100 protein-coding genes and 2 pseudogenes (2 of these 102 cut by a window edge) are annotated in these 113302 nt (G+C 72.7%); 34 read left to right on the top strand and 68 right to left on the bottom strand.

Annotated features, from left to right (window positions below; translation table 11 throughout):
* Together OG242_RS30810 and OG242_RS30805 are read right to left on the bottom strand one after the other, a co-directional pair.
* A protein-coding gene (locus OG242_RS30810) for a YkvA family protein (protein ID WP_405901283.1) crosses the window boundary here: on the bottom strand, positions 1-83 show its start. It extends 238 nt beyond the left edge of the window; 83 of the gene's 321 nt are visible here — the first part of the coding sequence; the start codon lies at positions 81-83; the stop codon falls past the left edge of the window.
* Positions 84-169: 86 nt separating this feature from the next.
* Positions 170-424, bottom strand: coding sequence for a WhiB family transcriptional regulator (locus OG242_RS30805; protein ID WP_405901282.1), 255 nt, complete (start codon positions 422-424; stop codon positions 170-172).
* A gap of 231 nt (positions 425-655) precedes the next feature.
* Between OG242_RS30805 and OG242_RS30800 the strand changes: the two genes are divergently transcribed.
* Entirely contained in the window at positions 656-2713 is a 2058-nt protein-coding gene (locus tag OG242_RS30800; RefSeq protein ID WP_405901770.1) for a SpoIIE family protein phosphatase, read from the top strand.
* A 45-nt stretch (positions 2714-2758) separates the two neighbouring features.
* Here OG242_RS30800 and OG242_RS30795 read toward each other — a convergent pair whose 3' ends face one another.
* A complete protein-coding gene (locus OG242_RS30795) occupies positions 2759-3220 on the bottom strand; it encodes a hypothetical protein (RefSeq protein ID WP_405901281.1) in 462 nt (153 codons plus the stop codon).
* 128 nt (positions 3221-3348) lie between these two features.
* Between OG242_RS30795 and OG242_RS30790 the strand changes: the two genes are divergently transcribed.
* Positions 3349-4251, top strand: coding sequence for a carbohydrate kinase family protein (locus tag OG242_RS30790; RefSeq protein ID WP_405901280.1), 903 nt, complete (start codon positions 3349-3351; stop codon positions 4249-4251).
* A 53-nt stretch (positions 4252-4304) separates the two neighbouring features.
* Here OG242_RS30790 and OG242_RS30785 read toward each other — a convergent pair whose 3' ends face one another.
* Positions 4305-7304, bottom strand: coding sequence for a carbohydrate binding domain-containing protein (locus OG242_RS30785; RefSeq protein WP_405901279.1), 3000 nt, complete (start codon positions 7302-7304; stop codon positions 4305-4307).
* A gap of 231 nt (positions 7305-7535) precedes the next feature.
* On the bottom strand, positions 7536-8135 hold the full coding sequence (locus OG242_RS30780; protein ID WP_329030317.1) for a TetR/AcrR family transcriptional regulator: 600 nt from the start codon (positions 8133-8135) through the stop codon (positions 7536-7538).
* A 157-nt stretch (positions 8136-8292) separates the two neighbouring features.
* Between OG242_RS30780 and OG242_RS30775 the strand changes: the two genes are divergently transcribed.
* Positions 8293-10584, top strand: a complete 2292-nt coding sequence (locus OG242_RS30775; protein ID WP_330454957.1) for a glycoside hydrolase family 3 N-terminal domain-containing protein — start codon at positions 8293-8295, stop codon at positions 10582-10584.
* A 24-nt stretch (positions 10585-10608) separates the two neighbouring features.
* Here the strand turns inward: OG242_RS30775 and OG242_RS30770 are convergent, their stop codons facing one another.
* Positions 10609-12153 (bottom strand): MFS transporter, encoded by a 1545-nt coding sequence (locus tag OG242_RS30770; RefSeq protein ID WP_405901278.1) that lies wholly within the window; start codon positions 12151-12153, stop codon positions 10609-10611.
* A 72-nt stretch (positions 12154-12225) separates the two neighbouring features.
* Between OG242_RS30770 and OG242_RS30765 the strand changes: the two are divergent.
* From OG242_RS30765 to OG242_RS30755, 3 genes and pseudogenes are all read left to right on the top strand, one after another.
* Positions 12226-12366 (top strand): annotated as a pseudogene (locus OG242_RS30765) (TauD/TfdA family dioxygenase); the annotation flags it as partial.
* Positions 12367-12731: 365 nt separating this feature from the next.
* Positions 12732-14366: a ribosomal protection-like ABC-F family protein gene (abc-f, locus tag OG242_RS30760; protein ID WP_405901277.1), complete on the top strand. Its 1635-nt coding sequence runs from the start codon at positions 12732-12734 to the stop codon at positions 14364-14366.
* Positions 14363-15973: an ABC-F family ATP-binding cassette domain-containing protein gene (locus tag OG242_RS30755; protein ID WP_405901276.1), complete on the top strand. Its 1611-nt coding sequence runs from the start codon at positions 14363-14365 to the stop codon at positions 15971-15973. The genes abc-f and OG242_RS30755 overlap by 4 nt, the downstream gene beginning before the upstream one ends.
* Here OG242_RS30755 and OG242_RS30750 read toward each other — a convergent pair.
* The 4 genes from OG242_RS30750 to OG242_RS30735 are packed head-to-tail and all read right to left on the bottom strand — an operon-like array spanning position 15970 to position 20753.
* A complete protein-coding gene (locus OG242_RS30750; RefSeq protein WP_405901275.1) occupies positions 15970-17079 on the bottom strand; it encodes an XdhC family protein in 1110 nt (369 codons plus the stop codon). The two genes, OG242_RS30755 and OG242_RS30750, sit on opposite strands and share 4 nt — an antisense overlap.
* Positions 17072-19210: a xanthine dehydrogenase family protein molybdopterin-binding subunit gene (locus tag OG242_RS30745; RefSeq protein WP_405901274.1), complete on the bottom strand. Its 2139-nt coding sequence runs from the start codon at positions 19208-19210 to the stop codon at positions 17072-17074. The genes OG242_RS30750 and OG242_RS30745 overlap by 8 nt, the downstream gene beginning before the upstream one ends.
* Complete coding sequence (locus OG242_RS30740; protein WP_405901273.1) at positions 19207-20199, bottom strand: FAD binding domain-containing protein; 993 nt, start codon at positions 20197-20199, stop codon at positions 19207-19209. Before OG242_RS30740 ends, OG242_RS30745 begins: the two co-directional genes overlap by 4 nt.
* A complete protein-coding gene (locus OG242_RS30735) occupies positions 20196-20753 on the bottom strand; it encodes a 2Fe-2S iron-sulfur cluster-binding protein (protein WP_405901272.1) in 558 nt (185 codons plus the stop codon). Before OG242_RS30735 ends, OG242_RS30740 begins: the two co-directional genes overlap by 4 nt.
* 234 nt (positions 20754-20987) lie before the next feature.
* On the opposite strand from OG242_RS30735, the gene OG242_RS30730 reads away from it, so the two are divergent.
* Positions 20988-21614 (top strand): TetR/AcrR family transcriptional regulator, encoded by a 627-nt coding sequence (locus tag OG242_RS30730; protein ID WP_405901271.1) that lies wholly within the window; start codon positions 20988-20990, stop codon positions 21612-21614.
* On the opposite strand, the gene OG242_RS30725 is transcribed toward OG242_RS30730, so the two are convergent.
* From OG242_RS30725 to OG242_RS30655, 15 genes are all read right to left on the bottom strand, one after another.
* Positions 21611-21757 (bottom strand): hypothetical protein, encoded by a 147-nt coding sequence (locus OG242_RS30725; RefSeq protein WP_405901270.1) that lies wholly within the window; start codon positions 21755-21757, stop codon positions 21611-21613. The two genes, OG242_RS30730 and OG242_RS30725, sit on opposite strands and share 4 nt — an antisense overlap.
* A gap of 86 nt (positions 21758-21843) precedes the next feature.
* Positions 21844-22296 carry a flavodoxin family protein gene (locus tag OG242_RS30720; protein ID WP_405901269.1) on the bottom strand — a complete coding sequence of 151 codons (453 nt, stop codon included), beginning with the start codon at positions 22294-22296 and terminating at the stop codon, positions 21844-21846.
* A 64-nt stretch (positions 22297-22360) separates the two neighbouring features.
* A complete protein-coding gene (locus OG242_RS30715; protein WP_405901268.1) occupies positions 22361-23152 on the bottom strand; it encodes an NADase-type glycan-binding domain-containing protein in 792 nt (263 codons plus the stop codon).
* A 431-nt stretch (positions 23153-23583) separates the two neighbouring features.
* Complete coding sequence (locus tag OG242_RS30710) at positions 23584-24150, bottom strand: phage tail protein (RefSeq protein ID WP_405901267.1); 567 nt, start codon at positions 24148-24150, stop codon at positions 23584-23586.
* A gap of 4 nt (positions 24151-24154) precedes the next feature.
* Positions 24155-26128: a putative baseplate assembly protein gene (locus OG242_RS30705; protein WP_405901266.1), complete on the bottom strand. Its 1974-nt coding sequence runs from the start codon at positions 26126-26128 to the stop codon at positions 24155-24157.
* On the bottom strand, positions 26125-26559 hold the full coding sequence (locus OG242_RS30700) for a GPW/gp25 family protein (RefSeq protein ID WP_405901265.1): 435 nt from the start codon (positions 26557-26559) through the stop codon (positions 26125-26127). The genes OG242_RS30705 and OG242_RS30700 overlap by 4 nt, the downstream gene beginning before the upstream one ends.
* A 6-nt stretch (positions 26560-26565) precedes the next feature.
* Positions 26566-26847: a PAAR domain-containing protein gene (locus OG242_RS30695; RefSeq protein ID WP_405901264.1), complete on the bottom strand. Its 282-nt coding sequence runs from the start codon at positions 26845-26847 to the stop codon at positions 26566-26568.
* A gap of 37 nt (positions 26848-26884) precedes the next feature.
* The gene (locus OG242_RS30690) at positions 26885-28771 is read right to left on the bottom strand and encodes a VgrG-related protein (RefSeq protein ID WP_405901263.1); all 1887 of its coding nucleotides are present in this window, start codon (positions 28769-28771) and stop codon (positions 26885-26887) included.
* Positions 28768-29568, bottom strand: a complete 801-nt coding sequence (locus OG242_RS30685; protein WP_405901262.1) for a peptidase M23 — start codon at positions 29566-29568, stop codon at positions 28768-28770. Before OG242_RS30685 ends, OG242_RS30690 begins: the two co-directional genes overlap by 4 nt.
* Positions 29569-29573: 5 nt before the next feature.
* Complete coding sequence (locus tag OG242_RS30680; RefSeq protein WP_018099789.1) at positions 29574-30011, bottom strand: phage tail protein; 438 nt, start codon at positions 30009-30011, stop codon at positions 29574-29576.
* Between the two features lie 16 nt (positions 30012-30027).
* On the bottom strand, positions 30028-31677 hold the full coding sequence (locus tag OG242_RS30675) for a hypothetical protein (RefSeq protein WP_405901261.1): 1650 nt from the start codon (positions 31675-31677) through the stop codon (positions 30028-30030).
* Between the two features lie 28 nt (positions 31678-31705).
* Entirely contained in the window at positions 31706-31849 is a 144-nt protein-coding gene (locus tag OG242_RS30670) for a DUF6760 family protein (protein ID WP_405901260.1), read from the bottom strand.
* Positions 31846-32280, bottom strand: a complete 435-nt coding sequence (locus tag OG242_RS30665) for a hypothetical protein (protein ID WP_405901259.1) — start codon at positions 32278-32280, stop codon at positions 31846-31848. The genes OG242_RS30670 and OG242_RS30665 overlap by 4 nt, the downstream gene beginning before the upstream one ends.
* Positions 32280-32723, bottom strand: a complete 444-nt coding sequence (locus tag OG242_RS30660; protein ID WP_018099792.1) for a phage tail protein — start codon at positions 32721-32723, stop codon at positions 32280-32282. Before OG242_RS30660 ends, OG242_RS30665 begins: the two co-directional genes overlap by 1 nt.
* Before the next feature lie 60 nt (positions 32724-32783).
* On the bottom strand, positions 32784-34322 hold the full coding sequence (locus tag OG242_RS30655; RefSeq protein ID WP_405901258.1) for a phage tail sheath family protein: 1539 nt from the start codon (positions 34320-34322) through the stop codon (positions 32784-32786).
* A 291-nt stretch (positions 34323-34613) separates the two neighbouring features.
* Here OG242_RS30655 and OG242_RS30650 point away from each other — a divergent pair, with 291 nt between their 5' ends.
* On the top strand, positions 34614-38186 hold the full coding sequence (locus OG242_RS30650) for a DNA/RNA non-specific endonuclease (RefSeq protein ID WP_405901257.1): 3573 nt from the start codon (positions 34614-34616) through the stop codon (positions 38184-38186).
* Positions 38183-39586 (top strand): DUF4241 domain-containing protein, encoded by a 1404-nt coding sequence (locus OG242_RS30645; RefSeq protein WP_405901256.1) that lies wholly within the window; start codon positions 38183-38185, stop codon positions 39584-39586. Before OG242_RS30650 ends, OG242_RS30645 begins: the two co-directional genes overlap by 4 nt.
* A 63-nt stretch (positions 39587-39649) precedes the next feature.
* On the opposite strand, the gene OG242_RS30640 is transcribed toward OG242_RS30645, so the two are convergent.
* From OG242_RS30640 to OG242_RS30615, 6 genes are all read right to left on the bottom strand, one after another.
* Positions 39650-40927 carry a cytochrome P450 gene (locus OG242_RS30640; RefSeq protein WP_405901255.1) on the bottom strand — a complete coding sequence of 426 codons (1278 nt, stop codon included), beginning with the start codon at positions 40925-40927 and terminating at the stop codon, positions 39650-39652.
* Positions 40924-41724, bottom strand: coding sequence for an alpha/beta fold hydrolase (locus OG242_RS30635; protein ID WP_405901769.1), 801 nt, complete (start codon positions 41722-41724; stop codon positions 40924-40926). The genes OG242_RS30640 and OG242_RS30635 overlap by 4 nt, the downstream gene beginning before the upstream one ends.
* A gap of 138 nt (positions 41725-41862) precedes the next feature.
* Positions 41863-43923 carry an ATP-binding protein gene (locus OG242_RS30630; protein WP_405901254.1) on the bottom strand — a complete coding sequence of 687 codons (2061 nt, stop codon included), beginning with the start codon at positions 43921-43923 and terminating at the stop codon, positions 41863-41865.
* Positions 43920-44654 carry a DUF4255 domain-containing protein gene (locus tag OG242_RS30625; protein WP_405901253.1) on the bottom strand — a complete coding sequence of 245 codons (735 nt, stop codon included), beginning with the start codon at positions 44652-44654 and terminating at the stop codon, positions 43920-43922. The genes OG242_RS30630 and OG242_RS30625 overlap by 4 nt, the downstream gene beginning before the upstream one ends.
* Before the next feature lie 16 nt (positions 44655-44670).
* Positions 44671-46743 carry an HYR domain-containing protein gene (locus OG242_RS30620; protein WP_405901252.1) on the bottom strand — a complete coding sequence of 691 codons (2073 nt, stop codon included), beginning with the start codon at positions 46741-46743 and terminating at the stop codon, positions 44671-44673.
* Between the two features lie 150 nt (positions 46744-46893).
* Positions 46894-47520, bottom strand: coding sequence for a response regulator transcription factor (locus OG242_RS30615; RefSeq protein WP_405901251.1), 627 nt, complete (start codon positions 47518-47520; stop codon positions 46894-46896).
* Positions 47521-47729: 209 nt separating this feature from the next.
* Here OG242_RS30615 and OG242_RS30610 point away from each other — a divergent pair, with 209 nt between their 5' ends.
* Positions 47730-49061, top strand: a complete 1332-nt coding sequence (locus tag OG242_RS30610) for a hypothetical protein (RefSeq protein WP_405901250.1) — start codon at positions 47730-47732, stop codon at positions 49059-49061.
* Between the two features lie 28 nt (positions 49062-49089).
* Here OG242_RS30610 and OG242_RS30605 read toward each other — a convergent pair whose 3' ends face one another.
* Positions 49090-49944 (bottom strand): DUF4157 domain-containing protein, encoded by an 855-nt coding sequence (locus tag OG242_RS30605; RefSeq protein WP_405901249.1) that lies wholly within the window; start codon positions 49942-49944, stop codon positions 49090-49092.
* Between the two features lie 240 nt (positions 49945-50184).
* On the opposite strand from OG242_RS30605, the gene OG242_RS30600 reads away from it, so the two are divergent.
* The gene (locus OG242_RS30600) at positions 50185-50595 is read left to right on the top strand and encodes a VOC family protein (protein WP_147974155.1); all 411 of its coding nucleotides are present in this window, start codon (positions 50185-50187) and stop codon (positions 50593-50595) included.
* A gap of 82 nt (positions 50596-50677) precedes the next feature.
* Positions 50678-51757 (top strand): NAD-dependent epimerase/dehydratase family protein, encoded by a 1080-nt coding sequence (locus tag OG242_RS30595; RefSeq protein ID WP_405901248.1) that lies wholly within the window; start codon positions 50678-50680, stop codon positions 51755-51757.
* Between the two features lie 3 nt (positions 51758-51760).
* On the opposite strand, the gene OG242_RS30590 is transcribed toward OG242_RS30595, so the two are convergent.
* Positions 51761-52867 (bottom strand): sensor histidine kinase, encoded by a 1107-nt coding sequence (locus OG242_RS30590; RefSeq protein WP_405901247.1) that lies wholly within the window; start codon positions 52865-52867, stop codon positions 51761-51763.
* Positions 52864-53661 (bottom strand): response regulator transcription factor, encoded by a 798-nt coding sequence (locus OG242_RS30585; protein WP_405901246.1) that lies wholly within the window; start codon positions 53659-53661, stop codon positions 52864-52866. Before OG242_RS30585 ends, OG242_RS30590 begins: the two co-directional genes overlap by 4 nt.
* A 124-nt stretch (positions 53662-53785) precedes the next feature.
* Between OG242_RS30585 and OG242_RS30580 the strand changes: the two genes are divergently transcribed.
* From OG242_RS30580 to OG242_RS30570, 3 genes are read left to right on the top strand one after another with little or no spacing between them, the layout of a single operon-like run.
* Positions 53786-54490: a glycosyltransferase family 2 protein gene (locus OG242_RS30580; protein WP_405901245.1), complete on the top strand. Its 705-nt coding sequence runs from the start codon at positions 53786-53788 to the stop codon at positions 54488-54490.
* 8 nt (positions 54491-54498) lie between these two features.
* A complete protein-coding gene (locus OG242_RS30575; RefSeq protein WP_405901768.1) occupies positions 54499-55155 on the top strand; it encodes a DUF2064 domain-containing protein in 657 nt (218 codons plus the stop codon).
* A complete protein-coding gene (locus OG242_RS30570) occupies positions 55152-56042 on the top strand; it encodes a methyltransferase domain-containing protein (protein ID WP_405901244.1) in 891 nt (296 codons plus the stop codon). The genes OG242_RS30575 and OG242_RS30570 overlap by 4 nt, the downstream gene beginning before the upstream one ends.
* Before the next feature lie 328 nt (positions 56043-56370).
* Here the strand turns inward: OG242_RS30570 and OG242_RS30565 are convergent, their stop codons facing one another.
* The gene (locus OG242_RS30565; protein ID WP_405901243.1) at positions 56371-57672 is read right to left on the bottom strand and encodes a molybdopterin-dependent oxidoreductase; all 1302 of its coding nucleotides are present in this window, start codon (positions 57670-57672) and stop codon (positions 56371-56373) included.
* Positions 57673-57837: 165 nt separating this feature from the next.
* On the opposite strand from OG242_RS30565, the gene OG242_RS30560 reads away from it, so the two are divergent.
* The gene (locus OG242_RS30560; protein ID WP_405901242.1) at positions 57838-59232 is read left to right on the top strand and encodes a hypothetical protein; all 1395 of its coding nucleotides are present in this window, start codon (positions 57838-57840) and stop codon (positions 59230-59232) included.
* A gap of 12 nt (positions 59233-59244) precedes the next feature.
* Here the strand turns inward: OG242_RS30560 and OG242_RS30555 are convergent, their stop codons facing one another.
* The 7 genes from OG242_RS30555 to OG242_RS30525 are packed head-to-tail and all read right to left on the bottom strand — an operon-like array spanning position 59245 to position 69608.
* The gene (locus tag OG242_RS30555; protein WP_405901241.1) at positions 59245-59853 is read right to left on the bottom strand and encodes an endonuclease; all 609 of its coding nucleotides are present in this window, start codon (positions 59851-59853) and stop codon (positions 59245-59247) included.
* Positions 59854-59872: 19 nt separating this feature from the next.
* Positions 59873-60757, bottom strand: a complete 885-nt coding sequence (gene ligD, locus OG242_RS30550) for a non-homologous end-joining DNA ligase (RefSeq protein WP_405901240.1) — start codon at positions 60755-60757, stop codon at positions 59873-59875.
* A 6-nt stretch (positions 60758-60763) separates the two neighbouring features.
* Positions 60764-61768 (bottom strand): SDR family oxidoreductase, encoded by a 1005-nt coding sequence (locus tag OG242_RS30545; protein ID WP_405901239.1) that lies wholly within the window; start codon positions 61766-61768, stop codon positions 60764-60766.
* Entirely contained in the window at positions 61765-63537 is a 1773-nt protein-coding gene (locus tag OG242_RS30540; protein ID WP_405901238.1) for a glycoside hydrolase family 15 protein, read from the bottom strand. Before OG242_RS30540 ends, OG242_RS30545 begins: the two co-directional genes overlap by 4 nt.
* A 25-nt stretch (positions 63538-63562) precedes the next feature.
* Complete coding sequence (locus tag OG242_RS30535) at positions 63563-64690, bottom strand: enolase C-terminal domain-like protein (RefSeq protein ID WP_405901237.1); 1128 nt, start codon at positions 64688-64690, stop codon at positions 63563-63565.
* Positions 64687-66492: a thiamine pyrophosphate-requiring protein gene (locus OG242_RS30530; protein WP_405901236.1), complete on the bottom strand. Its 1806-nt coding sequence runs from the start codon at positions 66490-66492 to the stop codon at positions 64687-64689. The genes OG242_RS30535 and OG242_RS30530 overlap by 4 nt, the downstream gene beginning before the upstream one ends.
* Before the next feature lie 11 nt (positions 66493-66503).
* Positions 66504-69608 carry an FAD-binding and (Fe-S)-binding domain-containing protein gene (locus tag OG242_RS30525; RefSeq protein WP_405901235.1) on the bottom strand — a complete coding sequence of 1035 codons (3105 nt, stop codon included), beginning with the start codon at positions 69606-69608 and terminating at the stop codon, positions 66504-66506.
* Positions 69609-69893: 285 nt separating this feature from the next.
* Here OG242_RS30525 and OG242_RS30520 point away from each other — a divergent pair, with 285 nt between their 5' ends.
* The gene (locus OG242_RS30520; protein WP_405901234.1) at positions 69894-70220 is read left to right on the top strand and encodes a plasmid stabilization protein; all 327 of its coding nucleotides are present in this window, start codon (positions 69894-69896) and stop codon (positions 70218-70220) included.
* A gap of 88 nt (positions 70221-70308) precedes the next feature.
* Positions 70309-70836, top strand: a complete 528-nt coding sequence (locus OG242_RS30515; RefSeq protein WP_405901233.1) for a DUF6328 family protein — start codon at positions 70309-70311, stop codon at positions 70834-70836.
* 52 nt (positions 70837-70888) lie between these two features.
* Here OG242_RS30515 and OG242_RS30510 read toward each other — a convergent pair whose 3' ends face one another.
* On the bottom strand, positions 70889-71854 hold the full coding sequence (locus OG242_RS30510) for an LLM class F420-dependent oxidoreductase (RefSeq protein WP_405901232.1): 966 nt from the start codon (positions 71852-71854) through the stop codon (positions 70889-70891).
* Positions 71855-71980: 126 nt separating this feature from the next.
* On the opposite strand from OG242_RS30510, the gene OG242_RS30505 reads away from it, so the two are divergent.
* A complete protein-coding gene (locus OG242_RS30505; RefSeq protein WP_405901231.1) occupies positions 71981-72355 on the top strand; it encodes a VOC family protein in 375 nt (124 codons plus the stop codon).
* A 12-nt stretch (positions 72356-72367) separates the two neighbouring features.
* Here OG242_RS30505 and OG242_RS30500 read toward each other — a convergent pair whose 3' ends face one another.
* The 5 genes from OG242_RS30500 to OG242_RS30480 form a co-directional block, all read right to left on the bottom strand.
* Positions 72368-73036: an HAD family hydrolase gene (locus tag OG242_RS30500; protein WP_405901230.1), complete on the bottom strand. Its 669-nt coding sequence runs from the start codon at positions 73034-73036 to the stop codon at positions 72368-72370.
* Positions 73037-73070: 34 nt separating this feature from the next.
* Positions 73071-73607 carry an isochorismatase family cysteine hydrolase gene (locus OG242_RS30495; RefSeq protein WP_405901767.1) on the bottom strand — a complete coding sequence of 179 codons (537 nt, stop codon included), beginning with the start codon at positions 73605-73607 and terminating at the stop codon, positions 73071-73073.
* A gap of 84 nt (positions 73608-73691) precedes the next feature.
* Entirely contained in the window at positions 73692-74729 is a 1038-nt protein-coding gene (locus tag OG242_RS30490) for an NAD-dependent epimerase/dehydratase family protein (RefSeq protein ID WP_405901229.1), read from the bottom strand.
* A 33-nt stretch (positions 74730-74762) separates the two neighbouring features.
* Entirely contained in the window at positions 74763-75953 is a 1191-nt protein-coding gene (locus OG242_RS30485; protein WP_405901228.1) for an alcohol dehydrogenase catalytic domain-containing protein, read from the bottom strand.
* Between the two features lie 22 nt (positions 75954-75975).
* Entirely contained in the window at positions 75976-76155 is a 180-nt protein-coding gene (locus tag OG242_RS30480; protein ID WP_405901227.1) for a hypothetical protein, read from the bottom strand.
* A gap of 373 nt (positions 76156-76528) precedes the next feature.
* Between OG242_RS30480 and OG242_RS30475 the strand changes: the two genes are divergently transcribed.
* From OG242_RS30475 to OG242_RS30465, 3 genes are read left to right on the top strand one after another with little or no spacing between them, the layout of a single operon-like run.
* Positions 76529-77749, top strand: a complete 1221-nt coding sequence (locus OG242_RS30475) for a cytochrome P450 (protein WP_405901226.1) — start codon at positions 76529-76531, stop codon at positions 77747-77749.
* A 44-nt stretch (positions 77750-77793) separates the two neighbouring features.
* Positions 77794-78675 (top strand): glucose 1-dehydrogenase, encoded by an 882-nt coding sequence (locus OG242_RS30470; RefSeq protein WP_405901225.1) that lies wholly within the window; start codon positions 77794-77796, stop codon positions 78673-78675.
* 55 nt (positions 78676-78730) lie between these two features.
* Positions 78731-80203, top strand: a complete 1473-nt coding sequence (locus OG242_RS30465) for an aminotransferase class I/II-fold pyridoxal phosphate-dependent enzyme (RefSeq protein ID WP_405901224.1) — start codon at positions 78731-78733, stop codon at positions 80201-80203.
* Between the two features lie 54 nt (positions 80204-80257).
* On the opposite strand, the gene OG242_RS30460 is transcribed toward OG242_RS30465, so the two are convergent.
* Entirely contained in the window at positions 80258-81352 is a 1095-nt protein-coding gene (locus OG242_RS30460; RefSeq protein WP_405901223.1) for a glutamate--cysteine ligase, read from the bottom strand.
* A 148-nt stretch (positions 81353-81500) separates the two neighbouring features.
* Positions 81501-82637, bottom strand: a complete 1137-nt coding sequence (locus tag OG242_RS30455; RefSeq protein WP_405901222.1) for a PAS domain-containing protein — start codon at positions 82635-82637, stop codon at positions 81501-81503.
* 80 nt (positions 82638-82717) lie between these two features.
* On the opposite strand from OG242_RS30455, the gene OG242_RS30450 reads away from it, so the two are divergent.
* Positions 82718-83413 (top strand): ANTAR domain-containing protein, encoded by a 696-nt coding sequence (locus tag OG242_RS30450; protein WP_405901221.1) that lies wholly within the window; start codon positions 82718-82720, stop codon positions 83411-83413.
* Here OG242_RS30450 and OG242_RS30445 read toward each other — a convergent pair.
* On the bottom strand, positions 83410-84384 hold the full coding sequence (locus OG242_RS30445; protein WP_405901220.1) for an iron-containing redox enzyme family protein: 975 nt from the start codon (positions 84382-84384) through the stop codon (positions 83410-83412). The genes OG242_RS30450 and OG242_RS30445 overlap by 4 nt on opposite strands.
* Before the next feature lie 281 nt (positions 84385-84665).
* Here OG242_RS30445 and OG242_RS30440 point away from each other — a divergent pair, with 281 nt between their 5' ends.
* A complete protein-coding gene (locus tag OG242_RS30440; RefSeq protein WP_405901219.1) occupies positions 84666-85223 on the top strand; it encodes a DJ-1/PfpI/YhbO family deglycase/protease in 558 nt (185 codons plus the stop codon).
* Positions 85224-85280: 57 nt separating this feature from the next.
* On the opposite strand, the gene OG242_RS30435 is transcribed toward OG242_RS30440, so the two are convergent.
* The 3 genes from OG242_RS30435 to OG242_RS30425 form a co-directional block, all read right to left on the bottom strand.
* Positions 85281-86114 (bottom strand): class II glutamine amidotransferase, encoded by an 834-nt coding sequence (locus OG242_RS30435; protein ID WP_405901218.1) that lies wholly within the window; start codon positions 86112-86114, stop codon positions 85281-85283.
* Between the two features lie 142 nt (positions 86115-86256).
* Entirely contained in the window at positions 86257-86619 is a 363-nt protein-coding gene (locus OG242_RS30430) for a YrdB family protein (protein WP_405901766.1), read from the bottom strand.
* Between the two features lie 87 nt (positions 86620-86706).
* Positions 86707-88032, bottom strand: a complete 1326-nt coding sequence (locus OG242_RS30425) for an APC family permease (RefSeq protein WP_405901217.1) — start codon at positions 88030-88032, stop codon at positions 86707-86709.
* 214 nt (positions 88033-88246) lie between these two features.
* Between OG242_RS30425 and OG242_RS30420 the strand changes: the two genes are divergently transcribed.
* From OG242_RS30420 to OG242_RS30380, 9 genes are all read left to right on the top strand, one after another.
* On the top strand, positions 88247-90523 hold the full coding sequence (locus OG242_RS30420; protein ID WP_405901216.1) for a catalase: 2277 nt from the start codon (positions 88247-88249) through the stop codon (positions 90521-90523).
* Positions 90524-90643: 120 nt separating this feature from the next.
* On the top strand, positions 90644-90841 hold the full coding sequence (locus OG242_RS30415) for a hypothetical protein (protein WP_405901215.1): 198 nt from the start codon (positions 90644-90646) through the stop codon (positions 90839-90841).
* 119 nt (positions 90842-90960) lie between these two features.
* Positions 90961-91428: a DUF5709 domain-containing protein gene (locus tag OG242_RS30410; protein ID WP_405901214.1), complete on the top strand. Its 468-nt coding sequence runs from the start codon at positions 90961-90963 to the stop codon at positions 91426-91428.
* Positions 91429-91497: 69 nt separating this feature from the next.
* Positions 91498-92667 (top strand): aromatic acid exporter family protein, encoded by a 1170-nt coding sequence (locus tag OG242_RS30405; RefSeq protein WP_405901213.1) that lies wholly within the window; start codon positions 91498-91500, stop codon positions 92665-92667.
* Complete coding sequence (locus OG242_RS30400; RefSeq protein WP_405901212.1) at positions 92664-95132, top strand: molybdopterin oxidoreductase family protein; 2469 nt, start codon at positions 92664-92666, stop codon at positions 95130-95132. Before OG242_RS30405 ends, OG242_RS30400 begins: the two co-directional genes overlap by 4 nt.
* The gene (locus OG242_RS30395) at positions 95129-95611 is read left to right on the top strand and encodes a hypothetical protein (RefSeq protein WP_405901211.1); all 483 of its coding nucleotides are present in this window, start codon (positions 95129-95131) and stop codon (positions 95609-95611) included. The genes OG242_RS30400 and OG242_RS30395 overlap by 4 nt, the downstream gene beginning before the upstream one ends.
* A 105-nt stretch (positions 95612-95716) precedes the next feature.
* Positions 95717-96481: a VOC family protein gene (locus OG242_RS30390; protein ID WP_405901210.1), complete on the top strand. Its 765-nt coding sequence runs from the start codon at positions 95717-95719 to the stop codon at positions 96479-96481.
* Between the two features lie 338 nt (positions 96482-96819).
* Positions 96820-98106, top strand: a complete 1287-nt coding sequence (locus OG242_RS30385; protein ID WP_405901209.1) for an MFS transporter — start codon at positions 96820-96822, stop codon at positions 98104-98106.
* A gap of 176 nt (positions 98107-98282) precedes the next feature.
* Positions 98283-99089, top strand: a complete 807-nt coding sequence (locus tag OG242_RS30380; protein WP_405901208.1) for a SigB/SigF/SigG family RNA polymerase sigma factor — start codon at positions 98283-98285, stop codon at positions 99087-99089.
* On the opposite strand, the gene OG242_RS30375 is transcribed toward OG242_RS30380, so the two are convergent.
* From OG242_RS30375 to OG242_RS30320, 12 genes are read right to left on the bottom strand one after another with little or no spacing between them, the layout of a single operon-like run.
* Positions 99077-99994, bottom strand: coding sequence for a glycosyltransferase family 2 protein (locus tag OG242_RS30375; RefSeq protein ID WP_405901207.1), 918 nt, complete (start codon positions 99992-99994; stop codon positions 99077-99079). The two genes, OG242_RS30380 and OG242_RS30375, sit on opposite strands and share 13 nt — an antisense overlap.
* Complete coding sequence (locus OG242_RS30370; protein ID WP_405901206.1) at positions 99991-100902, bottom strand: glycosyltransferase family 2 protein; 912 nt, start codon at positions 100900-100902, stop codon at positions 99991-99993. The genes OG242_RS30375 and OG242_RS30370 overlap by 4 nt, the downstream gene beginning before the upstream one ends.
* Positions 100895-101902 carry a glycosyltransferase family 9 protein gene (locus OG242_RS30365; protein ID WP_405901205.1) on the bottom strand — a complete coding sequence of 336 codons (1008 nt, stop codon included), beginning with the start codon at positions 101900-101902 and terminating at the stop codon, positions 100895-100897. The genes OG242_RS30370 and OG242_RS30365 overlap by 8 nt, the downstream gene beginning before the upstream one ends.
* A 5-nt stretch (positions 101903-101907) precedes the next feature.
* Entirely contained in the window at positions 101908-103320 is a 1413-nt protein-coding gene (gene rfaE2 / locus OG242_RS30360) for a D-glycero-beta-D-manno-heptose 1-phosphate adenylyltransferase (protein WP_405901204.1), read from the bottom strand.
* 26 nt (positions 103321-103346) lie between these two features.
* Entirely contained in the window at positions 103347-103967 is a 621-nt protein-coding gene (locus OG242_RS30355) for an SIS domain-containing protein (protein ID WP_405901203.1), read from the bottom strand.
* Entirely contained in the window at positions 103964-105205 is a 1242-nt protein-coding gene (locus tag OG242_RS30350) for a glycosyltransferase (protein ID WP_405901202.1), read from the bottom strand. Before OG242_RS30350 ends, OG242_RS30355 begins: the two co-directional genes overlap by 4 nt.
* Positions 105202-106164 carry a glycosyltransferase gene (locus OG242_RS30345; protein WP_405901201.1) on the bottom strand — a complete coding sequence of 321 codons (963 nt, stop codon included), beginning with the start codon at positions 106162-106164 and terminating at the stop codon, positions 105202-105204. The genes OG242_RS30350 and OG242_RS30345 overlap by 4 nt, the downstream gene beginning before the upstream one ends.
* Entirely contained in the window at positions 106161-107168 is a 1008-nt protein-coding gene (locus OG242_RS30340; protein WP_405901200.1) for a glycosyltransferase family 9 protein, read from the bottom strand. The genes OG242_RS30345 and OG242_RS30340 overlap by 4 nt, the downstream gene beginning before the upstream one ends.
* Positions 107165-107773, bottom strand: a complete 609-nt coding sequence (locus OG242_RS30335; RefSeq protein WP_405901199.1) for a D-glycero-alpha-D-manno-heptose-1,7-bisphosphate 7-phosphatase — start codon at positions 107771-107773, stop codon at positions 107165-107167. Before OG242_RS30335 ends, OG242_RS30340 begins: the two co-directional genes overlap by 4 nt.
* Entirely contained in the window at positions 107770-108825 is a 1056-nt protein-coding gene (locus tag OG242_RS30330) for a glycosyltransferase family 2 protein (RefSeq protein WP_405901198.1), read from the bottom strand. Before OG242_RS30330 ends, OG242_RS30335 begins: the two co-directional genes overlap by 4 nt.
* Positions 108822-110456, bottom strand: a complete 1635-nt coding sequence (locus tag OG242_RS30325) for a carbamoyltransferase (RefSeq protein ID WP_405901197.1) — start codon at positions 110454-110456, stop codon at positions 108822-108824. Before OG242_RS30325 ends, OG242_RS30330 begins: the two co-directional genes overlap by 4 nt.
* 12 nt (positions 110457-110468) lie before the next feature.
* The gene (locus tag OG242_RS30320; RefSeq protein ID WP_405901196.1) at positions 110469-111485 is read right to left on the bottom strand and encodes an NAD-dependent epimerase/dehydratase family protein; all 1017 of its coding nucleotides are present in this window, start codon (positions 111483-111485) and stop codon (positions 110469-110471) included.
* Positions 111486-111677: 192 nt separating this feature from the next.
* On the opposite strand from OG242_RS30320, the gene OG242_RS30315 reads away from it, so the two are divergent.
* Positions 111678-112574: a polysaccharide pyruvyl transferase family protein gene (locus OG242_RS30315; RefSeq protein ID WP_405901195.1), complete on the top strand. Its 897-nt coding sequence runs from the start codon at positions 111678-111680 to the stop codon at positions 112572-112574.
* Between the two features lie 85 nt (positions 112575-112659).
* Here OG242_RS30315 and OG242_RS30310 read toward each other — a convergent pair.
* Both OG242_RS30310 and OG242_RS30305 read right to left on the bottom strand, forming a co-directional pair.
* Positions 112660-112940 (bottom strand): annotated as a pseudogene (locus tag OG242_RS30310) (SDR family oxidoreductase); the annotation flags it as partial.
* Positions 112941-113038: 98 nt separating this feature from the next.
* Positions 113039-113302, bottom strand: the final stretch of a protein-coding gene (locus OG242_RS30305; RefSeq protein WP_405901194.1) for a Rieske 2Fe-2S domain-containing protein. It continues 891 nt past the right edge of the window; 264 of the gene's 1155 nt are visible here — the last part of the coding sequence; its start codon lies off the right edge, out of view — the gene reads right to left on this strand; its stop codon occupies positions 113039-113041.

The following is a 113302-nucleotide window of genomic DNA, read 5'->3' as shown; positions in this document are numbered from 1 at the left end:
ACCCGCACCAGCAGGACGCCGGCGACGGCCAGGGTGAGCAGCGCGAGGAGCGCGCCGACGATGATCCAGGCCTTGGTGTCCATGCTTCATCCTCCACCAGCGGGCCGGCGAAAAGCCATGAAATCGGGCATGTGCCGGTGTGACACTGCCCTCGTGCCCGTCGCGGGTCTCATCCGGACCCGTGGGCCTGACGGCGGCTGCGGCGCTTGAGTGCCCGCCGCTCGTTCTCCCCCAGACCGCCCCACACACCGGAGTCCTGGTTGTTCTCCAGCGCCCAGCGCAGGCATTCCTCCTGTACGGGGCAGCGTCGGCAGACCGCCTTGGCCTCCTCGGCCTGGACGACCGCGGGGCCGGTGCTTCCGATGGGGAAGAAAAGATCCGGGTCCTCGTCGCGGCAGGCCGCGTGCATGCGCCAGTTCTCCATGGACTCTCACTCCTGTCGGTCGTGTGCGTGGCGTTTCCCTCGGTACGCTGCGGGTGACCGGCATTTCGCCTCCGAAACCCCAGCACACCTTCCCATCCGTCCCCTTCACGTCCCTTTCGCGGCCTTCGAAGCTGCGGGGGCGGTGGCTCAGGGGCGACCATGGGAGACGGCGGGCGTGCGTCGGGCACGGTGGCGGCATGGGAAGGATCGTCCGTGGGCGGCACTGAGGAGATGCGGAACGGCTGGGGCGAGGCCCGCAGGGCGGGTGCGCGCCGGTCGTCCGAGAGCGGTCTGCTCGACGTCCTCGGCGTCGCCGCGCTCGTCCTGGACGCCCAGGGCCGCATCGTCCTGTGGAGCCCGCAGGCCGAGCGGCTGCTGGGGTATCCGGCCGAGGAGGCACTGGGCCGGTTCGCCGCCCGTGTGCTCGTCGACGAGGAGCAGTTCGAGCTGGTCCTGGGCCTGTTCGGCGAGGTGATGAGCAGCGGCGAGGCATGGGCCGGGGTCTTCCCCGTACGCCACAAGGACGGCACCACCCGGCTGCTGGAGTTCCGCAACATGCGGCTGCAGGACGACCGGGGCGACTTCTACGCGCTGGGGCTCGCGGCCGACGGGGACGTGCTGCGCCGGATGGAGCGGGATCTCGCGCTGTCGGTGGGGCTGGTCGACCAGTCGCCGATCGGTCTGGGGGTGCTGGGTCCGGATCTGCGTTTCATGTCCGCGAACGCCGCGCTGGAGCGGATGGACGGCCTGAGCGCCGAGGACCACCTGGGCCGGCGGATGGGCGAGGCGCTGCCGTTCCTCGGCGCGGAGGGCATGGAACCGGCCGCGCGCGAGGTCCTGGAGAGCGGTGTGCCGCAGGTGTCGCGCCAGGTGGTGGGCCGCAGCCCCGCCGCCCCGGAGACCGAGCACGCCTGGTCGGTGTCGCTGTACCGGCTGGACGACTCCGCCGGCCGGGTGCTGGGTATCGCGGTGTCGCTGATCGACGTCACCGACCGCTACCGGGCGGCCGCCGAGGCGGAGCGGGCCCGGCAGCACCTCGCGCTGATCGCCGACGCCTCGGTGCGCATCGGCACCACGCTCGACCTGGAGCAGACGGCCCGGGAGCTGGCCGAGGTGACCGTGCCGCAGCTCGCGGACGTGGCCGCGGTCGATGTGCTGGACAGCGTGCTGAAGGGGCGCCCCGGACCCGCCGAGGGCCCGCTGCTCATCCAGGCCCTGGCCGTCGTCACCGCCCGGCCGACCCCCGTGGTGGAGGCCGCCGATCCGCCCGGGCGGGCCGCCCACTACGGCGCGGACCGCCTCGTCACCCGGTGCGTGCGAACGGCCCGGCCGGTCCGGGAGCCGTATCTCGACGCGGAGAAGCTGGCCCGCATCGCCCGCGACGAGCACTCGGCGGCCCTGCTGGCCGAGGCCGGCGCCCACTCCTACCTGGCGGTGCCGCTGATCGCCCGGGGCGAGGTGCTGGGCGCGATCGACCTGATCCGTACGGACAACCCGCTGCCGTTCACCGCGGAGGACGAGGCGCTGGCGGCCGAGCTGGCCAACCGGGCGGCGGTCGGCATCGACAACGCCCGGCTCTACCGGCAGCAACAGGAGACCGCGCTGACGCTCCAGCGAAGCATGCTGCCCCGCAACCGCCACGATCCGGTGGGCCTCGACGTGGTGTCCCGCTACCGGCCGGCCGCCTCGCGGTACGAGGTCGGCGGGGACTGGTTCGATGTCATCGGGCTGCGGGGCGGCGGCACCGCCCTGGTGGTGGGCGATGTGATGGGCAGCGGGATCAATGCGGCCACCACGATGGGGCGGCTGCGGACCGCCACCCAGACGCTGTCCCGGCTCTCCCTGGAGCCCGCCGAGGTGCTGGGCCATCTGGACGAGATCACCGCCGGTCTCGACCCGTGGTTCGCCACCTGTGTCTACGCCGTGTACGACCCGGGCGCCGGGCGGTGCCGGGTGTCCACCGCCGGGCATCTTCCGCCGGTGCTGATCCCGGAGGGCGGTGAGCCGGTGCTCCTGGATCTGCCGGCCGGGGCGCCGCTCGGGGTGGGCGGCGTGCCGTTCAGCGACGTGACGGTCCCGCTGGGTCCGGGCGACCGGCTGGTCCTGTACACGGACGGCCTGGTCGAGACGAGGGACGACGACATCGACAGCCGCCTGGAGACGTTGCTCGGGCTGTTGCGGACCCCGGACGCGTCGCTCGACGCGACGTGCGACCGGCTGCTGCGCGAGCTGCGGGACCCGGAAGACCACGACGACGTGGCTCTGCTGATGGCCCGGGTGCACGCGTGAGGGCGGGCGGCGGCTCGGGGTGCGCCGCCGCCCGCACTCGCGGAACTAGCGGGAGCACCTGCGCCGGGTGCGGCACTTCGCCGAGGCGCGGACCCGGTGGCCGCCGGCGCCCAGGAAGCCCAGGCCGATGCCCAGCATCCAGGAGTCCTTGGCCAGCGCGATCCCGTCCTGCGTCGGCCGCAGACTGCCGGGCTCCCGCATGCCGGGGGTGCGCAGGTAGAGGCCGAAGAGGCCGCCGGAGAACCCGGTGAGGGCGAGCCCGGCGAGCCTGGTCGGCACGAACGGGGCCAGCAGGGTGACGCCGACCGCGATCTCGGAGTAGGCGAGCAACCGGGTGAACCGGGCGGGTTCCAGCTTGCCGAGGAACGGATAGGCGTTGGCGGCCATTCCGTGCAGCCCCTGGGCGGTCCCCTCGTCGGCCTTGAGCTTGCCGAGGCCGGAGTTGAGGATGAACGCACCGGTGGCCAGGCGCGGCGGGATATCGCGCGGTTCGGGCAACGGCATCATGGCGTGAGCCTCCACGGATCAGGTTGTGGGCCCCCGGTCGAGCCTAGCCAGCGGGTGTCCCGGGCGCGCGTCGAGCGGCCGGGCAGGTGGGCGATACTGGGCGCGGCGGGAACACGAGAGGGGGCTCAGTGGTCCGACAACAAGCGGAGTACGACGTCGTGGTGGTCGGTGGCAGCGGGGTGGACACCATCGTCCGCGTCGACGCCCTGCCGGTTCCGCTCGCCGACGCGGTCATGGTCGGCCCGATCCAGGAGTGGCCCGGTCAGACCGGGGGCAATGTGGCACTCGGCGCCCGTGCGCTGGGGCTCGACGTGGCGTTCCTGGACTGCGTCGGCGACGACTGGACCGGTACGCAGGTGCGCGAGCGGCTCGCGAAGGGCGATGTGGAGTTCCACGCGGTGATCTCGCCGGCCGGGACCCGGCGCGCGGTGAACCTGGTGGACGCGACGGGCCGGCGGATGTCGTTCTACGACGCCCGGGACCCCGAGGACCTGCGGATGCCGCGGGACTTCTATCTGCCCCGCCTGCGCCGGGCCCGTCATGTCCATCTGTCGATCACGAACTTCACCCGGTTCCTGTACGACGACATCGAGGCGCTGGGGGTGCCGGTCTCAACCGATCTGCACGACTGGGACGGACTCAGCGACCATCAGCGGGAGTTCGCGCTCCGGTCCGATGTGGTCTTCTTCAGCGCGGCGGCGACGGGCGAGCGTGCCCCCGAGCTGATGCGGGAGATCCTGCGCGAGGGCCGGGCCACGACGGTGGTCGCCACGGCGGGCGCGGACGGCTCGTACCTCCTCACCCGCGACGGCGGCGGCGAACCGCTGCACATCCCCGCGGTCGTGCCGCCGGCGCCGGTGGTCGACAGCAACGGGGCGGGCGACGCGTTCGTCACCGGATTCCTGTACGGCAGGCTCGACGGGCGTGAGCCGTCGGAGTGCGCCCGGCTGGGTGCGGTCGCGGGCGCCTACGCCTGTACGGCCCCCGGTTCGACGGCCATGATCGGCCGGGCGGAGCTGCTGGGCGCGTAACGACGGCCGCAACGCGCAGGTGCCCCGGGCGCGGGGCCACCTGCGCGTACGGGTCACTTCAGGTAGGGGCCCGCGGTGCCGATCTTCCCGGGGCCGTTCAGCACGTACACGCGCATGTTGCCCTTGCCCGGGGCGTCGACGGTGAGCTTTCCGTCGGCGACGACCCGGGTGTCGCCGGTGACGGCGTCCTTGTAGGTGCCGTTGGGGATTCCGGTGTACGAGGCGCCACCCGTGACGGTGACCAGGGCGAAGCTGTCGGTCGAGCCGCTGGTGTAGCGCCGCTTGTACGCCATCTGGCCGGTGATGCCCTCCGTGGAGTACTGGCCCATCTGCAGGGCCGGCACGGCGCGCCGGATCTGGTTGAGCCGCTGGAGGTGCTTGACCAGGGGCTTGGCGAGGGTGTTCGCGACCTCACCGGACGCGGAGTCGACCTGGGAGAACTCCGAGGCGGTGACGCTGCCCGCGAGGTGGTCGCCGTAGTAGGCGCGGCCGGTGGTGGCCAGCGGGCAGGTGGGACCGCAGTCGATCTTCTTGCCGGCCTGGAACTCGATCTCCGATCCGTAGTAGAGCGTCGGGATACCCCGGAACGTCCACATCAGGGACATGTTCTCGGCCCAGGCGTCGGTGCCTCCGGCGTAGCGTTCGCTGCTCTTGTTGGGCCCGTAGTCGTGGCTGTCGACGTAGACGACGTTGTAGGTGGCGTCGTTGGTCGAGTCGTCGGAGTCCTTGCCGTTGTTGTACGCGTTGGTGGCATCACCGAAGTTCATGTGCATGCGCATGTCGATGATGTTCATGCCGGAGAACTGGCTGTGGTCCGGGGTGTGGTAGCTGTTGCCGTCCAGGAACGCGTTGGTGGAGGTCGGCTGGTTGCCGGTGCCGAGCTTCTCCTCGTACTCGTACATCTCCAGCGCGGCCTTGGCGTCGTCGGAGTCGTACTCCTTGCGTTCCTTCCAGGTGAAGAACTGGGCGGAGTGGTTGACCGAGCCGCGGTTCCACTTGTCGTTGACGAACGCGCCGACCTCGCCGAAGACGAGGAAGTTCTTCGCGGCCTCGGCACCGAACTGCTGGGTGACCCGCTCCTGGATGGCGGGCAGGAAGCGCCGGTTCCAGGTGGTGCGCGGGATGTGCACCGCGGTGTCGATGCGGAAGCCGTCCACGCCCATGTCGATGTACTTGTCGTAGGCGCCGATCAGGTAGTTCTGCACGGGCGCGGACTCGGTGTTGAAGTCGGCCAGGTCCTCGTGGAGCCAGCAGGAGCGGGAGTCCTCACCCTCCCAGTTGCCGAGCCAGCAGGTGTGGTAGTACGCCTTCGGGAACATGCCCGACGTGGGGTTGGGCCACTGGCAGTTGTAGATGGTGTAGCCCTCGGCTGATTTACCGCCGGTGGGCTTGCCCCAGTTGAGGCACGTGTTGCCGGCGGGCTCGGCCGTGGACCACAGGTCGCCGTTGTAGTACGACTTGCCGCTCTTGGGTTCGACGGAGAGGCCGTCGTACTCGAAGCCCTCGTTCTTCTCGTCGTAGTACCAGCTCCACTGGGTGTCGCGGACGCCGTAGACGGTCGGGGTGAACAGGCCCTTGGCGCCCCAGCGCGAGGAGTGGTTGTAGACGACGTCCTGGTAGATCTTGATGCCCTTGGCGTGGGCGGCGTTGATGAGGTCCTGGTAGGAGGCTCCGGCGGACTCCAGGCGGGGATCGACCTTGTAGAAGTCGTAGCCGTGGTAGCCGTGGTAGTCGTAGTCGGACCGGTTCAGGACGACCGGGGTGATCCAGATCGCCGAGAAGCCGAGCCCCTTGATGTAGTCGAGCTTGTTGACCAGGCCCTTGAAGTCGCCCCGGAACATAGGGTCGTTGTTGGCCGCGTTGCCGGACTTGGCGTCCTGGCTGCCGCCCCGGTTGTTGCTCGTGTCCCCGTCGTTGAAGCGGGCGGTGAGGACGAAGTAGATGGGGTCCTTGCGGGGGTCGGTGCCGAGTGGTGTGCCCTGGGCCGCCGCCGGTGGTTTGTCACCGGTGGTCGTCCTGGCGGTCGCGGAGGCGGCGGAGGTGTTGCCGGCCGCGTCGATCGCCTTGACGGTGTAGGTGTAGGTGGTGTTCTCCTCCAGGCCCGTTTCGGAGAGCACGGTGGACGTCACATCGGTGACGAGGCTGCCCGTCGTGCCGCCGGTGCGGGTGACCTGGTACTTCGTCACCTTGGCGTTGTCCGTGGAGGGTTCCCAGCTCAGGACGACCGCCACACCGTCGGCCTTCGCCGTCACTCCGGCCGGGACGGTCGGGGCCTCGGTGTCGGCGGGTTCGGCGGCGCAGGGGTCCGCGGCGTCCTTGACGACCGCCCGGTCCTTCACCGTGCTGAGGCCGGCGGGGATGGTGTAGTCGCTGCCGTTGTTGTTGTCCCAGACGCCGTTGCCGTTGTTGAACGCGGCCTTCATCGAGGTGGCGGAGCCGAGGTCGACCGTCTTCATCACCCAGCCGGTGCAGGCGGGCTCCATGCCGACGCCGGGTACGGCGGTCCAGGAGCCGCCGGCGGGCTGGTAGTGGAGGTTGGTGGTCGTCCAGCCGACGGTGGCGGTGGAGTAGTACACCGACGCGGTGTGCGCCCCCTCGGTCGGGGTGGGGCTGGGGTCGGGGTCACCGCTGTCCGCGCACGGGTCGCTGTGGGCGACCACGCCGTCCTTGACGGTGATGCTTCCGCTGCCCAGGTCGTAGTTCTTGCCGCCGTTGTTGTCCCAGACCCCCGACCCGTTGTTGAAGGTCGCCTGGATCCCCTCGGCGCCGGAGAGCGGGACGGTCTTCTTGACCCAGTCGGTGCAGGCGGCCTCCATGGCGACGCCGGGCACGGTGGTCCACGTGCCGCCGTCGGGGGCGTAATGCAGGTTGTACGCGGCCCAGTTCTTCGTCTTGGTGTAGTAGAAGACGGTCGTGGTGGTGTCGGAGGACGCGACGGGCCGTGCGTCGAGGCCGGTGCCCTGCGGCAGCGCGGTGAGCAGTCCGCACACTGCGGCGGCGGCAGCGGCGGACGCCAGGGTGCGTCTCAGCAGCCGGTGAGGGGTGCGTTTCATGGTGTCTCCAGGGAAGGGCCACGGCGGCGGCGAAGCCGTGGCGACCGGGGCACGGGACGTGGGGCCCGTGCCGTACCGCAGGAGACCCTGACGCGCCTCAAGGTCCGAGCGAACGGGGATGTGTCCGCCTGTAAGAACAGCCGGAATATTGCTGAAAGCTCTTGCAGCAAGGAAGTTACCGGCACATGACAACCCCGTAAAGAGGTGCGGCACCCACGGTGGCCGCACCTCTCAGAAAGGCACCGTCAACTGCGCCTGGATGTGCGCCTGGAGGACACCGGCCATGTCGGTCGCACCGCCGCTCAGCAGCCACTGGGTCTGGAGACCGTCCATCAGCGCGATCAGCTGCTGCGCGGCCTCCCCCGGGTCGATGTCCTCCCGCAGCACACCCTTCTCGCGGGCCTCGGTGTAGGAGACGGCCGTGGACAGCACCGCGGTGCGGTAGCGCTCGACGAAGTAGGCGTGGGCCGGGTGGTCGGCGGCGGTCGCCTCGGCTGACAGGACGCAGAACAGCTCGACGATGCCGCGCCGTTGCGCGTTGAGCGCCGCGAGCCCCACCAGGCGGCGCAACCGGTCGACTCCGGTGGGGCGGCCCGCCTCCAGCCACTGGTCGTCCACGGCGTCGCGGTGCTCCAGGACCGCGAGCAGCAGCGACTCCTTGGTCGGGAAGTGGTGGAGCAGTCCGGGATGCGAGATGCCGCAGCGGGTGGCGATCACCCGCAGCGAGGCGCCCCGGTATCCGGCCTCGCCGAACATGGCCATGGCCTGGTCGAGGATCTCCTCGCGTTTGGCCCGGCCCTTGGCGTAACCGCGTCGCTCCCCGCCGGTCACTCGGCACACTCCCCGGTCGTCTCGGCAGGCACCGCTGCGTATGTTTGCATCCTACTTACTTACCACTAGGTCGGTATTCGGCGTACGGTGGTGCCCGGAGCGCAGCCTCCGCGTACCGCCCGATGAGAACGTCGCAGACGTCGTGAAAGGAACTCCCGTGGGCTCCTCCCTGCCCTATCTCGACCCCCGCCTGTCCATTCCGGAGCGCGTCGCCGACCTGCTCGGCCGGATGACGCTGCCCGAGAAGGTCGGCCAGATGCTCCAGCTCAACGGCAAGGACGGGGTGCGGCAGCACATCGAGGACATGCACGCGGGCTCCATCCTGCACGCCTCGCCCGAACGCGTCCTGGAGGCCGCCGAGCTGACCCGGCGCACCCGCCTCGGCATCCCGCTGCTGGTCGCCGAGGACTGCATCCACGGGCACTCGTTCTGGGAGGGCGCCACCATCTTCCCCACCCAGCTGGGCATGGCCGCGAGCTGGGACCCGGAGCTGCTGGAGCGCGTGGCCCGGGCGACCGCCGTCGAGGTCGCGGCGACCGGCGTCCACTGGACGTTCTCGCCGGTGCTCTGCATCACCCGGGACCTGCGCTGGGGCCGGGTGAGCGAGACCTTCGGCGAGGACCCGTTCCTCATCGGCGAGCTGGCCTCGGCGATGGTGCGCGGCTACCAGGGCGAGGGGCTCGACGACCCGACCGCGATCCTCGCGTGCGCCAAGCACTTCGCGGGCTACTCCGAGACCCAGGGCGGCCGGGACGCGAGCGAGGCCGACATCTCGCGCCGCAAGCTGCGCTCCTGGTTCCTGCCGCCGTTCGAGCGGGTCGCCAAGGAGGGCTGCCGTACGTTCATGCTGGGCTATCAGTCCATGGACGGCGTCCCCATCACCGTCAACAACTGGCTGCTGGGCGAGGTGCTGCGCGGCGAGTGGGGCTACACCGGGACCCTGGTGACCGACTGGGACAACGTCGGGCGCATGGTGTGGGAGCAGAAGGTGTACGCCGACCACGCGCAGGCGGCGGCCGCGGCGGTCCGGGCGGGCAACGACATGGTGATGACGACCCCGGACTTCTTCGAGGGCGCCCAGCAGGCCGTGGCGGCCGGGCGGCTCGACGAGGCGGAGATCGACGCGGCGGTCGCGCGCATCCTGACGCTCAAGTTCGAGCTGGGGCTGTTCGAGAACCCGCGCCACCCCGACCGGGCCCGGCAGGAGGCGGTCATCGGCAGCGCCGGGCACGCCGAGGTGAACCTGGAGGTGGCCCGCCGTTCCCTGGTGCTGCTGGCCAACGACGGCACCCTGCCGCTGGACGGCGGCTTCCGGGCCGGGGCGGACGGTCGCGCGGTCGCGGACGCAGGTGCGGCGCCGCGTACGGTCGCCGTGATCGGCCCCAACGCCGACGACGCGCAGACCCAGCTCGGGGACTGGGCGGGCTCCTCCGGTCAGGCGGACTGGCTGCCGGACGGCCACCCGCGCGCCATGATCCGTACCGTGCTCGACGGCTTCCGGGAGCACGCACCGGCCGGCTGGACCGTCACCCACGCGCGGGGCGCCGACATTCTGACCGTGGGCCCCGACCCGGAGGGCGCCTTCTTCCCGGACGGGCAGCCGCGTCCCGAGATCGTCGTGCCGTGCGAGCCGTCCGAGGAGCTGATCGCGGAGGCGGTCGCCGCCGCCGAGGCCGCCGACCATGTCGTCGCCGTGGTGGGCGACCGCATCGAACTGGTCGGCGAGGGGCGCTCGACCGCGACCCTGGAGCTGATCGGCGGGCAGATCGCGCTGCTGGACGCGCTCGCCGCGACGGGCAAGCCGTTCACCGTGGTGGTCATCAGCTCCAAGCCGCTGGTGCTGCCGCCGTCCGCGTACCGCGCCTCGGCCATCGTGCACGCGTTCAACCCGGGCATGCTCGGCGGCCGCGCGGTGGCGGAGCTGCTCCTCGGCCTCGTGGAGCCGTCCGGGCGGCTGCCCGTCTCCTTCGCGCGTCACGCGGGGCAGCAGCCGACGTACTACAACCAGCTGCGCGGCCAGCACGGCACGCGGTACGCGGACCTGACCCAGCAGCCGGCGTTCGTGTTCGGCGAGGGGCTGAGCTACACGACCGTCGAGTACGGGGACCTGGAGGTGCTGACCGACGTCCTGGGCGCGAACGACACGCTGCGGGCGCGCGTGGTGGTCGGCAACACCGGCGAGCGGCCCGCGCTGGAGACCGTGCAGGTGTACGTGAGCGACTCGGTCACGTCCGTGACGTGGGCGGAGAAGGAGCTGAAGGCGTACCGGCAGGTCCCGTTGGCGCCGGGTGAGTCGCGCGAGGTCGTCTTCGAGCTGCCGGTGTCCGTGTGCAGCCTGGTGGACGCGGAGGGCCGGCGGGTCGTCGAGCCCGGCGCGTTCGAGCTGCTCGTCGGTCCGTCGTCGCGGGACAAGGACCTGCTGCGGGCTGGTTTCACCGTCAAGGGCTGAGGCCCGCGGGCGGGCGGCCGGGCGTCAGGGGCCCGGCCGGCCGGTCCCGCGCAGCCGTTCCAGGTCGGAGGGGCGGACCTGGATGACGAACAGGGCGATCAGGGCTGCGGCTACGGCGAAGGCCGCCGCGGCGAGGAACGCGGTGGAGACGCCGGACGCCAGGACCTGGTCGCCCCAGCTCCCCGGGAGCTGCCCGGTCCTGCGGAACTGCGCGAGCTGCGCCGGTGTCGCCTCGGCCATGAACTTGGGCACCTGGTCGGTCGCCTCGTTGCGGCTGGCCGTGCCGAAGACCGTGACGAGGATGGACAGACCGAGTGATCCGCCCACCTGCTGGGTGGTGTTGAGGATGCCTGAGGCGGCACCCGACTCATGGGGCTCGACGCCGGAGAGCGCCATCAGCGTCAGCGAGACGAACTGCAGCCCCATGCCGAGGCCGAACACCAGCACCGGTCCCAGGAGACTGCCCAGGTAGGTGCTGTGGACGTCGGTCTGCGTGAGCCAGCCGAGTCCGATCGCGGCGAGGACCGCGCCCGTCACCATGAACGGCTTGGGACCGAAGCGCGGCAGCAGCCGGGAGGTGAATCCGGCGCCGATCGCGATGATGACGCTGACCGGCAGGAAGGCGAGGCCCGTACGCAACGGGCTGAAGCCCAGGATGTTCTGCACGAACAGGGTCAGGAAGAAGAACATCCCGAACATCGCCGCGGCGAGGCTCAGCATGATTCCGTAGGTGCCCGCGCGGTTGCGGTCGCGGAACATCCACAGCGGCGTGATGGGTTGCCGGGACCGGCTCTCGATGGCGATGAACAGGCCGAGCAGCACCACCGCCGCGGCGAACGCCACCAGGGTCAGGGTGTCGCTCCAGCCCTCCTCGGAGGCGCGGATGAACCCGTAGACGAGGCTCACCATGCCCACTGTCGCCGTGAGGGCGCCGAGTACGTCGAAGTGGCCCGGGTGGCGCTCGGACTCCTGGATGTAGCGGCGGGTCGCCAGCACGATCAGCGCGCCGATGGGCACGTTGACGAAGAAGATCCACCGCCAGTCCAGCCACTCGACCAGCACCCCTCCGGCGAGCAGACCGATGGCGCTGCCGCCCGCCGACACGGCCGCGAACACGCCGAAGGCCCTGTTGCGTGCGGGGCCTTCGTGGAACGTTGTCGTGATGAGGGCGAGCGCGGTCGGGGAGGCGATCGCGCCGCCGACGCCCTGGAGGGAGCGGGCGGCGAGCAACTGCCAGGATTCCTGGGCGAGTCCGCCGAGCAGGGAGGCGATGACGAAGAGGGCGACGCCGGCCATGAAGACCCGGCGCCGCCCCAGGATGTCGCCGATCCGCCCGCCGAGCAGCAGCAGGCCGCCGAAGGTGAGGGTGTAGGCGTTGATCACCCAGGAGAGGTTCTCGGTCGAGAAGCCCAGGGAAGTCTGGATGTGCGGTAGGGCGATGTTCACGATGGTGATGTCGAGGACCACCATCAGTTGGCACGAGCAGATGACGAGCAGGGCGATGGTGCCGCCGCGGTCCCTCCGGGGGGTGGCGGTGGCATGCGTGGGTGTCGCGTGGGAGCCCGTCATTGGTTCGTTGGCCGCGTCGTGCGGGGGTGAACGTGGCCGTTCACTCCCTCGACGTTAGACCTGTGGGGTGGGCGTCGCGAATCGATCTCCGGGGGCGATTCGGGGTGGTGCGCCCGCGGCCGCTCCTCCGCCCTGATCAGCCCGGAGACCGTGCCGGACCCGTCCTTCGGCATCGCGTCGGGCGCCTCCACCGCCGAGGCCTCGGCTGCGTGACCGGGCACCCCACTCCCCCGGCGGGCGGTGCCTCGGCACCGCCCGCCGGGGCGCCCCCGCGAGTGACCGTCGTCCTGACACCTGGAGACGGCCCGGACCAGGGCACCGACGATCTGCGCCGGCGGGCACGCACCGAAATCGGAAGCCCGTGAGAGGGGACGGCTGCTAGGATCACCGTGCCGTTCAGCGCGTACCGAGGAGATCAGACATGGCAGGCGACGACGACATCTCCGGGTGATCCCGGAGCCCCGTAGCCACCGCGGGCGCCCAGGGCGCCACCGCAGTGGCCATGTCGTTGTTCCCTCTGGCCATTCCTCCGGGGCCGCGGTTTGCGCCGACCCCGGATTCACACGCGAGGTCTCCGCATGTCCGAGGCATCCCTCATCTGCTCGAACCTTTCCTTCTCCTGGCCGGACGACGTCCCGGTCTTCACAGGCCTGTCCTTCACGGTGGGCACCGGACGCACCGGTCTCATCGCCCCCAACGGCTCCGGGAAGAGCACCCTGCTCAAACTGCTCGCCGGTGAGCTGCGGCCCACCGCCGGTTCCGTCACCGTCGAGGGCACGCTCGGGTACCTGCCGCAGAGCCTCCCCCTGACCGGTGACCTGTCGGTCGCCGAGGTCCTCGGCGTGGACGCGGTGATCCGCGCGCTGGACGCCGTGGAGTCGGGTGACGTGGACGAGAAGCATTTCGCCGTCATCGGTGACGACTGGGACATCGAGGAGCGCACCCGCGCCCAGCTCGACCGGCTCGGTCTCGACGCCATCGCCCTGGACCGGAGCATCGGCACGCTCAGCGGCGGCCAGGTCGTCTCGCTCGGGCTGGCGGCCCAGCTGCTGAAGCGCCCGGACGTCCTGCTGCTCGACGAGCCGACCAACAATCTCGATCTCGACGCGCGGCACCGCCTCCACGACACGCTGGAGACGTGGAGCGGCGCGCTGCTCCTCGTCAGCCACGACCGCGCGCTCCTGGACCGCATGGACCGCATCGCCGAACTCGGCCCCGAGGAACTGCGCCTGTACGGGGGCAACTTCACGGCGTACGAGGAGGCCGTGCGGGCCGAGCAGGACGTGGCCGAGAAGAACGTCCGCAACGCGGAGCAGGAGCTGAAGCGGGAGAAGCGCGAGATGCAGCAGGCCCGCGAACGGGCCGAGCGGCGCGCGAGCAACGCGGCCCGCAACCTCAAGAACGCGGGCCTGCCCCGCATCTTCGCCGGGAACATGAAGCGGGGCGCCCAGGAGGCAGCCGGCAAGTCCGGCCAGACGCACGCCGCCCGGGTCGGTGAGGCGCAGGCCCGTCTCGACGAAGCGGGGCGCGCCGTACGCGACGAGCAGCGCATCACGCTCGACCTGCCCGACACCGATGTGCCCGCCGGCCGCACCGTGCTTCTCTGCGAGCAGGTGCGGGTGCGCCTCGGCGGCCGGGAGCAGTTCTCCGGCGAAGGGATCGACCTGACGATCCGGGGCCCCGAGCGCATCGCGCTGACCGGGCCGAACGGGGCGGGCAAGAGCACACTGCTGCGGCTGGTCAACGGTGATCTGGAGCCCGACGAGGGGTCGGTCAGGCGCGCCGACGGGCGCATCGCGTATCTCTCGCAACGGCTCGACCTGCTCGACCTCGACCGCACGGTGGCCGAGAACTTCGCCGCGTTCGCCCCGCACCGGCAGGAGGCGGAGCGGATGAACCTGCTCGCGCGCTTCCTCTTCCGCGGCGACCGCGCCCATCTGCCCGTCCGGGTGCTGTCGGGCGGCGAACGGCTGCGGGCCACTCTGGCCTGCGTCCTGTGCGCGGAGCCGGCCCCGCAGCTGCTGCTCCTGGACGAGCCGACGAACAACCTCGACCTGGTGAGCGCCGGGCAGCTGGAGAGCGCGCTCGCCTCGTACCGCGGGGCGTTCGTGGTGGTCAGCCACGACGAGCGCTTCCTGGAACGGATCGGCGTGGAGCGGTGGCTGCGGCTGGCGGACGGGGAGCTGCGGGAGACGGGAGCGCCCCAGTCATGAACCGTGCCCTGGTCGCCCATGATCTCGTCCGCACCTTCGGCGGCAAGCGCGTCCTCGACGGGGTGTCGCTCACCGCGTCGCCCGGCGACCGCATCGGCCTGATCGGCGAGAACGGTGTCGGCAAATCGACACTCCTGCGGCTGCTCGCAGGGGTGGACGAGCCCGACGCCGGGCAGGTCTGCCGGCCCGCCGATGTGGGTTTCCTGCGCCAGGAGATGCCCTTCGACGCGGACTCCACCGTCGCCGGCGTCCTCGACGACGCCCTGCGCGAGGCCCGTGCCGACCTCGCGGAGCTCGACCGGCTCTCCGGACTCCTCACCCGTACGACCGAAGGCTCTCCGGAGTACGCGCAGCTCCTGGAGACGTACGGCGGGCGGCTCGAACAGGCCGAGGAGCGGGCGGCCTGGGACGCCGACCGGCACGCGGCCGTCCTGCTCGACGGCCTGGGCCTCGGCTCCCTGCCGCACGGGCGAACGCTCCGCTCGCTCTCGGGCGGGCAGCGCGGCCGTCTGGCGCTTGCCGCGCTGCTCGTTCGCCGGCCGTCGGCCCTGCTGCTGGACGAGCCGACCAACCATCTCGACGACGAGGCCGCGTCGTTCGTCGAGGAGCAGCTGCGGGCGATGCCGGGGCCTGTGGTGATCGCCGGCCACGACCGGGCTTTCCTCGACGCCGTCTGCACGGATCTCGTCGACCTCGATCCGGCGGTCGACGGGCCGGTGCGGTACGGCGGCGGGTACAGCGCCTACCTGGCCGAGAAGCGCGCGGAGCGGGCGCGGTGGGAGCGGCGGTACGCCGAGGAGCAGGAGGAGATCGAGGCGCTGCGCCGCTCGGCCGCGGTGACCGCGCGCCAGGTCGCACCGGACCGGGGGCCCCGGGACAGCGAGAAGATGGGGTACGGGCTGCGGGCCGGCCGGGTGCAGGGCCAGATCGCGCGCCGGGTGCGCAACGCCGGCCGCAGGCTCGACGAGGCGGAGCGCCGCCAGGTCGACGAGCCGCCCCGCCCGCTGCGGTTCCGGTACTCCGCGCGGGCCGAGCCTTCTGAGCCGGGCACGCTGGTGTCCCTGCGCGACGTCCGCTTCCCGGGCAGGCTGGCCGTCGACCGGCTCGACGTCGAGGCGTCCGAACGCCTGCTGGTGACGGGCGGCAACGGTACGGGGAAGTCGACGCTGATCGCGGTGCTCGCGGGCCGTCCGGTGGCGTTCGGCGAGGTGGTCCGGCGGCCGGGCCTGTCCGTCGGGGTGCTCGCGCAGGACTCCGTGTTCACCCGCCCGGACCGCACCGCCGGGGAGACGTACGCACGGGTGCTGGGCGTCGAGCGGGCGGAACTGGTGTCGTTGGCCTCGCTGGGGCTGCTCCACGAGGCGGACGCGGACAAGCCGGTGCACCGGCTGTCGGCCGGCCAGCGGCGCCGGCTCGCCCTCGCCCTGCTGATGGCCCGCCCGCCGGAACTGCTCCTCCTCGACGAGCCCACCAACCACCTCTCCCCCGCGCTGTGCGACGAGTTGGAGGAGGCGCTGGGCCCAGGACCCGGCGCGATCGTGGTGGCCAGCCACGACCGCTGGCTGCGCCGACGCTGGCGGGGACGCGAACTGCGGCTGGGTGCTTAGGGCCCTTCGTGGTGGATGGGCGTACGTGATCCGGTGAGTGGGGCGCCCGTCCCGCCGCGGCGTACGGCGACGATCTCCGCGGCGATGGACAGGGCGGTCTCCTGCGGGGTGCGGGCGCCGAGGTCGAGGCCGATCGGGGAGTGCAGCCTGGCCAACTCGTCCTCGGTCAACCCGGCTTCGCGCAGTCGCCGGTCGCGCTCCTCGTGGGTGCGGCGGGAGCCCATCGCTCCGATGTACGCGGCCGGCAGCCGCAGGGCCGTCTCCAGGAGGGGCACGTCGAACTTGGTGTCGTGGGTGAGCACGCACAGGACGGTGCGTGCGTCGGTCGTGATGCTCCGCAGGTAGCGGTGCGGCCAGTCGACCACCACCTCGTCGGCGTCCGGGAAGCGCTCCGGGGTGGTGAAGACGGGCCGGGCGTCGCACACGGTGACGTGGTAGCCGAGGAAGGCCCCGGCCCGGACGAGCGCGGAGGCGAAGTCCACGGCACCGAAGACGATCATCCGTGGCGGCGCCGCGCCCGCCTCCACGAGGAGCGTGAGGCCCCCGGGACAGTGGGAGCCGTCCTCCGCGATGTCGACGGTCGCGGTGCGGCCGGCTTCCAGCAGGGCGCGGGCCTCGGCGGCCGCCGTACGGTCCAGTTCGCCACGGCCGCCGAGGCGGCCCTCGTACGTTCCGTCGGCGTGCACGGCGAGCGCCCGGCCGAGCAGGTCGTCCGGCCCCCGCACCACCCGGACCAGCGCCACCGCTTCCCGCCGCACCACGGCGTCCACCGCCGCGCGGAACACCGGTGCGGCCGGCCGCACCGGTGTGACCAGGATGTCGATGACGCCGCCGCAGGTGAGCCCGGCCGCGAAGGCGTCGTCGTCGCTGTATCCGAAGCGCCGGCGCACGGTCCGGCCGTCGCGCAGGGCCTGCTCGCAGAGCTCGTACACCTCGGCCTCCACACAGCCGCCCGACACGGAGCCGACGACGGCCGCGTCCCGGTCGACGGCGAGGGCGGCGCCGGGCCCGCGCGGCGCGCTGCCGTCGACTCCCACGACCGTGGCGACGGCGAAGTCCCGGCCGTCCTCGAACCAGGGGCGGAGCCGGTCCGCGATCTCAAGCACCCGGGGTGTCCCCGGCCGCTCGCAGGACGCGGTCCGGGCGGATCGGCAGCTCCCGGTGGCGTACCCCGGTCGCGTGCCACACCGCGTTGGCGATGGCGGCGGCGACGCCCACGATGCCGATCTCGCCGACGCCCTTGATGCCGACGGGGTCGCCGGGCACGGGGTCGTCCACCCAGTCCGCCTCGACGAGCGGTACGTCGGCGTGGGAGGCGACGTGGTAGCCGGCGAGGTCGGCGTTGACGTGGCCGCCGGTCGCCGCGTCGCGGACCGCCTCCTCGTGCAGCGCCATGGACAGCCCCCAGGTCATGCCGCCGGTGAGCTGGCTGCGGGCGGTGAGCGGGTTGACGATGGCGCCCGCCGCGAAGATGCCCAGCAGACGGCGTACCCGTACCTCACCGGTGGTGACGTCGACGGCGACTTCGGCGAACTGCGCGCCGAACGAGTGCCGTTCCTGCTGCGGGAGGGCGGCGATGGCGTCGGCGGTGTCCGAGCGGGCGGTGATCCCCTCGGGCGGGATGCCGCCGCCCAGCGCCAGCCGTTCGCGTACGTCGGCTGCCGCCAGCCGGACCGCCCAGCCCCAGGAGCGCGTGCCGGTGGAGCCGCCCGCGATCATCGCGTGGCCCAGGTCGCTGTCGCCGATGCGCATCCGGATCAGGTCCGGGTTCACCTGGAGCGCCTCGGCGGCGACGAGCGTCATGGCGGTACGTGCTCCGGTGCCGATGTCCGAGGCGTTGATCCGTACGGTGAAGGTGCCGTCGGCCTCGGCGGTCACGGCGGCGGTGGAGCGCCCGACGCCGGAGGGGTAGGAGGCCGCGGCCGTCCCGCTCCCGAGCAGCCACCGCCCTTCGCGGCGAAGGCCGGGGCGGGGATCGCGGGCCGCCCAGCCGAACCGGCGCGCGCCCTCCTCGAAGCAGGCGAGCACGTTGCGGCTGCTGAAAGGCAGGCCCGAGACCGGGCCGGTGGCGGGTTCGTTGCGCGCCCGCAGGGCGATGGGGTCCATGCCGCACTTCTCGGCCAGTTCGTCGAGGGCCGACTCGATGGCGAAGGACCCGGGCGCCTCACCGGGGGCGCGCATCCACGTCGGTGTCGGCACGTCGAGCCGGACGACGCGGTGCCGGGTGCGGTGCGCCTCGGCGTCGTAGAGGACACGGCCCAGCACGGCGCTCGTCTCGACGAACTCGTGCACGGTGGAGGTGAGGTTCAGCGCCTCGTGGTCGAAGGCGCGCAGCCGGCCGTCGGCGTCGGCGGCGACCCGGACGCGCTGGGCGGTGGGGCTTCGGTAGCCGACGAGCGAGAACATCTGACGGCGCGTCATAACAACGCGTACGGGCCGGTCCAGGACGGTGGCCGCCATGACGGCGGCCACCTGATGTGCACTCAGGCCCTTGGATCCGAAGGCGCCGCCGATGTGTTCGGACCGCACGCGTACGGAGTCCCGGTCGAGGGAGAAGAGCTGGGCGATCTCGCCGGCCACCCAGCCGCTGCCCTGGTTGGAGTCGATGATGTCGAGCCGGCCGTCGTCCCAGCGGGCGGTCGCGGCGTGCGGCTCCATGGTGCAGTGGTGCTCCTCCGGCGTGGTGTACTCGGCGTCCACGACGAAGGGGGCCCCGTCGAGCTGTGCCCGGACGTCCCCCTTGCCCGCGTCGGCCTGCACCATCGGGGAGTCCTCGGGCCGGTAGGCGTCGTCGCGCCCGGGACGGAACGCCACGTCGTGCGGTTCCTCCTCGTAGCCGACGACGAGCGCCTCCGCCGCCTCCCTGGCCTGCTCGGGGGTCTCGGCCACCACGAGGGCCACCGGCCAGCCGGTGAACGGCACCCGGTCGTGCTGGAAGAGCCCGACCACCGGGTTGGGCCGTCCCAGCATGCCCACGTAGTCGGCGTCGACGCGCGGCGCGTTCCCGTGGTGCAGCACGGCGAGCACGCCCGGCATGGCGAGGACGGGCTCGTCCGCCACGGCGGTGACCCTGCCCCGGGCGATCGTGGAGAGCACCAGCCAGCCGTGGGCGAGCCGGGCGAACGGGATCTCGCCGGCGTAGCGGGCGGCGCCGGTGACCTTGTCGCGGCCCTCCACCCGGGCCCGGCCAGCTCCGGTTGCACCCGTGGCGGAACTCGTGCCGGTGGTCGTGGTCATCGGGTCGCCTCCTCGGCGAGTCGGTCGAGTCCGGCCACGACGAGGTTGCGCATCAGCGTCACCTTGTAGCGGTTCTCGGGCAGGGGCTCGGCCGCGGCCAGCTCGGCGTCGGCCGCGGTGGCGAACGCTTCCGTGCCGGCCGGGCCGCCGATGAGGGCCCGCTCGGCGGTACGGGCCCGCCAGGGCCGTGAGGCGACGGCCCCGAACGCGAGGCGCACGTCGCGCACGACTCCGTCGCGTACGTCGAGCGCGGCGGCCACGGAGCCGATCGCGAAGGCGTACGAGGCACGCTCGCGGACCTTGCGGTAGCGGGAGTGCGCGGCGGCCGGGACGGGCGGCAGGGTGACACCGGTGATCACGGCACCGGCGGGCAGCGCGGTCTCGATGTGCGGGGTGTCGCCCACGGGCAGGTAGAACGCGTCGAGCGGCAGCGCGCCGGGCCCGTCGGCCGTTTCGTACGAGACGACCGCGTCGAACGCCGCGAGGGCGACCGCCATGTCGGAGGGGTGGGTGGCGACGCAGTGTGCGGACGCGCCGAGGATGGCGTGGTTGCGGTGGTCGCCGGTGACGGCGGGGCAACCCGTGCCCGGTACGCGCTTGTTGCAGGGTTTGGCCAGGTCGGCGAAGTAGCCGCAGCGGGTGCGCTGGAGGAGGTTGCCGGCGACGGTGGCCATGTTGCGCAGCTGCCCCGACGCCCCGGCGAGCAGTGCCTGCGTGAGGGCCGGGTAGTGGCGGCGTACGACGGGGTGGGCGGCGAGGTCGCTGTTGCTGACGGTCGCGCCGATGCGCAGGCCGCCGTCCCCGGTGGCCTGGATCTCGTCCAGCGGGAGGTCCCGTACGTCGACGAGGAGGCCGGGACGTTCCACGCCGGCCTTCATCAGGTCGACGAGGTTGGTGCCGCCGCCGAGCAGCCGGGCGTCGGGGGCGGTACCGAGCAGGGCCACCGCTCCGGCGACGTCATGGGCCCGCTGGTATCCGAACTCCCTCATGCCACCGGCTCCTTGGTCTCGTCTGCGACGTTCTCGGCGGCTCGGGCGACCGCCCGCACGATCTGTGCGTAGGCGCCGCAGCGGCACAGGTTGCCGCTCATCCGCTCGCGGATCTCGTCGGCGGTGAGCGCGGGCGCCTCCGCCTCGGGCCGCACGTCCTCGGTCACGGCGCTGGGCCAGCCGGCGGCGTGTTCCTCGATGACCGCGAGGGCGGAGCAGATCTGGCCCGGAGTGCAGTAGCCGCACTGGTACCCGTCGAGGTCCAGGAACGCCTGCTGCACGGGGTGCAGGCGGTCGCCGTCCGCCACGCCTTCGATGGTGGTGATCTCGCGTCCCTCGGCCGCCACGGCGAGCTGGAGGCAGGCCACGGACCTGCGGCCGTCGAGCAGCACCGTGCAGGCACCGCACTGGCCCTGGTCGCAGCCCTTCTTGGTGCCGGTCAGGTCGAGGCGTTCGCGTAACGCGTCGAGCAGGGTGGTGCGGTGGTCGACGGTCAGCGTGTATTTTTCGCCGTTGATGTGCAGCGTCACGGCACTGGACGTCGGTGGGGCCATGATCAGCCTTCTTTCGCATTGCTTGAGCGCGTCGAGCGAGACGGTGCGGGGCCGGTGCGGGAGGCGGAGAGCGCGGCGTGTGGGTGGGGGGGCCGCCGGATGCCGGTCGGTCAAGTGGCCCGATCCGGCGTTGCGATGGAGGCAAGCGGACAACTGTCCGCTTGTTCGTCGAACCTAACGGACGGCTGTCCGGTGAGCAAGGCCGTCCCCGGCCGCGGCTCGGAAGGGGAAACCATGCGGGACGCGAAAGGCACGTCCACGCGCCCGGACGCGCAGCGCAATCGCGAACGCATCCTGGCCGTCGCGCTCGCCGAGCTGACGCGGGCCGCGGACACACCGGTGAGCGAGATCGCGAAGAAGGCGGGCGTCGGCCAGGGCACCTTCTACCGGAACTTCCCGCACCGGGAGGCGCTGGTCCTGGAGGTCTACCGGTACGAGATGCAGCAGGTCGCCGACACGGCCGCCCAGCTCCTCGACGACCGCCCGGCCGACCGCGCCCTGCGCGAGTGGATGGACCGCCTCGCCCGGTACGCCATGGCGAAGGCCGGCCTGGCGGACGCCCTGCGCGCGGCCACGAGCGGACACGGCAGCCTGGCGCAGGTCGGCCACGGCCCGGTGACCGAGGCCGTCACGCTCCTGCTGGAAGCGAACGAGGCGGCGGGCACCATCCGCCCCGGCGTGACGCCCGACGACTTCTTCCTCGCCATAGCGGGCCTCTGGCAGCTGGATCCCCACAGCGACTGGCAGCCCCGCGCCGCCCGCCTCTTCGACCTGGTGACGGACGGACTGCGGGTGGGGGCGGGCGGGGACGCCGATGCGGAACACATGCGCCGTCATCCGGTCCAACGACCCCCCGGCTAGCTGACGTTGACGACGCGCGCCCTTTCCGGCGGCGCGTCCGGGACGTAGTCGGGTTCCAGGTCCGGGTAGCGGCGCTCACCCGGCACCTGGTCGGCGCCCGCGCGACCGTCAGAAGGGATCTCGTCGGCGGGATGAGTGGTCATCAGCACTCACCTTGCGCGGACGGGTCCCCCAAGACTTCGGAGAGAGTGAGTCGTCATCGCGGCACAGCGCAGCTTCCGCGCAGCCCTCATTCGGTCAGGCCCGCCGCCAGTGCGGCGCCCAGTTCCCAGCACGCCTCGGTGTCGGCCTTGGACGGCTCGCCCGTCACCTTCACGGCGTCCGCCGCGCGGCGCCAGCCGAGGCCGGTCGTGATCGTCTCGATGCCGCGTACGGCGCCGGTGACGTCGTTGCCGCCGTGCACGTAGTACCCGAACGGGCGACCCTGGGTCGTGTCGAGGCACGGGTAGTAGATCTGGTCGAAGAAGTGTTTGAGCGCCCCGGACATGTAGCCGAGGTTCGCCGGGGTGCCGAGGAGCAGGCCGTCCGCCGCGAGGACGTCGGAGGCCGTGGCGGCGAGTGCCGCGCGTCGTACGACGCGTACGCCCTCGATCTCGTCGGTCGTCGCGCCGGCGACGACGGCCTCGAAGAGGGCCTGGCAGTTCGGGGAGGGCGTGTGATGCACGATCAGGAGAGTGGGCACAGCACCGAACCCTGCCGTGCGCCTCCCTTCGCCGCAAGCCGGGTACGGCCCGTGCGCGGAGGTGTCAGGAGCGGTGGCCGAAGAACTCGACCTCGGCGATCGCCACCCGGCGCCCCTTCCCCGTACCGTATGCCGAGTCGACCGTGAGCCGGACCCGGACGGTCTGCGCGCCCCGGAGGTCGAACGTCTGCTGGCCTGCCTGGTCGGTGAGCCGGATCGTGTGAGTGCTCCTGGTGCCGTCCTTCGCGGTCAGTTCCGCGATGATCCTGGCCGGCCGGGCCTGCGTCAGGTACTCGTCCTTGCGGGCCGACGTCCCGGAGAACACCACCATTTTCCGCATCCGCACCGGCGAGTCGAACGCGCACTCCAGGAACTCCCCCGCACCGTCGCCGGTCTTCTTCGGCGCCCAGTAGCGGTTGTTGAAGCCGTCGAACGCCGCACCGGCGGCGTGCCCCGATGCCGCGCTCGAGCCGTGGCACGCGGACGGCGGCATGGACTCCGGCGCGCCCGTCTCGTCCTTGGCGAGGCCGAGGAGTCCGGACAGGTGCGGCAGCGCGAACCACACTCCGGCCAGTACGAGGAGCAGCGCGAGGGGTATGCCCAGTCGAGGTCCCCGTCGGCGTCGCCGGGGACGCGCCCCGGCCGTGTGGCCCTTCGCGGGGCCCCGGCGGAACAGGCGGCGCCACCAGGGCGGGCGTACGTCGGGCGGCAACCCCGGGTCGAGGAGCAGGGCGCACCGGACGCACAGGGTGCGGTCGGGCGCGTTCTCCGCGCCGCAGCCGGGGCACCGCACGACTGCGGAAGCCCTGCCGGGGGCGGAGGCCGGTGCCTGGGGCGCCGAGGCGTCGGGGGTCATGGGGGCGGCGTCCGGGCGGTCGCCGGGGCGGCGGGGGGCGGCGCCGGATGGCTGGGCGGGTGTACGCGGTGTCGGGTCGGGGCGTGCCGGTCCCTGGGCGCGGAGTGCGGGCGTCGGCGGGCGCTGCGATGGGATGGCGGGGAGGGGGTTCGTCGCGTGCGGTGGGGGCGCTGGGGCGGAGGTCGGGGATCCGGGCGCGGGGGGCGCGACGCCCTGTCCCGGCCCCGGCGCCATGGGCGGTGTGGGGGCGGGCGCCGGCGGACTGGGCGTCGCGGGCGCGCCGGGCGACACCGGCTGCGGAGGTGCGGGCGGCCCCGTCGCGCCCCCGGTCCCCTGCGCGCCGTCCTCGTCACCGTCCCACGCGAGAAACGCCTCGCACGAGACGCAGAATTCGCGCCCCGGTTCGTTCCTCGTCCCGCACGCCTCGCAGATCACCGTGCCGCACCCCCCGCGCCCCCGTCCGGAGGCAGGATCTCCAGTGTGAAGCCCACGTGCGCCGGGACCTCCGTGCCGATGCGTTCCTCCAGTCGGGCCCGGTCGATGGTCTGCCCGGGCTGTTCCCTGAGCCGGATCGTCACCCAGGGGCGCGGCGCGCCCGGCAGCGCGGTGAGCGGGCCCGTGGACCACGCGGTGCCGCCGCTCTCCGTGATCTCGGGTTCGGTGCCGGCCGCCAGGCGTACCGCGTCGGCAAGCCCCGCCGACGTGCCGCGCCGGGCGTGCCGGGCCACCGCCCCGCGTACCGTCTCGCGGCGCCGCTCGACCGGGCTGTCCTCGGGGGACTCCACCGCCACCCACTGCGCCAGCCAGGCCAGGAAGTCGTCCGGGGCGCTGCGCGGGTCGAGGTGGGCGGGGAGGTTGTCGATGGTGAGGAGGACCGGGGCGAGGACGTCGTCGAGCGCGGTGAGGAAGCGGCGGAGGAAGTCCTGTTCCAGGTAGACGGCGGGAAGTTGGTCGACGAGCGGGTGCGGGGTGGGGAGTCCGGGGATGCCGGTGCGCATGGTCTCAGGCTCCCCTCACGCGGAGTTGGTGCTCGTAGCTGAAGACCAGGGCGTGCCGGTCGAGGGCGATCTTCGTGGTGGCGTCGGTGCGCTCGCCGGTGAGGGGGTCGGCTCGGTAGAGGCGTACGTCCTCCACCAGGTCCACGCCCGGCACCCGCTGGAGCACGGCGAACGCCTCGCCCGACTGGACCGGCCGCCCGAACGGCCAGCCCTGCCCGTTCGGCCCGCCGGACAGGGCGTTGAAGTACCCGTACAGCGCGGCAAGCGCCGTGTCCCGTACGCGGTCGCGGTCCGCGCCGGGCTCGGCCTGGACGGAGGCGACGACGGTGACGCCCTGGTAGAACGGCGGCTCGACGACGAGGCGGGCGCCGATCGGGCGGCGTTCGTCCAGGTGGCCGGCGATGAGGCGCAGGGTCTGGGCGGGCGGGACCAGCTCGTCGAACACGATCCGTCCCTGCTCGTCGCTGCGCCCTGCCGGTACGACCAGGAGCCGTACGCCCTGGGCGTCGGGCCCGGTGTCGTCGCCGTCGGCGGCCGCCCGGATGCAGTGGACGCGGGCCGCGTCGGGGGCCACCTCGCGGGCGAGGAGTTCGTAGTCGTGCGGGACGACGGCCCGGTGCAGGGTGCGCAGGGTCATCGGGCCGCGCACCCGGGCGCTCTCGACGCTCTCCCCGTCGACGCCGCCGAGCGCGGGGCGGCGGTTCTCCACGCGGGCCACGTACGGGATCGCGCTGCGCAGGGTCCTCAGCGTCGACCGGGCGACGTTTCCGCGCCGCCCGCCGCCCGTGCGGTACGAGCGCACCCTGACCGTGGCGCCCTTGGCGGGGACGGCCCCGTAGTAGCGGATGGAGCCGTCCCGTTCGCGTACGGCGGGGCCGAACTCGACCCGGCCGGAGTTGGGGTCGAGGGTGATGTGCCGGTCGTCGGGGCCGGAGTGCGCGAAGTCGTCGACCCTGGTCCAGCGGGTGTACTCGTCCTCGGGGCCGCTCGCCGGGTCCGCCACCTCGACCACGAAGTCCCCCGGCACGACGGGCGCCCTGCCCAGGGTGAACGCCTGTCCGGGCACTCCTTCCGCCGCGCCGAGCACCTCGTCGGTGATGGTCTCGGCGTGCTCGGCGGCGACCGTGGCACCGATGGTGAAGGCGGTGACGCCCCGGAGCACGGGGGGCGCCAGGTAGGTCGGGCGGCCCGGCTCGGTCTCGATCAGCCGGCAGCGCAGCCAGCCGCCGGTGCGCCGGACGACGGCGGCCGGGGTGTGGGTCTTCGGCAGGTGCAGGATGAGTTCGCCGGACCGGTTGAAGCCTCCGGTGTCGTCCTTCTCCACCTCGCAGGCCGCCCAGCCGGTGCCGTCCCAGGCCTCCCAGACCAGGGGCGGGCGCAGCGGGTCGACGCCGACGCCCTCGACCCGGCAGTCCAGCCGCAGGACGACGACGCCCGCCGGGACGGCGGCCGAGAGTCCCACGTACAGGCAGTCCCCGGGGGCGGGGGTGGCGCCGAAGCAGGCGATGTCGCGCCCGATCACGAGCTGCTCGGTGCGGTCGACGACCTCCTCGGCGGCCGGCCAGGTCGCGAGGTGGGCGAAGGAACAGGGCACGACGGTGAGTTCGGAGGTGGTGGTGAAGACGACCGCCTCCTCGGTCTCCGTACGGACGGTCGCCACCTCGGTCCCTGCGCGGACCACGACGGGGTCGGGGCGGGGGGCGGACAGCCGGAAGGTGACATCGGTGCGGGCGGCCGTCGGCGGGTGCAGGCGCACGCCGATCAGGTCGAGGAAGGTGAGGTAGCTCTTCTCCGGCACCCGGTTCACCCGGTAGACGAGCTGGTCGACCATCGTCGCGAACGCCTCGATGAGTGTGACGCCGGGGTCCGAGACGTTGTGGTCGGTCCACTCCGGGCAGCGCTGCTGGACGAGGCGCTTGGCCTCGTCGACCAGGCCCTGGAAGCGGCGGTCGTCCAGGTGGGGACTGGGCAGCGTCACGCGCCGGCCTCCTCGTCGTCGGGGTTCGTCTCCGGTCCGTGCTGGGGGATCACGTAGAACGGGAAGACGAGGTTGCGGGGGTCGTTGGAGCCGCGCACGGTGTAGCCGATGTCGATGTAGAGGACCCCGCTGTCCGCCGCGTCGAAGCGGACGGTGACGTCGGCGACCTCGACGCGCGGTTCCCAGCGTTCCAGGGCGAGGCGCACCTCGTAGGCGAGCTGCCCGGCCGTTCCGGCGTCGGCGGGGGCGAACACGTAGTCGTTGACGGCGCAGCCGAACTCGGGACGCATCGGGCGCTCGCCGGGCGATGTCGCGAGGATCAGCCGGATCGACTCCTCCAGTTCGCGTTCGCCGCGCACCAGGGCGATGGACCCGGTGGCGTCCGTACGCGGCGGGAAGGCCCAGCCGGCTCCGATGAACTGCTCTCCCATGTCCGTTCAGCCTCCGATCAGCACCGTGGCGCAGCCCGCGAGGATGGGTGCGCCGCAGCCGCTCAGGTCGCCGACGCGGGCGGCGGGTCTACCGCCGATGAAGACGCTCCGGCTGCCCGGGGGCGCGAGCACCGACGGCGGGTGGCCGAGCGGCGACGCGCACTGGTGGGCGGTGCCGACCGTGGCAGCGGGCTTCCCACCGATCAGCACCGAGACCACCCCGGTCGGCCCGACCGTGCCGGGATGGCCCGTGGGGTCGCCGACCCGGGCGGCTGCTGCTGACGGCATGCGCTGCGCTCCTGTTCGTCGCGGATGTGGTGGTACGTCAGTTGAGCTGGATCGTCGGTGCGTTGACGGAGACCGAGCCTCCGCTCTTCAGGTCCGCGCGCCGGCTGCCGTCGAGCGTGACCTGGCCGCCGTGCACCTCCACCGTGCCGTCCGTGGAGAGGGCGACCTTGCCGTTGCCGCCGTTCAGGGCGACGCCGTTGCGGGAGGTGAGGGTGACGCTCTCGCCGGTGAGCGTCAGCTCGCCGCGTCCGGCGTCCAGGGCGACGCCTTTGGCCGCTTTGACGGACACCTGCTCCTTGGCCTCGATGGTGACGCTGCCGTCGCTGTTGATGACGACGGCGGTGCCCCGCCGGTCCAGGTCGATGGTCAGCTTCCCGTCGCCGGTGCGCAGCCGTACGCCCTGCGGGCCGTTCGCCGCGTCCAGCAGTTCGAGCTGGTTGCCGCTCTTGGACGCGAAGGCGCGTCGGTTGACCGCGCCGGTGGTGGGGTCGACGAGGCCGCCGCCGCCGGGGGCCGCGGGGGCGCTCGCATCGCCCCCTCCCCCGCCGGGCCGGTCCTTGCCGTTGTAGAGCCCCGCCAGCACGTACGGCCGGTCGAGGTGGCCCTGCTCGAAGCCGACCAGCACCTCGTCGCCGACCTCGGGGATGAACGCCTCGCCGCCGCCCGTACCGCCGGACTGCGCGGTGCGCGCCCAGTCGCTCGCGTACTCGTCCGACAGCCACGGGAAGCGCACCTTCACCCGGCCCGAGCCCTCCGGGTCCTGCGTGTCCGTGACCGTCCCGCTGACCAGCCCGGACCAGCGGGGACCGCCCCCGGACGCACCGGCAGCCCCCGTGAGTCCGAACAGTGAACGCTCCTGCTGCCCGGACACGGTGATCCAGGTCTCGTACCCGCGTACGGCGTCGAAGACGTGGCGCGAGGAGGTGACGGTGTAGCGGCCCTCGAAGGGCGCGCCGACCGCGTTGAGCGCGACGGCGCTGCCGGCCGTGACCTCGGGGTTGCCCCGGATCACCGCCTCCAGCTCCGCGAACGACCCGGCGATGCGCTCGGCCAGGGCCTTCGCCGCCTGGTCGACCCGGGCCTGCGTGCCGTAGGCCGCGTCGGTGACGACGAACCGCGCCTCGCCGAAGGGGGCGATCACCTCGGCGGCCGTGACCCCGAGCTCCAGCGTGACGGACTTGCCGGCGGGTGCCCGGCCGACCAGCGGCTCCTTGGCACCGATGTCCCAGCCGCGCACCTCCACCTCGGAGACCTGCTCGGCGGCCGACACTCCGGCGCGGCAGCGCAGCAGGTTGGTGCCGAGTTCGAGGACGAGGGGGTCGCGGTCGGCGCGTGCGCTGCTGTCCGGTGCGCCGCTCGCTTCGGCGGGCCGGGTGATGTGCAGCTGCCCGTCCCGTACGTACGCCTGCGCGCCCGCCTCTTCGGCGAGGCCGCGTACGAACTCCCAGTCGGTGACGTTGGGTTGGGCGATGTGTTCGATGACGGGACCGGCCACGTCCACGTTCCCGGGTTTCAGTCCGGCGCGCTGGGCGACCTGGCCGCAGATGTCGGAGAGGGTCATGTTCTGGTAGCTGGCGACGCGGCGGCCGCGCAGCAGGCGGTGCGATTCGTCGAGGCCCCGGACCAGGGTGAAGGTGCCGGTCTCGTCGAGCTCCACCTCCAGGGCGGTGACCGCGCCTTCCAGGAGCGGCCTGGGGGCGGTGTCGGCGCCGGTCCGGGCCAGGAGCCGGGCTTCGCTGCCGATCTTCAGGCCGGTCTGCTGGAGCAGGACGCGGTCGGGGTCGCGGAAGCGGAGCAGGAAGAGGTCGGGGAGCGTACGGCTGTCGTCGACGTACCCCTCGACGAGGGTGTTCAGGAACTTCGCGGGCAGCGGGCGGCCGTCGAACTCCACGACCAGTGCGCTGGCGACCCCTTGGCGTGTCATCGCCCCGCCCTCCGGCCGCCGTTGCCGTCGAGCCGGCCCAGCTCGTCGAGGGCGGGGAGCAGCAGCTGGGTACCGGGTGCCAGCCTGATCGGGTCGTCGATGCCGTTCGCCTCCGCGATGACCCGCCAGGCGCCCGCGTCGCCGTACTCCCGGTGGGCCAGCGACGGCAGCGAATCGCCCGAGGCCACCCGGTGCACCCGCCGGGCCGCCAGCGCGCCCGAGGTGGGGTTCTGGCCGGGTGTCTCCCCGCTGATCTCCTCCATCGTCACCTGGCACACGGCCCGGATCGGTACGCCCGAGGTGGTGAACAGCGTGTACTTCGCGGCGACTTGGCTGACGTACCCGGGGAACCCGGTCAGTCCTCCCCAGTGGAACACCACCCACGGCGGAGACGAACGCTGCTGCTGCCGGGTCTCGTTCGTCGGTACGCAGCACGCGAACAGCTGCTCCACCGCGGTGACGACACGGGTGTCCTGGGTGTCGCCCGCGTCGAAGAACATCTCGACGGTGAGCTTGCTGGGCTGCGAGCCCTGGTACTCCGGCGGGCCCGAGCTCTTCGCGCCCTTGGCCGGGGTGCGCTTCCAGGAGGCGGCCTTCGTGAGGCTCAACTCCTTCGGGTTGAACTGGAAATCGATCCGTCCGCACGGCCCGCCGGGGGTGAGCCCGCCGCCGGTGGGCGGGGTGCGCAGCTCGAGGTAGGCGTGCTCCAGCTTGGGCCTGGCCGAGCCGCCCTTCGCGGCGGACGCCACCCCGGACGTCCCGGCCGCGCTGAAGGCGATGGGTCCCGCGCCGCTCACCGCGCTCAGCCCTCCATCACATAGCCGTGGTGGGCGATCTCGATCGTCTCCATGGCGACCTTGGGCGACTCCGGCGTGAACGAGGGCCCGGTCCAGCGCACGGGCACGACTTCGAGCAGCCCCCACTGGGCGACCTTGCGACCGTCGCCGGTCCGCGCCTCGATGTGCGCGGTCTTGCGGCTGAACCCGGTCGTCATCGTGGCGAACCAGCGCGCCACCTTCTCCGTCTCCCGGGTGAGCGGGCGCGACAGCTTCACGTTGGAGTACTTCAGCCGGGTCGGCAGCTGCCACACGTGCCCGTTGTTGCCGCCCTCCTCCCGCGTCTCCAGGACGACTTCGCAGCCCAGCCCGTCACAGGTGTTGAACGACCCGAGCTCGATGTCGTCGATCGTCACGACGAAGCAGACGCTGACTGCGGGGTCGTCGTCCGGGGCGTTGGCCATGGCGCGTGCCTCTCGATCAGTGACGGGTGTTGATGAGGAATCCGGAGCGCTCGCGTTCGAGCCGCAGGTCGGCCTTCAGCAGTCTGCTGAGGGGCGCGTAGAGCGCCCGGACGAGTTCATCGGTGACGGGTGGCGCCTGCGGTTGCCCGTCGGAGTTCGCGGAGGAGGTCGTCGTCGCTGCCGGTTGTTCCGTGGCCGGCGGCTCGGGTTCGGGTCCGGGCTCCGGATCGGGTTCCGGCGGAGGTGGTGGCGGTGGCTCCTCGGCGGTCTCCGAGTCCCGCTGGACGACCGGCCGTGAGGTGCCGTCGCGGGGCGCGGACGCGAAGACGACGCTCCCGTCGGCCATCCGCTGCGCCACCCCAGCCGCGACGGCGACGGCCCCGGCGGTCCGGACGGAGGCGGGGACGCGGGGTCCCCGGCCGGTGGGCGGCTCCGGCCGGGCGGGCGGCGGGGCCGTCTGCCGCTGTACGGAGGGCGCCGCGCGTTGCAGGGGTGCCGCCGGAGCGCCCGGCGCGATGCCCACGTCCGGGTCGGCCGCAGTCCAGCGGACGGCCACGGCGGGCGGCGGGGCGGGCGGAGCGGGGACGAACGGCGACTGCCTGGGTGCGCTGCTGTCGGGTGCCGCATTTTCCGCCGCGCGCTGGACGGCCGGGGTGTCGCCGGGGGCGTCGGCCGTACGAAGGGTCAGGGGCCGGTCCCCGAGCAGGGGTGCGGTGGGGCGGGCAGGGGCTACGGCCTGCGGAGTGGTGATGCGCTGCACCGGGGCGGCGGGCTCCGGGCGGTCCGTTGTCGCGTCGGGCGCGGGCGCGCTGCCCTCCGGCTTCAGCGGGGCGTCGCCCAGGAGCGGCGCCACGGTCTCCGCCCCGGTGGGGGTGTCCGGGGTCCCGGGCTCCTCGGGGATCAGCAGATCCGTGGTCTCGCCGGGGCTGGACACCGGGTCGGCGGCGTGGGCGGGCGGCGGGGCGCTGTCGCGCTGCACCTGGGGTGGCGGGGGCTGCGAGGGCTGGATCGCCTTGCGCTGGACCGTGGGCGGCAGGCCGGGGAGCGGTGCTCCGAGGCCGCCCATGCGCCGGGGCGGCGGGGGTGGCGCGGGCAGCGGTGGTACGTCGGCGGAGGCGCGCTGTACAGGCGGGGCGCCCGGCGCCGGGACGTCGGGCTCGGCGCCCTCCGCCTGGTCCGGCGGGCCCGCCGGCTCGGTGCGCCCGTCCAGGGGTACGAGGCGCTGCTCCCCGACCAGTTGGCGTACCGGCAGACCGGCCGAGGCGGTGGCGGGCCCGGCCGAGGTGAGGTTCGGCATCCCGTCCCCGTACGCCCGCTGGACGGCGACCGGGGGCGTCCCGCGCCTCGCCGGCATCGGCATCTCGACGGCCCGCTGGACCGGTGGGGGCGGGCTCCCCGGGGCGGCGTCGACCACACCGCGTACCAGACCGGCGGGAGCCTCGGGGCTCACCAGGTGACCCAACGGCGTCCCCAGCGACGCGTCCTGACGCGTTACCAGCCCCGCCTCGAACCCCACCGGGCTGGTCAGCAGGTCCTGGCCCGTGACGGACCGCTGCACAGGCTCCAGCCGACTCACGTCGACCCGGTCCGGCCCTGCCGGGCCAGGGGGCTGCGAGGGCGGGGCATCGGCGGAACGGCCGCCGCGCAGCCAGGACATCAGCCCCATGGTTCCTCGTCCTCCTCGGTGCTCCTGGCTACTGCCCGTTGAGGCGGGCGACCTGTGCGACGAACGTCAGGCGTTCCGGGTGTTCCAGGTCCAGCAGGTCGTCGAGCGGCCAGTGGAAGTGGTAGGCGAGGTACGCGACCTCCTCGTAGAGCAGGTCGGCCGCGTACGTCACGATTCCCCCAGGCGACCGCCGGCGAGATCCACCGCGAACTCCTCGTCGCAGGACGGACAGGTGACGGCAGCGCGGGTGTGTCCCTCGGCGTTGATCCGGCGGTAGAAGTCCTGGAGGAACGCGAGGTCCGACGCGAACAGGTCCTCGATGACGCCCGGGTGGATGTCCTCGACCGTGCCGATCCGGGTCACGACCCTTGAGATCAGGACGACGGAGAGGTACGCGGAGTTCTCCCGCACCCGGTCGTCGCGCAGGGGCACCAGTTCGTCCCGGGCGGTCGCGAGCCGCATCACCCCGCTGCGGTGCACGGTGCCCGACTCGTCCACATATCCGCGCGGCAGCTCGAAGGGGAACTCGGTCCGCAACGGTTCGGACCGGCCCGTGCCCGAGTCCCGTTCCGGAGGGGCCTGGAACTGGACCGTACGCCGCATCAGTCGAGCTCCATGCTCTCGTACGTGATCGCCAGCTTCTCCGTGAGCACCGAGGTGTCACCGGCCTTCAGCGTGCCGATCTCCAGCGACTTCGGCCAGGCGTTGATGAGCTTGTACCGCTTGATGGGCAGGCCCTCGTAGTCGTACACGATGACCGCGCCGTTGCGGCGGGCGTTCGTCATACGGCCGAAGCGGGAGTCCTTGATCCAGCGTTCGAAGCTGTTGTCCTCGGTCAGGCCGCGCGTGACGGTGACCTCGCCGGCCTTGGGACGGCCGGGCAGCTTCTTGATGGCGTACTTGCCGTCGGCGGTGTTCTGCTTCAGCTCGATGACGTCCTGTTCCATCTTCAGACCACTGACCTCGGTGATCTGCTTGATGACGACGCTGTCGAATTCGAGACCGAAGGAGTGCCCGACGGAACTGTCGAGATCGGGAAGTGGCACCACAGGCTCCTTACGCCAGGTTCGGGAACGGGCCGGTCACTGCAGGGCGGCGCGTGCCGGTCACTCGTCGACGCCCCCGGTCCCGCCGGTCAGCTGCGAGAGGCGGAACACGACGAACTCGGCCGGTTTGACGGGCGCGACGCCGATCTCGCACACGACCTGGCCCGCGTCGACGCTCTCCGGCGGGTTGGTCTCCCGGTCGCACTTCACGTAGAACGCCTCGTCCGGGGTGAGGCCGAACAGCGAGCCCTTGCGCCACTCGTTCACGAGGAACGCGGAGACCGTGCGGCGGATACGGGCCCACAGGGCGTCGTCGTTCGGCTCGAAGACGACCCACTGGGTACCGGCGAGGATCGATTCCTCCAGGTAGTTGAAGAGCCGCCGCACGTTGAGGTAGCGCCACGCGGGGTCGGATGCCAGGGTGCGGGCGCCCCAGACCCGGATGCCGCGTCCCGGGAAGGCGCGGATGCAGTTGAGCCCGATCGGGTTGAGCAGGTCGTGCTCGCCCTTGGTCAGCTGCGTCTGCAACGCCACCGCTCCGCGCACCACTTCGTTGGCCGGTGCCTTGTGCACACCGCGCGAGTCGTCGTTGCGTGCCCAGATCCCGGCGACGTGCCCGCTCGGCGGTACGAGGGTGGCGCGGCCGGACGCCGGGTCGGCGACGCTGATCCACGGGTAGTAGAGCGTGGCGTACTTGGAGTCGAAGTTCGCCCGGTCGGTGCGCCAGGACCTGATCTGCTGAGGCGTCAGTCCGGGCGGCGGATCGAGGATGGCGACCCGGTCGCCCATCAACTCGCAGTGGCCGATGAGGGCCTGCTGTACGGCGACGACAGACTCCAGGTCGAGCAGCCCGCGTTCGTACGCGCCCATCAGGTCCGGTACAGCGATCATGGTGACGTCGTCCACGGCCTCCAGGCCGCCCAGCCCGGTGCGGCGGTCGGCGTCGCCGACGTACACCTCGGGGGCGAGCGCGCCGGCGCTCCCGGCGGGCGGGGCCGCGGGGGCCAGGGTGACCGACTGGGGCGCGGGCCGGGCGGGGGCGGCGCCGCGCCCCGACTCCCGTATCTCGATCAGCTCGGACTTGGCGTTGACCCGGGTGGCGACGTTCTCCTTGCTGCGCTTGGTGGTCACGGACGGGTACGTCTCCGCCACCTGGCCGTCGCGCTTCACGATCAGCTGGAACACATCGGACGGCGGGTCCTCGCCCTCCGCCTCCGCGACCTCCACGCTGATTTCGCCGACAGCCCCCGGCCTGGGCTTGACGGCGTAGGGCCCGACCTGGACCTCGGAGCCGGCCGCGAGTTCGCCGTCCGCTCCCCCGGCCACGGTGTCGGAGCCGTCACCGATGCGGACGACGTAGCAGATGCCGCCCCCGTTGGCGAAGAAGCCGTAGACGCTGGAGGCGAGGTACGTGCCGTCCACGAAGTCGCCGAAGGTGCTGACGAACTGGCTCCAGTTCGTGATCAGCGTCGGCTCGTCGAACGGGCCGCGCTGGGCGAACCCGACGAAGGCGGCGACCGACGTGCCCACCCCTTCGATCGGCCGGGAACCGGACTCGACCTCTTCGACGTAGACGCCCGGGGACAGATACGACGGCATATGGGCCTCTCCTTGACGTGCTCCTCGACGTGCTTCCCACCCCGTCGCGTGACCGCTGCCCGACCGGGGAACACCGGCGATTCTCGCCACTGCGGCGATCACCGGGAACGGATAGTCGGCCGCCCTGCCGTGCATGGGGAGCTGCCCGATGAGGCAAGCGGGCCGCGACCGACGCGTCGCGGGGTGTGCCCGGCATGCCCGCCTCACGTCTTGTGCCGCGGGCGGAGCGCGGGCGGCACGCTGACCTTTCGACCACGTCCGGGCGGAGCTGTGCTGGGGGGGGAGGCACGGGTGAAGGCGGTTCCCGAGAAGCCCCCCGCCACCCCGTCCCGCGCCGGCACCCCTCGTACGGAAACGGCCCCCGCCCCCGCCCCGGCGCCGGACCGCCGCAGCATCCAGCGGCTGCAACGTGCCGCCGGCAACGCCGCGGTGTCGCGCCTCGTCGCCCAGCGCTACACGGCCCCCGTCAAGCCGTCACCGGCCCAGGCCCCCGGCTTCCGGAGCGTCAAGGCGGACGTGGCGGCGAAGAAGCAGCGGCTGGCACAGCACCGGCCGGCCGGCACGGAGTCGAAGGCGTCACAGGACGCGGCCATGGCGCCCTCGGACGACAAGGAGGCACAGGGCAAGGCGGCGAACGCGGAGAAGATGAACGCCGCGAAGCCGGGCGAGTTCGACAAGAAGGCGTTCATCGACGCGGTGAACAAGGCGATCGACGCGCAGGCCCCGAAGAACCTTGACGACGCCGACAAGTTCTCCAAGTCCGGCAAGGCGGAGCGGGTCAAGGCGGAGGTCGACGGCAAGGTCTCGGACGGCAAGGAGTCGTCGGCCAAGGACATCGACACGGCGACGAAGGCCCCGCCGGACACCTCGGCCGCCAAGGACAAGCCCGTCACCCCGCTCACCCCTGACCGGCCGCCCGGCAACCCGGGGGCACCGTCCGCGGCGGCCGCGATCCCGGAGAAGCAGCCGGCATCGGTCACGGACTTCTCCGAGGGGCCCGCGCAGAACGACCAGGCGATGGCGGACGCCGAGGTCACCGAGGAGCAGCTCGCCAAGGGCAACGAACCGGAATTCAACGAGGCGCTCAGCGCGAAGAAGACCGCCGAGGCGGACTCCGCCAAGGCTCCGGCGAAGGGCAGGGCGGCCGAGAACCAGCAGCTGTCCGCCGCGAAGGCGGGCGCCGCGGCCTCGGGCGCCGCCGCGATGAGCACCCTGACCGCGACGCGCGCGCAGGCCGGGCAGAAGGTGGACGGCGGCAAGGGCGAGACCAAGTCGAAGGACGAGAAGAAACGCGCCGAGGTCACGGCGAAGCTGCAGAAGGTCTACGACGGCACGAAGAAGGACGTCGAGGCGACGCTGTCCGGCCTGGACAAGAAGGTCGACGCGGCCTTCACCTCCGGCGAGAAGGCGGCCCGGAACGCGTTCACGGCGGACCACAAGCGCCGGATGAAGAAGTACAAGGACAAGCGCTACTCCGGCTGGACCGGCAAGGCGCGCTGGGTGAAGGACAAGTTCGCCGGTCTCCCCGAGGAGGCGAACAGCCTCTACCAGGAGGCCCGCAAGCTCTACGTGTCACAGATGCAGACGGTGATCTCGTCGGTCGCCGACATCATCGGCAGCGAGCTGGGCAAGGCGAAGGCCCGGATCGCCAGGGGCCGGGGCGAGCTGAAGGCCGAAGTCGACAAACTCCCCGCCGAGTTGCGTCAGTTCGGGGAGGAGGCGGCGAAGGACTTCGCGGGCAAGTTCGACGATCTGGAAGCGTCGGTCAACGAGAAGTCCGAGCAGCTGGTCCAGGACCTGGCCCAGAAGTACACGGCCGCGCTCAACAAGGTCGACGAGGAGATCAAGAAGCTCCAGGAGGCCAACAAGGGCCTGATCGACAAGGCGAAGGACGCGATCGTCGGTGCGATCAAGACGATCAACGAGCTGAAGAACCTCCTCCTGGGCATCCTCGCCAAGGCCGCCGGCGCGATCATGAAGATCATCAAGGACCCCATCGGCTTCCTGGGCAACCTGGTGTCGGCCGTCGGCGCGGGCCTCAACCTCTTCATCACGAACATCGCCGACCACCTGAAGACCGGGGTCGTGTCCTGGCTGCTCGGCACGGCGGTGAAGGCGGGCCTCGAACTCCCCCAGAAGTTCGACATGAAGGGCATCATCCAGCTCATCGGCTCGCTCCTGGGCCTGACCTGGGCCAACATCCGCGCCCGTGTCACCCGCAAGGGCGTCCCCGACCAGGCAATGACGGCGGTCGAATCCTCGGTCCCGGTCGCCCAGAACATCGCCCGCGAGGGCCCGGCCGGCGCGGTCAAGGAGATCCAGGAAGAGGCGGGCGACCTCAAATCCACGATCCTGGAAAAGCTGACGAGCTACCTGATCCCCACGGTCATCATCGCCGGCATCACCTGGATCCTCTCCCTCCTGAACCCCGCCTCCGCGTTCGTCCGCGCGGTCAAGGGAATCATCGACATCGTCACGTTCGTGGTGAACCAGGGCGCCCAGATAGTGGAGTTCGTCAACTCGGTCCTGGACGCGGTGGTGGCAATAGCCAACGGCGGCAAGGCGGGCGTCCCCAAGATGGTCGAAACCGCCCTGGCCGCGAGCGTGCCCCTCCTTATCGGTTTCCTGGCTTCTCTGCTCGGGATCGGCAGCCTGGCCGCGAAGGTGAAGAGCGTCTTCCATGCGGTGTCCCGCCCGGTCAGCCGGGCGATCGACAAGATCGTGAACTTCATCACCAAAAAGGGCAAGGCACTGTGGGGGATAATGAAAATAAACAAAAAGGGCGGCGAAAACACCAAGAGAACCCCTCCACGCGACAACAAGAACACGGAAAGCGGAGCATCCGCGAAGCCGAATGACGGGCCTCGAATCATTGACGTCCCTACGAGTATCGGACCGGAGCGTCACACCCTCCGAGCACACTTCACTGGCAAGAATCTTTCCATACTCATGGCAAGTGGAAAATTCGAAGAGGTGGAAAATAAGCTTGAACTTTTGCGAGAAGTATCCAAGTGGATGAAGACCTCCCCGGGAAGAGCACGGACGGGCGAGAAGCTTGACGAGTCCATAGAAGAAGTAAACAAAGCGGCTCTAGATTTGATTTCGAAGTACGCCACAACAGGAGACTCTCCGTCGCGCGACCGGATGGTGGCCAGCGGACTTCACGATCTCAGCGAAATGATTCATAAAATCGGAGTTCGTTTTGGACTTCACGGCTTCGATTTCAGACGCCCCGAGCACAACCTAGTTCCTTCCGCAGTGGATAAATACGGGAGAGCGCTGGCCTACTCAGGCGACCCACTCAGTCTCGCCTCAAAGGATCAGGGGTCTGCTTCGTCTGGGGTATACACACCAGGCATCGACATCGACGGCATCGGCCCTTTACAACGAGGCCACCTCGTAGCAGATCTCCTGGGAGGCCCCGGAAATGACCGGAGAAATTTGTCGACCATCACAACAGCAGCAAACACCGCGATGAAGAAACCGGAACGCGCTGTGGCCGACTTCATCTACAAGGGCGACATATCGAACCAGGTGACTTACGCCGTAAGTATCGAACATGCACACAATGACGCCACAGCATATCAGTCCTGGCTTAGTTCCGAGTTCCCCAGGAGTAGCACAGGGGCGGGCGAGCGCCTCTTTGCGACTGCGTCCACCCACCGCCCGACTCCCAGCGAGATAAACACGATAGTCGGAATCCGCTCACTCACTCAGGCGGATCAGGAGAGGATACTTATCGGCTTGGCGCACTATCTCATATCATCGCGAGTCCTCCTCTCGATCACCGCGAACCCCGGCCCATCCAACAGGATCCCGACACCTTCTGGGTCACCCATTAACAACTCTATTCCGCACCCATGATCCAGCCGCTCAGGTTTCATTACGGCTGCGGACCCCAAATACTCTTTCCACCGAGGGAGCATCTGTTGGAATTCGCGAGCATCACGATGGATGTAATCTACTGCGAGGGATGGGATCCGAGGGAACGTGCAATAGTAGGACCTCTCCACGTATCCGAAGCTCGAATCCGTGATCGCGCCGGAAAACAGTACGCCGCCCTGTTAACACTCAATGACTCCCCTGCAATTCTATTGGAAATTTGCTGGGCGAACAATTCCTGCAATGTCTGGAGATTCGATTCCCTGCGCCGCCGCGCGCTGAAAAGCGACCTGCGGTTGCTGAACGAAGACCAGCTCGTCGTTGTCGAAGAGATTCTCTGGATGTACTACAACGCGGAGCAGGATGAGTTCGACGCCCAGGTCCCCACTCGGATCAGCCAGCTACGGGGCAGCGCTTCGGACGCGACCATGACAGTGATCACTGATCACGCGCGAACCAGTCTGCAAATTTCCGCGAATGTTCCAGACTTCCAAAAGCCCACGTTTGGGAACTTGGCCCCGCTCATTCACGGGACTTACGCCAACGCCGACACCGTCCTACCCTCGGCATGGCCACTCGAAGCAAGCTCAGTCGATATCGAAAACCTGAACAGCGCGCTCAGCCCCGATGGGCACTGGCACCCCATTCCATTTTTCGCGGCCGGATCACCCAGGTATCAACTGGTGGAGAGCAAGCAGCCACCGTTCGGCATTGTCGTATCACCCGGGGATCGTCCGCCATGGCATCCCCCTCGGCCTTTACAGCCCAATCCGGAGCTTCTCGTGATATCCCAGGCGTCCAGAGCCGTATCTATCAGGGGGGAGTCAAGGCGGCTTGATTCCCTACTGGTCGGATCAATGAATCTACCCACAGGGCGGGTCATTGTGTGCGACCCCGACGACTACTTCCTCGAGGAGCGGCTTCCATACTCGGCATCAGTCCCACCAGGGGAATATCGCTTCTTCGTCAACGTAAGCCGTCCGCCCGGCAGCCGTACAGCGAGGGTGGCTGCTGCAGGAATCTTGGTACGGGATGAAGATGTCGCGTGCTGGGAACTGGCGGTTCTTCCGGGAGAGGACATACGCCTGCTCCCCAACGGAACGGCCTACGGTTTTGGCGTCGACTCCGGCATGGCATGTTTCTTCGATGCCTCTTTCTTGCCTCACGCAGCAGCCACTTTCGCCAACGCCGATTACGCACCTCCAGATTCTGCAATTCCCGGTGTGCGAACCTTGCATTTGGGAGGGTCCCACAACAGTGCGGCTCTCGTAGCCTTCGATAGCGGCTGGGGGGATGGCCGTTATCCGGTCTGGATCGGCAAAACAGCGAACGGTAAAGTCGCTTCATTCATCGCGGACATGCAACTGGACGCAGCGCGGTAGGGCCACCCCGCGCCCTACACCGACAATGGCCCAGATCCTCGGGAGCTCTGACAATGACAACGGTCACTCGTCAGTTACTTTCACCGGCAGGGCCTTCAGGCCGTTGATGAAGTTCGACAGAAGGCGGCTTGGTGGAGCCGCAAGGTTGAAAGTTCCTGGTGGCAGGAGGCCGCACATCTCCTCGTACAGCACGCGCAGTTGCAGACGGGCGAAGTGGGCGCCCAGGCATACGTGCGGGCCATAGCCGAAGGAGACGTGGGGGTTGGGGGAACGGCTGAGGTCCAGGGTGAAGGGGTCGGGGAAGGTCCGTTCGTCGTGGTTGGCCGAGGCGTGGAAGACGACGACCTTGTCGCCGGCGCGGATGCGCGTGCCTGACAGGGTCGTGTCCTGGGTGGCCGTGCGCCGGAAGGAGAGGACCGGCGGGTGGCGACGGAGGAGTTCGTCCACGGCGGTCGCCATGTCCACCTCATTGTCGTGCAGTCGGCGGTACTCCTCCGGGTGCGTGGCCAGGAGTTGGATGCCGCCGGGAACCGCACTGCGTACCGTGTCGTTTCCCGCGACAACCAGCAGGAAGAAGAACATCTCCAGTTCCGGCGCCGTCAGTTCGGGGTCCGTGGCCAGTGCCGTCATCACGTCGTCGGCGGGGTGCCGGCGTTTGTGGGCCACCAGGGAGTGGGCGTAGTCGAACATGTCGCGCAGGGCCGCCGGAGAGCGCGGGTTGACCGGTGCGTCGGCGCGGCCCGGCTGCGGTGTGCCCGCTTCCTCCGGGTCCTGGTAGCCGATGACGCGACGCGTCCAGTGGAGGAGCAGCCCTCGGTCCGAGTCCGGGATGCCCAGCAGGTCCGTCAGATTGAGCAGCGCATAGTCGTCGGTGACCTCACTGACGAGGTCGCAGGTGCCGTCACCCTCCCGTGCCGCGGCCACCGCGCGGCTCAGCAGCGCGCGGGCGCGTTCACGGGCGACGGTCTCGAACCGGGCGATGCGCCTCGGAGTGAAGGCGCGGCTCACAAGAACGCGCAAACGCCGGTGGTGCGGCGGATCCTGGTTGAGCATCATGCGGCGGATGAACGGCAGGTCGTCCGGGTCGGAGTCGCGGATCTGGGTGGCCCCGAGGTACGACGAGTACGCCGAGGAGTCCCGCAGGACCCGGACCACGTCCGCGTGACGGGTGACCGCCCAGAAGCCGGGGCCCGCCGGCCAGCCCAGCACCTCGTGCTCCTCCTGCCACGCGACGGGCCGGTGGTCGCGCAGGCGGCGGTAGCGGTCGTGGGGGACGCCGCGGGCGTACTGCCGGGGGTCGAAGACATCGGGCACGGCCCCCGGCAGGACGGGCTCGCTCACGCCGTCTCCCCGCCGTCACCCGCGTCCGCCCGCAGGAAGTCCTCCACCACCCGGATCAGGTCGAGCGGCGCCTCGTCCATCGCGTAATGGCCGCAGGAGGGCAGCTCGACGAGCGTGCCCCGCGGGAACCAACGCATCCAGGTCTCCCGCTGCACCTCGGCGGAGAGCGCGGGATCGAGCGCTCCCACGATGGCCAGGGCCTCGACCGGCGATCCGTCGATCCGGTCGTGGAAGGCCTCGCCCGCCCAGGAGTCCAGCCAGGCCCGGAACGCCTTCTCGTCACTGCACCGGACCGAGCGCCGGACCATGCGGTCCAGCCAGGCCGCCGGACGCCGGCCTCCCGTGGTGAGGTCCAGGATGATCCGCCGGTTCTCGGGGCTCGTCGCCGCACCGGAGAACAACTCCCACTGCTCGGGCGACAGCGGCAGACCGGACGCGGGCACCGGCGAGATGCCGACCAGCCGGCGCACGCGGTGCGGCGCGGCCGCCAGCGTCCGCTGGATGACGGAGCCGCCCATCGAGTGGCCGATCAGCGAGAAGCGCTCCCAGCCCAGCCGGTCGGCCAGCGCGAGCACGTCCGCCGCGCCCTCGGCCGTCGTGTACGAGCCGGCCACACCCCTGGCCTCGCCGTACCCCCGCAGGTCCGCCACCGCGTACTGGAACGAGCCGGGGTCGAGGTCCCGCACCACCGGGTCGTACGCCGAACGGTCGGCGAACCAACCGTGCACCGCGATCACCTTGTGCGGGCCCTCGCCGTACAGCGTGTGGGGCAGAACCCCTCCAGGCAGAACAGACAATGCGGTCACACCGGCTCCCGTCGCCGTAGCCCTCGGTCCAGCCGGTCATCGACAGCCCGGCTCCGACCACGGTGGCTCCCCGGCCCGTTCCACGCAAGGGGGACACCCGTGTCCGGGCTCCGGGCGCGCGTCCTCGGGTCAGGAGGTCAACAGCCCCAGATACGGCCCGAACTCCGACGCCAGCGTGAGACGGCCCAGTTTCTGGTACTCCCTTTGCACCGCGTGGATCAGCGTGGCCATCGTCACCTCGCCGCCCGTGTCCGCCGCCAGGTACGCCGCCGTCACCGCGATCGAGCGGATGTTGCCGCCCGCCAGCTCGAAGTTCTCCGCGCAGAAGGCGAGGTCGAGGTCCGCGGCGCGCGGGAGCGCCGTCCCCAGGCAACGGTCCCAGAGGATCAGGCGCTGTTCCGGGTCCGGGACCGGGAAGTCGATGACCAGGTCCAGGCGGCGGGTGAAGGCGTCGTCCAGGTTGGCGCGGAGGTTGGTGGCGAGGATGGCCAGGCCGTCGAAGGACTCCATGCGCTGGAGGAGGTAGGCGCTCTCCACGTTGGCGTAGCGGTCGTGCGCGTCCTTCACATCCGAGCGCTTCCCGAAGATCGCGTCCGCCTCGTCGAAGAGCAGGACCCCGTTGACCCCCGCCGCCTCCGTGAAGATGCGTTCCAGGTTCTTCTCGGTCTCGCCCACGTACTTGTCGATCACCGTCGCCAGGTCGACCGTGTAGAGGTCGAGCCCGAGGTCGGCCGCGATCACCTCGGCCGACATGGTCTTGCCCGTGCCGGAGTCCCCCGCGAAGAGCGCCGAGACCCCGCGCCCCCGGCCGCCGCCCGGCCGCATCGCCCATTCCCCCAGCACCCGGTCGCGGTGGCGGGCGCGGGCGGTCAGTTCGCGGAGCTGGGCGTGGGCGTCGGGTGGCAGGACCAGGTCGTCCCAGGTCACCGTGGGTTCGATGCGGCGGGCCAGGCGGTCGAGGCCGGCCGCGTTCTGGGCGCGGGCCCCCTGGCGTACGTGGTCCGGGGTGAGGGGCCCGCCGTCGAGCCGGGCCGTCTGGGCGGCGCTGCGGGCGGCGCCCGTGACCTGCTCCGGCGTCAGGAGGAACGGGGCAAGGAGGTGGTCCGGGTCGACGCCGGCAGGCACAGCGCCCGACCCCGTACGCCGGTACGCCTCGCTCCACAGCGCCCCGCGCGCCGACGGCTCCACCCTCGGGGCGTGCACGAGCAGCGGCGGCACCGTGGACCAGGAGGCGTCCCACGGCACCCGGCCCACCATCACCGTCGGCACCGGGGTAGCCGTCAGGAGGCGTAACAAATAAGGGTGTTCGCGGGACACCGCGTCCAGCGGGGCGCACACCAGCCCCGCCCCGGTCAGCCGCGCCTCGCGGACCAGGGCCCGTACGGCGTCGGCGGGGGCCGGGTCCGCCGCCAGGCGGGCGAGGTCCACGCCCAGGACCCGCAGACCCGCCCGCTCCAGCGCCGACGCCGCCAGGGCCGTGCCAGCCCCGCCCTGGTCCTCGCCCAGGTAGACCAGCGGGACGCCGCCGGCCAGGACCCGGGCCAGAGCCGCCGGGTCGCCCACGCCCCCGACCGCCTCGCAGGGCGCCGTGACGTCCGCGAGGCGCGGATCCCTCGTGTCGTCGCCGAGCAGGTGCGCCGTGACCCGGTCCGGGACGCGCAGCGCCCGGCTGAGGAACGGGCGGTCCAGGTCCTCGGCCAGCAGCAGCCCGGCGTCCCGGAGCGGGGCGGCCGCCGCCAGCCTGCCGCGCGCGACGGCGTCGGCCGGGGACACCCCGCACAGGCCGAGGGCCAGGCCGATGGACGGGCGCCGGCGGGTCACGTCGTCGTTGAGGTACCCGTAGAACGCCTCGAAGCGGTCGTCCAGGTCCGGCACGAGAGCGATGAGCAGGATCTCGGTGTCGAGCGGCGTGAGCCCGAAGTCCGTTGCGAGGGCGGTGAGCCGGGAAGGCCCGGACCTGGTCGGGCCGTCATCTCCGACCAGATCCGGGAACCCCCGCGCCCCCTTCTCGTCAAGCAGCCGCGCGATGTTCTCGTCCGTCAGGTACAGCCCCCGGAACGCGTCCTCCGGGTCCGGGTCCGTGTGCTGCCGGGCCTCCACCGCCCGGCGGACGCGTTGCTCGACGGCGGTTGCCCGGGCGAGGAGGTGGCGCAGGTTCAGGTCGTCGTCGGGGTGGCCCGGTGGCGTCATGCGGTGGGGTCCTCCCTCGCGGCGTCGGCGGACCGGTTCTCGGTGATCCGCACTCCCAGGCCACGCCGGCCGGCGGCGGCCGGCTCCTCCCGTACCGGACGGCCTGGACGGCTTCCGTAGACCGGGAGCCCGCCCCGCAGCGGCTCCGGTGGGCCCGGCATGTCGCCGAACCGGGCGTGCAGCCCGTCGTCGCCGACCGGCGGCCCCGCCGGGTACGTCGGCGAGGCCGTCACCGGCACGCTCACCACCAGGTCGAGCGACGGCTTCAGCTCGCCGCCCAGCGCGCTCCACACGTCGGCGAACGAGCGGTCCTCCGGCGGCGGCAGAGCGATCGACATGGGCACGGCGGCCCCGATCTCGGCGAGTGATCCGGCCAGCCGCTCCGGGGGCAGCGCCTCGTACGCGAGGAGGCAGGCGAGCAGGGAGGAGAGCAGCCGGTGCTCGTCCTCCGGGCGCTTGGTCCACGCGGTGATCAGGTACGAGAGCTTGAAGTAGCGCGGGGGGCGGCGCCGGGCCACGACGGCGCCGCGTTCGTCGTACTCGTTGTGCAGGCCTCGTTCGCGCCGCCGCATGTCCTCGCGGATGTCGTAAAGGTAGAGGTTGACCATGGGGGCGTTGACCTTGGCGGCCCACTCGCGGGTGGGGGCGTCGAAGACGACCGTGATCTGGCCGCCGCCGAGCACCTCCGCCCGGATCAGGGACCGGAGTACGTCGTCCACCTCGTGGATCACCTGGTGTCCGCCCCTCTCACGTACGGCCCTTGAAGTCCGGCGGCTGGAGGTTGCGCTGGACCACCAGGACCGGTTTCCGCAGCTCTGGCAGCCCGGTGATGTCCGCGCGCAGGACTCGGGGGCCGAGGGTGTCCTTGCGCAGCACCAGCACCTGGACCTCGAAGGTCCCGTCGCGGCCCACGCGTACGCCGGTGCGGTCCGCCGTGATGCCGGTGTTCCAGGTCAGGCGTACGGTCTCGCCCGGCGGGTAGTCCTTGCCGCGCGCCACGACGGGCTGGCCGGGTTTGGCGACCTGCGGGGTGACGGTGAGGGAGGGCTTGAGGACGCGCAGCCGGTCCGTGTCCTGGTCGTTGACGGGGTGCAGGTCGCCCAGCATGCCGCTCACGGTGGCGCGTACGTCCCCGGTGATCGCCTCGCGGTACGTCCCGGTCTGGGTCACCTCGATCCGGCCGCCGGGCGGAATGGTGCAGGGCGCGGCGGCGGTGCAGCGGTTGAGGGAGGTCAGCATGCGGTCCTTCGCCTTGCCGGGCTTCGGCCAGCTCGTGGCGACGACGACGTCCCTGGCGGTGTCCGGACCCGCGTTGGTCACGGTGAACCGGGCGTGGGCCGGGCGGCCGATGTACGTACGGCCGGGGGTGACGTCGGCCCTGACGGCGACGTCCGTCGCGGGCGGCGGGGGAAGGGGCGGCGGTGGCGGGTCGAGCACCTCGAAGACGGCCGTGTCCGTAGCGGTGTTGCCCGCCCTGTCCGTGGCCGTGCAGGTGACCGTCGTCGAGCCGATGGGAAAGAGGGAACCGGACGCGGGGGTGCAGGTGACGGGGAGGCGGCCGTCCTGGGTGTCCCTGGCGGTCGCCCAGTAGCTGATCCTCGTACCGTTCTCGTCGTCCGCCCTGGCGATGCGGTCGTCCACGGTGACGACGGGCGCGTCGACGTCGTTCACGTCGATGGTGATCTTCTGCTGGAAGTCGGGGTCGGGCGCGGCCGTGGGGGCGAGTCTGTCCGTGCCCGGGATCTGGGGGCCGAGCAGGAACTGGACCGTACAGGTGAGGGTGGCGCCCTGCGGGGCGTCGGCCGCGACGTCGATCGTCTCGGCGAAGTGGGCGGTGTCGCCGCTGGTCACCCGGCGGGTGGGCGGCTCGAGTGCGACGGTGAGGTAGGGGCTGCAGTCGCTGAGCTGGTGGCCGACGGAGGTGGGGAGGTTGTCCATGCCGTCGACGATGGCCTGGGCGACCTCGTCGCCCTGGATGCCTTCGAGGAGCCGGCCCTGGGTGGCTTCGATGATGCGGGTGGCCTGACCCGCGTCGGTCGGCGGCTTCTCGACCTGGTCGGGGTGGTCGGGGTTGTGCGCGTTGCCGGTGCCGTTGAGCCCGTCACCGAGCGCGCTGTCCACGTCGACGCCGACCACCCGGACGCCCTTGTCCTGGAGGGCGAAGATCGTGTCGTCAATGGTGTGACCGGCGCTCGGTGCGTGGCTGGACGCGTCGCTGACCAGCACGATCACCGGGTTGGAGCCCTCACGGAAGACCGTTTCGCCACCGGCTCCGTTGGCGATCTGCCAGAGGCCGTTGATCCAGTCCTCCGACGGGCCCATGCTGTAGGCGCCCCGGTCCGTCTTCAGCTCGTTCACGCCGGCCTGCACCTTGACGAGGTCGTCCGTCAGCCCCTGGAGGACCTCGAATTCGCCTTCTGTGGGGTCGAATTGCTGGTCGCCGAAGGTAGCGACCGCGAAACGCGACTCAGGCCGTTCCGCCAGAACCTTCTCGGTGATGGCCGACAGGTTCGTCTGCACGTCGGTGATGGGCTTTTCCATGCTGCCCGTGCCGTCCACCAGCAGGACGACCTCGGGTCTCGGCGGGATCGGCGGCGTACGCACCGACTTGTCGACATCGGTCGAGCCGCCCGGGTCGAGCGCTTCGTGCACGGTCGCCGGGGTGACCCACGGCTCCGGGGGTACGGGCACGGCGGGCGCGGCACCCGACGCGCCCGACGCGGGCACGAAGGCGGTGGCCAGCAGGAGCAGGGCGAGCGCGGCGGACCGGCGCGCGCCCGGTAGTCCGCGTGGACGTCCCGCCGGCCCATTCCACCGCACAGCTTCTCTCCCCCGCACCCGGACCTCCCACCGAAGAACAGCGCCCACACGGTCCCGTGTGCGTGCTTCGCGCACAGCGGGAAGTCAGCCCTTTCGGCGGGTAGTGCCCGCTGCCCTTTGGGGCAGCCGGCCCGAGTGCGGTCCGGGGCGTCAGATCAGGCCCTGGCGCATGGCGTACGCCACCGCGTGGGACCGGTTGCGCAGTTGCAGACGGGTCATGACCGAGTGCAGGACGTTCTTGATGGTGCGCTCGGAGTAGGCCAGCTTCGTGGCGATGTCGGCGGTGTCGTAGCCCTCGGCGACGAGGCGAAGGACGTCCACTTCTCGGGCGGCGAGCCCGGTGAAGTGCAGTCCACGGGGTGCCAGTACCTGCCCCTGGAGCCGGCCGACCTCGGCCAGGAGCCTGCCGAGCAGGTCGGAGGGCAGGTGGCCCTCTCCCCGCGCGACCGTGTCGATGACGTGCACCAGGTGTTCGGGGGTGGACTCGGCCCGCCTGATCACCCCGACGACCCCGCATTCCGCGGCGCTCACGAGTTTCTGCTCGTCGATGTCCGTGGTGACGAGGACTGCGCGGCAGTCGGTGGTGCGCTGGATGTGACGCAGCGTCGTCAGCACCTCCTCGTCGACGGCGTCGACGACCATGACGACGACGTCGGGCCAGGGCCCCTCCTCGTCCCATTCCACTACGTTCACTTCGGGCCGTGCCCTCAACTGGCTGGCCACTCCTGCTTGTGAGATCGGGTCCTGTGCCCGTAACGCGACCTTGGTGCGCTCCATATCCGTGCTCCCCCTTGGAAACGGCCGGACGCCCCTGGTGCACACGCCTCACAGCCGTGCTCGTCCGCCTCACTGGTGATGAGGCGGACGGAAGATGCCCTTGAATATTGAGCAGGAAACCAGATTGCTTTGCCCGGGCATCCAATGTGCCCGAAAGTGTTCCTTCACGGCCGGTGTACGACGTACGCGGCGACCCTACGGTCCGCCGTATGAGTCTCACGGCAAGCCTCGACGCAACCACCGTCAGCGCCGCACCGGGCGAGGAGACGGCTGTCCCCCTTCACGTCCGCAACTCCGGTACGACGGTCGAGGAGTACCGCTTCGAGGTGGTCGGCGCGTGTGCCGCCTGGGCCGCGGTGGAACCGGCCGTGCTGTCCCTCTACCCGGGGGACTCGGGGACGGTGTCGTTCGTTCTGCGACCGCCGCGCGACGCGACGGTGCCGGCCGGTGAGACGCCGTTCGGGATACGGGTGGTGCCGACCGGCGAGCAGGACGGGACGGTGGTGCCCGAGGGCCGGGTGACCGTGCTGCCGTTCACCGGGACGACGGCCGAGCTGGTCCCGCGCAGCTCGCACGGCGCGCGCGCCGGACGCCATCAGCTGGCCGTCGACAACCGGGGCAACATCCCGGTGACGGTACGCCTGGGGGCTCAGCCCGGGAGCGAGCGGGCCCGGGTCGTGTTCGCCGCACCGGAGCTCCACGTGGCGCCCGGCAAAGCAGAGTTCGCGAAGCTTCGGGTGCGGCCCGTCAAGCGGATGTGGCGCGGCACGCCCGTCACGCACCCCTTCCAGGTGTTCGCCGCGACCCAGGTGGCCGAGGGCCAGGAGCCGGTGGAGCCGGTCCTCGTCGACGGCAGTTACGAGCAGGAGCCCCTGCTCCCCCGCTGGCTGCCCCGGGCCCTGATCACCGCGGCCGTGCTGGTGCTCGCGCTGGTCGGCCTCTGGTACGCCCTGCTGCGCCCGGCCGTGAAGTCGGCGGCGCGGGAAGCGGTCACCCCCGAGGCGGTACGGTCCGCCGCGGCGGCCGACAAGAGCAGGGCGCCGGAACAGAGCGGCTCGGCCGGTTCCGGGGCCGGCGGGGGTGACTCCGCCGGGAGCGGATCGGGCGGGGGCGGCGGGTCGAAGCCCACACCGAGCCCGATCCCTTCGGCGGCGGCCGACGCGGGGGCGGCGACTCCGACCAGCGCGCAGGCCAGGGTGCAGGACTCGCTGGGCGGCGGGACGAACACGGGGACGGCGCTCACCGTGCCGGCCGGGAAGACGTTCCAGCTCACCGACATCGTCGTCCAGAACCCGCAGGGCGACGCCGGAACGCTGGTCGTCTCGGCCGGCAAGGAGACCCGGGTGCTGAGCCTGGGGCTGGAGAACTTCCGGGACTCCGACTACCACTTCGTGACGCCGATCGTGGTCCAGGCGGGCGGCAAGGTCACCATGACCATCGACTGCCGGAAGGTGGGCAAGCCGGTGGGCGCGCAGGCGCCGGCGCGGTGCGCGGAGTCGATGTTCCTGGGCGGCACGATGCGGAACGCCGACGGTAACTGACTGCCCGCCAGTCCCCCTGGGCGGCACGTCAGGCCGGCGGAGCCTCCTCTTCCTCCTCCGGGCTCTTCTCCTCGGCACGCTGTGCGAAGGAGCCCTGGACGTCGGCCGGTTGCTCGTCCTCGTCCTCCGTGGCCGCCCGCTGGACGGCGGGCGCGGGCGAGGGCGCCGCGGCGGTGGGGGCAGCGGTGGCCGCCGCCGGGGCCGGGTCGGAGAGCACCCGGTCCGCGTTGGCGACGGCCTCGCGTTCGAAGCGGTCGGAGGGGTCGCTGACCCGGATGCCGCCGGGCGCCTCGGTGCCTTCGACGGGCCCGCTGCGCTGCTGGATGACATGGGTCAGCTCGTGCGCCAGCGTCGTACGGCCCTGGGGCGAGGACGGGTCGTAGGCGTCGCGCTGGAAGACGACGTTGTTGCCCACGGTGTAGGCGTGCGCGCCGACGCCCTTCGCCGACTCGTGGGCGGCGGAGTCGTTGTGGATGCGTACGTCGGAGAAGTCGGCGCCCATCCGGCTCTCCAGGTCCGTCCGGGTCTCGGTGTCCAGGGGGGTGCCGCCACCGGAGGAGACGACGTCGTGCACGGGCGAGCGCGTCTCCGCCTCCTCGGCCTGCTCCGGGGCCGCCGCCCGGGCGCGCTGGATCACGGGGCCGAGCGCGGCGTTGCCGACCGTGCGCTGGAGGACGCCCATGCCGGAGGGGCCCACCACGTCGGTCCGGCCGGTGGCGGCGGCCCGGAAGAGATGGTGGGCGTCGGAGGTTGCGGGCGCCTCGGCCGTCGCGTCGTGCAGACGGCCGGCCGGCAGCCGCTCGTGGTCGTCCCCGGTCTCCAGGGGCGGCGTGTGCTGCTCGTGCTCGTGCTGGTGGTCGTGGTCCTGTGCGTTCACCGTCATCTCCCCTGACCGCACCGGGGGCCGGCCCGCGCCGCGCGGTCGCGGCGGACCGCCCGCTCCTACCGGCCTTCCACCCTGGGGGACGCGCCGCTGCCCCGTCCAGCCCGGCCCTGTCCGGTGCGGGGCACGGCGGGGTGCCTCTTCGGGCAGCGGGGCGGTCCGGAAGGCCGCCGCCCGGCGGTGGCGAACCGGTCAGGATTCGAGAAGCGGGGCGGTGGCGCCCTGCCTAGCATGATCTTCATGGACATCACCATTCACACCAGCTTCCTCCCGCACGACGACCCGGAGGAGTCCCTCGCGTTCTACCGCGACACGCTCGGTTTCGAGGTCCGCAACGACGTCGGCCAGGGCAAGATGCGCTGGATCACCGTCGGCCCGAAGGACCAGCCCAGCACGTCGATCCTGCTGGCCCCGCCGGCCGCGGACCCGGGGATCACCGACGACGAGCGCCGCACCATCACGGAAATGATGGCCAAGGGCACGTACGGCTGGATCCTGCTCGCCACCCGCGATCTGGACGCCACCTTCGAGAAGGTGCAGGCCGGTGACGCGGAGGTGGTCCAGGAGCCGACCGAGCAGCCGTACGGCATCCGCGACTGCGCGTTCCGCGACCCGGCGGGCAACCTGGTCCGTATCCAGGAACTGCGCTAGCGCGAGGCCGAAGGCTTACGGTCCCGTGACGTGCCGCGGCCAAAGCGCGTGACGGGGCCGCGCGCGTCCTAGCGTGGCGTTCATGCGCGTACTTGTCACCGGCGGAGCCGGGTTCATCGGGTCGGAGATCGTCAGCAGTCTCACCTCCGCCGGGCACGAGGCGGTGGTGCTGGACGCACTGCTGCCGTCGGCGCACGGCCACACCGTGCGCCGTCCGGCTGGTGACGCCGACGGGCGGATGCTCATCGGGGACGTACGCGACCGCGCGGCCGTGGACCGCGCGCTGCACGGGGTGGACGCGGTGTGCCACCAGGCGGCGATGGTCGGCCTGGGCAAGGACTTCGCGGACGCCCCGGAGTACGTGGGGTGCAACGACCTGGGCACGGCCGTCCTGCTCGCCGCGATGGCCGGGGCGGGGGTGCGGAGCCTGGTGCTCGCCGGGTCGATGGTCGTGTACGGGGAGGGCCGGTACTCCTGTCCGCGTCACGGCACCGTTCGTCCGGGCCCCCGCGACCGGGCCGACCTGACGGCGGGCCGCTTCGAGCCGCGCTGCCCGGACTGCGGGGCGGCGCTGGTGCCCGGGCTCGTCGCGGAGGACGCGCCGGCCGACCCGCGCAATGTGTACGCGGCGACCAAGCTGGCGCAGGAGCACCTCGCCGCGTCCTGGGCGCGGGCGACGGGCGGGAGCGCGGTCTCGCTGCGCTACCACAACGTGTACGGCCCCGGCATGCCCCGCGACACGCCGTACGCGGGTGTCGCGTCGTTCTTCCGGTCCGCCCTGGCCCGGGGCGAGGCACCGCGCGTGTTCGAGGACGGCGGCCAGCGGCGCGACTTCATCCATGTACGGGACGTGGCCGCCGCGAACACGGTGGCGTTGGAGGCCGTGGGCTCCCGCGCTCCGGGCGGCTTCACGGCGTACAACACCGGCAGCGGCGAGCCGCACACGATCGGCGAGATGGCCGGGGTGCTGGCGGCGGCCCACGGCGGTCCGGCTCCGGTGGTGACCGGCGAGTTCCGGCTCGGGGACGTACGCCATGTCACGGCGGACTCGCGGCGGCTGCGGGCGGAACTGGGCTGGCGGCCGCAGGTGGGGTTCGCCGAGGGCGTGGCCGATTTCGCGACGGCCCCGCTGCGGGAGGCCGGTGCGGCACTGCCGGCCTGAGGGTCATCCCAGCGGCAGCGTCACCTCGAAGCAGCAGCCGCCGGTGACGTTGCGGACCTCGGCCCGGCCGGCGTGCGCCTCGACGATCCCCCGCACGATGGCGAGTCCCAGACCCGCGCCGGCCGGGGGCGTACGGGCGTGGCTGCCGCGCCACCCGGTGTCGAAGACCCTCGGCAGGTCCTCCTCCGGGATGCCGCCGCAGCCGTCGGTCACCGAGAGGACCACCCCGTCCGGCGCGCGGTGGGCCGCGAGGGCGACCGTGCCGTCGGCGGGCGTCCGGCGGATCGCGTTGATCAGGAGGTTGCCGAGGACCCGGCTCATCTCCTTGCCGTCCACCTCGACGGGCACCTCTTCGATCCGCCCGCCGACCAGCCGCACCCCGTGCTCGCGGGCGAGCGGGTCCGCACCGGCCAGGGCGTCGCCCACGAGGTCGTAGACGGAGACCCGGGTGGGGGCCAGGGCGAGCGAGCCGGCGTGGATGCGGGAGAGTTCGAAGAGGTCGCCGACCATGTCGTTCATCCGCTCCACCTCGGTGCGGATCTGGCGCAGATAGCGCGGCGAGTCGGCGGCCACGCCGTCCTCCAGCGCCTCCGACATGGCGCGGAGTCCGGCGAGGGGGGTGCGCAGGTCGTGCGAGATCCAGGCGACGAGTTCGCGCCGCGAGGTCTCCAGGGCGCGTTCCCGCTCGCGCGAATTGTCCAGTTTGGCGCTGGTGGCGGCGAGTTCACGGGTGAGGGCGGCGAGTTCGGCGGTGGCCGGGGCCTCGGGCGCCGCGAAGGTGCCGCCGTCGCCGAAGGAACGGGCGGCCAGGGTCAGTTCGCGGCTCCGGGCGGCGACCCAGCGGCCGAGCAGCATCGCGGTGACGAGCGAGACGACGGCGGCCATGGCGACGACGGTCGTCACCACGGTCAGGTCGTGCGGTGACAGGAACATCGCCCAGGCGACGGCCAGGGTCCCGGCGAGCATCGCGGTGACGGCCACGGCGGCCACGATGCTCAGCGACAGGACGAGCGAGCGGTGCCGGGTGAGCCGCAGCGCGAACGCCCCGAGCAGCCCGGCGGCGGCGGCGCCGAGGAAGGCGAACAGGGCCATCAGGAGCAGGTCGGTCATGCCGGGGCTCCGGCGACCGGGGCGGGGGTGTCGCCGGCGGCCAGGTCGAGGCGGTAGCCGACGCCCCAGACCGTACGGATCAGCTCCGGGTGGGCCGGGTCGGCCTCGACCTTCCCGCGGAGCCGGCGTACATGCACGGTGACGGTCGACAGATCACCGAAGTCCCAGCCCCAGACCTCGCGCATCAGCTCCTCCCGGCCGAAGACGCGGCCCGGGTGGCGCAGCAGGAAGGCGAGCAGGTCGAACTCACGGAGGGTCAGGCCCAGCTGCCGTCCCCGGCAGGTCGCGCTCCGGGCGGCGGGGTCGAGGACCAGTCCCGCCCCTTCCAGCAGCGCGGGGTGCCCGCCCGGGGCGGCGGCCGCCCTGGCGCGCCGCAGCACGGAGTCGACGCGCAGGACGAGTTCGCGCGGGCTGAACGGCTTGGTCACGTAGTCGTCCGCGCCCGTTTCGAGGCCGAGGATGCGGTCGTCCTCGTCGCCGCGCGCGGTGAGCATGATGACCGGGACCGGCCCGTACGCGCGCATGCGGCGGCAGACCTCGAAGCCGTCCATGCCGGGCAGCATCAGGTCCAGGACGGCCAGGTCCGGCCGGCGGGCCGCGTACAGCGCGAGCGCGGCCGGTCCGTCCGCGGCCCGGGCGACGTCGTAGCCGGCGCCGGTCAGGTAGCCCGCGACGACCTCCGCGACGGTCGCGTCGTCGTCGACGACGAGGACATGGCCGCGGGCCTGGGCGGCGGCGGGGGGCGGTCCGGCCGCACCCCCAGCGGGAAGCGGTGTGTCGGGGGTCGTCTGCATGGGACCACCCTGGCACCCGGGGCGGCGCGGCCGGAAACGCGGGCGGGCCGGTGGCGGGCGACGTCCATGTTTCGTAAGAACCCAAAGCCCGAAATGCCGGTTTTCGCTCCGTAGGGTGGGCCGGGTGATCCTTCCTTCCGATGACTCAGGGCCCCGCGCCGACATCGTTCTCCCCTGTCTCGACGAGGCAGCGGCCCTGCCCGGGGTGCTGGCCCGGGTGCCCCGGGGCTGGCGGGCGATCGTGGTGGACAACGGCTCGACCGACGGCTCGGCCGATGTGGCCCGTGCGCTGGGCGCGACCGTGGTGCACGAGCCCCGGCGCGGCTTCGGCTCGGCCTGCCATGCCGGGCTGCTCGCCAGTGAGGCGGAGTTCGTCTGCTTCTGCGACTGCGACGGCTCGCTGGACCCCGCCCTCCTCGCCGGCTTCGTCCGCCGGGTGGGCGACGGCGAGTGCGATCTGCTGCTCGGGCGGCGGCGCCCCCAGGAGCGCGGCGCCTGGCCGCTGCACGCACGGGCGGGCAACGCCGCGCTGTCCCGGATGCTGCACCGCCGCACCGGGATCAGGCTGCGCGACCTCGGTCCTCTGCGCGCCGGGCGCCGTGCCGATCTGCTGGCGCTCGGGCTCACGGACCGGCGCAGCGGCTATCCGTTGCAGATGGTGGTGCGGGCGGCCGACGCGGGGCTGAGGGTGGCCGAGACGGACGTCCCGTACCTCGCTCGTACGGGGAAGTCGAAGGTCACCGGGACGTGGCTGGGCACCTGGCACGCGGTCCGCGACATGCGGGCCGTGCTGGGTGAGCCGCCGGTCCCGATGGGGGTGGCGCAGTGAGCCGGGCCGTGGCCGGCGCCGCCCCGGCCGGTGCGACGACCGTGCTGGTCATCGCCAAGGAGCCGCTGCCCGGGCGGGTCAAGACCCGGCTCACCCCGCCCTTCTCCCCCGCCGAGGCCGCCCGGCTCGCCGAGGCGGCGCTCGCCGACACCCTGCACACCGTCCTGACTGTGCCGGCCGCGCGGCGCGTCGTCGTCCTGGCCGGGGCGCCCGGACCGTGGCTGCCGCCGGGCATCGAGGTCGTGGAACAGGGCGCGGGAGGGCTCGACGAGCGGCTCGCCGCGGCGTTCGGTGCCTGCACCGGGCCCACGCTGCTGATCGGCATGGACACCCCGCAGGTCACGGCGGCCGGTCTGGCCCCGGCGCTGAGCCCCGGTGGCTGGGACGGGTGCGATGCCTGGTTCGGCCCCGCCGAGGACGGCGGTTTCTGGGCGCTGGGCCTGGCGGAGCCCGATCCTGCGCTGTTGCGCGGGGTGCCGATGTCCGTGCCCGAGACGGGGGCGGTGCAGCGGCGCCGGCTGGTCGACGCCGGGCTGACCGTGCGGGACCTGCCCCCACTGCGGGACGTGGACACGGCGGCCGACGCGGCGGAGGTCGCCGCGCTCGCCCCGGACGGCCGGTTCGCCGCCGAGTGGTCCCGGCTGACCCGGGCGGCCGTCCGATGAGCCGCACGCGCCCGGACCGGGGCGTGCTGGATGCGGTGGGCGCCGGCTCGAAGAGGGCCCCGGAGGTACTGGACGCGTCGGGCACCGCATCGGCCCGGGACCCGGAGGTGCTGGACATCGCGCGCCCGGACAGCGACGCGTGGGGCACCGACCCGTACGCCAACGCCCTGCGCAACGGGCACGGGCCGCTCTTCCTGCGCCGCACGGACGGCTGGCTGCTGCCGCTGGACGTCGAGCGCTGGTGCGCCGGTGCGGATGCGGCGGACCTGTCGGCGCTGCGCCGCTGCGAGGGCCCGGTCCTGGACGTCGGCTGCGGGCCCGGCCGGCTGGTCGCCGCGCTGGCGGCGCGGGGCCACCGCGCCCTGGGCATCGACGTCAGCGCGGCGGCGGTCGCCCGGACCGTCCGGCTCGGCGGCTACGCCCTGCGCCGGTCGGTGTTCGACCCGCTGCCCGGCGAGGGGCGCTGGGGCACCGTGCTGCTGGCGGACGGCAACCTCGGCATCGGCGGGGACCCGGACCGGCTGCTGAGCCGTACGGCGGACCTGCTCGCGGCGGGCGGGCTGCTCATCGCGGAGACCGTGCCGCACGCCGTCGACGAGCGGGTCCGGGTGCGGCTGGACGACGGCAGCGCCCCGGCCGGGCCGGCATCGGCGGGCGTCTTCCCCTGGGCGAGGCTCGGTTCCCCGGCCCTGCTGGAATACGCCCGCCCGCACGGGCTGCGCGCCGTCGATCAGTGGGAGGCGGACGGCCGCACCTTCGTCTCCCTGCGGCGCGCCCGGACCGCCCGGACGACGAACCAGAACGCCGAGAGCAGGAAGAGCGCGGCGGTGATCAGCAGCCAGTTCCCCAGGAACACGTCCGGGGACAGCCCGCTGGCCGGCTCGTAGCGCTCGGCCTGACGGGTGATCAGCGGAAACCAGATGAGCAGCAGCAGCGCTGACAGGAAGGCCGGCACCCGTACGTAGTTGACGGATGCCGGCCGCCGCCGTCCGAGGCAGCGGCGCAGCAGCAGGTCCGCCGACGCGTACACGGGCACCAGCACCAGGTCGTGCACGAGGGCCGCGCCCACGAACCACACGACCACCCCGAGCCAGTCGCCTGCCAGCAGGCGCACGCCCGCGTACCCGGCGAGCGCGAACGAGGCGGCCAGCAGTACGAGGTGCAGGGAACCCGCCCCGTAGTGGCGGCGCAGGAGGGCACGGGGGCCGGTGGCGTTCACAGCTCTCCGAAGGTCAGCCGGGACACCCACTTGGTGTTGAGCACGCCCGGCGCGGCGGGGACGATGACTCGGGACGGATATCCGTGATCGGGTGACAGGTCCTCGCCATTGACCTGCAGTGCGAGCAGCGAACGCGGGTCGCGCACCTGGTTGTCCCGCAGCGCCGCCCGGCGGAAGGGGCCGCTGCGCTGGAGGGACTCCACCAGCACCCCGGGCGGGCGGTCCGGGTATCCGGCGAGGGCCGCCAGCTCACTCAGCCGTACGCCGCGCCACCACTGGTCCGAGGTGGACCAGCCCTCCACGCACGCGATGGGCAGGGCCGCGCTGTGCTGCTCCATGGCCAGCAGCTGGGCCCGGCTGAACCGCAGGTCGCCGGCCGGGCCGCTGACGGTGAGCCACCAGCCGTCGCCGGTCTCCGCGGTGGTGATCCCGACGGCGGCCGCGGTCTTGTTGATCTGGAAGCCGTTGGGCCCCGGCCCCGGTTCGGCGGCGCCGTGCGGGGTGAGCACCGCGAGGCGGCGCAGCGGCCCGTCGAAGCTCCGGCCTGCCGAGGTGACGAGCAGGACGAGTGACCCGGCGCCCACCATGGCCAGGGCGCCGCGCCGGGACAGGGTCGGCGGGGCGGGGGCGGGCGACTCCAGCACGTCGTCAGGGACCGGCCCGTCGAGCCCGCCCGACCGCAGCACCCGTACGGCTTGCGGCGCGCGCAGCCCGGCGTGGGCGAGGAACGCGGCGAAGAACACCCACGCCCCATAGAAGTGCAGCGGGTAGAAGGAGCCGGGGAACAGGTACTCCAGCTGGATGTTGAGCAGCCCGGTGACGAACTCGAAGAGCGCCCCGCCCACCAACAGGAGCAGCGAGATCCGTTCCAGGGCGTGGGCGGGCGAGCGGGCCGGCGGCAGGGCGAAGAGCCGGGGCACCACGGACCACAGCTTGGCCAGCAGGACGGGGACGAGCACGATGCCCACGGTGACGTGGAGCCCCTGCGTCAGCCGGTACAGCCAGTGCGGCGAGGTGGGCCAGGGGAACAGGTAGAACCCGAGCAGTCCCTTGTCCGGTGTCTTGTCGTTGACCGGGTTCAGGTCCGGGTTGTACGCGGCGTACGACAGCAGGCCCGTCACGAAGAGCAGCGTGATCCCGGCGAGCAGGACGAGCCCGAGCACGGCGGTGAACGGCACGCCGCGCACGGGGCTGCGCCAGAAGCCGGGTGATGACGGCAGCCGTTCGAGGAGCGCGGTGGCGCGGAGCCGGGAGGAGGATGCGGAGGGTGTCGGAGCGTTCCGACGGCTGTCGCCCATGACTCCGACGCTATGCCCGGACCCGGCCCGGCCGGCGGGTGCGACTCCTGACGAAACGGTGACGTCACTCCGGCGAACGTACGGCGGCGGCCGTGAATCTGACGGTTGTGTGACGCGCCCGGCCGGTCGCCGCCGTCCCGGCGTCCGGGTGCGTACGGTGCCTGGGTGAAGACCGAGGACCGCACCGCGCCCCGCACCGCGCCGGCCGGCGTCGAAAGCTCCGGGCACCGCTGGGATCTGGTGGCCGCGGGCGCGGGCGTCGTGCTCGTGGCCGTCGCCGCGCTGGGCGGCCGGGCCATCGACGACTACGCGCGCAGGCTGTACGTCCATTGGCCGCCGCTCCTGGCGTCCTGGTATCCGCACATCGGTCCGGGCACGGTGGCCGCTCCCCTCGTGGCCGTCGCCGTCATCGTGTACGGGCCTCTCCTGGCCCGGCGGCTGCGCTGGCGGGCCCTGCTCCTGACCACGTACGCGGCCGCACTCGCCTGGATCTTCTCGCTCGCGCTGATCGACGGCTGGGGCCGCGGCATCGCCGAGCGCCTGACCACGAAACACGAGTACCTGCGGGTCATCGACCGCTTCGCCGATATCGGCGCCGCGCTGCGCACGTTCGACGAGCACATTCTGCTCGGCGCGCCGGACAACTGGCCGGCCCATGTCGCCGGTCACCCGCCGGGCGCCACGCTCACCTTCGTGCTGCTGGACCGGGCCGGGCTCGGCGGCGGCGCCTGGGCCGGCGTCTGGTGCGTCCTGACCGGCGCGTCCGGCCTGCTGGCCGTTCTGGTCACGGTCCGGACCCTGGCCGGTGAGGACACCGCCCGGCGCGCGGCGCCGTTCCTCGTCCTGGCACCGGTCGCCGTCTGGGCCGGGGCGTCGGCGGACGGCTACTTCGCGGCGGTGGCCGCGTGGTCCGTCGCCCTGCTGACCCTGGCGGCGACACGTACGGTACGCAGCCCGGCCTCCGCGGCGCTCGGGGCGGGGCTCCTGTACGGGCTGGTCTGCTATCTGAGTTACGGGCTGGCGCTGATCGCGCTCCTGCTCCTGGCCGTCCTCGTGCTCGCCCGCACCGCACGCCCGCTGCCGCTCGCACTGCTCGGCGCCCTGGTGGTCCCGGCCGTCTTCACAGCGGCGGGCTTCAACTGGTGGGAGGCGTACCACGTGCTCGTCGAGCGCTACCACCAGGGCGCGGGCGGCTTCCGCCCCTACTGGTACTGGGTGTGGGCGAACCTCGCCTGCACCGTGATCGCCGTGGGCCCGGCGACGGTCGCCGGGCTGCGCAGGATCTTCGCGGGCGCGCCGGGTGCCGTACGCAGCCTGCGCGGCGGGGAAGCGAGCGCACCGGACCGGCTCGTCCCGCTGGTCCTGGTGGCGCTGCTCCTGCTGCTGGCGGCCGACCTGTCGGGGATGAGCAAGGCGGAGACCGAGCGCATCTGGCAGCCGTTCATGCTCTGGCTGCTGCCCGCGGCGGCGCTCCTGCCCGGCCGGGGTCGCAGGGGCTGGCTGGCCGCCCAGGCTGTGGTGGCGCTCGCCGTCAACCATTTGCTCTGGACGGGCTGGTGACGGCGGGGCCGGTCACCGCAGCGCGACCCGGACCAGGGCCGCCGCCAGCCGGGGCAGGTCCTCGTCGTCGACGAGCGCGGCCAGCTTCTCCGGGGAGTGCGGCAGCCCGAGTCCGTCGGCGGCGTCCTGGGCGCGCTTGTCGAAGGCGGGGCGCAGTTCGGGCCATACGCCCTGGGCCTCGCGGCTGAAGATCTCGGCGCCCACGGGGCCGATGCGGGGGAATTCCTTCAGCAGGTCGCGCAGCTTCTCCGGGTCCCCGCCGGCTTCGTCGCGGAGTCGGCGCAGGTCTCCGTGGTACCGGTCGAGTACGAGCTGCGCGCCCTCGCCGAGAGCGGTGGCGGTGCTCTCGTCGTAGCGGCGGTAGTGGGCGCGGACCAGGGCGTCGACCCGGTCCTGCCAGGACGCGTCCGCCATGGCGCGGGGTGTGCGCATCCCCGCTCCGAAGAGCTCCCGGGCGGCGTCCACCGCCATGTCGGCCTTGATGGGGACCGAGAACAGCGCGCACAGGGTCAGCAGCTGGTACAGGGGCATGGGGGTGTCGCGCAGGTGGATGCCGGCTTCCTCGGCGTAGGTCTGCCCGTGCTCGTCCAGCAGGTCTCGCACCGTCGTGGCTCTGGACATGGTGGTTCTCCGTTCGGCTCTACGCGGTCAGCGCGTCGAGCAGCGTGCGGGCCCGGCCGAGGGAGCGGGGCCGTGGGGGGTCGTGCCAGGGGTCCCGGTCCAGGAGTGCGTCGGCGTCGCGCAGGGTCCAGCGGCGGGCGTCGAGCGCCGGGTCGTCGACGTCCTCCCAGGCCAGTGGCGCGGCGACGGGTGCGCCCTGGCGAGCCCGGACCGCGTAGGGCGTGGCGGCGGTCTGGGCGTAGGCGTTGCGCTGCACGTCGAGGTAGAGCCGGTCCCCGCGGGCGTTCTTCCGGGCCTCGGTGGTGAACCGGTCGGGCCGGCGGGCGACGAGGGCGTCGGCGACCGCGCGGGCGAACTCCCGTACGTCGTCGAAGTCGTCCCGGCGGTCGAGCGCCACCACCACGTGCAGGCCGCGCGAGCCCGTGGTCATGACGAGGGACGTAAGTTCCAGCTCGTCCAGGAGTCCGTGCATGCCGAGAGCCGCCTCGCGGACCGGGGTGAAGTCGTCGCCGGGCGGGTCGAGGTCGAAGACCAGCCGGTCCGGATGGTGGGGCCGGTCGGCGCGGGAGAGGAAGCGGTGCGGGGTGATGCACGCCTGCCCCGCGAGGTAGACGAGCGTGGCGGTGTCGTCGGCGACCGGGTAGGTGACGGTGCCGTCCTCCTTGGGGAGTTCGGCACGGTGGACCCAGTCGGGGAAGTGGTCCGGCACGTCCTTCTGCATGAAGCCCTGGCGGCCGATCCCGTCGGGGTGGCGCTCCAGCATGAGGGGCCGGTCCCTCAGGTGGGGCAGCATCCGGCGGGCCACCGTGCGGTAGTAGCCGGCGAGTTCGGCCTTGGTGATGCCGTCGTCCGGGAAGAGGACCTTGTCCGGGCGGCTGATCTGCGGAATGCCATGTGCCGTCATCCGCGCTCACCGGCCCCGTACCGCGCGTCGGCCGAGGGCCGTGGCGCCGCAGGCGGCCCCCGCCGCCATGACCGCGGCGAGGGCGGGGTGCCGGGAGGCCCACAGCTGCGGGTCGCGCCGGTGGGACTTCTGGTCGAAGGTGCCGTGCGCGCCGTGGTCGGTGCCGTCGTCCACCGGCTGCCACAGGTTGTCCTCGCGGTCGCTGTCGCCGGCGTCCCCGGACTGCTGGGAGTCGAAGCCGGTCCGCGCGAGGTAGCGGTCCAGGAGACCCGCCGCGAACTTGTTGGCGACCACGGTGGCGACGGTGCTGGAGCCCACGTAGTACTGCTTGCGGCCGGGGTGATCGGCTGCGTACAGCACGGCGTCGGCGGCGACTTCCGGCTGGTAGATCGGGGGGACGGGCTGCGGATTGCCGCGCACCCGGGAGAGGACCCAGGAGAACTGCGGGGTGTTGACGGCCGGCATCTGCACCACGGTGACGCGCACCCCACTGCCCTGGTGCATGAGTTCGGTGCGCAGGGATGACGTGAAGCCGTTGATGGCGTGCTTGGCCCCGCAGTACGCCGACTGGAGCGGGATGGACCGCTCGCCGAGCGCCGAGCCGACCTGGATGATCGTCCCTGCGTCGCGCGGGGTCATGTGCGTGAGGGCGGCCCGGGTGCCGTTGACGAACCCGAGGTACGTGACCTGGGTGACCCGCTCGTACTCCTCGGGTTCGATCTCGGTGAAGGGCGCGAAGACCGAGGTGAAGCCGCAGTTGACCCAGACGTCGATCCGGCCGAATTCACGCACGGCCGCGTCCCCCGCGGCCTCGACCGCGCGGTGGTCGGACACGTCCGTGGGGACGGCCAGCGCGCGCCCGCCGGCCGCCTCCACCTCGCGGGCGGCCGCCTCGAGTCCGGCCCGGCCCCGGGCCAGCAGGGTGACGTTCGCCCCGCGCGCGCCGAAGGCCCGGGCCACCGCGCGGCCGATTCCGGCACTCGCTCCTGTGATGACGACGCTCTGGCTCACTGTTCTTCTCCTTCGGTGGGGGCCGGTACGGCAAGGCGGACGGAGGTTTCGAGCATCAGCGCGTGGACGAACGCCTGCGGGAGGTTGCCGCGCAGTTGCCGCTGGCCGATGTCGTACTCCTCGGTGTACAGGCCCGGCGGCCCGCAGGCCGCCCGGTTGCGTTCGAACCAGCGCAGCGCCTCCCGCTCGTTGCCCTGCTGGTGCTCGGCCAGCGCCATCAGGTATCCGCACAGCAGGAACGCGCCCTCGGCCTCGGCGAGCGGGCGTTCGTCGTGCCGGAAGCGGTACGCGTAGTGGTCGTGGGTCAGCTCGGCGCGGTAGGCGTCGAGCGTGCGGACGGTCCGCGGGTCGCGTGCGCCGATGCCGCCCCGGATCGCGGGCATCAGCAGAGCGGCGTCGAGACCGGGGTCGTCGGGCGCGCGCTGCCAGCGCCCGGTCGGGTGGGTGCTGGTGGCCGCCGTCCGGGCGGTCAGCGTGTCCGCGAGCCCGGCCCAGGAGGCGGCCTGGGCGCAGCGGACGCTCGCCGCCATGGCCCGGAGGCCCGCCGCGCAGATGAGCCGGCTGTGCGTCCAGGCCCGGGTGTCCAGCTCCCAGATACCGGCGTCCGGTTCGTGGTGGCGCCGTTCGATGGCCGCGACCGCGATGTCCGCCGCCCGTCGGCCGTCCGGGCCGAGCCGGCCGGTCCGCGCGGCGGCCGCGAACAGGAGCAGCGCCTCGCCGAACGCGTCGAGCTGGAACTGCTGGTTGACGTGGTTGCCGATCCGGTCGCCCCCGCCCGGGTAGCCGGGAAGGGGCAGCGACTCCTGGTCGGGGACGGGTTCGCCGGTGACGGTGTACGCGGGCGCGAGGCGGGGGCCGTCCTCGTGCAGGCGGGCGGCGACGAACCGTACGGCGTCGTCGGTCAGCCGGTGCGCCCCGGCCGCGGCCGCGGCCTGCCCGGCGTAGCACTGGTCGCGGATCCACACGTACCGGTAGTCGTAGTTGCGGCCCGCCTCGGCGCGCTCGGGGAGGCTGGTGGTGGCTGCGGCGACCATGCCGCCGGAGGCGCTGGTGAGGCCGCGCAGCACGGTGTGGGAGTGGCGTGCGTCGTCGGGCGCGAGGCAGTCGGGCAGCGGCTGGGCGGTGCGGGCCCAGGCGTCCTGCGTGGCGTGCCAGGCCCTGTCCGGGTCCACCGGCTCGCCCGGCCGGTCCTCGGACAGTTCGAGGACGAGGTCGTGGTGGCCGCCGGCCGGCACGGTCAGCTCGGCCGCCATGCCCGGGGTGCGGTGCTGTGCGGCGTCGGCCCCGGTCCAGCGCCAGTGCAGGGGGCCGGTGCGCCCGGTCCACACCCCGGGCCGCTCGCGCCGGACGTCCCGGGAGCGGTGCGCGCCGTATTCCGCGTGCGGTTCGAGGCGTACGGTCACCCGGGCGTCGCCCTCGACCGCGTGGATGCGGCGCAGCAGGACCGCGCGTCGCGGGTCGCCGGGGAACGCCAGGGCCTCATGGCACTCGATGACGCCGTCGGCGGTGACCCAGCGGTTGCGCCAGATCAGCGTGCCGGGTACGTAGGAGCCGCCCCAGACGAAGCGTTGCGTGGGCGTGACGGTGTAGTGGCCGCGTCCTCCGATGAGGGCGGCGAAGACCGCGCCGGAGTCCCAGCGCGGCGCGCACAGCCAGGCGATGTCGCCCTGGGGGCCGACGAGCGCGCCGCGCTCCCCGTCGGCGATGAGGGCGTACTCGCGCAGTACGTGGGGCAGCGGGTTGTCGTGCGGGGCGTGCGGGCGGGTCATGCGCCTCCTCATGGGGTCCGTCCTGTCATCGGACGCGGTAGCGTTCCGCGGCCCGGGTGCGCAGTTCCAGGCCGTGGCCGGGGGCGCCGGAGGCGCCGGGGCGTACGGTGCCGCCGGCCGGGTCCAGGGCCCCGTCGAAGAACAGTTCCTCGATGCGGACGTGGTCGTGGAACCACTCCAGGTGGCGCAGGTTCGGCACGGTCGCCGCGGCATGGGCGTGGACGTGCGGGGCGCAGTGTCCGGAGAGGCCGAGACCGGCGGCCTCGGCGAGCGCGGCGGCGCGCAGCCAGACGGTGATACCACCGCAGCGGGTGGCGTCCGCCTGGAGGCAGTCCACGGCTCCTTCGTTGATCAGCTGCCAGAAGTACGGCAGGGCGTACCCGTATTCGCCGGCCGTCACGTCGGCCGTCGTCGCGGCCTTGATCTGGGCGAGCCCGGCGGGGTCGTCGGAGGAGACGGGTTCCTCGTACCAGGTGACGCCGTGTTCCTCGAAGCTCCGCGCCACGCGGACCGCCTGTTTGCGGGTGTAGGCGCCGTTGGCGTCGACGTACAGCTCGGTTCCGTCGCCGATGCTGCGGCGGGCCTTCGCGATCCGGTCCAGGTCGCGCGTCTCCTCGCGGCCCCAGGACTCGCCGATCTTGATCTTGACGCGTGGGATGCCCTGGAGTTGCGCCCAGCCGCGCAGTTGCCGGTCCTGCTGTGCGTCGTCGTACGGGGTGAAGCCGCCGCTGCCGTAGACGGGGACCTCCTGGGTCGTGGCGCCGAGCAGCCGGGTCAGCGGCAGGTCCAGGAGGCGGGCCTTCAGGTCCCAGAGGGCGATGTCGACGGCGGACAGTGCCTGGGCGACGAGGCCGGGGCGCCCGGCGTTGCGGACGGCCCGGCTCATGGCCTCGTTGGCGGCGGGGACGTCCCAGGCGCTGCGGCCCGTGACGACCCCGGCGAGCAGCTGGTCGACGGCCGCGGCGGTGGCGGGCGCCCCGTAGGTGTAGCCGAGGCCGCTCGTCCGGCCCGAGCAGGCCCTGACCAGGACCAGGGTGGTCTTGTCCCAGGTCAGGGTGCCATCGCCCTCCGGGGCGTCGGTGGGCACGGTGTACACGGCGGTCTCCACCCGGTCGATCAGGGGGGCGTCCGCGTCGCCGGGGCGCGGGGTCACTTGCCCGAGCGCCCTTCGTGGTGGCCGGGCAGGATCTCCTGGACCTTGGCCTTGAAGCCCTGGCGCACCACGTCCGCCCGGTCGCTGTCGCCCTTGAGGACGGCGAGCGCGGCGGCCTCGATCTGGTCGAGGCTGGCGTGCGGCGGGATGGGCGGGACGGCGGGGTCGGTCCGGAAGTCGATGACGAACGGCCGGTCGCAGGCCAGGGCGCGGTGCCAGGCGTCCTCGACCTGGTCGGGCTTTTCGACGCGGACGCCGTCCAGGCCGACCGAGCGGGCGAAGTCCGCGTAGCGCACGTCGGGCAGGGACTGGGAGGGCAGGAACTGCGGGGCGCCGGACATGGCGCGCATCTCCCAGGTGACCTGGTTGAGGTCCTCGTTGTTGAGGACCGCGACGACGAGGCGGGGGTCCTCCCACTCCTGCCAGTACTTGGCGATGGTGATGAGCTCGGCCATGCCGTTCATCTGCATGGCGCCGTCCCCCACGATCGCGATGGCGGGCCGGTCGGGGTGGGCGAACTTGGCGCCGATGACGTACGGCACGCCCGGGCCCATGGTGGCGAGGGTGCCGGACAGGGAGCCGCGCATCGCGCCCCGGAAGCGCAGGTGCCGGGCGTACCAGTTGGCGGCGGAGCCGGAGTCGGAGGCCACCATGACGTCGTCCGGCAGGAGCGCGTCGAGTGCGTGCACGACGTACTCGGGGTTGACGGGGTCGGCCTCGACCTTGGCGCGGCGCCGCATGACCTCCCACCACTTGGCGGTGTCCTTCTCGATCTTCTTGCGCCAGGAGCCGTGCTTCTTGCGCTTGAGGCGCGGCAGCAGGGCGTCGACGGTGGCGCGGGCGTCACCGATGAGGTTGACCTCGAACGGGTAGCGCAGACCGATCATGAAGGGGTCGATGTCGATCTGGACCGCGCGGGCCTGATCGAATGCGGGCAGGAACTGGGTGTACGGGAAGCTGGAGCCGACCACGAGCAGGGTGTCGCAGTCCTGCATCATCTCGTAGCTGGGCCGGGTGCCCAGCAGCCCGATGGAGCCGGTGACGTACGGCAGGTCGTCAGGCAGGACGTCCTTGCCGAGCAGCGCCTTGGCGACGCCCGCGCCCAGCACCTCGGCCAGCCGCTCGACTTCGGCGCGGGCCCCGCGGGCGCCCTGCCCGACGAGGATCGCGACCTTCTCGCCCGCGTTCAGCACCTCGGCGGCCCGGGCGATGTCGTCCTCGGCGGGGACGGGTGCGTACGCGCTCACGCCGAGGCTGGAGGGGACCATCTTGAACGCGTGGGTGGGCGGCGAGTAGTCCAGTTCCTGGACGTCCGCCGGGATGATCACGGCGGTGACGGTCCGCTTGGCGTACGCGGTGCGCATGGCCCGGTCGATGACATTGGGCAGCTGCTCGGGGACGGTGACCATCTCGCAGAACTCGGAGGCCACGTCCTTGTAGAGGCTGAGCAGGTCCACCTCCTGCTGGTAGGAGCCGCCCATGGCGCTGCGGTTGGTCTGGCCGACGATCGCGACGACGGGCACGTGGTCCAGCTTGGCGTCGTACAGGCCGTTGAGCAGGTGGATCGCTCCGGGGCCCGAGGTGGCCGCGCAGACACCGGCCTTGCCGGAGAACTTCGCGTAGCCGACGGCCTGGAACGCGGCCATCTCCTCGTGCCGGGCCTGGACGAACTTCGGCTTGTTCTCCGCCCTCCCCCAGGCGGCGAGCAGTCCGTTGATCCCGTCGCCCGCGTAGGCGAAGACGTGGTCGACGTCCCACTCGCGCAGACGCTGCAGGACGTAGTCGGAGACCTTGGTCGCCATGTTTTCTTCTCCTATCGGTGGTGCGTGTTACGTCGGTTACGGCGCAGGGCGGTGTACGCGGCACTGCCGAGCACGGTGAGCGCGGCGCCCGTCACCAGCCGGCTCGCGGCCGGCGCCGGGCGGGCGGGGCGGGCGGTGGCCTTCTCGGGGTGGTCGGCGGGCAGCGGCCCGTCGAGCCCGAGAGCGAGCGCTTCGGCCAGGTGCATGGCGCGGCGGCCGGTCTCGCCCTGCTCGATCTGCGTACGGCAGCTGAATCCGTCGGCCACGACCAGCGCGTCGGGTGCGGCGCCCCGGACGGCGGGCAGGACGCCCTGCTCGCCGATGTCCATGGACAGGTCGTAGTGGCCGCGCTCGAAGCCGAAGTTGCCGGCGAGTCCGCAGCAGCCCTCGTCCAGGACCTCGGCGTCGAGGCCGGCGCGGCGCATGAGTTCGCGGTCGGCGTCGAACTTGGTGACGGCGTGCTGGTGGCAGTGCGTCTGCACGGTGGCCTGCCGGGTCAGGACGGGCGGCCGCCAGTCGTCCGGGGCGTCGTTGACGAGCAGTTCGGCGAAGGTGCGGAACTGCCCGGCGAGGCGCTGGATGTCCTGGTCGTGCGGCATGAGCTCCGGGGCGTCGGACCGGAAGACCGCCGTGCAGGACGGTTCCAGGCCGACGATCGGGGTGCCCGACTCGATCCATGGCCGCAGCACGTCGGCGGTCCGGCGCAGCACCTTCTTCGCGGTGGCGGGCTGCCCGGTGGAGATCCAGGTGAGCCCGCAGCACACGGCCTGTTCCGGGACGGCGACCCGGAAGCCGGCGTCCTCCAGGACCCGGACGGCCGACCGGGCGATGCCGGGGTGGAAGTAGGTCGTGAAGGTGTCCGGCCACAGCACCACGGTCCGGGGGTCGGCCGGGTCGGGGTCCGGCCCGCCGCGGGCCCGCCACCACTGGACGAACGACTCCTCGGCGAAGGCGGGCGGCTGCCGCTCGTCGGCGACGCCGGCGACCCTCTTGGCGACGCGCCGGAGGCCGGGCGCGTCGAGCGCCGCGTTGACCAGGCGCGGGGCGAGGCGGGAGAGCCGGGCCCACAGGGGCAGCCAGCCCAGCGAGTAGTGTGCCGTGGGGCGCAGCCTCCCCGCGTAGTGGTGGGCCAGGAACTCCGACTTGTACGTGGCCATGTCGACGCCGACCGGGCAGTCGGACTTGCAGCCCTTGCAGGCGAGGCAGAGGTCGAGCGCGTCGCGGACCTCGGTGGAGCGCCAGCCGTCGGTGACAGGCGTGTCCTGGTGGCCGCCCAGCATCTCGAAGAGCAGCCGCGCCCGGCCCCGGGTGGAGTGCTCCTCCTCGCCGGTCGCCCGGTAGGAGGGGCACATCACGCCGCCGCTGTGGGAGCGGCAGTTGCCGATGCCGACGCAGCGCATGACCGCCCGGTTGAAAGAGCCCTCGTCCTCCGGGTAGTGGAAGTGCGTCGCGTCGTTCCGCGGCCGCCAGTGCGGGCCGAGCCGCAGGTTCTCGTCGGTGCGGTACGGGTCGACGATCTTGCCGGGGTTCATCCGGTTGTCCGGGTCCAGCAGCGTCTTGACCTCGCCGAACGCGGCGACGAGCCGTTCCCCGTACATGCGGGGCAGGAGTTCGCCGCGTGACTGCCCGTCCCCGTGCTCGCCGGAGAGCGAACCACCGTAGGAGGCGACGAGGTCGGCGGCACGGAACAGGAACTCCCGGAAGGTTCCCACGCCCTCGGCGGTCTTCAGGCCGAAGGGGATGCGGGTGTGCACGCAGCCCTGTCCGAAGTGGCCGTAGAGAGAAGGGTGGTCGTAGTCGAACTCGGCGAAGAGCTTCTTCAGGTCGCGCAGGTAGTCGCCGAGCCGTTCGGGCGGTACGGCGGAGTCCTCCCAGCCCTCCCAGGTCTCCCGTCCGTCCGGCGGACGGGCGGTCACGCCGAGTCCGGCCTCGCGGGCCTTGAGCATCCGGCGCTCGCGCGGCGGGTCGTCGGAGAACGTCACCGTGGGGTCGTCCTCGTCGCGGCCGAGCGCCTTCAGCAGATCGTGAGCCTGGCGGTCCACGTCCTCCTGGGTGTCCCCGCTGAACTGGAGGAGGAGCCAGCTGTCGCCCTCCGGGAAGGAGTCCAGGGACGCGACGTGGCTGTCCTCCTCGCGCATGAGCTGCGCCATCCGGCCGTCCAGCGCCTCCAGCTGGGTCGGCGCGCAGTGTTCCAGCAGGCTTGGTACGTCGTCGGCGGCGGCGCAGATGTCGGGGTAGCCGAGGACGAGCATCGCCTCGTGGGGAGGGACGGGGACCAGGTCGAGTTCGGCGCGCAGGACGGTGACGAGGGTGCCCTCGCTGCCGACGAGGGCACGGGCCAGGTCGAAGCCCTTCTCGGGCAGCAGGGAGTCGAGGTTGTAGCCGGAGACCCGGCGCGGGATGGCGGGGAAGCCCTGGCGGACGTCGGCCAGGTGCTCGTCGATGATCCGGCGCAGCCCCCGGTACACCTCGGCGCGGCGCCCGCCCGTTGCGAGGATCTGCGCGTACTCCTCGTCGGAGGTGGGTCCGACCCAGCAGCGCAGCCCGTCGTAGGTCAGGATCTCCAGCCGCCGCACGTTGTCGACGGTCTTGCCGTACGCCTGCGCGGACGCGCCGCACGAGTTGTTGCCGATCATTCCGCCGAGGGAGCAGTGGCTGTGCGTCGAGGGCTTCGGCCCGAACCGCAGCTCGCGGCCGGCCAGCTGCCGGTTCAGTTCGTCGAGCACGATGCCGGGCTCCACCACACAGGTCCGGGCGGACTCGTCGACGGACTCCAGGCGGTGGCAGTACTTCGTCCAGTCGATGACGACGGCGGCGTTGGTGCACTGCCCGGCGAGGCTGGTGCCGCCGCCCCGGGACAGCACCGGTACGCCGTACCGGGCGCAGACCGCGACCGCCTCGGCGCCGGCGTCGACCGTGCGGGGGACGACGACGCCGATCGGGACCTGCCGGTAGTTCGAGCCGTCGGTCGCGTAGGCGCCCCGGCTGCCCGCGTCGAAGCGGACCTCGCCGTCGACCCGCCGGTCCAGCTCGCGGCGCAGGGCCGGCAGGTCGGGCGCCGGGTCCGCTCCGGTGTTCTGCTGCCCGTCCGCCGGGGCGTCCCCTCTCGTGTCCATGCGCTCCTCCTCGTACCGCTTCGCGCCGGGTGACCGGCCTCGCAGGAAACCCGGTACCCGAAGTCGGCCGCTTCACTTGTCGGCGGCGCGGCGACTCCCCCCGATCAGCCCTGTGGAACCGGTCGGTCGGGCGTACGGGCGGCGCGTGGCGTCACCCGAGCGCGCGACCCGGTGGGCGTACCCGTCGGGGCGGTGCCATGTTTCGGACGTGGCCCCCCGGCAACCCGGGTGGATGACCCCGGACCGGGCCCGAGGGCCGAGGACGAGAACGAGGAGGACAGCGTCATGCCGGCAGGATCGAGCCCCAAGCGTGAGCGCCAGTACGAGCACGTGAAGGAGAGCGCGGAGAAGCGCGGCACGTCCGAGAAGCGTGCGAAGGAAATCGCCGCGCGCACCGTGAACAAGGAGCGCGCACGCTCCGGCGAGTCGAAGACTGCGAGCAAGACGTCCACGCGCGACCCCAAGTCCGCCTCCGAGCGGGGCGGCGAGCGCTCGCACAAGGGCGCGCAGGGCCGCACGAGGGACCAGCTCTACGAAGAGGCGAAGAAGAAGAACATCGAGGGCCGCTCCACGATGAACAAGGAGCAGCTCCTGAAGGCCGTCGGCCGCTGAACCACCGGGGCGTGGCCGAAACCTTTGTGCGCGGGCCGGACGGCCCGCGCACAAAGGTTTCGGCACGAGGGAGGGAGGGACACCGCACATGGACAACGGACGCGTGGACGAGGCTGATGACGCCCGCGGTGGGCGGGACGAGACGACCGAGGAGAGAGCGGACCGCCGCTGGACGGAGTTGCTCCAGGAGCTGCGGGTGGCCCAGACGGGGGTGCAGATCCTCTTCGGCTTCCTGCTCGCGGTGGTCTTCCAGCCGCGCTTCTCCACCCTGGCGGAGGCCGACAAGACGATCTACGTCGTCACCGTGCTCCTGGGTTCGGCCACCGCGGCCGCGCTGATCGGGCCGGTGTGCCACCACCGGTTGCTGACCGGGCGCCATCTGAAGCCGGAGACGGTCGTGTGGGCGGCGCGGCTCACCCTGCTCGGGCTCGTGCTGCTGTTCTGCACGATGTGTTCGGCGCTGCTGCTCATCATGCGCGTGGCGCTGCACAACACGCTCGCCCTGTGGCTGGTGGGCGGGATGGCTCTGTGGTCCTTCATCTGCTGGTTCGTGTTCCCCGCCTGGGCGATGGCGCGCTCGTCCAACGGCCGCAACGGCTCGGACAGCGGGAAGTAACGTTTGCACGCTCGTGTCCCCCGGCCTGCGGGCCGGGGGACACGTACGCGTGTCACATGGCGCGCAGCGCGGGCAGGAGCTTCTCCTGCGCCCAGTCGATGAACGGCTTCTGGTGGCCACCGCCGATCTGTACGAGGGCGACCTCGGTGAACCCCGCGTCGACGAACGGGCGCACCGCTTCGACGAACTGTCCGACGTCGTCGCCGCAGGGCACCGCCTCGGCGATGTCCCCGGGCCTGACGTACTGGGTGGCCTGGTCGAAGGCGGAGGGGCCCGGCAGCTCCGAGTTGACCTTCCAGCCGCCGACCGACCAGCGGAACTGGTCGTGGGCCCGCTTCACGGCGGCGTCGCGGTCGGTGTCGTAGCAGACGGGCAGCTGGCCGACGCTCGGCTTTCCGCCTCCGCCGTGCCGTTCGAAGCCGGTGAGCAGCTCCTTCTTGGGCTCGGTGGCGATCACCAGATCCGCCAGCCGGCCCGCGATCTCGCACGACCGGTCGCCCGATACGGCGACGCCGAGGGGGACGGCCACGTCGGGCAGGTCCCAGAGCTTGGCGTTGTCCACGTCGAAGTGGGCGCCGTGGTGGGTGACGTAGCCGCCCGCGAGGAGCGCCTTGATGATCTCCACCGCCTCTTCGAGCTTCTCCAGCCGCACCCGCGCGTCCGGCCAGCCCCCGCCCACCACGTGTTCGTTGAGGCTTTCGCCGGAGCCCAGCCCGAGCCGGAACCGCCCCTCGGAGAGCAGTTGCAGCGTCGCGGCCTTCTGCGCCACCACGGCCGGGTGATAACGGGTGGTCGGGCAGGTCACGTACGTCATCAGCGGGATGCGCGACGTGGCCTGCGCCGCCGCGCCGAGCACGCTCCAGGCGTACGGGGCGTGCCCCTGGGACGCCAGCCAGGGAAAGTAGTGGTCGGAGGTCACGGAGAAGTCGAAGCCGGCCTGCTCGGCCGCCACCACGTCCTCGACGAGGGCCTTCGGACCCGCTTGCTCGGTCATCATCGTGTATCCGAATTGCACCATATGGGATGGGTTACCGATCCCTGGCGGTCGAAACGTACGGCACCCGGATCATGTTTCCTCGGAGCCGCTCGCGGAACCCTTGAGGGGACGTCCGCACATCCGCGTACCCCGAAAGCGAGGAACGACATGGCTGTCGCGACCTACTGCCTGGTTGCCATCGACTGCCCCGACCCCGCGGCACTCGCCGCCTTCTACCAGGGGGTGCTGGGCGGGGAGGTGACGCACGACAGCGACCGCTGGTACGAGCTCCACGTCCCCGGCGGGGCCCGCCTCGCCTTCCAGCTGGCCCCTGGGTACCAGCCGCCCGAGTGGCCGCGTGGCGACCGGAACTCGCAGCAGGAGCACCTGGACTTCAAGGTGCGGGACATGGAGGCGGCCCAGCGCGAGGTTCTCGCCCTGGGGGCCGCGCCGCTCGACCTCGACGACGACGGCGGCAAGCGCGACTTCCGCGTGTTCGCGGACCCGGCCGGGCACCCGTTCTGCCTGTGCTACGGCGGTTAGGAACACAGAGCCCTACTGGGTCATACGGGCGATGACGCCGGTGTCCAGGTGGGCCAGGAGGGCGGCCGGGGAGTCATGGATCTCCACGGCTCCGGCCGCCTCCAGGTCCGCCCGGGGGATGCCGCCCGACAGGAGGCCCACCGCGGGCACCGACGCCCTGGTCGCCGCCTCCATGTCCCAGACGGAGTCCCCGATGTACACGGCCTCCTCGCTGGTGGCGCCGGCGATCTCCATCGCGTGCCGGATCGGGTCCGGGGCGGGCTTGCCCTCGTCCACGTCGTCGGAGCTCGCCGTCCCGGAGATGACGTCGTCCGCGTCGAGCGCGCCCCGCAGCGCCTCCAGCTCCGGCCCGGACGCCGAGGTGGCCAGGACGATCGTCCAGCCCCGGCCGGCCAGGGCACGCAGCAGGTCGGCCGCGCCGTCCAGCGGGGGCAGGCGCTCGAAGTACGTGGCGTACAGGGCGGAGTGCGTGGCGCTGATCCCCGCGTCCTGCTCCCGGTCCCGGCCGGGCCCCAGCAGATGGGCGATCAGGTCGTCGGAGCCGAGGCCGACGGCGCGGTGGACCGCCGGCATCGCCACCGTGTGCCCGGCCTGGTGGAACGCCTCCCACCACGCGGTGACATGCAGGTAGTTGGTGTCGACGAGGGTGCCGTCCACGTCGAACAGTGCGGCGCGGGTCATGGGGGTCCTTTCGTGCCGGCGTGGCCCGCCGGAGTCACAGGTCGATCTCTTCGGCGACGCACACCCGGGCGCCCATGTTGCGTTCCGTCATCCGCAGGGCGGCGTCGGCCAGGTCCGCGTGGATGTGGGCCACACCGTCCCGCGGAATGGTCAGGTCCATGTGGCGGATGTGCGCGTCGAGCGCGGAGTAGAGGATGCACTGCTCGGTCACCTGGCCGGTCAGGACGAGGTAGTCGACGTCCAGCTGGTGGAGCAGGTACGGCAGGGGCGTCTCGTAGAAGATGGAGTGCCGGGCCTTGACGACGAAGAGCGAGTTGTCGTCGGGGCGCAGCGGTTCGACGAGGTCGGGGCGGGCGCCCGCCATGGCCGTCTCGACGATCTCGCCGTGGTGGGAGCGCCAGTCGCCGAAGTTGTCGTTGGCGTAGATCACGAGTGAGCCGCTCTCCCGGGCCGCCTTCAGCATGCCTGCGATGACGGGCACGGCCTGCTCGGCGGAGGGGAGGAGCCGGTCCGCGTCCACGTGGTCGTACGGGTTGATCATGTCGATGACGATCAGCGCCTTGCATGACATGGTTGCCATGGTGGCACCGGCCCCCTGTCTCGGCGAGCCGCCGGCTCGCGGGCGTGCGTCCCCCGCAAGCCCGCGCGGCGCTCATCAGCTCCACCGGCTGCCGGCCAGCGGGGCCGTCGCGTCGCCCTCGCCGCGTACGACCCCGCGCAGGAACGCGGTCAGCGCGTCCGACGCCGAGTGCCGCGGCCGCCAGCCCAGCTCCTCGTACGCCCGTGCGCAGTCCATGACGGGGAGGCGGAGCACCGCGTCGAAGAGGTGGGGCGAGGCCGGGACCGCTCGTGCGTGCCAGGCGGTCGCCAGCGCGCCGCGTACCAGCGGCCGGGGCGCGCGCACCACCCGCGCGTCGAGGAGTTCGCCGAGGGCGCGGGCGTCGGTGACGGAGTCGGCGGCCAGGTTGAAGGGGCCGCGCACATCGCCCAGAACGGCGAGCCGGTACGCCTCGGCCGCGTCGTCCGTGTGCAGCACCTGGAACCGCAGCCCCTGGAGGTCGGGCACGAAGGGCAGCAGATCGGGGCGGAGCAGCACGCCGGGGAGGTATTTCCCGCCGAAGATGCGCCGCTGCTCGGGTGCCGCGGTCTCCTTGAACAGGAACCCGGGCCGCATGCGGACCACCCGGATCTGCGGGTGACGCAGCTCGAAGGTGTCGAGGACCCGCTCCAGGTACGCCTTCTCGCGGCAGTACGCGGCGTCGGGCCACCCATGGGTCGGCCATCGCTCGTCCACCCCCGGCTCCTGCTTGGGGCCGGGCGAGTAGGCGCCGACGGACGAGGCGTGGACCAGGGCCGGGACGCCCGCCGTGCGCACCGCGTCGAAGACCCGCAGGGAGCCCTCGACGTTGCTGCGCCAGGTGACGACGGGGTCGTGGGTCGGCTGGAAGCGCCAGGCCAGGTGGACGACGGCGTCCGCGCCCGTCAGCAGCGAGGCGAGCCTCTGGGCGCTGTCCGGGCGGGAGAGGTCCACCCTGCCCCACTCGACGCCTGGCAGGGTGAGATCGGGCAGCCGCCGGGCCAGTCCGAGGACCGACCCCACGCCGGGGTCCTGGGACAGGGCCCGGACGAGGCTCGTGCCCACGTTGCCGGTCGCGCCCGTGACGACGACGCGCAGGCCGTTCGATGCGTTCACCGTGACTCCTTCCGTTGCGCCACTCCCCGGCCGTCAGGGGCGCAGCAGCGTCTTGACCATGCCGTCGGCCTTCTGCTGGAAGGTCTCGTACGCCTTCGGGGCGTCCTCCAGGGACAGGCGGTGCGTGGCGAAGCCGTCCACGCCCAGCGGGTCGTCGTCGACGAGCAGCGGCAGGATGTCGGGCACCCAGTGCTTGACGTTCGCCTGGCCCATCCGGAGCTGGATCTGCTTGTCGAACATGGTGAGCAGGGGCAGCGGGTCGGCGGCGCCGCCGTAGACACCCGAGATGGAGATCGTGCCGCCGCGGCGCACCACGTCGATGGCGGTGAGCAGGGCGCTGAGCCGGTCGACGCCGGCGCGTTCCATGATCTTGCGGGCGGCCCCGTCCGGCAGCAGCCCGGTGGCCCACTGGCCGGCCTTGCCGATCGGCGCTCCGAGGGCGTGGGCCTCCATGCCGACGGCGTCGATGACCGCGTCGGTGCCGCGGCCGCCGGTGAGGTCCCGGATCGCGGCCGGCAGGTCCTTCCCGTAGTGGGCCAGGTCGAGGGTCTGGACGCCGCGCGCGGCCGAGCGGGCGAGGCGCTCGGGGACCAGGTCCACACCGATGACCAGGCCGGCGCCGCGGTGCAGGGCGATCCGGGCCGCCATGTCGCCGATCGGCCCGAGGCCGAGGACGGTGACACTGCCGCCGGGCGGGATCGCGGCGTACTCGACGGCCTGCCAGGCGGTGGGCAGCACGTCCGACAGGTAGACGAAGCGGTCGTCCGCCGGCCCCTCGGGGACCTTGATGGGCAGGGTGTTGCCGAAGGGCACCCGCATCAGCTCCGCCTGCCCGCCGGGCACCTGCCCGTAGAGCTTGGTGTAGCCGAAGAGCGAGGCCCCGGTGCCGTGCTCCTTCACCTGCGTGGTCTCGCACTGGGAGTGCAGGCCCTTGGCGCACATGAAGCAGGTGCCGCAGGAGACGTTGAACGGGACGACGACCCGGTCGCCGCGCGAGACGGCGGTCACCTCGGCGCCGGTCACCTCGACGACACCCATCGCCTCGTGGCCCAGGATGTCGCCGGCGTCGAGGAACGGGCCGAGTACTTCGTACAGGTGGAGGTCCGATCCGCAGATGCCCGTCGAGGTGACCCGGATGATGATGTCGGCCGGGTCCTGGATGACCGGGTCGGGAACGGTCTCCACGCGGACGTCGCGCTTTCCTTGCCAGGTCAGTGCTCGCATGAGTGATCTCCTCGCTGTCGGGTCAGTGCCGGTCCGTGCGGCGTGCCGCCTTGGCCTCCGCCTGGGCGATCCGTCCGGTGCTCTCGCGCCGGCGCCCCTCCGCCTTGAGGCGCACGTCGCCCAGCGCGGCGCCGTCCGACCTGAGTTGCGCCCCTTTCGCCCTCATGGCCAGGGCGCGGGCGATTTCGGCATGCCGTCCCATATCTCCTCGGTCCCTCCGGGTCGTCCTGCGGGCGTGCCCGCACAGCGGTTCCGTGCGACGGGTTCCCACGGAACGCGGCCTTAACCGGAATGCCCGATTCGATCCAGGGAGCGGGTCCGGCCGTCGCGTACGAATCCGCCCCGGCCCGCCCCGCATGTCCTCGGTTGGTACGGGTACCCGCCTGGCCAGGCTCCCGGCGTACGCGGGAGCAGGCGCTGCCGGTTGGGACCACAGCCGCAGCGCCGTCCAGCGGATTCCGAGTCGCGCGCCGGTCCCGGTGCGCCCAGGATCGACGGCGGGGTACCGACGGGCCCGCCCACCCCGGACCCACGCCACCGCACGGACCCCCTCAGACCTGTCCTACGGAGAGTCCATGGCCGACAGCACCCTGCCCCTACTGCTCCAGGGCTACGCGTGGCTGCCCGACCGCCGGCGGCGCAGCGGCGGAGCACCGGTCCGCACCCGTCTGCTCGGCAAGCGGGTGATCGCGCTGCACGGTCCGGCCGCGGTGCGCTTCTTCTACGACGAGGAGCACATCCACCGCCAGGGGGCCCTGCCGGAGCCGGTCATCGACACGCTGTTCGGCCAGGGGGCGGTGCACACCCTGGACGGTGAGCGGCACCGGGTGCGCAAGGGCATGTTCCTCCACCTGCTGAAGGACCCGGAGGGCGTACGGGCCCTGACCGACCGGGTCGTCCTGGAGTGGAAGGGCGCCGTCGACGGGTGGACGGACCGGGGCCCGGTCGTGCTGTTCGACGAGGTGGCCGGGGTGCTCACGCGCGCCGTGCACGCCTGGGCCGGGGTGCCACTGGCCGCGGGCGAGGCGGACGGCGCCGCGCGCGATCTGGTGGCCATGGTGGACGGCTTCGCGTCGGCCGGTCCGCGGCAGCTGCGCGCACGGCGCGCCAGGCGCCGGCAGGAGCGGCGTTTGGCCCGGCTGGTGGAGCGGGAACGCGACAGCGGGGAGGCCGGCGGGGTGCGCGTTACCCCGTTCCGTGCCGTCGCACACCATCGGGACGCCGACGGCTCGCTCCTCGATTCCCGTACGGCGGCCGTCGAGGTGCTCAACATCCTGCGGCCGACCGTCGCGGTCAGCTGGTTCGCGGCCTTCGCGGCGCACGCCCTGCACCGGTGGCCCGAGAACCGTACGGCGCTCCGGGAGGACGACCCGTCCGCCGCCCTCGCCTTCGCGCAGGAGGTCCGCCGCTTCTATCCGTTCGCCCCGTTCATCGGCGGGCTGGCGGCCGAACGGCTCGAATGGGCGGGCCGCACCATCCGGCCGGGCACGCTCGTGCTCCTCGACCTGTACGGCCAGAACCACGACCCGGACCTGTGGCCCCGGCCCTATGTCTTCGATCCCGCGCGGTTCCGGGGCACGCCGGTGCGGCCGGACGAGCTGGTCCCGCAGGGTGGCGGCGACCCGGCCACGGGGCACCGCTGTCCGGGCGAGGACATCACCCTCTCACTGCTGTCCGCCCTGGCGGTGCTGCTGTCCGGCCTCTCGTACCGGGTGCCGGAGCAGGACCTCTCCATTCCGCTGCACCGGATTCCCACCGCGCCCCGGAGCGGGTTCGTCATCGAGGACGTCCGGTGACCCCCTGCCCCGGACCCCACGACCAGCAACGGAAGAAGGACCTCATGAGCACACCCGGCCAGGACCCCACCGAGCGCTTCGCGCGGCCCGACTTCCCGCAGCAGGACCAGGAGCATCCCGGATGGACCGGGCCCATGGACCCGCCGCCCGACCACGGCGAGGACTCCTACCGGGGCCACGGGCTCCTGAAGGACCGCAAGGCCGTCGTGACAGGCGGCGACTCCGGGATCGGCCGGGCCGTCGCGCTGGCCTTCGCCCGCGAGGGCGCCGACGTGCTGATCACCCACCTGGAAGCCGAGGAGGACGATGCCCGGGAGACGGCCCGCCTGGTCGAGGAGGCGGGCCGGCAGGCGCTGACCGAGGCCTGCGACATCCGCGACGAGAAGCAGTGCCGTGCCCTGATCGGCAGTGCGGTGCAGGAGTTCGGGCGCATCGACGTACTCGTGAACAACGCCGCGTACCAGATGGCCCAGCCCGACGGGATCGCCGCGATCTCCACCGAGCAGTTCGACCGGGTGCTGCGGACCAATCTGTACGGGATGTTCTGGCTGTGCAAGATGGCCCTGCCGCACATCCCGGCCGGCGGGTCGATCATCAACACCACGTCGGTGCAGGCGTACAAGCCGAGTCCGCATCTGCTGGACTACGCCATGACCAAGGGCGCGATCGTCACCTTCACCCACGGCCTCGCGCAGACGCTGGCCTCCGACGGCATCCGCGTGAACGCCGTGGCCCCCGGCCCGGTGTGGACGCCGCTGATTCCGGCGACGCTGCCCGACACGAAGGAGTTCGGGAAGCAGAGCCCGCTCGGGCGGCCCGCCCAGCCGGCCGAGATGGCTCCGGCGTACGTGTTCCTGGCGTCCGACAACGCGAGTTTCATCACCGGGGAAATCGTGAACGCGACCGGCGGCACCCCGCTTCCGTAGCCCTGGGGCGTTCGGTGTGCGGATGGGTGGAACGGACCACGGGAAGGCGGCGGGTATGCCGAAGAATCATGAGGAAGCACCTGTTCTCGACGCCCTGGCCGCCTACCGGCAGCGGGGCGAGCTGGGGTTCACTCCCCCCGGTCACAAGCAGGCCCGGGGCGCCGCGCCCGAGGTCAGGGCCGTGCTGGGCGACGCCGTGTTCCTCGGTGACGTGCTCGCCAGCGGCGGGCTCGACGACCGGCGGATGAAGTCGGGGGTGCTGCAGCGCGCGGAGGTCCTGATGGCCGACGCCGTGCACGCGAAGCACGCCTTCTTCTCGACCTGTGGCAGTTCCCTGTCGGTCAAGGCGGCGATGCTGAGCGTCGCCGCGCACGGTCAGAAGCTCCTGGTGGGGCGGGACGCGCACAAGGCGGTGATCTCCGGGCTGATCCTCTCGGGCATCCAGCCGGTGTGGATCGAGCCGCAGTGGGACACGGAGCGCCATCTCGCGCACCCGCCGTCCGCCGAGTCGTACGAGCGGGCGTTCGAGGAGCATCCGGACGCGAAGGGAGCCCTCGTCACCAGCCCCACCCCGTACGGGGTCGCGGCGGACCTGCGGGCCATCGCCGAGGTGTGCCACCGCCGCTCCCGGCCGCTCGTCGTCGACGAGGCGTGGGGCGCGCACCTGCCGTTCCACCCGGACCTGCCGACATGGGCGATGGACGCGGGCGCGGACGTCTGCGTCACCAGCATCCACAAGATGGGCAGCGGGCTGGAACAGGGGTCGGTGTTCCATCTGCAGGGCGACCTGATCGACCACGACACGCTGGCGTCCCGGGCCGATCTGCTGGGTACCACGAGCCCCTCCGTACTGCTGTACGCCGGCATGGACGGCTGGCGGCGCCAGATGATGCTCGAAGGGCACACGCTGATGTCGCGCGCGCTCGCCCTCGCCGCGTCGGTGCGCGAGGAGATCGAGTCCATCGACGGCCTGCACGTCAACGGCCGCGACGACTTCTGCGGGCCGGGCGCGGGCTCCGAGTTCGATCCGCTTCCGGTCGTCATCGACATCACGGACCTCGGGGTGTCCGGGTACCGGGCGGCGGACTGGCTGCGCGAACACCACCACCTGGACACGCACCTGATGGACCACCGGCGCATCAGCGCCCAGCTCACCCACGCCGACGACGCCGAGACCACGAAGCGGCTCATGACAGCGCTGCGCGATCTCGCACAGCAGGCCACCTCGCTCCCCAGGGGGCCCGAGGTGGCTGTCCCCGCCCCGGCGGAGCTGAGGATGGAGCAGGCGAGGCTGCCGCGCGACGCGTACTTCCACGGGACCGAGGACGTCTCGGTGGAGCAGGCCGGGGGCCGCGTCGCCGCCGAGATGATCACGCCGTATCCCCCGGGCATCCCCGTGGTGCTGCCCGGCGAACGGCTGACGGAGCCGGTGCTGCGCTATCTCCTGACGGGTCTCGAAGCGGGGATGAACCTGCCCGACCCGGCGGACCCGGAGCTGCACACCGTACGGGTCTGCGCGGACGACTGAGCACCCGGTAAGCGACGGACTCCGGCCCCTCGGGGCCGGAGTCCGTCGTCCGTCTCAGCCGCGTGTCCTGGCTACGCATTCGACGACCGCGTCGCGGAGGCTGCCGCTGCGTTCGAGCGCGTCGCGCTGGATACGGGCGCCGGTGCCCCTCTTCAGCACCTGCTCGGTCCCCTTTTCCGCCGCGGCGAGGTCCCCGCTGTCCTCCAGCGCGTCACGCACATGGGCGAGCAGGGCGCGGACGACGTCCGGCGCCGATGCCGGACGCATCGTGGCGGGGTGCAGCAACGGCCCCTCAAGGCCCGAGCGGCCGGCCTGCCAGGCGGCCATGCGCAGCAGCCCCACCCCGTACGGCTCCGGCGGATCACCCGCCCGCCAGGCGCGGGCCGCCGTCTCGACCAGGCCGCGCACCAGGGTGGCGAGCAGCGCGGCGTCGGCGGGTTCCAGACACACGTCCGCGACCCTCACCTCGACCGTCGGGTAGCGGTGCGAAAGCCGGGCGTCGAAGTAGATCATGCCCTTGTCGCGCAGGACGCCCGTGTCGACGAGCGACTGGATCTCTTCGTGGTAGCGGCGCGCGGAGCCGAAGAGCTCCACCGGCCCGGACGAGGGCCAGCGTCCCCACACCCGGCTGCGGTAGCTGCTGTAGGTGGTGTCCTGCCCCTGCCAGAACGGCGAGTTGGCGCTCAGCGCGAGCAGGACCGCGAGCCAGGGACGGATGCGGTCCAGGACCGCGACGCCTTCCTCGTCCGATTCCACGGAGACGTGCACATGGCATCCGCAGGTCAGCTGCTCTTGCGTGGTCAGCCCGAACTTGTCGGCGAGCCACCCGTACCGCTCCCCCTCGCCGATCGTCGGGCTCACGGGGAGCGGCGAGGTGGCGAGTGCCACGACCGCTCCCCCGGCCTCGGCGGCACTGTGGGCCGCCTCCGCCCGCCAGCGCAGGATCTCGTCCGCGAGTTCCCGCATGTCCGCGCGCGGCTCGGTGGCGAATTCCAGCTGCTGGCGGTGCAGCTCCGACTCGAAGACCGAGTCGCCCTCGGCGCGCCGTTCCGCCAGGGCCAGGACGGCCGTCGAGAGCGCTTGGGGGTCGCCGCTCCGCTCGTCGACGAGCAGCAGCTCCTCCTCGACACCCACAGTCCGCACCATCATGTCCTCCATGCTCGATCGGCCGGGGGCGGAGCCCGCCCGCGCCGGAGCGCCTGCGGAGCGGCCCTTCAAGGCTCCCCCACTTCGCCGTATGCCACCTCCCGGCCCCGGCACCCCTGGCCGGGAGTGCTTTTCTCCGTACGCGCCCCGCTCAGCCCGGGCCGGGACCGCACATTCCGTCCCGTTCCGCGACGACGGCCATGTGCCCGGCCGCGATCTCCGCGGTGCCGGCCTCCAGCAGCGAGAACGGCGGCCCGGCCCCCGCCCGGAGCAGGGTCAGCGCTCCCAGCACCGTCCTGCCGTCGGGCGCGGTCAGGGGTACGGAGAGCAGCGAGGTGACCTCGGCCCTCACCATCAGCGGAGTTCCGTCCTCATCGGTCCCGAGCCTGTCCAGATGGTCCGTCAGCAGCTCTACCGCCGCCGCCCCGGACCCCATGACCTCTGCGGCCACGGGGCAGTCGCGCGGGTCCTGCCGCAGGAACGCCTTTTCGAGGGCCGCGTCCTGCGGTGCCGTCGGGCCGTGGACCGCCCCCCGGACCGGACCGGCCGGCGGCCCCAGGTCGAGCAGGGCCCAGTCGGCGAGCCCGTCGCGCAGGAGGCCCGCGGCGGCCCCGAGAGCCGACAAGGGGGGCTCCCCGCCCAGGAGTGCACGGGCCGTGCGGTCCAGGAGGGCGGTCAGCTCGGCCTGGCGGACGACCATGGCGGGGTCGCTGCGGGCTTCGGGGTGTTCGGCCCCGGCGGGCCTGGGCGCGGGCGTCGGCGTGAGCACCAGGAGCAGGTCCGGCCTCCCCTCCCCCGGCGCCGCGATGGCGGTGAGCGTCGCGTACAGCGGGCCGTCCGGCAGCTGCTGGAGGCGGACCGGAAGACTGCGGCCCCCGTCGCCCCGGGCCACGGCCGCCGTATGGGCACGCAGGGCGGCCCGGTCGGCGGGGCGCAGCAACGCGGCGAGCGGCCGGCCTGCCGCGTACGCCTGGGGCAGGCCGGTCAGTTCGGCGGCCGCCGTGTTGAGGCGGCGCACCGCGGTCTGCTCGTCGGTCAGGATGACGGGCCACGGCAGGTGCTCGAAGATGGCCTTGAACGGATACGCCGCCCCGGCTCCCGGGGTCCGCGGCGGCGCCGGTGCCTCCGACGCGTGGCGCAGCGCCTCGATCGCGTGCTCCAGCTCGGCGAGGGCCGCGTCGAGCAGCACCGGGTATTCGGAAGGAGGATGGGCGCGGGCCGCGCGCAGTTCCTGCATGCGAGCGACGAGGGCCTCGACACCGCTCTCGCGTTCCGGTGGCAGGCTCATACGACGAAGCTAGCCGATGTCCCGTGCGTGGACGCTGAGCGGCGCGGGTGGTCCCGTGGCGCCGAGGGAGGCCGAAGCCGATGGAGACGATGCCCGATGCCGCGGCCGTGGCGCCGGGGCTCGCGGTGCTCTGCGGCCGGGCGGTGCGCTGCTCGGCCGGGTGCCGGGGTGCGACGGTGGTGCTGCGGCTCCCCGGCGGGGTGAACCACAGCGCCGCGACCCATCCGGACCTCGCCGCCCTGGCAGCGTTGCAGGAGGAGACCGGCGAGGGGCCCGGCGCCGAGGCCGCCCGCTCGGGCCTGCCGGTGTGGGCGGCCGACCTCGTCACCGACGCACGGTGGCCGGAGTTCCGCGTGGCGGCGCTGGAACGGGGCCTGCGCGCGTGTACGGCCGTGCCGGCCATGGCGGAGGGTGTCACGACGACGGTGACGCTGTACGCGTTCCGGCCGTGGCGGCTCGCGGCGGAGGCCCTGGAGGTGGTCCGGGTGCTGGCCGAGGAGACGGCCGCGGGGCTTCTGCGCGACCATGCCCGGGCGGACGCCGAGGCGGAGGCGGAGCAGTTGCGGACGGCGATGGCGTCGCGGGCGGTGATCGACCAGGCCTGCGGCATCGTGATGCACATGCTGGACTGCGACTCGGACCAGGCCTTCGGCGTGCTGCGCACGCTGTCGCAGCACGCGAACCGCAAGCTGAGCGCCGTGGCGGCGCGGATCGTACGGGTGAAGGGCCGGGGCAGCACACGGGAGCTGCGGCGGCTGCTGGGTGAGGGCTGCTAGTAGGGCTTGGGGGCGCCCCAGTCGGTCAGGAAGCGGGCGCCGAGGCGGTCTTCCAGGAAGCCGGTGGTGCCGATCCCGAACACGACGTCCGCCTCCAGGCCGGGTTCGTCGTCCAGCAGCCCGCGTACGACGTCGTGGCGGACGACCTGTTCGTGGACCGCGTCCGCCTCGACGTGTTCGGTGTAGAAGAACTCCGCGGCGGGCCCGGCCCCGGCGCGCTTCATCGCGAGGGCCAGCCGGCGCGACGCGGGCGACGAGGTGATCTCCACGGCGGCGAAGTGCCCGACCAGGGCACCGCGCAGCCGCCGGTGCAGCCCGAACAGGGACATGAGGTTGACGAGGGCGAGCATTTCGGCGTGGCCGTCGTCCAGGTAGTGGCCGTACGCCGTCTCCAGGCCCAGGTCCGCCATGAGGTCGGCGAAGAGGCGGGCGTGGACGCGTTCGGCCCGGCCGGCGCCGAACTCGTCGTACTCGATCGCGGCCATGCCCGCCTTGGCGCGTCCGCTGAGCCGGGGCAGCACCCAGGCGTGCGGGTCGGCCTCCTTCAGGTGGTAGAGGGAGCGCTGTGCGGCGTAGGCCCGCAGCCGGTCCCGGGTGGCGTGCTCCTGGAGGAAGTGCGAGACGCCCGTGCCCTCGACCGGCTCGACGAGCAGCTCGTCCAGGGTGTCGTCGAGAGCGGCCCCGGGCGGTACGTCCCGGCGCAGGGTCGACTCGAAGCGGCGTTCCAGGGCGGCCCTGACCGACAGCAGGCCCGGGTCCCACTCCAGGGCCGGGTCCACGCCCTCGTAGCCCCGGTAGTGGAGCTCGTAGCAGAGGTACAGGGCGAGCTGGAGGTCGTCCCCGTAGGGCTCCGCCGTGTCGGCCGGGGCGGGGTCCGGCAGGGGGCCGCTCCCCCGCAGGTGGTCGATGACCGCCTGCGAGATCTCGCCGCGGGCCCGGGGAAGCGCGGGTCCGCCCGTCTGACCGGCCATGGTGTCACTCCTCGTACGTCTGCCTGGGCGTTCCGGTCCGGTACCCCCCGTCCGGCACGTCAATCCCGCCTCGCCCCTCCCACCATGTGGGCACGCCGCCCGCGCCGCTACACCGGCGGCCGGACGGCGGGCGTGCGGTTGCGGGCGCCACGGCACGGCCGCAGGCTGCCGGAGGCGGGCGGGCAAGAGGAATGACCGCCTCCATGGGGGGAACCCAGAGGCTGCGCGCCGGAGGCAACGACACCGGGCGTGTTCCCCGCAGGACGGAAGGACGACTGAAGATGAGCGACAACGGCAGCAAGCGCAAGGTGCTGGCGATCGTCACCAACTACGGCGTGGAGCAGGACGAACTCGTCGTGCCGCTCGGCCATCTGCGTGACCGCGGTGTCCGGGTCGATGTCGCCGCGCTGAAGAAGGACGACATCCAGACGCTCGTCGGCGACAAGGATCCCGGCAAGACCGTGCGCCCCGACCTCACGCTGGAGGACGTCGATCCGGCCGGCTACGACCTGCTGCTCGTGCCGGGCGGCACGCTGAACGCCGACACGCTCCGGCTCCAGGGCCCGGCCTGCGACATCGTGCGTTCCTTCACCTCGTCCGGGCGCCCCGTCGCGGCGATCTGCCACGGCCCGTGGATGCTGGTGGAGACCGGCAAGGTGTCCGGCAAGCGGCTCACCTCGTACGCCTCGTTGCAGACGGACATCCGCAACGCGGGCGGTGACTGGGTGGACGAGCCGGTCGTCACGGACGAGTCGGGTGGGTGGAAGCTCATCACCTCGCGCGACCCGGGCGACCTGGACCCGTTCCTCAAGGAGGTCGACGCCGCGCTCGCCGGCTGAGAAGGCGGACCACGAGGGCTGCCCGGCGGACCGGCCGGGCAGCCCTCACGCGGTCTCTCACACGGGCTCCGGCGCGAAGGGCCGGAATTCGTCCTCGCCCGGCTGCACGACCCCGTAGCTGCTCTCCGGGACCTCCTTCCACACGCCGGGCAGCCCGCCGAGCGGTTCCGACACCACCAGGCGGGTGCTGTCGGACACTCCCCGCAGGAAGTCCAGGTCCGGGTGGAGCGCCCGTACGGTCTCGGCCTTGCTGCTGTAGAACAGCGAGCGGGACTTGCCGAGGCTCGAGTAGCGGAACGACCACAGCCGCTCGCCGTCGGACACCGCCACGGTCATCTGGAGCGGGTACTCCACGCCCTCGTCGCGCCCCACGCGTTCGATCAGACCGGCCATCCGCGCCACGGCGCCCGGCACGTCCTGGTCGAGCCCGAAGGTCAGCGCGAGGTAGAACATCACCTCGGAGTCCGTCGAGCCCTCCAGGGCCGAGAACAGTGCCGGGTCGAGCGCCAGCGAGAGATCGCGCCGCAGCCGGTGGAAGTCCGCGATGGCCCCGTTGTGCATCCACATCCAGCGGCCGTGCCGGAACGGGTGGCAGTTGGTCTGCTGGATGGCCGTCCCGGTGGACGCCCGCACATGGGCGAAGAACAGCGGTGATCTGATGTGGCTCGCGATCTCCCTGAGGTTGCGGTTGTTCCAGGCGGGTCCGGTGTCGCGGATGATCGCGGGCGTGTCGGTCTCCTGCCCGTACCAGCCGACCCCGAAGCCGTCCCCGTTGGTCGTCTCGACCCCCATGTGGGAGTGCAGGCTCTGGTCGATGAGCGAGTGCTCCGGCTTGTAGAGGAGATCGCTGAGCACGACACTCGTGCCGGAGTAGGCCAGCCATCTGCACATGAGCGGCGTCCCTTCCCGGGCGGCGGGCAGGGGCCGGGCCGATCGTGCCGGGTGGTGCTTCCGTGGTCCTCGGCCCCTGGGGCGTCCGGTCGTCGTTATGTCCACGCTACCGACTCCGAGGGGCGGCGCGCGCGGTGGAGCGTCAGGCGGCAGGGGCGGGCCGGCGGCGGAAGGTCTCCGCCAGGGCCGTGTTCACCACGACCACGGCCCCCATCACCGCACCGCCGGCGGGGTGCCCGACCCCGTACAGCGCGAAGGCGCCGCCGCCGAGCACCAGGGCCTTCACCGCCAGCACGCCGGCGAGCGGCGGGCGCAACCGGGCGCGCGGTGCGGCGAACAGTGCCCACAGCACGACGGCCGCGGCGAGGACCGCGCAGCCGAGCAGGAGTCGGACCGCCAGGTTGTCCGCCAGGGAGAACCCCCACCGGAAGAGGCAGATCAGCGCCACCATTTCGAGGAGGAACGCGAGCAGTTCGTTCGCCGCCCACCAGGGCCGCCCGGCCACGGACGGAAGCGCCGGATCGTCAGCAGGTCCCTCGTGCACCGCTCCCCCTCGTCGTTCACGTGTGCGCAAGCGTACTGGGGGCGACGTTCAGGGGGTCCGGCGCAGTCGCAGTGCGGCCACCGCGCCCAGGACCACGCCCACCGCTAGCACCACGAGGCCCCGCAGCCAGACCTCGCCCTCGATCTGCGTGGCGAGCCCGATACAGGAGGCGGCGCCCAGGACGGGTACGAGGGTCGGCGCCCTGAAGTGGTCCGGGCGCCCCGGGTCGCGGCGCAGGACGAGCAGCGCCGTGTTGACCAGGAAGAAGACGACGAGAAGCAGCAGGACCAGGGTGGAGGCGAGCGTGGAGACGTCACCGGTCAGGGCGAGCAGCAGCGAGAGGGCGGCGGTCGCGGCGATCGCCGCCCACGGGGTGCGCCGGCCCGGCAGCACCGCCGTCAGGAAGCGCGGCAGCAGCCCGTCACGGGCCATGCCGTAGGCCAGCCGCGAGGACATGATGCCGGTCAGCAGCGCCCCGTTCGCGACGGCGACCAGCGCGATCGCGCTGAACAGCCAGGCGGGCACGGCACCGGCCGTACGGACGACTTCGAGCAGCGGTCCGCTGGACTCGGCGAGCTTCTTCGTCGGTACGGCGGCCGCGGCTGCGGCACCGACCAGGGCGTAGACGGCACCCGCGGTGAGCAGGGCGCCGAAGAGGGCCCTGGGGTAGGAGCGGCGGGGGTCGCGCGTCTCCTCGGCGACGTTGACGGAGGTCTCGAAGCCGACGAACGAGTAGTACGCGAGGACCGCCCCGCTCAGCACGGCCAGGACGGGGCCCTCGCTCTCGGTGCCGAGATCCGTGAGCCGGCCCAGGTCGCCGTCACCGCGCAGCACGATCCAGGCGCCGAGCCCGATCACCAGCAGCAGCCCGCTCACCTCGATGACGGTGGCGACGGCGTTGGCCCGGGTCGATTCGCTGATGCCCCGCGCGTTGAGGAGGGCAAGTGCCGCCAGGAAGACGACGGTGACCAGGACCAGCGGGAGCGTGACGAACTCGGAGAGGTAGTCGCCGGCGAAGCCCCGGGCGAGCGCCGCCACCGACACCACCCCGGCCGCGAGCATGCAGAAGCCGGCCACGAACCCCATGAAGGGCCCGTAGGCCAGGGTCGCGTAGTGGGACGCGCCGCCCGCGCGCGGATATTTGGTGGCCAGTTCGGCGTAGGAGGCGGCGGTCAGCAGGGCCAGGCACAGAGCGACCAGGAGAGGCACCCATACGGCGCCGCCCGCATCGGCCGCGACCTCTCCGACGAGGACGTAGACACCGGCGCCGAGGACGTCTCCGAGGATGAAGAAGTAGAGCAGCGGCGTCGTCAGCGCCTTCTTGAGGCTCGTCGGGGCGTCCGGGCTCTCGGGGGTGATACGGGGAGCTTTCACGCAGCCCGTATACCCGGCGCGTCCCCCGGCAGACGGCGGAACGGCGGCCGGACGGCGGCGTGTCGCCCGTTGGAACGGGAGGTGGGAGCGGATGGCGCAACCCACGTGTCCGGCCGGGGAACGCGGGGTACGCGTGGTCAGGCGATGCCGTCCCGCGCGCGTGCCGATCCCCCGCGCACGGCACTGCCCTTCCCCCCCGCGAGATTGGATTTCAGTGAGCGAGAAGAAGAACCCGGTGTCAGCCGCCGCGGAGAAGATCGCCGGAAAGGTCCAGGACGCCGTCAGCACGGGCAACGAGATCCCCGGCGCCCCCGGCCCCGAGCCCGCCAAGGTCGACGAGCCCACGAAGCCGCGCGGCCCGCTGCCGCCCAAGCACGACCAGCGCGGTCCCGAGACCGGCAGCCCGACCGGGCAGCCGACCGGCACCCCGCAGGACAAGGTGGCCCAGGGCGGCGCCTACCTGACGACCGCGCAGGGCGCGCGGCTGTACGACACCGACCACTCGCTGAAGGCGGGTCCCCGGGGTCCGGTGCTGCTCCAGGACCACCACCTGCGGGAGAAGATCACCCACTTCGACCACGAGCGCATCCCGGAGCGGGTGGTGCACGCCCGCGGTGCCGCCGCGCACGGTGTCTTCCGGGCGTACGGCGCGGCGGCGGGCGTCACGAAGGCGGCGTTCCTCGCCGAGGGCGCCGAGACGCCGGTCTTCGTACGCTTCTCCACCGTGCTCGGTTCGCGCGGTTCCGCCGACACGGTGCGCGACACCCGGGGCTTCGCGACGAAGTTCTACACCGACGAGGGCGTCTTCGACCTGGTCGGCAACAACATGCCGGTGTTCTTCATCCAGGACGCGATCAAGTTCCCCGACATCATCCACGCGGGCAAGCCTCACCCCGACAGGGAGATCCCTCAGGCGCAGAGCGCCCACGACACGTTCTGGGACTTCGTCACCCTGCACACCGAGGCGACCCACCACACTTTGTGGAACATGTCGGACCGGGGCATCCCGCGTTCGTACCGGATGATGGAGGGCTTCGGCGTCCACACGTTCCGGCTGGTCAACGCCGAGGGCGAGACCACGCTGGTGAAGTTCCACTGGAAACCGAAGCTGGGCGTGCACTCGCAGGTGTGGGAGGAGGCCCAGATCACCTCGGGCATGGACCCGGACTTCCACCGCCGTGACCTGGCGGACGCGATCGAGGCGGGCGCCTTCCCCCAGTGGGAGCTGGGGGTGCAGACGTTCCCGGACACCGAGGACCAGATGTTCGAGGGCATCGACCTGCTGGACCCGACGAAGATCGTGCCGGAGGAGCTGGCGCCGGTCCAGCCGATCGGGCTGATGACGCTGAACGCCAACCCGTCGAACTACTTCGCCGAGACGGAGCAGGTCGCCTTCCACGTCGGCCACCTGGTGCCCGGTGTCGACGTCACCAACGACCCGCTGATGCAGGGGCGGCTCTTCTCGTACGTGGACACGCAGATCACCCGGCTCGGCGGCCCCAACTTCCCGCAGCTGCCGATCAACCGTACGCACGCGCCGGTCAACGACATGCTGCGCGACGGGATGCACCAGACGGCGGTGCACCGGGGCGTGGCGCCCTACCGGCCGAACTCGCTGGACGGCGGCTGCCCGTTCGTCGCCGGCGCGGACACCGGGGCGTACATCGAGGTGCCCGTCGAGGTCCCGGCGGCCCGCAAGGTACGCGACGCGGCGGCGTCGTTCGACGACCACTTCAGCCAGGCCCGGCTGTTCTGGCTCAGCATGACGCCCACGGAGCGCGAGCACATCACCGCCGCGTACACCTTCGAACTCGGCAAGTGCTGGGAGCAGGCGGTCAAGGAGCGGGGGCTCAAGGCGCTCGCCAACATCGACCCGCAGCTGTGCGCGCACGTCGCCGAGGGCCTGGGCCTGCCGGCGCCGGAGGCGACCGTGCCCCTGGCCTCGCCCGAGCCGAGCCCCGCGCTGTCCCAGCTGGGGCACACCTGGCCGGTCGACGGGCGGATCGTCGGCATCATCACCGGCGGGGAGAGCGGCCTGGACGCCGTACGGGAAGCACGCGGCGCGGTCCTCGACGCCGGGATGGTCCCGCTGGTCATCGCGCCCTCGGGCGGCAAGCTGGGCCCCGAGAGCGACCCGGTCACCGTGCAGCGCACCTTCACGACCGCCCGGTCGATCGAGTTCGACGCGATCGTGGTCGCGGGCGCGCCCGCGCCGGCCCCCGACGCGTACGGCGCCCGCGACGCGAAGACCGACGACGCGGCCACGGCCACCGGTGTCGACCCGCGCGTCCTGCTGCTGGTGACCGAGGCGTTCCGGCACGGCAAGGCGATCGGTGCCTGCGGCGACGGGGCGACGGTGCTGGAGAAGGCCGGTCTGGCCGCCGACGCGCCCGGGGTGGTGGCCGGCGGGGCCGCGTCCACGGTGCTGGACGGCGTCACCGAGCTTCTCGCAGGTCACCGCGCCTGGGACCGCTTCACCCCGGCTCTCTGACATCGCGCCGGGCCGGAGTGCGTACCCGGCCCGGTCCAGGGCACGCGCGGGAGGAGACCAGGGGTCGGCCGGCGGCGTCCGCACCGACGCCAGCCCCTTCACCGCCATCCGAGGAGACGTATGAACCACCAGGACCGTGAGCACGAGAAGCCGCCCCGGACCGCCGCCGACGAGGTCATCGAGGAGGCGGAGGAGGCCGCGACCGACGTGGCGGACACCGCCGGTCCGGCGAAGCGGCACCACAAGGACCGCGAGGCCGGCGATGCGCTGACCCCGAACGAAGAGGCCCAGGAAGACGTGGACCGACCGCACACCTAGAGTGACAAATGGGGCGTTTCCGCCGTGCCCCGATGGGCACTCGCAGGATGGGAAGGGCGGTCGCCGGGTGGACTCGGCGCCGCCCCCCACCCATGACGCCTCCGACGGAAGGACGAATCATGCCGACAGAGGCACGTGGCGACGACGTCTACCAGCCGCAGGACGACGGCCAGGACCCGCCGAACGACGACCTCGACCTGGAGAACACGCTCGGCGAGCGTGGCCTCGACGACCAGATGGAAGAGGGCTACTCCCCGCCCGAGCGTCCCCTCGGCGTCGACAAGTACGGAACGACGGGCGAGGAGGAACGCCAGGGCGAGTCGCTCGACCAGCGCCTGGCACAGGAGGTCGACGACGTCGAACCGCCGGACGGCGACGGCATCGGCGACCTGGACGGCGGCGACGGCGAGCCGCTGGAGCCGGAGGACGAGACGCGCTCCGGCCGGCTGAGCGCGGCGGACGAGGTGCCCGGGCGGCGCACCGACGTCTACGCCGACGACGTGGGCATCGACGGCGGCGCGGCCTCGGCCGAGGAGGCCGCCGTGCACACCACGGACGAGGAAGAGGACCAGGGCCGGGAGGGCTGAACGGCGGGCCGGGCCCGGACGCGACAGGCAGAGCCGGGCCCGGCTATCGGCGTACAGGGAGGGGTGTCCGTGCATCGGACCGAGAAGACGGCGGCCGCATGGGAACGGCTTGGGGAGGTGGCCTGCGACCTGCGTTTCCCCGACCGCTACCAGCTGGTCCAGTCCCTGAAGGCGGCTGCCGCGGCGGCCCTCGCGTGGGCGTTGACGGGGTGGTGGCTGGCGGCGCCGATGGCGCTGATGGCCCCGTGGGCGGCGGTGGCCCTCGTACAGGGGACCGTCTACCGGTCCGTGCGCTCGGCGGTCGAGCTGCTCGCGATGATGTCCTCCGGCACCCTGCTCGCCGCGGGCGCGGCGGCCATCACGGGAAACACCATGGCCGCCATGCTCATCGCCCTGCCGCTCACCGTGCTCCTCGGCAACTGGCTGCCGGTCGGCGAACAGGGCCTGTACGCTCCCACGACCGCCCTGTTCGTCCTGGCCTACGGGACCTACTCGCTGCCCGCCGTCGGACACCGCCTGCTGGAGACGGTGGTGGGGGCGGCCGTCGGGATCGCGGTGAACGCGATCGTCCTCCCCCCGGTGCACTCGCTGCACGTCAGGAACCTCGCGTACGCGCTGCCCCGCGACTGCTCCCGGCTGCTGCACGACCTGAGCGAGGGCCTCGTCGAGGAGTACGACGAGGAACGCGCGGAGGGGTGGCACCGGGCCGCCGGCGAGCTGCCGGGCGCGCTGTCGGAGCTGCGCGCGGCGCGCGGGTGGGCGACGGAGAGCTTCCGCTTCAATCCGGGGCACCGGATGCGCCGCAGCGCCCCCTCCCCCTCCGAGCGGTGGGACGTGGTCTGGGCGCAGGTGGGGAACCGGCTGCTCACCATCACGCTGACGCTCTGGGAGACCGCGTCCGAGCGGCGGGCGCTGCCCCGGCCGCCGGGCCCGTCCCTGAAGGACCTGAGCGTCGTCCTGGCCGCCGCTTCGGAGGTGTGTGCGGCCGACCGGACGATCATGGAGCAGGGCCCGGACGACGCGTGCCTGGAGGAGCGCGCCGGCCACCTGGCCGAGGCCCGGCGCGCCCTGGCCGACGCCAAGTGCCACCTGGACGCGCCCGGCCCCGACGCCGGCGCCTCGCTCGGCAGCCTGGTGGCCGGCTGCCAGGCCCTGCTCGACGACCTGACACCCGGCGAGGACGGCACGGCGGTCCCCGCCGGCGCGTCCGCACCGGCCGGACCTGAGGAGTACCGATGACACGCACCGACCGCATCGCACAGCCCTGGGGCACCCGCACCCCCTACGGTCCCGGCGAGCCCTGGCCCGTACGGGTGGACACCCGGCTCGCCGAGGGCGTCACACCGGACCAGGTCGAGCGGTGGGTGCAGTCGGCGGCGATCCTGCACTCCAACGGGGACGGGCTCGACATCGCCGTGAAGGACGGCCGGATCGTCGGAGTGCGCGGCCGCGCCCAGGACCGGGTCAACCACGGGCGCCTCGGCCCGAAGGACCTGTTCGGCTGGCAGGCCAACGGCTCGCCCGACCGGCTGACCCGGCCGCTGGTGCGCGACGGGGACGGGCGGCTGGTGGAGAGCGACTGGGACACCGCGATGGACAGGGTGGTGCGCCGCACGAATGAACTGCTGGGGGAGCAGGGGCCCTCGGCGGTGGGTTTCTACACCTCGGGCCAGCTCTTCGCGGAGGAGTACTACACGCTCACGCTGATCGCCCGGGGCGGGATCGGCACCAACCACCTGGACGGCAACACCCGGCTGTGCACGTCGACGGCGGCCGAGGCCCTGAAGGAGTCGTTCGGCAGTGACGGGCAGCCGGGCTCCTACACCGACATCGACCACGCGGACACGATCGCGCTGTTCGGCCACAACATGGCGGAGACGCAGACCGTGCTCTGGACGCGGGTACTGGACCGGCTGGCCGGGCCGAACCCGCCGTCCGTCGTCTGCGTCGACCCCCGCCCCACCCCGGTGGCGAAGGCGGCGACCGTACATCTGGCGCCGCGCCCCGGGACGAACGTGGCCCTGATGAACGGTCTGCTGCGGGAGATCGTGGAGAACGGCTGGACCGACCAGGAGTACCTCGACCGCAACGTCGTCGGTTTCGACGAGCTGAAGAAGCGACTCGACGCGTACACGCCGGAGCACGTGGCCGGCATCTGCGGTGTCCCCGCCGAGCAGATCCGGGAGGCCGCCCGCGTCCTCGGGACGGCCGAGCGGCTGATGTCGACGGTGCTGCAGGGCTTCTACCAGTCCCACCAGGCGACCGCGGCGGCGGTGCAGGTCAACAACCTGCACCTGGTTCGGGGCATGCTCGGCAGGCCCGGCTGCGGGCTCCTCCAGATGAACGGCCAGCCGACCGCGCAGAACACCCGGGAGTGCGGCGCCAACGGCGACATGCCGGGGTTCCGCAACTGGGAGAACGACGCGCACATGGCGGAGCTGACCCGCCTGTGGAACCTGGACCCGCTCCACGTGCCGCACTACGGCCCGCCCACGCACGCGATGCAGATGTTCCGGTACGTGGAGGAGGGCTCCATCCGGATGCTGTGGGTCAGCGGCACCAACCCCGCGGTGTCGCTGCCCGAGCTGCGGCGCATCCGGTCGGTGCTGGCGCAGGAGCGGCTGTTCCTGGTCGTCCAGGACGCCTTCCTGACCGAGACGGCGCAGCTCGCCGACGTGGTCCTGCCCGCGGCGGTCTGGGGCGAGAAGACGGGCACCTTCACCAATGTGGACCGCACGGTGCACCTGTCGGAGAAGGCGGTCGAGCCGCCCGGCCAGGCCAGGTCCGACCTGGAGATCTTCTGCGACTTCGCGCGCCGGCTCGGCCTGGAGGACAGGGACGGCGGCCCGCTGGTCCCGTGGAACGACCCGGAGGCCGCGTTCGAGGCGTGGAAGGAGTGCAGCCGGGGCCGCCCATGCGACTACACGGGCCTCACGTACGCCAAGCTGCGCGGCGGGAGCGGCATCCAGTGGCCGTGCAACGAGCAGCATCCCTACGGCACGGAGCGGCTGTACGAGAACGGCCGGTTCTGGAGCGACCCGGACTACTGCGAGAGCTACGGGCGCGACCTGGTCACCGGGGCGCCGCTGGAGGAGACCGAGTACCGGGCGATGAACCCGTCGGCGAAGGCGGTCATCAAGGCCGCCGAGTACCTTCCGCCGCACGAACCGCCCGGCGAGGAGTACCCGTTCTCGCTGATCACCGGCCGGACGCTCTACCAGTTCCACACCCGGACCAAGACGGCGCGGACCCCGCAGCTCCAGGCCGCCGCCCCTGAGGTCTGGGTGGAGATCTCCGCCGGGGACGCGGCCGCGTACGGCATCGAGGAGGGCGATCTCGTGGAGGTCACCACCCCGCGCGGCACGGTCAGGGCCGCGGCACGCGTCAGCGGCATCCGGGACGACGTGCTGTTCCTGCCGTTCCACTACGGCTACTGGGACACCGAGGGCGGGTTCGAGCCCCAGGGCGGCGGGCGCGCCGGCAACGAGCTGACGCCCACCGAGTGGGACCCGGTCTCCAAGCAGCCGCTGTTCAAGACGGCCGCCGCCCGGCTGCGCCGCCTCGGGGCCACCGGCTCCCCCGCCCCGGCGCCCACCACCACCGCCTCGGCGCCCGTCGGGGGCGCGGCCGTGCCCCCGACCACGGGCGGCGGCGCGGGCGATGCGGACGAGGAGCTTCACGCGTACCAGGAGGAGAGCCGATGAAGCTGGACATGGTCCTGAAAGAGGTGCACCACGGGGAGAACGCCCTGGCCGTGCGGCTGATGCGGCTCTCCAGCACCCATGCGACCGACCACGAGGTGCATCACGTCGCCCGCGACCTGGCCGCCTGGTCCCGGCAGCATGTGCGGGAGCTCGCGGACGCGGCCGCCGATCACGGCATCGACCTGGATCCCGAGCCGAAGGAGGAGTCGCCGGCCGCGGCCTGGCTGCGGGAGAAGGGTGGCGAACTCGTCGGACGCCGCCCCGAGACGGGCCTGCTGCTCCTGCGTGATCTGCGCGACACGTACCTGAAGGCGGCGGCCGTCTCCGTGGACTGGGAACTGCTGGCCCAGACCGCCCAGGCCGCCCGTGACCAGGAGCTCCTCGACCTGACCGAGCGCTGCCACCCGCAGACGCTGCGTCAGCAGCGCTGGGCCAACGCGATGATCAAGGTCGTATCGCCCCAGGTCCTGACGAGCTGACCGGCTCCCCGGTGCGGAATCGGGCGCGGGCACCGGCACGCGCGGGTGCGCCGCCCCCGGCGGGAGCGCATCGTGCAAGAGGGACCCCCGGCGAAGGAGCGCCGCATGCCTAGCCTCGACTGGAAGACGCCCGTGGCGGGCGCGCCCTGCTGGGTGAGCCTGACGACGCGCGAGCTGCGGGTCGCACAGTCCTTCTACGAACAGGTCATGAGCTGGGAGTTCCACGACAGCACCCTCGGTGACGACTTCGTGCTCGCGCGCGCCCATGGCAGGGCGGTCGCCGGCATCGGCTGGTGCCCGGGCACGGACGGCCCTCCCCCGGCCTGGATCCCGTACTTCGCGGTGCCGGACGCGAACGCGACGGCCGACCGGATCAGGGAGCGCGGTGCCACGCTCGCCGTGGGTCCGCTGCCGCTGGGCGAGGGACGCGCGGCGATCGCGGCCGACCGGGAGGGCGCCGTCTTCGGATTCTGGGAGGGCCCGGCGCCCGTCTGGTCGGACGGGCCGCGCGCACCGGCGCGCGTGGACCTCCGGTCGCGCCACGCCTTCGAGGCGGCCATCTTCTACGCGGAGGTCTTCGGCTGGACCAAGCCGCACAGCCGGTGCACGGTCGACTACGCGGAGGCCCGCGTCCTGGTGCGGGCGGGCGGGCACACCGTGGTGACGATGCGTGGCGGCGGGGTGGAGAACCATCCGGATCCCCGGGTCCGGGCCCGCTGGATCACCGACTTCCTCGTGCCGGACAGCCCGCGGACGGCGGAGGCCGCCGTGGCCGCGGGCGGCGAGGCGACGCCCGTGGTCGGGCTGCCGGAGACCGCGTACGTGATCTGCGATCCGGAGGGTGCGCTGTTCACCGTCTCCGACCGCTGACCGGGCTCCGTGTGAGCAAGCACACCAGCTCCTGAACTCGTCCTCCACGGGCGGGCTTTGGTCGTTCTTGTGCGCCCGGGGAGGGGTCCGGCCGCGACTCCGGAGGATACCTGGGCGCGTTGTTTGTGAAGATGAGATGTGCCGACGGGCAGCAGTCCGTCCGCCTTCCGCAGCCGAGGCATTAACGAGACACCGTTCCGTGATCCGACACGTGCTGCTCATCCCTGCCGTCGTTGGAAATGTGCTCTCCCGTGCCTCCTGCCGCCTCCGTGACCGACTCCGCCCGGACATCGCGCCGCCGCGACAGCAGCCCCTGGCGCTGCCTCTCCGTTCCCAGCATGCGCTGGTGGTCCGCCGCCAACCTGGTGTCCAACACCGGGGCGTGGATGCAGCTCACCGTGCAGAACCTGCTGGTGCTCCAGATCACCGGCTCGGCCGCGGCGACGGGGCTCTCGCTGGCCGTGCAGGCCGGGCCGGGGCTGCTGCTCGGCGTCTTCGGCGGGGCCGTGGTGGACCGCTGGCCGCTCAAGGTCACCGCCGCGGTCAGTCAGGCGGTGCTCGCCGTGATCGCCTTCTCGACGGCCGCCCTGATCGGGGCCGGGCTGCTGAACGTTCCCGTGCTGCTCGTCCTCGCGGCGATCACCGGCATCGTGAACACCATCGACGGGCCCGCGACCTCGCTCCTCGGCAACGACCTCGTGCCCCGGACGGATGTACCCTCGGCCATCGCCCTCGGCTCGATGGTGCACAGCGCCGGGCGACTGGCCGGGACCGCACTGGCCGCCGTGGCCGTCGGGACGCTCGGCACCGGGTCCGCCTACGTGGTCAACGGGATCTCCTTCCTCTGCGTCACCGCCGTGATCCCCTTCCTGCGGCCGGCCGGGGGCCCGGCGCCGGCCGCGCGGCCGTCCCTCACGAAGCGGGCGCCCGCGCCCCGGCCCGGGAAGCGGGCGGCCGGGCGCGGCGACGCACGCGCCGGGGTCGCCTACTTCCTGGGGAAGCCGGGCCTGGTCGCCCTGGCCGGGATCACCGCGGTGAGCTCGGTCTTCGGCCGGAACTACCAGCTGACGCTCGCCGTGCTGGTCATCGGCCCGATCGGCGCCGACGAGAGTGACTTCGGCACGGTCTCCACCGTGCTGGCCGTCGGCGGCATCCTGGGCGCCGTCGTCGCCGGGCGGCTGCGCAACCCGACCGTACGGCTGGTGGGCGTCCTCGCCGCCTGTGGCGGGCTCCTCCAGGTCGCGGCGGGGCTCGCCCCGGGGCTCATGGTGCTCATCGCCCTGGTCATCCCCATGGCCGTGGTGGAGTCCGTGTCGGACACGGCCGGGTCGACCGTTCTGCAGACCGAGCCCGAGCCCGAGATGCGGGGGCGCGTGCTCGGCGTCTGGCGCAGCGCGAGCACCGGCTGGCAGCTGGTGGGCCCGCCCCTGCTCGGACTGCTGGTCGAGTTCGCGGGGGCCCGGGGCGCGCTGGTCGCCGGCGGGCTGCTGATCGCCGGGGTCATCGCGGCCGGCGGACTGCGGGGGCGTGCGACGGGCCGGAAGGCGGCGGGGCTGCCTGAGGCCGTCCACCAGGAGCCGGTGCCGGCCGCGGTGCCCGTGCCCGCCCTGACGCCGGCCGCCTGAGCAGGAGGCCCGGGGGCCGGTGCTCGGCGCGTGCATGTTTGAGGCGGCTTTGTACGGGAAATGGCCAGGCGTGCTTCGGACAAGAGGCGCGCCCGTGGGAGCTCTGATCCGGGTGCCGCCTGTCCGCAGGTGCTCCCGCGGTGGTCCGGACAGGCGACGCCGAGGGAGTGAACACGATGGCCGGTGCCCGACAGACAGCGCCCGCACGACGCCAGGACGCGCCTTTGAGGGCGGCCGCCTTCCGCCGGCTCCGGGCTCTGCCCGACGGCCCGGAGAAGAACGAACTGCGCCGCGCGACCGTCTGCGCCTGGCTCCCCATGGCCAACCGGCTGGCCTCGCGCTTCCGTGACCGCGGGGAGCCGCTGGACGATCTGCGCCAGGTGGCGGCCATCGGACTCGTCAAGGCGGTGGACCGCTACGACCCGGCACGCGGCAAGGCCTTCGAGACGTACGCGATACCCACCGTGGTCGGCGAGCTCAAGCGGCACTTCCGCGACCACACCTGGGACGTCCATGTGCCGCGCCGGGTCCAGGACCTGCGCAACCAGGTGCGGCTGGCCCGCCGCGACCTCTCCCAGACGCTGGGCGGGCGGCTGCCGACCGAAGCGGAGATCGCGGCCCGGACGGGGCTGTGCGCGGAGGACGTCCGGGACGGTCTGGAGGCCCTGGACAGCTACCGCACGCTGTCGCTCGACGCCGAGACGCCGAGGGCCGCCGGAGACGGGTCCTGCCTCGCCGACACCCTGGGGCTCTGCGACCACGCGCTGGACGTCGCCGTGGACCGCGAGGCCGTCAAGCCGGGGCTGCGCAGCCTGCCGGAACGCGAGCGCACCATTCTCTACCTCCGGTTCTTCCGCGACATGACGCAGGAACGGATCGCCGAGGCGCTCGGCATCTCGCAGATGCACGTCTCCCGGCTCATCGCCCAGTGCTGCGAAGAGGTGCGCAGGCAGGCCCTCCAGGAGACCGGTCAGCCGACGTAGCGCCGCGCGGTACCCTGCCGCTGCGCCCGCTCCAGGGCCGCCAGCCGCCTCTCGATGTCCGGCGGTACCGGCCGGCGCTGGCGCAGCACCCAGGGCAGCCCCCGCCCGGCGTGGGCGAAGGCCCGGAGCGACGCCCGGTCCCTGGGGACCGTGGCGAGCAGGTAGAGGGTGCGCCGGAGCGCCGAGCGCGCGGGGCGTCGCAGCCAGGTGAACCAGAGGGTGTTGCGCAGGCCGAGCACGCGCCGGGCGGTACTGTCGCGGACGGTGGACGCGGCGTGGTGGATGACCATCTCGGGGACGTACGCCAGCCACCACCCGGCGCGCATCAGGTCGGTCGCCATCAGCTCCTCCTCACCGCCGAGCCAGAGCCCGGGGTGGAAGCCGCCCGCCTCGCGGAACGCCTCGGTGCGCATCACCGTGGCCGCCGCCAGGAACGAGCCGATCGCGGGTCCGGGCAGCCAGGGCGGGCCGGTGAGCGGCGAGTCGCGGAGTTCCGCCACCACGGGGTCGTCCTCCCCCGCGGGCTCGACGACGATCCGGGCGGTGACGGCGGCCAGGCGCTCGTGGGCGTCGAGCCGGTCGGCGGCGACGCGCAGGGCGCCCGGGTCCCACCAGGTGTCGTCGTCGCAGAAGGCCACGTACGGCGTACGGACCTGGCGGACGGCGAGGTTCCGGCCGACTGCGCCCAGGTTGCGGCCCGGGGTGAGCAGCCGTATGTCCGGGAAGTCGCGCGCGACGGCCTCGGCCGTGCCGTCCTGCGAGCCGTTGTCCGTGACGACGACGGCCGGCTGCTCCGGGAGCCGGCTCAGCAGGCGCAGGGTGCGCAGCAGCTCGGAGCGGCGGTCGCGCGTGATGATCACCACCGTGACGCGCGGGTCCGGTGCGGGCGGGGCGCCGGGGCTCATCGGTCGTCTCCGTTCGGCGGGGCACTCTCCAGGAGCCTGATCAGGTCCTCCACCCACGGTGGAAGCCTCCTGCGCCGGCGCAGGGCCGCGGGCAGCCGCACCAGGGCCTCGCCCAGGGCGCGCCCGGCGCCCGGCCGGCCGCGTGCCCAGGCACCGGTCAGCCGGGTGGTCTCGCGCAGGGCGACCCGGACCGGCCGCCGCAGCCAGGCCGTGAGAAGGGAGTTGCGGAGGACGGCTACCGTGCGGCCGGGCCTCTCCCCCGGGTCGGGGCCGTGGTGGGCGGTCAGGGACGGTTCGTAGACGACGCCCCAGCCCGCGGCCGTGAGGTCGTAGGCGAGCAGGGTCTCCTCGGCGCCGAAGAAGAGGAGGCCGTGGTAGCCGCCCGCGTCGAGGAAGGCGGAGCGGCGGACCACGGCCGCGCAGCCGAGGAATCCCAGCACGGGCGTTCCGGGCAGGTCCGCGCGGGCGGGCAGGGGCGAGGCGGCGAGCACCCGGTTGAGCGGGTCCGGCTCGCCCGTCGGGTGCACCAGCGTCCGGGAGGCCAGCAGGCCGAGCTTCGGGTAGGAGTCGAAGAGGGCTTCCGCGGTCTTGAGGGCTCCGGGCTCCCACCAGGAGTCGTCGTCGCTGAAGGCCACATAGGGCGTGGTGGCCCGGCGCGCCGCGAGGTTGCGGCCCAGGGCGCCGGTGTTGCGGCCGGGTGAGAGCAGCCGTGCACCGACGGGATGGCGCCGTACCGCCTCGTCGGTGCCGTCCGTCGACCCGTTGTCCACGACGAGGACGGGCGGCTTCTCCGGCAGGGCCGCGAGCCTGTCCAGGGTTCTGACGAGGCTCTCGCGGCGGTTGCGCGTGATGATCGCGACGGTGGTGCGGCCGTCCCGCATGGACGGTTCGCGGGCGTGCTCAGCCATGCCCGGCCGCCTCCTTCGCCGCCTCGCCCCGGTGCAGGGCGGCCAGGGCGCTGCCCGTCACCTCGTCGGGGCAGATGCGCAGGAGCTGCGGGTCCGGGGTGGCCGCGTGCGGGTCGCCGGGCGGGCCGGGGTGCCAGAGGGCGGTGTGACGGCGCTCCGGAGGCGGGCCCCAGAGCGAGGGGGCGACCGGGCCGAAGAGGGTCACCGACCGGGTGCCGTGTGCGAAGGCGAGGTGGGCGGGCCCGGTGTCGCCGCTGATGAGGAGGGCGGCCCCGGCAACGAGCGCGGAGAGGTCGTCGAAGGAGAGGGTGCCCGCGAGCAGGTCGGTGGCGTCGAGTCCGGCGCGTCCGGCGATCTCGGCGCAGAGCTCCTCCTCGCCGGGGCCGCCGCTGACGACGACGCGGTGTCCGGCGTCCCGGAGCGCCGAGGCGACGGTCGCGTACCGCTCGGCGGGCCAGCGGCGGGCCGGGGCGTCGGCGCCGGGGTGGACAACGACCGCGCCCGGGGCCGGGGAGGCCGTGGCGGGCGGCGGGATGCGGACCTCGGCGGGGTCGGCGGGGACGCCGTGCGCGGTCAGGAACCGGCACCAGCGCAGCCGCTCGTGCTCGTCGCGGCGCCAGTGGGGCGGGTCGGGGTGGTCCGCTTCGGGGCGGGCGAAGGAGAGCGTCCGGCCGGGGCGGAGCGCGGCCAGGGCGTCGTGGCTCAGCCGTCCGTTGCCGTGCAGGTCGATGGCGACGGCGGGCGGCGGGCCCGGCCAGTGGTCCAGCGAGGGCACCTGCCGGCCGTTCTCGGGCGTGGCGAAGTGGACGTCGACGGTTCCGGTGGCCCGGACCGCCGCCGCCAGGCTGCCCGGCGCGGCGAGCACCGTCTCGTGCTCCGGGAAGGCGCGTCGTACGCCTCTCAGCGCCGGCACCGCGGCCAGGAGGTCGCCGAGCCCGAGCGCGCGCAGGACGAGGACGGCCGGGCGGTCGCCCGAGGGGGCCGGTCGGGTCGCGGCCACCGGGCTCACCGCCGGGTGGGTGCGCCGGGGCGGCCGGCGGCCCGCTCCACGAGGCGGGTGCTGGAGCGTCCGTCGAGGTAGGGCAGCAGCACGACCTGGCCGCCCCAGCTCTCGACGAGGGCGGTCTCGGGCAGGTCGGTGAGGGCGTAGTCGCCGCCCTTGGCCCAGATGTCGGGGCGCAGTTCGTCCAGGAGGCGTTCGGGGGTGTCCTCGTCGAAGACGAGGACGGCGTCCACGCAGTCCAGCGCCTCCAGGACCCGCGCCCGGTCCTCGGCGGGCACCACGGGGCGGCCGCCGCCCTTGCGGCGCCGGACCGAGGCGTCGGAGTTGACGCAGACGACGAGGCAGTCCCCGGCCCGGCGGGCGGCCTGGAGGAGTTCGACGTGTCCGGCGTGCAGCAGGTCGAAGCAGCCGCCCGCGGCGACGACGGTGCCGCCGCGTTCGCGGACGCGCCGGACGATCGCGCGGGCGTCGCCGGACGTGTCGGCCGCATCGGCGGGCCCCGCTTCCCGGAGCACCGCGTGGGCGCCGCCGGCGGCGACGAAGCGGGCGGCGGCCTCGACGGCCTCGCGCACGGCGAGTTCGACCAGATCGCCGTCCGCGAGCCGGCCGGCCACGGCGACGGCGAAGCTGTCCCCGGCGCCGCAGCAGTCGCCGCTCGCCCGCCAGGGCGCGGGCACCAGCAGCGGGGGGCCGCCACGGGAGAGCAGGGCGCCGTGCTCGCCGAGGGTCACCGCCACCGAGGCGATGCCCCACTGGTCCAGAAGGACCCGGGCGTCCGCGGTCGCCTGGCGCAGCACATCGCGGTGGTCCTCGGGGCGCGCGGGGGCGGCGGGCGCCGGCTTCCCGGCGAAGTGGCGGGCTTCGGCGGCGGCGGGGGTGGCCAGCCGGGTGCCGGGGACCGGGGGGCCGCCGGCGGGGTGCGGGTCCCAGACGACGGGGACACGGGCGGCGCGTGCGGTCAGCGCCTCGCGCAGGACGTCGGCGGTGCCGCGCCCGTAGTCGGCGACGAGTACCGCCCCGGCGTCGGCGAGCGCCTTCTCGGCGCCGGTCGCCGGGCCCGTGGCCCGGCCGTCTCCCTCGTCGAGGCGGAGCAGGGGCCGCCCGTCCGCCATGAGCCGGGTCTTGCGGGACAGGGGGCCGTCGAGTGGGAGTTCCACGAGGTGGACGCGGTCCGCCAGCAGGTCCCGTACCGCCTGGGAGGCTTCGTCGTCGCCGAGGGCCGTGACGAAGGTGATCTCCCGGCCGTCGGCTGCGGCGAGGCGGGCCGCCAGTGCGGCGCCGCCTGGCCGGGTGCGGTGCTCGATGCCGCCGACGACGGGGACGGGCGCGTCGGGCGCGAGCCGCTCGGCGCGGCCGGAGACATCCTGGTCGAGCAGCGAGTCGCCGACGACCACGAGGGGCGCGGGGCGCTTCATGAGGCGTCCTCCTCGGCCGGGGTGCTTCATGAGGCGTCCTCCTCGGCCGGGGTGCCCGCCATGGGGCGGCGGGCGGTGCGGGCGGCGATCTCGCGGTCGAAGCTCTCGCAGATCATGTGGACGGCGACGAGGTGCAGTTCCTGCACGGTGGCCGATCCGGCGGCCTCGACGCACAGCGACTCGTCGCTCGTCGCGGCCAGCGGGTTGGGCTCGGGCCCGGTGAGGGACCAGACGGGCATGCCGATGCGCATGGCCTCCTGGGCGGCCTCCAGCAGGTTGGCGCTGGCGCCGCTGGTGGACAGGAGCATGAGGACGTCGCCAGGGCGGCCGTGGGCGCAGGTCTGCCGGGCGAACACCTCGTGGACGCCGTAGTCGTTGGCGATGGCCGTGGTCGACGAGGTGTCGGCGTGCAGGGCGATCGCCGAGTAGGCGGGGCGGTCGTCGCGGTAGCGGCCGACGAGTTCGGCGGTCAGGTGCTGGGCCTGGGCGGCGCTCCCGCCGTTGCCGGCGACGAGGAGCCGCCCGCCGTCGGAGAGGACGCGGGCCAGGGACTTGCCCCAGCGCTCCGTGACCCCGGCGGCGCGGCGGAAGGCGGGGAGGGCGCGGGCGAGGTCGTCGCAGTGCTGGCCGGGGGCGATCAGCTTCATCGTGCCACCTCCGAGGGCTGGGGGGTGCGGACGAGTTCGGCGTAGACGCGGGAGACGCCGTCGGTCACCTCGTCCCAGGTGAAACGGGCGAGCGCGTGGGTGCGGCCGGCGGCTCCGTAGCGGGCGCGCCGGTCGGGGTCGTCGAGGAGGCCGCGGATGGTGGCGGCGAGGTCGTGGCCCTCCTCGTCGGTGGGCGGTACGAGCGTCCCGGTCACGCCGTCGACGACGGTGTCCAGCTGTCCGCCGACGGCGGTGGCCACGACCGGGGTGCCGCAGGCCATCGCCTCGATGGGGACGATGCCGAACGGTTCGTAGCGGGGCAGGGACAGGAGCAGGTCGGCGCTGGACATGAGATGGGGCATCAGGTCCTGCGGTACGCAGCCGAGCAGCCTGACCCGCTCGGCGACCCCGTACTCGGCGGCGACCTTGCGCAGCCGTTCGGCCTCCGGGTCGGCGAACAGGAGCGGGGCGTCGGGTCCGCCGGCGATGAGCAGTTCGGCGTCGGGGACGCCGGCGAGGGCCTTGACCGCGCGGTCGAAGCCCTTGCGGGGGACGAGCCGGCCGACGGACAGCAGCCGGTGCGGGGCGCCGGGCGGCCGGTCGGCGAGGGGTACCGGGGAGAAGTGCTCGGTGTCGACGCCGCAGGGCACGACGCTGATCCTGGCGCGCGGGATGCCCATGGCGGTCAGTTCGTTGAGCTCGTCGGCGCAGGTCGCGATGATCCGGTGGGCCTCACGGCCGATCCGGGTCTCGATGTCGACGCGCTCGGGCGGGCTGGTGTCCTCGCCGCCCTGGTGACGCCTCTTCACCGTGCCGAGGGCGTGGTAGGTCTGGACGACGGGGGCTCCGGCCTCCCTGGCCCCGGCGAGCGCGGCCATGCCGGACATCCAGAAGTGGGCGTGCACGACGTCGGGGCGGTTGAGCCGCCAGAGCCTGGCCAGGTAGGCGCCGAACTCCGGCATCCAGGCGAGCAGGTCGTCCTTCGGTACGGGGGCGGGCGGCCCGGCCGGTACGTGCACGACCTTCACACCCGACTCGGTCCGTACGAGGGTCGGTTTGTCGGGCCGGTCGCGGCGGGTGTAGACGGTGACGTCGTGTCCCCTGCGGGCCAGGCATCCGGCCAGCTGGGCCACGTACACGTTCTGTCCGCCGGCGTCGGGACCGCCGAGTTCGGCGAGCGGGCTGGCGTGTTCGGACACCAGGGCGATCCGTGCGGGTCGCGGCATGGGCTGCGTCATCGCGTGACCTCTTTCATGAGACGGTCCCAGTCGTCCAGGAAGCGCTGGACCCCGTACCTGTCCCCGGCCGCCTCTCTCGCCCGGCGGCCGGTGTCCTCGGCGTGGGCGGGGTCGGCGACGAAGCGGCGCAGGGCGTGGTTGAGTACCTCGGGCCGGTTGGAGACGACTCCGGCGCCGGGCGGCACCGCTTCGCGCACTTCCGTGGTGCCGAGCGCGACCACGGGCATGCCGAGAAACATGGCTTCCAGCAGGGAGAGCCCGAGCGAGGTCCACCGCACCGGATGCAGGTAGACCCGGCGGCGGGCCATGGCCCGGTGGAGCTCGTCCTGCGGGAGGTCGTAGGTGCGGCACCGGTCCTCGGTCAGCTCCAGGTGGGCCGCGAGTCCCCGCGTACGCATGCCGAAGACGTCCAGGGGGACGGCGCCGGCGAAGGCGGGCAGCAGGTCGGTGCCGGTGGTACGGCCGCGCCGCACGGGCTCGTTGACGACGACGGCGGCCCGGGGTTCGGTGCCCGTCCACAGGGGTCCTGGGTCGATGATGCCGTGTTCGATGACGCCGGTGGGGGCGCGGCCGTTGTCCCACATCAGGCGGTTGAAGTGGGTGACGTGCACCACGGGGATGTCGGACCGGTCGGCGAGCGTGTGCCGGGTGTCCACGGGCGTCTCGTGCGGGCTGTTGTGCTCGACGTACACGGCGGGGACGTCCTTGCCCGGGCGTCTGCCGGTCCAGGCGTGGACGAGTTCGATCTCATGCGGGCGTTGCAGGACGACCAGGTCGATCTCGGCGCCGCGCAGCTCGTCGGGGGTCCGTTCCCGTACGGAGGCGGGCCAGGTCCAGGTCCGGGCGCGGCCTAGGCCGTCGGGTCCCCGGTCGGGGGTGACCGGCACCAGGTAGGTGTGCGGCCCCTGGACGAAGGAGGTCAGCCACGAGCCGTGGACGTGCCAGATGAGGATGTTCATCCGTTCTCCTTCCGGAGCTTGTGCACCGCGCTCACCACGTCGTGTGCGGTGACGCCGTTGAGGCAGGGGTGGCCCGGCACCGGGCAGTGCAGGGCCCTGGTGTCGGCGCACGGGGCGCGCTGGTCGCCGAGGAGTACGACGGGCACGCCGAAGGGCGCCCAGCGGGAGGCGGGCACGACGGGCGCGAAGAGCGAGACCACCGGGGTGCCGACGGCGGCGGCGAGGTGGGCGGGCCCGGTGTTGCCGCTGACCAGGGCGTCGGCGTGGCGCAGGACTCCGGCGAGGGTGCGGGGGCTGGTGCGTCCGCCGAGGTCCACGGCCACGTCGCCGCTGACGAGCCGGGTCAGGTCGGTCTCCGCCGGTCCTCCGGTGACGACGACGCGGTGTCCGGCGTCGGCCAGCTGCTGGACTGCCTCGGCGTGCCTGCCGGGGTCCCAGGCCCTGGCGGGGGCGCTGGCGCCGGGGTGGACGACGACGTAGGGGCCGTTGCCGGTGAGCGCGGCGGTGTCGGGCGGCGGCAGGACGCGCAGCCGGCCGTCGTCGCCCGCGGGGAGGGCGAAGCCCATGGCGACGGCCAGGTCGAGGGCCGCTTCGGCCTCGTGCCGGCCGGGAAGGCGGTGATGGCGTACGTCGAGCAGCCGGCCGGGGTGGTCGACGCTGTCGGCGCCGATCCGGGCGACCCCCGCCATGCGCAGCAAGAGCGCCATTGGCAGGGGGCTCTGGTGAAACGACGTCAGCACGAGTGCGGTGTCGAACGCACTCCGGCGCAAGGTGGTGAGGAGGCCGGGTACGTCCGCCTCGTCGACGGGCGGCGGGTTGGTGCCCTCCCAGGGCGCCTGCCAGACGACGACCTCGTCCACGCCGGGGAGCATCCGGGCGGCGGGCTCCCCCAGCGGCCCGCAGACCATGGTGACGTGTGCGGCAGCGTTGGCGGCCGCCCGGACGGCCGGCCCGGCGAGGAGCACGTCGCCGAAGCTGTCGAGTCGTACGACGAGCGCTCTCATACGGTCCGCCCGTCGGTACGGGTGGCGGCCCCGGCCGGGACGGGACGCGCCAGCAGGCGGCGGACAGCGGTGAGGAGGTCGGGCGCGGGGTGGGTCTCCGCCCGGGTCTCCTCGGGCCTGGTCCGCGCGTTGGGTACGAGAATGCCTTCGGCGCCGGCGGCCCGGGCGGCGTGCACGTCGGCCGCGATGTCGCCGATGACGACGCAGTCGTCGGGGCGGACGCCGAGGCGCCGGGCGGCCTCGGTCACCAGGCCGGGCAGGGGTTTGCGGCAGGCGCAGCCCTCGTCGGGGCGGTGCGGGCAGTAGAGCCAGACGTCGAAGGGACCGGTGAGTTCGTCGACCCGGGCGTTGACCCGGCGGACGTCCTCATGGGTGAGCAGACCCCGTCCGATGCCGGACTGGTTGCTGACGACGCCGGTGGGGATGCCCGCCTCGCACAGCAGCCGTACGGCGTCGGCGGCGCCGGGGACGGGCCGGACCAGGTCCGGGTCACCGTTGTACGGGACGTCGTGGACGAGGGTGCCGTCCCGGTCGAAGAGCACGGCGGCCGGCCGGGCGAGCGGCGGCCCGCCGGACGGCGCCGTGCGGCAGGGCCGGGCGCTCATCCGGTGCCTCCCCAGGCGGCGGCACGGCGGTGGCGTACGCCGCCCGTGCACCGGTGCAGGACCGCGAGCGGCGGGATGACCACGCTGGTGCCGAGCATGGTGGCGACCTCCGCGGCGGTGCGGGGCCCGGGGGCTATGCGGGCCCAGGCGAACTCGGCGGTGCCGGCGGCCCACAGGGTGCCCGCGACCGCCGCCGCCCGGCGCCGTCCGGCCAGGGCCAGCACGGCCGCGCCGAGGCCGGCGGCGGTGACGGCGAGGTGGCCGGGCAGCCGGCCCCTCGGGGCGTCGGCCCTGGTCCACCAGTCCGGTCCGTGGAGGCGGTTCATCAGAGCGTCGTCGGCGTTGCCCCGCTGGGTGCGCACGGAGACCCAGCGGTCGGCGGGGCGTACGGGGTGCAGGGTGGAGCGCGTGCCGCGGGCGAGGGTCCAGCCGCCGCTCATCAGGCGGAGGGCGAGGTCGGCGTCCTCCCGGAAGGCGCGCGGGAAGCGCTCGTCGAACCCGCCGGCCCGCCGTACCGTCTCCGTGCGGTAGGCCATGTCGGCGGTGGCCCAGGCGGCGTCCTCCAGACCCGCGGTGCAGCGCTCCCAGTCGGTGGGCCTGCGGTCGTCGGGCAGCGGAACGGTCAGCCTGCCCTGCACCCCGGCGATGCCGGGCCCGGCCTGCGCCAGGTCGTGGGCGAGCAGGGCCCCCCAGCCGGGGCGCACCTGTACGTCGTCGTCGAGGAAGACGGCCCACGGCGTGGCGACGCGGCGCAGTCCGGCGTTGCGGGCCGCCGCCGGGCCCCGGCCGCCCGTGACGAGGACGGTGATCCGGTCCGCGAGCGGTCCGGCCGCGGTCAGGTCGAGCGGGGTGTCCGCGTCGCGGCGGTCGTCGACGAGGAAGACCTCGCGCGGCGGCGGGACGGCCTCCTCGGCGAGCGCCCGCAGGCAGGCGCCGAGGCAGGGGCGGCCGATGGTCGGCACGACCACGGAGTACGGGTCGGCGCCCGGCACGTCCCGGGCCTCGTCCGGCGCGGCGGTCGTCACGCGTTCTTCCCGGTCTCCGGCCGTCATGTGAACGCCTTCGAACGGCGGACGATGAACGGGCCGATCGCCAGCAGGTCGACGGGGGCCGAGCCGAAGCACTCCAGCGCCTCGCGGGGGTGGTCGACCATGGGCCTGCCGGCCGTGTTGAGGCTGGTGTTGACGACGACCGGGAGGCCGGTGCGTTCCTCGAACGCCGTGAGCATCCGGGCGACCAGGGGTTCCGAGGCCGCGTCCACGGTCTGGATGCGCGCCGTGCCGTCCACGTGGACGACGGCGGGGATGCGGGGCTTCCACTCCCCGGCGACCTCGTGGACGAAGAGCATGTACGGGCTGGGCACGGGTCCGTCGAAGAGTTCGGCGGCGCGTTCGGCCAGCACCATGGGGGCCACCGGCCGGAACTCCTCGCGCCCCTTGACCGCGTTGAGCCGCTCCAGGTTCTCGGCGCGCCCGGGGTGGGCGAGCAGGGAGCGGTGGCCGAGCGCGCGGGGGCCGAATTCGCTGCGCCCCTGGAACCAGGCGACGATGCCGTCCTGCGCCAGTTCCTCGGCGACGGCGGCGGCGACGTCCTCGGGCTCCTCGTAGGGCAGCGCCGCCGTTTCCAGCATGCGGCGCAGTTCGTCGTCGCTCCAGCCCCGGCCGAGGGCGGCGGTCGTCATGGGGGTGACCGGGCCGTGCTCGGCGGAGACGTGGAGTGCGGCGCCCAGCGAGGTGCCGGCGTCACCGGCGGCCGGCTGCACCCACACCTCGTCGAAGGGGCCTTCCCGGTGGAGGCGCGCGTTGGCGACGCAGTTCAGGGCGACACCGCCGGCGAGCGCCAGGCGGGTGGCGCCGGTGCGTTCGTGGAGCCAGGAGGCCAGGTGGAGGACGGTCTCCTCCAGGCACCGCTGGGCGCTGGCCGCGAGGTCGGCGTGCTGCTCGCTGTACGGGCCGCCGGGCCGGCGCGCCGGTGCGAACTCGCTCCAGGGGATGCCGGAAGCCCGGAATCCGCCGCCGTCGGTGTGGTGGACGTACTCGGCAAGGTGCTGGGCGAAGACCGGCTTCCCGTACGAGGCAAGAGCCATCACCTTGAACTCGTCGCTGCTGCGCAGGAATCCGAGGTGCTCGGTGAGCTCCTCGTAGAAGAGGCCCAGCGATTCGGGCAGCGGCTGGGTGCTGAGGATTTCCAGGGCGCCGCCCCGGTAGTGGCCGGCGAGCTGGGAGGCGCACTCGCCGCGCCCGTCGAGCACCAGCACCGCGCGGTCGCCGGGTGGGGCGGCGAGCCCGGCGGACGCGGCGTGCGCCACGTGGTGGGGGACGAAGCGGACCTTGGCCGGGTCGAGGCCGGGCAGGGCCTCGGCGAGGAACTCGGGGGCGCGCCGTGCGTAGGTCTGGCGCAGCTCGTCCCAGGGGTCGTCGAGGCCCATCTGCTCGGCGGGGCGCGCCAGTCGAGGGTCGTAGGAGTAGGCGACCGCGTCCAGGTCGGCGGCTTCCAGACCGGCCGTCTCCAGGCACCAGCGCGCGGAGAGTTCGGGCAGTTCCCATGCGGAGAACGGCACCGGGCGCTTCCCGTGCTTGCGTCGGCTGAACCGTTCCTCCTCGGCCGCGGCGACGGTCTTCCCGTCGATGACCAGAGCGGCCGACGGATCGTGGAAAAGGGCGTTGATTCCGAGCACGCGCATGCGCTGGCTCCTTCAGAAATCGCGGACCGGGAGATCGGCGGGGGAATCGTCCGGTGCGCCGGAGAGCGAGACGAAGAACGCGATGGTTCGTTCCAGGCCTTCCTCCCAGGAAACGCGCGGTTCCCAGCCGAACATCTCCCGCACCAGGGTCGTGTCGGGACGCCGCCGCTCGGGATCGTCGACGGGCCGGTCGATGTAGTCGATCCGGCTGCCGGAACTGGTCAGTTTGACGATCCGGCGGGCGATTTCCCGTACGGTCGTCTCGTCGCTGCCGCCGATGTTCACCGGTCGCACGGATTTGCTCGCGGCCACGCTCAGCACGCCGTCGATGGTGTCGTCGACATAGCACAGGGACCTGGTCTGGCTTCCGTCCCCGGCGACGGTGAGCGGTTCTCCGGCGAGTGCCTGGCTGATGAAAGTCGGCACGGCCCGGCCGTCATGGGCGCGCATTCGGGGACCGTACGTATTGAACAGCCGGACGATTCCCGCGTTGGTGCCCTTCGCTGCGGCGTGGGCGGTCACCAGCGCTTCGGAGAACCGCTTGGATTCGTCGTACACGCTGCGCGGTCCCACGGGGTTCACATTGCCCCAGTAGTCCTCGCGCTGCGGGTGCACCAGCGGGTCCCCGTAGACCTCGGAGGTCGAGGCGAGCAGCAGCCGCGCTCCGTCCCGGGCCGCGATGCCGAGCATGTTGCGCGTGCCGAGGCTGCCGACGTCCAGCGTTTCCAGCGGCATTCTCAGATAGTCGGCGGGCGAGGCCGGACAGGCGAAATGCAGGACCACGTCGTAGGGCCCGGCCAATTCCGGTGCGCAGGACGGGTCGGAGATGTCCAGGCGGACGAATCGGAAGCCGTCCCGCCCTTCGAGATGCGCGATGTTCCGCAGCGATCCCGAGGCGAGGTTGTCGGCGCAGTCGACCGCCGCTCCCCCGGCCAGCAGGCGTTCGCACAAATGCGAGCCGAGGAAACCGGCACCGCCCGTCACCAAGGCGCGCTGCCAGGGTATCCGCTCGGGTTCCGAGGACGTCATGTGCCCCATCTCCTTTCAGGGAGCCGGGAGTTCCGGAACGCACGGCTGATGATCGTCGTACGTGACCGCCGTTTCCGGCGATCATCGAGTCGCGTTCCTGCCACTCGCTACTCCCCATGGATCCTGCCGGAGTAATTCGCCCGCGCATCTACGGGACTACCGTTGGGATGAATCCAGGAACAGGAGACGCCCATGAGCGAGGACCTGGCCGGTGTTCTGGACCGGCTCCTCCGGCCGCGCAGCGCGACCGGCTGTGTGCTGGTCACCGGATGGTTCAGCTTCCCGGACGGCGAGGTGACCGCCGGTGACTTCCTCGCCGAGCAGGCGGTGACCGACGCGCTGGGCCGTTTGGGTGTCCCCTATGAGTCGGCCTGGAGTCCGCACTTCGCTCCGGGAGCCCTGACCCTGGAGGAGGCGTCGCCCGAGCGGTACGAGCAGGTGCTCTTCGTCTGCGGTCCGGTCCACGGGGACCAGCTCACCCGCCTGCACGCGCGCTACGCGTCGTGCAGGCGGACCGCGATCGGGGTGAGCGTGGTCGACGCCGACACCCCGGCGGTACGGGGGTTCGACCGGGTCGTGCCCCGCGACCGCGACGGGGAGGGGCACCTCGCCGACCTGGCGCTGTCCGCCCGCCCCCGGCCGGACAAGCCCGTGGTGGGCGTCGCGCTCACGCATGGCCAGGGCGAGTACGGGCCCCGGCGCGCGCACGACCGGGTCGCCGAGACCCTGTACGCCTGGCTGCCCACGAAGGACTGCGCCCGGGTGACGGCGGAGACCCGGCTGGCCCACGACGACTGGCAGCTGTGCCGGACCGCCGACCAGTTCCTCTCGCTGGTCGGCCGGCTGGACCTCGTGGTCACGGACCGGCTGCACGGGATGGTGCTGGCGCTGAGCATGGGTGTCCCGGCGCTGGTGGTGGACCCGGTACGCGGCGGGGCCAAGGTGTCCGCGCAAGCGAGGGTGGTGCGGTGGCCGGCGGTGATCCCGGCCGAGGCGCTGTCCGCGCGGGCGCTCGACGACGGGTGGACGTGGTGTCTGTCCGCCGCCGGGAAGGCGGCCGCCGAGCGCCGGCGCGCGCTGTTCTCCTAGGTCCTGTCTGGAGTTCCCCCGCGACGTCGCGGGAGAACTCCAGACAGGACCTAGACGCCGCTGGACGCCGTTCGGAGCCGCCGCCTCAGTTCGCCTGGCCGATCGGCCGGACCACCAGCGTGTTCACGTCCACGCCGCGCGGCTGCGAGATCGCCCGGACGAGCGTGTCCACCAAGCTCCTCGGCGGAGATCATCGGACCGGCCGCCGCCGGGCCGCTCGTCCCAGAACGGGGTGAGCACGCGTCCGGGCGCGATCAGCGTCGTACCGACGCCGTACCTGGTGGTCAGCATGCGGACGTTCTCCGCGAGGCCGGTCACCGCGAACTTCGTCATCGAGTACAGGTTGCCGGGCGTGTTCTTCAACCCCAGTCCGCCGCGTCCCCCTCGCCCGGTCGCGGCGACCCGGTGGCCGAGGCCGAGCAGGTGGTGCACGCTCTCCGCGCACCACCGGAGCTCGGCGTCGTCTACCCGCAGACGCCGGCCGCGCCCCCGGGGCAGGCGGCGGGCGCGGTGCCACGTGGGCCCGCGGAGGTGGACAGAGGGACACCGTTGGCGCGCAGGGTTTCGCGTACGTCCAGGATCAGGGAGAAGACCTCGTGGTTGCGGTCTTCGCCCTGTTCCTCCCACGCCCGCTGTTCCGCCTCGACCGCCATGCGGTCCTGCGCGAAAATGCGCTCGGTGAAGCGCCTGATGAGTGGCGCGGCCAGGCTGAGTGCGCCCGGAACGCG

Origin of the sequence: Streptomyces sp. NBC_00727 (assembly GCF_045161745.1) — a bacterium.
Taxonomy (GTDB): domain Bacteria; phylum Actinomycetota; class Actinomycetes; order Streptomycetales; family Streptomycetaceae; genus Streptomyces.
The sequence above is the reverse complement of the archived record's forward strand: the minus strand, read 5'-3'. Positions and strand labels throughout refer to the sequence as shown.

Coding starts and splice junctions, on each gene's coding strand:
- OG242_RS30805 (WP_405901282.1), bottom strand. CDS start 424: ATGGAGAACTGGCGCATGCACGCGGCCTGCCGCGACGAGGACCCGGAT.
- OG242_RS30800 (WP_405901770.1), top strand. CDS start 656: ATGCGGAACGGCTGGGGCGAGGCCCGCAGGGCGGGTGCGCGCCGGTCG.
- OG242_RS30795 (WP_405901281.1), bottom strand. CDS start 3,220: ATGATGCCGTTGCCCGAACCGCGCGATATCCCGCCGCGCCTGGCCACC.
- OG242_RS30785 (WP_405901279.1), bottom strand. CDS start 7,304: ATGAAACGCACCCCTCACCGGCTGCTGAGACGCACCCTGGCGTCCGCC.
- OG242_RS30770 (WP_405901278.1), bottom strand. CDS start 12,153: ATGACGGGCTCCCACGCGACACCCACGCATGCCACCGCCACCCCCCGG.
- abc-f (WP_405901277.1), top strand. CDS start 12,732: ATGTCCGAGGCATCCCTCATCTGCTCGAACCTTTCCTTCTCCTGGCCG.
- OG242_RS30755 (WP_405901276.1), top strand. CDS start 14,363: ATGAACCGTGCCCTGGTCGCCCATGATCTCGTCCGCACCTTCGGCGGC.
- OG242_RS30745 (WP_405901274.1), bottom strand. CDS start 19,210: ATGACCACGACCACCGGCACGAGTTCCGCCACGGGTGCAACCGGAGCT.
- OG242_RS30740 (WP_405901273.1), bottom strand. CDS start 20,199: ATGAGGGAGTTCGGATACCAGCGGGCCCATGACGTCGCCGGAGCGGTG.
- OG242_RS30735 (WP_405901272.1), bottom strand. CDS start 20,753: ATGGCCCCACCGACGTCCAGTGCCGTGACGCTGCACATCAACGGCGAA.
- OG242_RS30730 (WP_405901271.1), top strand. CDS start 20,988: ATGCGGGACGCGAAAGGCACGTCCACGCGCCCGGACGCGCAGCGCAAT.
- OG242_RS30725 (WP_405901270.1), bottom strand. CDS start 21,757: ATGACCACTCATCCCGCCGACGAGATCCCTTCTGACGGTCGCGCGGGC.
- OG242_RS30715 (WP_405901268.1), bottom strand. CDS start 23,152: ATGACCCCCGACGCCTCGGCGCCCCAGGCACCGGCCTCCGCCCCCGGC.
- OG242_RS30710 (WP_405901267.1), bottom strand. CDS start 24,150: ATGCGCACCGGCATCCCCGGACTCCCCACCCCGCACCCGCTCGTCGAC.
- OG242_RS30700 (WP_405901265.1), bottom strand. CDS start 26,559: ATGGGAGAGCAGTTCATCGGAGCCGGCTGGGCCTTCCCGCCGCGTACG.
- OG242_RS30695 (WP_405901264.1), bottom strand. CDS start 26,847: ATGCCGTCAGCAGCAGCCGCCCGGGTCGGCGACCCCACGGGCCATCCC.
- OG242_RS30690 (WP_405901263.1), bottom strand. CDS start 28,771: ATGACACGCCAAGGGGTCGCCAGCGCACTGGTCGTGGAGTTCGACGGC.
- OG242_RS30680 (WP_018099789.1), bottom strand. CDS start 30,011: ATGGCCAACGCCCCGGACGACGACCCCGCAGTCAGCGTCTGCTTCGTC.
- OG242_RS30675 (WP_405901261.1), bottom strand. CDS start 31,677: ATGGGGCTGATGTCCTGGCTGCGCGGCGGCCGTTCCGCCGATGCCCCG.
- OG242_RS30665 (WP_405901259.1), bottom strand. CDS start 32,280: ATGCGGCGTACGGTCCAGTTCCAGGCCCCTCCGGAACGGGACTCGGGC.
- OG242_RS30655 (WP_405901258.1), bottom strand. CDS start 34,322: ATGCCGTCGTATCTGTCCCCGGGCGTCTACGTCGAAGAGGTCGAGTCC.
- OG242_RS30645 (WP_405901256.1), top strand. CDS start 38,183: ATGATCCAGCCGCTCAGGTTTCATTACGGCTGCGGACCCCAAATACTC.
- OG242_RS30630 (WP_405901254.1), bottom strand. CDS start 43,923: ATGACGCCACCGGGCCACCCCGACGACGACCTGAACCTGCGCCACCTC.
- OG242_RS30615 (WP_405901251.1), bottom strand. CDS start 47,520: ATGGAGCGCACCAAGGTCGCGTTACGGGCACAGGACCCGATCTCACAA.
- OG242_RS30610 (WP_405901250.1), top strand. CDS start 47,730: ATGAGTCTCACGGCAAGCCTCGACGCAACCACCGTCAGCGCCGCACCG.
- OG242_RS30605 (WP_405901249.1), bottom strand. CDS start 49,944: ATGACGGTGAACGCACAGGACCACGACCACCAGCACGAGCACGAGCAG.
- OG242_RS30600 (WP_147974155.1), top strand. CDS start 50,185: ATGGACATCACCATTCACACCAGCTTCCTCCCGCACGACGACCCGGAG.
- OG242_RS30595 (WP_405901248.1), top strand. CDS start 50,678: ATGCGCGTACTTGTCACCGGCGGAGCCGGGTTCATCGGGTCGGAGATC.
- OG242_RS30590 (WP_405901247.1), bottom strand. CDS start 52,867: ATGACCGACCTGCTCCTGATGGCCCTGTTCGCCTTCCTCGGCGCCGCC.
- OG242_RS30585 (WP_405901246.1), bottom strand. CDS start 53,661: ATGCAGACGACCCCCGACACACCGCTTCCCGCTGGGGGTGCGGCCGGA.
- OG242_RS30570 (WP_405901244.1), top strand. CDS start 55,152: ATGAGCCGCACGCGCCCGGACCGGGGCGTGCTGGATGCGGTGGGCGCC.
- OG242_RS30565 (WP_405901243.1), bottom strand. CDS start 57,672: ATGGGCGACAGCCGTCGGAACGCTCCGACACCCTCCGCATCCTCCTCC.
- OG242_RS30555 (WP_405901241.1), bottom strand. CDS start 59,853: ATGTCCAGAGCCACGACGGTGCGAGACCTGCTGGACGAGCACGGGCAG.
- ligD (WP_405901240.1), bottom strand. CDS start 60,757: ATGACGGCACATGGCATTCCGCAGATCAGCCGCCCGGACAAGGTCCTC.
- OG242_RS30540 (WP_405901238.1), bottom strand. CDS start 63,537: ATGACCCGCCCGCACGCCCCGCACGACAACCCGCTGCCCCACGTACTG.
- OG242_RS30530 (WP_405901236.1), bottom strand. CDS start 66,492: ATGGCGACCAAGGTCTCCGACTACGTCCTGCAGCGTCTGCGCGAGTGG.
- OG242_RS30525 (WP_405901235.1), bottom strand. CDS start 69,608: ATGGACACGAGAGGGGACGCCCCGGCGGACGGGCAGCAGAACACCGGA.
- OG242_RS30520 (WP_405901234.1), top strand. CDS start 69,894: ATGCCGGCAGGATCGAGCCCCAAGCGTGAGCGCCAGTACGAGCACGTG.
- OG242_RS30515 (WP_405901233.1), top strand. CDS start 70,309: ATGGACAACGGACGCGTGGACGAGGCTGATGACGCCCGCGGTGGGCGG.
- OG242_RS30510 (WP_405901232.1), bottom strand. CDS start 71,854: ATGGTGCAATTCGGATACACGATGATGACCGAGCAAGCGGGTCCGAAG.
- OG242_RS30505 (WP_405901231.1), top strand. CDS start 71,981: ATGGCTGTCGCGACCTACTGCCTGGTTGCCATCGACTGCCCCGACCCC.
- OG242_RS30500 (WP_405901230.1), bottom strand. CDS start 73,036: ATGACCCGCGCCGCACTGTTCGACGTGGACGGCACCCTCGTCGACACC.
- OG242_RS30495 (WP_405901767.1), bottom strand. CDS start 73,607: ATGTCATGCAAGGCGCTGATCGTCATCGACATGATCAACCCGTACGAC.
- OG242_RS30485 (WP_405901228.1), bottom strand. CDS start 75,953: ATGCGAGCACTGACCTGGCAAGGAAAGCGCGACGTCCGCGTGGAGACC.
- OG242_RS30480 (WP_405901227.1), bottom strand. CDS start 76,155: ATGGGACGGCATGCCGAAATCGCCCGCGCCCTGGCCATGAGGGCGAAA.
- OG242_RS30475 (WP_405901226.1), top strand. CDS start 76,529: ATGGCCGACAGCACCCTGCCCCTACTGCTCCAGGGCTACGCGTGGCTG.
- OG242_RS30470 (WP_405901225.1), top strand. CDS start 77,794: ATGAGCACACCCGGCCAGGACCCCACCGAGCGCTTCGCGCGGCCCGAC.
- OG242_RS30465 (WP_405901224.1), top strand. CDS start 78,731: ATGCCGAAGAATCATGAGGAAGCACCTGTTCTCGACGCCCTGGCCGCC.
- OG242_RS30460 (WP_405901223.1), bottom strand. CDS start 81,352: ATGATGGTGCGGACTGTGGGTGTCGAGGAGGAGCTGCTGCTCGTCGAC.
- OG242_RS30455 (WP_405901222.1), bottom strand. CDS start 82,637: ATGAGCCTGCCACCGGAACGCGAGAGCGGTGTCGAGGCCCTCGTCGCT.
- OG242_RS30450 (WP_405901221.1), top strand. CDS start 82,718: ATGGAGACGATGCCCGATGCCGCGGCCGTGGCGCCGGGGCTCGCGGTG.
- OG242_RS30445 (WP_405901220.1), bottom strand. CDS start 84,384: ATGGCCGGTCAGACGGGCGGACCCGCGCTTCCCCGGGCCCGCGGCGAG.
- OG242_RS30440 (WP_405901219.1), top strand. CDS start 84,666: ATGAGCGACAACGGCAGCAAGCGCAAGGTGCTGGCGATCGTCACCAAC.
- OG242_RS30435 (WP_405901218.1), bottom strand. CDS start 86,114: ATGTGCAGATGGCTGGCCTACTCCGGCACGAGTGTCGTGCTCAGCGAT.
- OG242_RS30415 (WP_405901215.1), top strand. CDS start 90,644: ATGAACCACCAGGACCGTGAGCACGAGAAGCCGCCCCGGACCGCCGCC.
- OG242_RS30410 (WP_405901214.1), top strand. CDS start 90,961: ATGCCGACAGAGGCACGTGGCGACGACGTCTACCAGCCGCAGGACGAC.
- OG242_RS30400 (WP_405901212.1), top strand. CDS start 92,664: ATGACACGCACCGACCGCATCGCACAGCCCTGGGGCACCCGCACCCCC.
- OG242_RS30395 (WP_405901211.1), top strand. CDS start 95,129: ATGAAGCTGGACATGGTCCTGAAAGAGGTGCACCACGGGGAGAACGCC.
- OG242_RS30390 (WP_405901210.1), top strand. CDS start 95,717: ATGCCTAGCCTCGACTGGAAGACGCCCGTGGCGGGCGCGCCCTGCTGG.
- OG242_RS30385 (WP_405901209.1), top strand. CDS start 96,820: ATGCGCTGGTGGTCCGCCGCCAACCTGGTGTCCAACACCGGGGCGTGG.
- OG242_RS30380 (WP_405901208.1), top strand. CDS start 98,283: ATGGCCGGTGCCCGACAGACAGCGCCCGCACGACGCCAGGACGCGCCT.
- OG242_RS30375 (WP_405901207.1), bottom strand. CDS start 99,994: ATGAGCCCCGGCGCCCCGCCCGCACCGGACCCGCGCGTCACGGTGGTG.
- OG242_RS30370 (WP_405901206.1), bottom strand. CDS start 100,902: ATGGCTGAGCACGCCCGCGAACCGTCCATGCGGGACGGCCGCACCACC.
- rfaE2 (WP_405901204.1), bottom strand. CDS start 103,320: ATGAAGCGCCCCGCGCCCCTCGTGGTCGTCGGCGACTCGCTGCTCGAC.
- OG242_RS30355 (WP_405901203.1), bottom strand. CDS start 103,967: ATGAAGCTGATCGCCCCCGGCCAGCACTGCGACGACCTCGCCCGCGCC.
- OG242_RS30350 (WP_405901202.1), bottom strand. CDS start 105,205: ATGACGCAGCCCATGCCGCGACCCGCACGGATCGCCCTGGTGTCCGAA.
- OG242_RS30345 (WP_405901201.1), bottom strand. CDS start 106,164: ATGAACATCCTCATCTGGCACGTCCACGGCTCGTGGCTGACCTCCTTC.
- OG242_RS30340 (WP_405901200.1), bottom strand. CDS start 107,168: ATGAGAGCGCTCGTCGTACGACTCGACAGCTTCGGCGACGTGCTCCTC.
- OG242_RS30335 (WP_405901199.1), bottom strand. CDS start 107,773: ATGAGCGCCCGGCCCTGCCGCACGGCGCCGTCCGGCGGGCCGCCGCTC.
- OG242_RS30330 (WP_405901198.1), bottom strand. CDS start 108,825: ATGACGGCCGGAGACCGGGAAGAACGCGTGACGACCGCCGCGCCGGAC.
- OG242_RS30325 (WP_405901197.1), bottom strand. CDS start 110,456: ATGCGCGTGCTCGGAATCAACGCCCTTTTCCACGATCCGTCGGCCGCT.
- OG242_RS30320 (WP_405901196.1), bottom strand. CDS start 111,485: ATGACGTCCTCGGAACCCGAGCGGATACCCTGGCAGCGCGCCTTGGTG.
- OG242_RS30315 (WP_405901195.1), top strand. CDS start 111,678: ATGAGCGAGGACCTGGCCGGTGTTCTGGACCGGCTCCTCCGGCCGCGC.